Source organism: Brasilonema angustatum (assembly GCF_059505445.1).
Genome location: NZ_JCACKO010000132.1, coordinates 55,356 through 170,698, shown reverse-complemented (window position 1 = coordinate 170,698; position 115,343 = coordinate 55,356). Strand labels below are relative to the sequence as shown.

Below are 115,343 nucleotides of genomic sequence, written 5' to 3'. Positions count from 1 at the left end.
AATTTCATTCGATAGATATTGTCTTCTTCCCCGATATATGCTGTGACAACGGGAAAACCTTCATATAAATTTCCTTGACCCAAGCTTAAAACTACCAACCTATTCATAGGTGTCTGAGATATCTGAGCAAAAAAGTGTAAAGTGTTACAGCTAATAACATCGATTCGTCAAACTTCATTCCAAATTGATCAGATGATACGGCGCAAAAAAAGCTACTTTATTCTCTCGTATTTTCTACGTATATAAAAAACTTACATAGATTAGCTTTCTGGCTTTTTTTCCTTACGGATAACCCAGTTGCTGTAGCCTGTGGAATCTTGGCCGATCACTAGCTCACTTTTGGCGATCACGAAACTGTACTAGTATGTGTCAGTGCTCTTATATTTTGCATTCATCCGTACAGATTGTGAACAATTTAAAATTAGCGCCAGAAAATTACATCCTTTGTTTGACTTTACTTGAAATCTCACGAATGGCAGCCCTGACTCTTAGTCATCTAATTGACATAGTAATTTGGTAGATACAAAATATCAATCATGAGGATTCTCAGCAAACATCAAGCTATTTAGTATCAAATATTACTATATTTTATTTGTGCTCAAAAGATTTCACATTAGTTCAATCTTAGAACATCATACAAGATATTGAACAAGATTACAATTTGCTTATAGACTAGACAAAGTAAGCGATCAACCTCAATATAACTAATCTCTAAATCATAAAAAAAATTATTCTCCACTACAGTAGGAGAAATTACGATTGCGAAATAAAATAGATTAATTAATAAATCTTATCTTGAATGTGAAAATACGAAATAGAACAGACTGAGTGTGTAGCAAAGAGCATAGCCGCAAATAAGAAACAGAAGTCTTCTCCATGAGTAAATCAGTTGTCATTAACTTAGGAAACGGTGATTTAAACAACGGATTTCCAAATATTACTGCTCGATTATGGTCATCAGGAAAATCCCTTGCACAGCAATTTATTGGTAGCTTACCCGCAGCACCATCTTTAGTACAATTATTACATAATTGGCAGTCAAATTATAAAAATATCTGTGGTCGCCAACAGTTGCGTTCTTCATTGATTGAAGAAGATGACGAACTGGAAATTGACGAAGAGAGCCTCACAAATGTTTCCGTTGTGAGTTTTGATGATGTGTGCCAAAAAATACAGGAAAAGATTAACGACTGGCTCAAATCTAGTGAATTTCTGAATATAGAACGGCAACTGCGATCGCAACTACAACCAGCAGAAGAAATTCGCGTCATTATTGAAACCGATGATAACTTAATACGGCGATTACCTTGGCATCGTTGGGACTTCTTTAATGATTATCCCAGAGCAGAACCGGCGCTTTCCCAAACAGAGTATAAATATCGAGAATTATCAAAATTAAAATTACATAGAAAGAAAGTTAGAATTTTAGCGATTTTAGGGAATAGCCAAGGTATCGATTTAGACAAAGAAATCAAGTTTCTTAATCGTGTAGAAGATGCAGAAATAGTTTTTCTTGTCAACCCCTCTCGTCAAGAATTTAACAATCTTCTTTGGCAAAATTCTGGCTGGGACATCCTTTTTTTTGCGGGTCATAGTCAAACAGAAGGTGCAACAGGGAGAATTTATATTAATGATAATAAAACCAATAACAGCTTAACAATTGAACAGTTAGAAGAAGCTCTCAAAGCTGCGATTGATAATGGCTTACAATTGGCAATATTCAACTCTTGTGATGGGCTAGGATTGGCTAGTGCGCTGGAAAAATTGAGTATTCCGACAGTGATTGTCATGCGGGAGCCAGTACCAAATCTAGTAGCACAGGAATTTTTTAAGTATTTTTTAGAATCTTTTGCAGTTCAACGACTGTCTTTATATTTAGCAGTCCAACAAGCACGCAGAAAGTTGCAAGGTTTGGAAAATGATTTTCCGGGTGCTTCTTGGTTACCTGTGATTTGTCAAAATCCAGCCGTGGAACCGCCGAGTTGGCTAAATTTAGGCGGAGTTCCTCCGTGTCCTTATCGTGGGTTATTTGCTTTTCGCGAGGAAGATGCTCACCTGTTTTTTGGGCGGGAACATTTTACACACAACTTGGTGACGGCGAGCAAAAGAAAGCCGTTGGTGGCGGTGGTTGGTCCGAGTGGAAGTGGTAAGTCGAGTGTTGTGTTTGCTGGGTTGATTCCTCAGTTACGCCAGGACTCATATACTGACTGGCAGATTGTCTCATTTCGTCCGGGTCATAATCCTTTTGAAGCTTTAGCAGGAGCATTGACTTCTAGCATTGGTGAAGCTTTATTGCTTCAGTGTCTTCAAAAAGGTAATTTAAATAACAATCAAAATCCTAAATTAACAGCTCGTCGCCTGATTGAATTAGAACTAGAAATAGCACTGCAACAAGATCACAAAGTTTTATACAAAATTATTGAAAGTTTTGTCCAGCAAAACCCGAAAACTCGTCTGGTTTTAATAGCAGACCAATTTGAAGAACTCTACACTCTTTGCTCACAAGAAGAACGCCAAGGTTTGTTAGATGCATTGCTGAATGCAGTTCGGTTAGCTCCAGCATTTACTTTAATTATGACCTTAAGGGCTGATTTTTACGGATATGCCCTTTCTTACCGACCTTTTAGTGATGCATTGCAAGGAGCAGTCTTCAATCTTGGTCCAATGAACCGTGAGGAATTGCGATCGGCTATTGAACAGCCAGCCGCACAAATGCAGGTGAGACTAGAAAATGAGTTGACAAAAAAACTGATTAATGCTGTCGATGGTCAGTCAGGACGTTTACCATTGCTGGAGTTTGCTTTAACACAACTGTGGTCAAAACAGACAGATGGGTGGTTGACTCATGCAGGCTACGAGGAGATTGGCGGTGTCGAGGAGGCTTTGGCTATCCACGCCGAAGCAGTGTATGCTCAGCTTGATGAAGCAGACCGAAGTCGGGCGCAGCAAGTGTTTATGCAGTTAGTGCGTTTGGGGGAAGCAATCGAGACTACGCGGAGATTGGCAACTCGTGATGAGGTGAAGTCAGAAAACTGGGATTTGGTGAGGCGCTTAGCTGATGCACGTCTTGTCGTAACCAACCGCAACGAGTTATCGGGTGAAGAAACGGTGGAAATTGTGCATGAGGCGCTGATTAGAAGCTGGGGACGCCTAGAACAGTGGATACAAGTTGATGGTGAATTTCGCTATTGGCAAGAGCAGTTGCGATCGCTCATTCGTCAGTGGGAAAGTAGTGGTAAGGACGAAGGAGCACTGCTGCGAGGAAAGCCACTCTCGGATGCAGAATACTGGCAGAGCAAACGTATAGACGAACTGAGTACAGGAGAGAGACATTTCATACAGCTTTCTTTAGCATTGCGGGATAACGAGCTAAATAAGCAAAAGCGTAGACGCCAACTTACTATTTTAGGACTCACAGGTGGCTTAGTGGGAGCTTTGATCCTGGCAGGGGTGGCTTGGTGGCAATCCCATAAAGCAAGCATCAGCGAGATTCAAACTATCACCGAATCTTCTGAAGCACTGTTTGCCTCGAATAACACATTAGATGCGCTTCTACAAGCAATTACAGCGAAGGAGAAATTAAAAACAGTAGGTACGGTAGATGCAAAAATCCAGGATCGGCTTGAATCAGTGCTAAAACAGGCAACTTATAAGGTTGTTGAACACAACCGCCTGATAGGGCATAGCAAAAAAGTTAACGCAGTCGCCTTCAGCCCCAATGGTCAGCTGATTGCCACAGCGAGTGACGACAACACGGTGAAACTCTGGAAGCCCGATGGCACCTTGCTTACTACTCTAAAGGGACATAATGATGTAGTTTACGGAGTCGCCTTCAGCCCTCAAGGTAATATCATAGCCACAGCAAGTAAGGATAGGACAGTCAAACTCTGGAAGCAAGACGGTACTTTGCTTACTACTCTAAAGGGACATAGTGGTTCAGTTTACGGAGTTGCGTTCAGTCCTCAAGGTAATATCATAGCCACAGCAAGTAGGGATAGGACAGTCAAACTCTGGAGAGCTAGCGATGGCACCTTGCTTACTACTCTAAATGGACATAGCGATAGAGTTACTGGTGTCGCTTTTAGCCCTGATGGTCAACTGATTGCCACAGCAAGTTGGGACAAGACGATCAAACTCTGGAAGCGTGATGGCACCTTGCTTACTACTATTAATGGACATAGTGATGTAGTCAGTGCTGTCGCGTTCAGTCCTGATAGTCAGATGCTCGCTACAGCAAGTTGGGACAAAACAGTCAAACTCTGGAAGCCTGATGGCACCTTGCTGACCACCCTCAATAATCCTAGCGGTAAGGTTTACGGATTAGCGTTCAGTCCTGATGGTGATACAATCGCCTCGGCTGGTTTTGACTGGACAATAAAACTCTGGAGGTGGCGTGATCGCACTTTGCTGACTACTTTTTATGGACATAGCGATACTGTTTGGGGAGTAGCGTTCAGCCCCGACGGTAAGACAGTTGCTTCAGCAAGTGGCGACAAAACAGTCAAACTCTGGAAGCGGGATAACATCTTGCTGACCACGCTCAATGGTCATAGTGGTACAGTTTACGGAGTAGCGTTCAGCCCCAAGAGTGAGATAATTGCCACAGCAGGTGAGGACAACACGGTGAAACTCTGGAAGCGAGATGGCACTTTGCTGACGACTCTAAAGGGACATCATGCTGCGGTTTTGGCAGTAACGTTCAGTCCTGACGGTCAGACAATTGCCTCGGCGAGTCGAGACAACACAGTAAAACTCTGGAAGCCAGATGGCACTTTGTTGACTACCCTTAATGGACATAGTTATCAGGTTAACGCAGTTGCGTTTAGCCCAGATGGTAAGATCATTGCTTCAGCAAGTGATGATAGTACAGTAAAACTCCAGAAGCCAGATGGCACTTTGCTAACTACCTTGAGACATGATAGTGAAGTTTGGGCAGTAGCGTTCAGCCCAGATGGTCAGACAATTGCCTCAGCGAGTCGGGATAAGACGGTGAAGCTTTGGAAGCAAGATGGTACTTTGCTGACTACCCTTAAAGATCACAATGGCGGAGTTAGCAAAGTAGCGTTCAGCCCAGATGGTCAGACAATTGCCACGGGGAGTGAAGACAAGACAGTGAAACTGTGGAAGCGTGATGGCACTTTGCTGACTACCCTTCCTGCGGAACGCTACGCTAACAATGGTCACAATGGCGCGGTTTGGGGAGTAGCGTTCAGCCCAGATGGCAAAATGATTGCTTCAGCAAGTGACGACAAAACAGTAAAACTCTGGAAACGAGATGGCACTTTGCTGACTACCCTCAACGGTCATAGCGCGACGGTTTGGACAGTGGCGTTCAGTCCCGACGGTAAGACAATTGCTTCGACGAGTGACGACAACAAAGTGATTCTCTGGAATTTGGATCGTGTTCTAGATACAGATAAACTAGTGAGCTACGCTTGTGATTGGGTCAAGGATTATCTGAGAACGAATGTACAGCTGCAGGAGAACGTTAGCACAGCTCCTCCTGCGGAGGCTCGCCGTTTCTGTAGTGGGGTTAAACCTCAATAGCTTCAAGCAACATGATTACATTTTTCTCATTTTTATCTCCTAAGTGCATAAGTTAATTCTGCTTACACCTAATAAAGAGTGTAGAGGCAAAGCTCTGTTAGCTAAACTGACCTTCAGCTTTTTTGATAGAGCTTCATTCTACATAATCAAACTTTCTTCAATGCGTAAATTCTACGCTATTGTTCCAGTTTTGATTATCTTTTTGTGTAACTTTTTTTGGAGAGAAATATGACTTTATTGGTTGGTAATCTTCCTTGTGAAGTAACTGAGGCAAATTTAAAAGAGCTTTTTACAAAATTTGGCACAGTCGAAAAAATTGACATTTTTCCTGGATCCGGTTTCGCAACAGTAACAATCGAAGGCGAAGCAAATGAAGAGCGTGCTGTTCAAGAACTCAATGGCGTAGAAAAGTTTGGGCAGAAACTTCAACTCTTTAAGTCAGCCCCAGTTAAGCCATCAGATAACCCACGCCAGGGAGGGGGGGGACGGGTAATTGAGGGCCTAGGGGACGGACCTGGAGACGTGATAGTGATAGAAATTTAAGATGAAGCTGCATAGAATAGGGCTTCAAGAATGAAATTGTAAGATGACAACGAGCAGATTTGCTCTCTGGTAATTTTTTCAAGAACTTGTCGCAGGCGATAGCCCAAAGGGCTGACCCTCCGCGTATCGCGTAATTGCTGAAGTGTTGTAAAAACTTCTCCAGTAAGGTGGTGTTTGATAAATTCCCAAACCCGCCGACGAGCCATTTTCGATACACCACCTGAATCTCCTTCTATTCTATGCAACTTCACATAAAATTGGTATGAGGGAATCATAATAACTCTTACTTGTCTTAGGCTCAGGAATTATCTTGAATTCAATACGATCATGCCCTCAAAACGCTTGATAAGCATATGATTATCTGAAAACTAATTCCAAAATTAGTAAGAACGCAAGCGTTGCTCCTCTGCACCAGGCTCGCACCTTTGTCAGAGATTAGGGTTGGTATTCCAATTTAATTTTACCTGCGGCTCTAGTCGCTTTTTCGCGAGCCTCTTGAATATCACTTCCTTTAGCCAAAGCAACCCCCATTCGGCGATAAAGATGGGCATTAGGTTTACCAAATAGCCTAATGTCCACATCTTTTTCTGATAGCGCTTCGGCTACTCCTGTATAAGCAATAAAATCTGATTTTTCAGTCGCTAAAATAACAGCACTCGCTGAAAAACCCAATTGTTCTATATGAGGAATAGGTAAGCCTAAAATCGCTCTCAAGTGTAGTTCAAATTCGTTCAGATTTTGCGAGATTAATGTCACCATTCCTGTATCATGGGGTCTAGGGGAAAGTTCAGAAAAAATGACTTCGTCTTTGGTCACAAAAAATTCAACACCAAAAATTCCCGCTCCTCCTAATGCATCGGTGACTTTTTTAGCTATTGCTTGCGCTTCCAATATCATTTTTTCCGAAATTTCTGCAGGTTGCCAAGATTCTTGATAATCTCCTCTTTCTTGGCGATGTCCGATAGGAGGACAAAAAATTGTCGGTGCATTCCACTGCTTAATTGTGAGTAAAGTAATTTCTATCTCAAAGTCAATGAATTCCTCGACAATGACCTTTTGACTGTCACCTCTGGAATTGGCGATCGCATAATTCCATGCTTTCTCAACTTCACTCTTTTCTTTAACTACAGATTGCCCTTTGCCAGAAGATGACATCACAGGTTTAACTACATTAGGAAACCCAATTTCATCAGATACAGCAATCAACTTTTCTAAAGTTGTCGCATAACCATACTTCGCAGTGCGGATACCTAATTCTTTATGTGCTAGTTCTCTGATTCTGTCTCGGTTCATTGTATAGTTAGTCGCCGCTGCAGTTGGTATAACTGTAATTCCTCGCTGCTCAAATTCCAAAAGTTTTTCCGTTCTAATTGCTTCAATTTCTGGTACTATAAAATCAGGTTGATATTTGCTAACCACTGCTTCCAAATCATCAGCACTCAGCATAGAAATCACTTCCGAACAGTCAGCAACTTGCATTGCTGGGGCATTGGCATAGCGGTCAACAGCAATCACATAATTGCCAAACCGTTTAGCAGCAATAACAAACTCTTTGCCTAGTTCTCCAGAACCTAGCAACATTAATTTTTGGGGTAATTTCATCGAATTATTCATTAATTTTTCCTATTTAGTTACAAGTTACAAAAATAATTTTTTTTCTACTTCTTTTATACCTTTGCGCTTCGTTATTTCAATCATCTTCTTCCAAATATTTAAATCTGGCACCGCGAAGTCGTAAATCTTGGCGCTGAAGCTTTGTCAATCCAATCCCTTCTCCAAACTCACACTCCTCTACACGAGCATTTAACCATATAGTCTCATTAAGAGTAGCACCATTCAAATTTGCATTTATCAAATCTGCGTTAGTAAAATTGGCAAATATAAGGTCTGCATTCACTAAACTGCTTCCTTGTAGGTTTGCACCTAATAAATTACCACGGATGAAGTTGACTTCATCTAAAATCAAGTAAGATAAGTCTGCTCCCGTTAAATTAGGGAATTTTAGCTGACTAGGATTTTGGAAAAACCTCATGACACAGCCTATATTAGCTTCACTAAGGCACATCTTGGTTAAGAAATCATAGCGGGCTATTCCAAGTTGCTTGAGAATTTCTAGACGCTGTTGGGGATTTTGTTCTAAAAACTGAATAGCGCAACGACGCAAGTTTTGAGTAGGAATATCGAGCATAATCATCAAATTGTCGTAAGATTATCGATTTTTCAAATCTTTTTTGGGTAGTTCTTTTGTGCAGCTACTTAAAAGCTTTGCTATCATCAGTAGTGAGTTAGTTATATATCTGACATTTTAGCAGATACCTGTGTAAAAAATCATCCGGGTAAGAATCAGTATTATTCGTAAAGTTAGGTAATTACAGAGTTTGTTATTACAGTCACTATGAAAGGAATAATCAGACCGTATAAAATGAAAGGTCGTGTACTAATAATAGTAATCTTGTTTGGGATAATTTCACTATTTTGGCTCAGCTTTTTCGCTAAAATTGTGAGAGTAAAATTTGTCGAAATTGATTTTGTACTTAAAAGATTAGAAATTCAAAAGGAAGCACAGGTCGAAATTCCTTATACTATTGCTAAAGTTGATGTACAAAGGCGCTTAGGTTCTGATGTTAAACCTGATCCTAGATGTTTATTTTGGGCAACAACTGAAGTAGGTAGAGGATGGACTAATGATTCTAATGATCGTGATTTTTTTATAGATTATTATATACCTCTAAATAAAAAAGCAATGATTTGTACAACACCAGCCCTGGCAGCTGCACTCATTGCTAAGCGTCACGAAAAACCGCTTTTATATAAAGTTTATCCAACAGAAGATGGTTTTCATGTTCGCATTGTTGAAGGTCTTACAGAAGTGAGAGAACCTTGTAAAAACTGGACAGGTAATGTTGATTGCGCAGATTCTATATTATCGCGACAGGGGATTGTTAGGTATGAGCCGTAGAAAAGAACAAATGCAGCTTTCTCTCTACTGTGCTGCATTGAAAGCCATCTGCCAAAAATCTTTCTCGAATGTTGCTACCCTTAAAAAAGCTTCTTGTGCTTGCTGGTGAATATTTTCTGAAGCTGTTTGCAACACCTCATCAGCTTGATGTTCTAGAAGTTTTACATATTCAGTAAAACCTGCATTTCCCCATCTGTCTGCAAACTCTGTATATGGTTCAGGCATGACTCCAGGCAATTGCCAACCTTGATTGTATGCTAATTCAATTGCCCAAAATGCAGTTGCTTGTACTGGATAAGGCATTGTAGCAAGGGTGTGCATATATTCACAATATTGTATGCAGCTTGGTTGTTTTTCCACATCAAGATTAAGTTCTCGTTGGGCTGCTTTTTCTTTGAACCAATTGAGTTCATCTTTGAGTGCTGCGAGTCCTGCTAGTATAACATCAAAATGATCTGGGGGTGCGATCGCCAACACTCGTCCCACCATCCGTGTGAAATCGACAACGAACAGATAATCTTGTACAAGCCATGTGTTAAATTGCTGGGGGTGAATTGTTCCTAATTTACACTGCTCAAGAAAAGGATGTACAGTTGCTTCATGCCAAGCTTGAGTATGGTTTTGCAGAAGTTCTTTACAGGTCAGGTTCATTGTTAGTCTGTTTCTAAAATATACAATTAAGACTCAATCTCAGCTAATTCCATCCAACGTTCAGTCGCTTGATCAATCTCTTCCTTAAGTGTTTCCACCTGTTCGTAAAGTTTTTGCACTTGAGAGTAGTTACCAGGAGAAACATTCGCCATTGCTTTCTCTGCTTCTGCTTTTTCGACTTCCATCTTGGCAATTTTACCTTCCAACTGCTCAAATTCTCGTTTTTGCCACGTGGATAAGCTACGCCGTTTTTTCGTTTCGGATTCTTTGGGAGATGTTGTGTGTAACGTATCTGGATTTTTTGGCTTTTCTTTAGTGCTATTTATTTGTTGCTGTTGTGCTTCTTCTGCTTGCTTATAATCCAGATAAACTGAATAATTCCCTGGATATTGTCGAATATTTCCACCTTCTTCAAAGGTAAAAATTGTATCTACGGTGCGGTCTAGAAAATAGCGATCGTGAGAAACAACTATGACACAACCGGAAAATTCTTCTAAATATTCTTCAAGCACCGCCAATGTCTGTACATCCAAATCATTCGTGGGTTCATCTAAAATTAAAACATTTGGCGCACTCATCAGAACGCGCAACAGAAATAACCGCCGTTTTTCACCACCAGATAGTTTATGAATTGGGGCATACTGTTGATTACCAGGAAACAGAAAACGCTCTAACATTTGGGAAGCAGTAATTCTTGTTCCATCAGCAATTTGGACAAATTCTCCTTCTTCTTTTATATAGTCAATCACTCGTTGATTTTCGTTCAATGCTGATTGTAATTCTTCTGAATGCTGGTTAAAATAACCAATGTGAATTGTACCACCAATTTCTACACTTCCTGAATCTGGATGAACACGTTCTGTGATCATATCTAGTAACGTAGACTTACCAGCGCCATTAGAACCGATAATACCAATACGGTCTTCTGGACTAAACTCATAGGTAAAATTCTTAATTAAAGTACGTCCGTTATAAGCTTTAGATGTACTATTGAGTTCAATAACTTTTTTGCCAATGCGACGACTAGGCGTAGAAATATCCACTTTACCCTGAGCTTGTTTAAACTCAGTTTCTTGCATACCATGAATACGCTCAATTCTCGCTTTTTGTTTCGTACTACGAGCTTTTGGTCCTCGTTTTAGCCATTCTAACTCACGCCGCAAAACACCTTGATGTTTGCGTTGACTACTAATAGCAGATTCTTCTGCTAGTGCTTTCTTTTCTAAGTAGTATGAATAGTTACCCGCATATGTGTAAATATCCCCTCGATCAATTTCAATGATACGATTAGTTACCTTATCCAAAAAGTAGCGATCGTGAGTAATAAGAAAGAGTGCGCCACGATAGCGATTCAAATAACTTTGTAACCACTCAACAGAATTAGCATCGAGATGGTTTGTCGGTTCATCCATCAACAACAACTCTGGTTCTGACAGCAGTGCTGTAGCTAAAGCAATCCGCTTGCGATAACCACCAGATAAAGTCCCAACAACAGCATGAAAATCTGTAATTCCTAACTTTGAAAGAATGATTTTAGCATTCGTTTCCAATTCCCATGCACCAACTGAGTCCATGCGCTGCATTACAGAAGAAAAACGCGCCATCAGTTGTTTATCTTCTGGTGTATGAGCTAATTTATCAGAAATTTCCTCATACTCACGCACCAATTCCATTTGTTCGCCACTGTCCGCAAAAACTTGCTCTAAGACTGTGCGATTTTCATCTAAATCTGGCTGCTGAGGCAAGTATACAATTTTAGCTCCTGAATTTGCTAAAACTTGACCACTGTCAATCGGTTCTAATCCGGCAATCATTTTTAATAAAGTTGATTTTCCAGAACCGTTAGTACCAATTAAGCCAACCTTATCAGTAGCATCCAAGCTAAAGCTAGCATCTTTTAATATTTCCTTGATACCAAAATCTTTTTTAACAGATTGTAGGGTGATAAGACTCATATCGATTTAAGTTTTAGATTTGAACTACAGACAGACACTGATAAACGCAGATAATTATCTATTTTATCAGCGTCCGTCTGCGTGTATCTGGAGTTACAATTTTAGAGTGCGCTATGGGCAAAGGTGAACAATGCCTACCCTACTATTAAACAAATAAATCAAGGGGTAAATGCCCGTACATTTCGTTAATTCCACTTTGAGAGTAAGACTGGCAAGAAACTAGTACGCCCCGATGATGTCCTGAGTAAGAATCCAGATGGCATATACCATTTTTGCCGTTTAATTTTATGTAAACAGGACCTTCAATCTCAGGTAAATTGCTTGGTGGTTCATAACCAAAAGCATAAGAATATGTTTTCATCGCTAGTATTCCTTCTTCTGGTGTATCAGCACAAATACCTAATATTTGGTAATCAGAAATGTTAGCTAGCAAAACTAAAGCTTGACGAGTTAAGGTCTTTTCTGATGGCTTGAGGTTGGGAGGAATGTCTATACAGTTAAATTTATTGAGAATCTTTTTGGCGTCTTGAATAGTGAGATTACTCTGATTATTGCTTGACATAATTTTTTTATTATTCCTTGATGTTCTCTATCTGCTTCTTAAGTAGGGTACACACCCTGATTCAGGGTGAAAATTGTGATTAATCTTGCATATTAGCGAAATTAAAGAGAAATGGTACACTACTTTTTGTATCACCACTCATAACGAGGACTTTTGGCATCTGAGCACCTCCACTCTTCCAAGCTTCGATCGCTTCTTTTTGCAGAACCAACTGTCCACCTTGAGCTTTTAAAGTTTCAGCTAAAAGTCTTTGAGCTTCCGCTTTTCCCTTGGCACGGTTGATCTCTGCTTGAGCCTCTTGTTCAGCTTCTCGGGCTATATATACAGCTCTTTGTGCTCTTTGCTCTGCGATTTGTTTTTCTTCAACTGCCCTAGCGAATTCTGGAGAAAATGTTAAATCAACCACACTGGTATCTAACACGATTATTCCATATTTATCTAAGCGTTGCCCCAATGCTGCATCAAAGTCTTCTTTCAACTCATTTCTTTTTGTAATCGCCTCCTCAACTGTTCTTTTAGCAGCTGCAATTTTAAATGATTCTTGAGTTTGAGGTGCAATAATTTTGTTGACAATATTTTCTAGACTTCCTTGTGTCCTTCTGATATTAACGACTTGTGTGGGATCAATACGAAAGTTAATAGCAAATCTGGCAGATAGGGTTTGCAAATCCTTTGTTGAACTTTCTGCTGGAACCTCAAACTTTTGCACAGTCAAATCATACACATCTACTCTGGAGATGAAGGGCGGTATAACGTGAATACCCTCGATTAATGCTCCATCTGTGGCTTTACCCAAAATACTAAGTACTCCTGCTTGGCCTGGATTTATAATAATAAAGGAATTAAAGCTAAAAATGACAAGTATTGCTGCCACAATTCCTGCGACTAAAGTTTGCCAATTCCCCAATGACTGATTTTTCAACTCGTTATCTCCTTTGCATTTTCAGACAACTCTTGTTAATGGTGATACCTCACTGCCCATCTTTGTGACACACTTGGTAGTTAATTGTGGTAACATTTTAGATTCACGCATCTACAAACAACTGTGGCTAAGGTATTCAAATCTCATCGGGCATCGAAAAGACAAGCACACGCAGTAGGTGATCGTCAGATATCGTCCCCAAGTCACCCCTTCATGCGCCTGTTAAATTACGGACACCAGTATCGTAAACGAATTTGGCTGGCAACGACTTGTTCTATCTTGAATAAACTTTTTGATTTGGCACCACCTGCATTAATTGGCGTCGCAGTGGATGTGGTAGTAAAGCGGCAAGATTCTATCATCGCTCAATGGGGAGTGAAAGATGTTTTTGGGCAATTTTTTATTATTTCGTTCCTGACTGTGATCATCTGGATACTAGAATCGGTTTTTGAATACGCTTACGAAAGGCTTTGGCGTAATTTGGCACAGGACATTCAGCATGATTTGCGTCTGGATGCTTATGAACATTTACAAGAGTTAGAACTCGCATATTTTGAAGAACGCAGTACAGGTGGTTTGATGTCTATTCTCAGTGATGATATCAACCAATTGGAACGTTTTTTAAATGTTGGGGCAAATGATATTCTCCAAGTTGTCACAACAGTTGTCATTATAGGTGGTGCTTTCTTTATTTTGGCTCCTAGTGTTGCCTGGATGGCAATATTGCCGATACCATTTATTCTTTGGGGTTCGTTTGCTTTTCAAAAATTACTCGCACCTCGCTATGCTGATGTCAGAGAAAAGGTTAGTCTTCTCAACTCGCGTCTTGTGAATAATTTGAGCGGTATTACTACTATTAAAAGTTTTACCTCCGAAGATTACGAAATTTCACGTTTAACAAAAGAAAGTGAGGCATATCGCCGCAGTAACGCTAAAGCAATTAAACTTTCATCTGGATTTGTTCCCTTAATCCGGATGTTGATTTTGGTGAGTTTTACAGCATTATTGCTGTTTGGCGGAATTGCAGCAGCGAATGGCAAAATATCTGTCGGTACATACAGTGTACTATTATTTCTCGTCCAGCGGTTACTCTGGCCTTTAACAAGATTAGGTGATACTTTTGACCAATATCAAAGAGCAATGGCTTCCACAAATCGAGTGATGAATTTGTTGGATACTCCTTTGGCTATTCATACGGGAGAAATACATTTACCGACTGATACAGTACGCGGTGAAGTGGAGTTCAAAAATGTCACTTTTGCTTATAAAGATAGGTTACCAGTTGTGACAAATCTATCTTTGCAGGTTCCAGCGGGCAAAACAATCGCTATTGTTGGTTCTACTGGTTCTGGTAAAAGCACTTTGGTAAAACTTCTATTGCGATTGTATGAAGTGCAATCAGGAACAATGACTCTTGATGGGATTGATATACAACAGTTGAATCTACAGGATTTACGCCGTTGCATTGGTTTGGTCAGTCAGGATGTTTTCTTATTTCATGGTACTGTAGCAGAAAATATTGCCTATGGCAGTTTTGAAGCATCAGATGATCAAATCATGACAGCCGCTAAAATCGCTGAAGCACACGAATTTGTTATGCAATTGCCTCAAGGATATGAGACGATTGTCGGCGAACGAGGACAAAAGTTATCTGGTGGACAACGACAGCGAATTGCTATTGCCCGCGCCATCTTAAAGAATCCACCGATTTTAATTTTAGATGAAGCGACATCAGCAGTGGATAATGAGACAGAGGCAGCAATTCAGCGATCGCTAGAACATATTACTGTCAATCGAACAACAATTGCGATCGCACACCGTCTTTCCACCATCCGCAATGCTTCACGCATCTATGTCATGGAATACGGACAATTTGTGGAATCCGGAACTCATCAAGAACTACTGGACAAAAACGGAGTTTATGCGAGTCTGTGGCGCGTGCAGTCAGGTTTGAGGTAAACTTTTCAAAAATCCAAAATATATCCAAAATATAAAATTACTATGATGTTTGCTTCCACCCAATCTCAATCACCAAACGACGAGTGGCGTCGCCAGTTAAATAGATTCGTCAAAGAAAATCAACAGGAATTAGCAGCGCTGTCTTGGGGTTTGTGGTTAGAAAATGGTGACGGTAAGGGTACGATTGGTATTGATTTGCAACCAACACCACACTTTGTTTATTGTCCGAAAGAAGCTATAGAACAACTCAATAGCACAGTTGAGAACAGACTTCAGGAAATTTTAGGGATTGTGAAGCACTATAAACCAGAAGTAGAAGTTGTCATGATCGCAATTGCCAAAGACCAAGTCAAGTTAATTTATTTTGAACCAGAACTTGCACCACCAGCTTGTTATGAAGGAGTTGGTAAAGACGTAGATACTTTATTAGAACATTTGGAACAGGTCTTGAGCAAGCAGTTCAACGCTGAACAATCAGCACAGTAATCAAATTACAACATTGGGAAAAATCAAGGTCAGAAAAACGCTACTATATGGAAAAATTCCATTCTTATTTGTAGTAACTGGAACCCAGTATGGATGGATCACACATGAATCGGCTAATCGAGAGTGTCCACCAAGACCTACTTCCTCGGTTCCAAATTGAAAGCGTAGACCCCCACGACCCAGTCAAAGTCCGCCATATGCCCAAACCCTGGCAACTTCTTGGGGCGGGGAACTACGCCGCAGTGGTTTCTCACCCAGACTACCCTGAGTTCGTGGTAAAAATTTATGCACCCGGACGCCCCGGTTTTTCTGAGGAGGTAGAGGTCTACCGCCGCCTGGGTTCCCATCCTGCTTTCTCTGAATGTCTGTATGCCAATGATGGCTTTTTAATCTTAAAGCGGTTGCATGGAGTGACTCTCTACGACTGTATGCAGCGTGGTCTACGGATACCGAAGCAGGTGATACAGGAAATTGACCAAGCCCTAGATTATGCCCGTAAGCGCGGTCTCCACCCCCATGATGTCCACGGACGCAATGTGATGATGTACAAAGGTAGGGGACTAGTCGTGGACATCTCGGACTTTCTGCATGAGGAGGCTTGCTCAAAGTGGGATGACCTGAAAAAGGGATACTACTGGCTGTACCGCCCCTTCCTCTCCCCACTTCGGATACGGATACCCTACTTTGTCTTGGATGTTGTTCGCAGGAGTTATCGCTTCTTGATCCGCTTAGTTTCACGCCTAAAGCAACTCAAAAGCAGACGCTTTTAGCGGTACTAGTACCGCAAGGCGGAAGTCAAAAATGCCCTTGTGAGAACCCTTGAAAGGAGAAAGGTTAAAGGGAAAGGGATTAAAAAATTTTTCTCCTTTTCCCCCTTTACCCCCCAAGCATTTTCTTGGCGAACTACTAAAAGAAAACGATTAGTAATTATCACTAGTAAAGAGTTATATATAAAACCTACATTTCTAAAAGTGCGGTTATGATTAATGAGTTTCTACGGTAGCAAAAATAACTTTTTTAATCCAAGAAGTTATATGCAATTGCACGGTCGGCGCTGAGCGAATAGTAATCGCTATTTATACAAAAGCAACAGTTGGCACTTATGACCTACTAATTACGTCAACTATCTTGCTGTGCTAAATCTGCTTTGGTTTTTCTGATGCAGTTATTTCATGCGCAGCTTTTACTGAGGGACTACCAATTCATGAATTTTTTTAAGAAGCACAAAAACTTGTAGACTGGATCATGAGTATATTGTATCACAAAAGTTACCAGTGGTGTGAGGTAGCTAATGTATTCAAGCATATGAAATTGCGTTTGATTCCTCAAGCTTGGTGGCGAATGTACAGATTGCAACGTCATAGAGGACGAGTGCTCAAGCGTCTTTTCCCATTGTTATTTTTGGTATCATTTGTGACGGTACTACTAGTAAACAGCCTCACCCCTGCGATCGCCCAAGAAGCAGCTCCCTCTGGAAGCATCCCGCAGCCACCCCGTCAGGAAATTCGTGGGGTTTGGATGACTAATAACGATTTTGACACGCTCAGGAATCGTGCCAAGGTACAGGATGCAGTTAATCAATTGAGACGGCTGAACTTCAACACGATTTATCCTGTGGTGTGGAATTCTGGATATGTGATGTATCCCAGCGCGATCGCAAAAGGTGCAGGTATTCAGCCCTTTGTGTTACGAGGCTCAGATGGACATGATATTCTTGCAGATCTGATTGCCCAAGCACATCGCCAAAACTTGCTCGCAATTCCTTGGTTTGAGTTTGGCTTCATGGCTCCCCCAACGTCAGAACTGGCGTTGAATCATCCGGATTGGCTCACACAAAAACGGGATGGTAGCGAAACTTCGATTAGTGCAGCTGGTGAAGTTGCATGGCTTAATCCCTTCCATCCAAAAGTGCAACAGTTTATTAGCGATCTCGTGCTGGAAATTGTCACTCAATATGATGTTGACGGCATTCAGTTTGACGATCATATGAGTTTGCCGTACGAATTTGGCTACGATAAATACACAGTTGCATTGTATAGTCAGGAAACTAAAAACAATCCCCCAGCTAATGCCCAAGATGCGGCATGGATGCGCTGGCGAGCAGATAAAATCACGGCGTTTATGGTACAACTCAATCAAGCTGTCAAAGCAAGAAAACCCAATGTGATTTTCTCTGTTTCCCCCAATTATTACGACTTTGCTTACAAGTTTCAACTACAAGATTGGCTCAGTTGGGTGCAGCAAAATATAGTCGATGAGCTGATTGTGCAAGTTTATCGTCCCAACCTTGCGAGTTTTACCGCAACAATTTCTCGTCCAGAAATTCAACAAGTGCAGCAAATCATTCCAACTGGAATTGGTATTATGGCAGGATCCCAAAAGAGCTCAGTATCAATGCAGCAAATTTCTTCCCAGGTACGGGCTGCCCAAGAACGTGGTTTGGGTGTGGCTTTCTTCTACTACCAAAGCCTCTGGAACTCTGCCCCAGAACCTGCCAAACAGCGACAGGCTACATTTCAAACTCTTTTTTGGACTCCCGCACTCCGCGCTAGAGCCAGAATTGAATTACCTTTGAGCACAACAAGTGCACAAGAACCGTAGCGATCTTAAATCATGAGCTTTGCAGGCACGCTGCGCGCTCCGTGAACAACAAGATTCCCGACAACTTTTAAAGGAGTCGGGAATCTGAGCCTGCGCTCTGCGCTTAAAAACAAAGTAGTTTGTACATTCTTCTTCCCTGTTAAGCGTTAAGCGTTAAGCGTTCCCTACCCCAACGAATAATTTCACAACTCATTTAGGATTGGTATATATATTTGATAGAATGTGTAAAATTTAGAGATTAGCAACAGGTTAAAAAGCAATTTTGACTATTAAAATAAAATGTGTTAGACGTTAAATTACAGTTACGTTTTTTCCTCAAAATGATGCTGTTAGACAGATAGATCCCTCCGTATTATCTCGTAATTTTTTTCAGAAATCAAATATGATTCCTATATATTTTATAGAATGTGTAAAATTTAGAGATTAGCAACAGGTTAAAAAGCAATTTTGACTATTAAAATAAAATGTGTTAGGCGTTGAATTACAGTTACGTTTTTTCCTCAAAACGGTCATGAATACTCAACCTTTATTTTCTATCATTGTTCCTGTATATCAAACAGAACGCTTTCTGGAACAATGCTTAGGGTCTCTAAAGAATCAGTATTTGAGAGATTTTGAGTGTATTGTAGTGAACGATGGCAGCAAAGGAACGAGAACAGAAGATTGGTACAGAGATCAGGATACTGATTGGAAATCGAAACTGAGTATACTCAATATAGAAAACCGATTTCAATGTAAGTATATCTTTGATCAGATTGTAGGTGATGACCTAAGATTCAAATATGTTGAACAATCTAACAAAGGTGTATCTGTAGCCCGCAACACTGCTATCAAATTAGCAATAGGTAAAAATATTATTTTTGTCGATTCAGATGACTGGATATTACCCAATCATTTGGATAATATTGTTAAAGTGATTGAAAAGCAAAAAAACCAGCCTAACTTCACTTTTAGTTTGATTACTAGAGCCTACAACACGGGGCGCACAATTAAACGTCCGATTCCACGTAGTTTCAACTTAGCAAACCTAAGTTATTCCCATTTCGCATGGTCTTGGAACAGCGTTTATGACCTGGACTTTTTACAGAAGTACGGGCTGGTTTTTGACGAAAAGTTAGGTTATGGTGCTCAGAACTTTTCTGGAGCAGTATCAGTTAAAAAGGAGGATGTTCTTTTTAGCTATGACCATTTTTACGCTCTACATAGAGAATATAACCTTAAACATGTAAGGTTTGTGGACTACCTACAGACATATATGTACAGGGATGTTGCTAAAGCTGAGAAAAAAGCTTTAGATGATATGCTAAATGGTGAGCAAGCCTTTCTAAGGTATCTGCGCAATAAGTACGAAAATGAAGATATTCCTCTCTCTGCAAAAATTGCTCTAGCCTGTCAGTATCGTGAGTAACCAGAATACTGGACAACGCAAGTTGTTGGAGACCTCAGCATAAGAGAATGTCTCAAAAGTTTTAGATCACTGATTTTAATAACGCAAGTTGCTTTAACATCAAACGAATTATTGCGACATACAGCAGTTTTCACCTAAATGAACCACACCGTTTGTAGGGGTGCAATGTCATTCACTTCCACGACTGTGGTCTATTTACCTGGAAATGGCTGTAAATAAAAGCCTCTGAAGTTTGCGGTAAAATCTTTACCGCGATATCCTCTATCAACCCAAATCCGATCAGACCGTTATCGAAACCGTAGGAAAAGATTTAGTTTGAGGTTTAATCTGATCCCAAATTTGTATAATTATGAACCTCACATATTTTTACAAATTGTATAAAAAAAACTTATGTAAAGCCAAGCGCGATGCTCCAGCAGAGAGCGCTAGCATTGCTGATCGCAGACCAAAAGCTATTAACTTTTCGTTTTCCCGACTTTTGCAAAAGGTTTAATGAAATTTCTTTGTTGCGAAAGTGCCTAAAAACAAGGGTTAGAGATTATTATCAGCCAAAATTGAGAACACAAAGCTATAGAGATACTTCGTCACTCAATTGACATAAGGTCACAGTACGCGATACATCATGATTCAAGGGTTACATGAGTTTCTCACAATGCAAAGTTTTCTAAATTTTCCGTTGCATCACTATAAGGAGAGATAGACATGGATGCTAGTTTGATCATATCCAACATTTTGAATCCGCCAGTTCTGTTTTTCTTTTTAGGGATGATTGCTGTTTTTGTCAAGTCCGATCTGGAAATTCCTCCCCCTGCGCCTAAACTTCTTTCGCTTTATCTGCTGTTTGCGATTGGGTTTAAGGGGGGAGTAGAACTGGTGAAAAGTGGAATCACTCAGGAAGTGGTTCTGACACTTTTAGCAGCAGTGTTAATGGCTTGTTTTGTCCCGATTTACACCTTTTTTATTTTAAAGCTGAAGCTGGATATTTATGATGCTGCAGCGATCGCCGCAACCTACGGCTCTATCAGTGCTGTCACCTTCATCACCGCGAGTGCTTTTCTAACTGAACTTAGCATTCCTTATGATGGCTACATGGTAGCAGCTCTTGCTCTGATGGAATCTCCAGCGATCATTGTTGGTCTGATCCTGGTAAATTTATTTACCCTTGAGAAAGGCAAGTCGCGAGAGTTTTCTTGGCCCGAAGTGTTACGAGATGCGTTTCTGAACAGTTCAGTCTTTCTACTAGTCGGTAGTGTCCTGATTGGATTCTTGACCGGAGAACATGGTTGGAAAGTTTTGGAACCCTTTACTCAAGGATTGTTCTATGGAGTTCTCACCTTCTTTTTACTCGATATGGGATTGGTGGCTGCTAGAAGAATTAAAGACTTGCAAAAAACAGGATTTTTCCTGATTTCATTTGCAATTCTGATTCCAATACTGAATGCAGCTATTGGGTTAGCGATCGCCAAATTGCTTAATCTGCCTCAAGGAAATGCACTCTTGTTCGCCGTACTATGTGCCAGCGCCTCTTACATCGCTGTCCCAGCAGCCATGCGGTTGACTGTTCCGGAAGCGAATCCCAGCTTGTACGTTTCTACGGCTCTGGCAGTAACATTCCCATTCAATATTATTGTGGGAATTCCAGTGTATCTGTACGTAATTAAATTGTTTTGGAGCTAATAATAATGCACCTAGTTAAAAGGATAGAAATTATTGCCAACTCCTTTGAGCTTGGCAAAATTTTAGATCGTTTAGATAAGTCAGGTGTAAACGGTCATATTGTAATCCGAAATGTTGCAGGCAAAGGATTACGAGGAAGAGCCGAAGATTTAGACATGACGATGCTCGATAATGTTTACATCCTCGCGTTCTGTACGCCTGAGGAAATCAAGCCTGTTGTAGAAAACCTCAAACCTCTGCTGAATAAGTTTGGAGGCACCTGTTATATCTCCGATGTCATGGAGATTAGCTCTGTAAAATGTGTCGCGTCAATGTGAGGCAATCATGAACCCAATCAAGTGTTTCATCACTTAAAAATAGCCGACATTACAACCCATCCTTAAAGAATAGAGATACGATAATCTACTGTCTGAAGAAAATTTTTACTAACCATTAGAAAATGGAGAGATTTTTATCAACTGTTCAACCGATACACCAATACGATTCAGTTAAGGGTTGATCCTCCCTAGCCCTCCTTAAAAAGGAGGGAACTGAGCAAGCTTTTTTAGCTACGGTGTACACACATCTCGTTTAAAACCTCACCCTCGCTTGAATCGGCGCTAAAATATTTCCCTCTCCTTAGTAAGGAGAGGGATGCCCGATAGGGCAGGGTGAGGTTCCAAATTTTGGGTAATTCGAGGACTTGTGTGTACACGGTAGGTTTTTAAAGGGATTGGGGGATCTTAAATATTACTAACTGAACTATAGCGGTTCTCACTTCGGTGCAATACAGTCGTCACCTCACCCCGCATTTGCTGACGCAAACGCTCCCCTCTCCTTAGCAAGGAGAGGGGTTGGGGGTGAGGTTGAAAAATGTACTTCATGTAAAAGAGAATCGCTATATTCAACCGATACACTTGTTTGTTTAATCCAATAGCCAACCAAACAAATCTCCAACTGTCAGAGCCAAATCTCTAGCAAACTCTGGCACTGGTAAACGTGTTTCTGGTTGATCAAAAACATCTGTTGGTTGATCCGGCAAATAAACAAATACTGATTGTTCTTCTGGATCAACTAACCACCCCATCCGAGTTTTAGACTTCAAGCAGTGTAATATATTTTTTGTAACTTTCGTTTGGCTTTGGTCGGGCGAAAGAATTTCAATTGTCCAATCGGGGGCTAGTTGAAAGCTATTAGCAACTTCGCCATTCTCATCACGCGGAATCCTCGCCCAAGAAAACACAGTCACATCTGGCACTATTGAGCGTCCGCCAAATGTACAACGAAGTTCAGAAAATGCTCGTGCAATTCGCCGGGGTTTAAGAACTGCATTAATAGCAGTGGATAATTCAGTCTGAATCGTGCTGTGCTTACCTTGCGGCATTGGTTTTTGGATAATATGCCCGTCAACATACTCGCTAGCAGGCTCAGTTTCTGGCAGTTTCAGAAACTCCTCCAATGTTATAGCAATACTTGGTGTTTGTACCATCTGAGTTCACCTTCAAGCGAGTTAGATAGAGAGCATCCCAATTTAGCAAGAATTATGTTTGTCATTGCGTTAGCGCAATGACAAACACGTTTTTGAAAAATTGGGATGCTCCCCTGTGCAAGTGGTCTAAATCGGAAATCATGTATCTTAATAAGAGATAAAGTTAATATATCTTGATGATTTTTTGTATGCTGATCGCACACCGTTTACATTAATAAAACTGAGAATATTCTACCCACCAAATAAACACCCTCAAAAACCCTTCTTTTTATTCTTATAATTCTCTAAGTTTTTACGATACAGCGTACTACTAGGATCGAGGCGAACAGCTATTTCCAGTTCTGCGATCGCTTCTTCGAGTTTGCCTTGATTTTTCAGCGCTGACCCCAGGTTATTGTGAGCATTTGGATAATTTGGGTCGATTTGCAAGACTTTACGGAAAGAGGCGATCGCTTCATCGAATTTGTCTTGATAGTACAGCGCAATCCCCAGGTTATTGTGAGCATTTGGATAATTTGGGTCGATTTGCAAGGCTTTACGGAAAGAGGCGATCGCTTCATCGAGTTTGCCTTGAGCGGACAGCGCATTCCCCAGGGCATTGTGAGCATCTGTATAATTTGGGTCGATTTGCAAAGCTTTACGGAAAGAGGCGATCGCTTCATCGAATTTGCCTTGATAGTACAGCGCAATCCCCAGGTTCTTGTGAGCCAGTACAGAGTTTGGATGAAGGCTGAGGACTGCTTTGTATATAAGGACTGCTTCCTCAAACTTTTTACCTTCGCGTAAACGATCTGCTTCATTAATCAGCCTTGTGACTTGATATTGGCGATCGTCCAGTTCTTGTGGAGTTTGTTGAGGGGGTGAGTAATTCGGGCTAGCAAGTAATTGCGCGATTGCCTCCCGAATTCCCTTGATAACTTCTAAGAATGCTTTATCTCGATCATTCCAGCTTTTTATCGGTTCGCGATTTCTTGGCAGTGGGGACAGTTCATCAATGGGAGGAGTTTCCCAATCTGCATAACGCAGTAACACTGGGATAACACTAGCTTTTTCTGCTGCATTTTGCTCTAAAGCTCGTGTAACTTCAACTGTCCAGTGATATTCCGAAGCAATAAAATCTGGACTCACTAACAACAGGATAAGCCCAGCTTGGTTAAGATACTTATTAATTTCACCTTTGAATTCTTGCCCCGCGACGATTTTGCGATCGCTCCAACTAATAATAGTTTGTTCCCGCCGCAAAGACGCTAGATGCTTTTCTAACTCTTCGCGAAAGTCCTCATCCTTTTGGTGGTAAGAAATAAAAACTTCAATAGATGTCATAGGGGGTATTATTTATATATATTAAGATAACTACACAAGCTTTTGCTCGATTTCCTGAAGCTGTTGATCTAACCGATTTAGTTCTGTTTCGCTTTCCTGAATTTGTTTCTCTAGCTTAAACTTTATCGCTGTATCTGTTTCAATCAAGTATGCTTGGCGCAGCTTACCTAATTTTGTGCTCACCAAATCATACTGTTGCTGCACTGAACTGTGTTGTTCTTCTAACCTGCGGCGTTGGCGTAGGCTTAATCCACCGCTCGTTATCCCTGGTGTAGCAGTTTCAGAAGCGGTTGAAGAGGTTTTTGATTTCACCATATCTTCAACTACTCTGCGAATTTCTTGAGCAATATTCAAAAAAGCTTCATCTTTGTCTTGCCAAGTCGTCACAGCTTTGGCATTTTTAGGGAGTGCTTGCAGTTTGGCAAAAGGTGCATTTCTCCAGTCTACTGGCTTGAGAATAATCGGAATCACGCGAGCTTCTCTTGCCTCATGTCGTTCCATTGCTCGCTGCATCTCAATATCGTAGCAGTAATCTGAATCCAGAAAGTTAGCGCTCACCAGCAATAAAATAATATCTGCAGCGTTAAGATTGTCATCGATCGCATTTGCCCATTCCCCACCAGCACTGATTTCCCGATCATGCCAAGCTGAAATCACTCCCTGACGTTTCATCACGCTCAGATGAGTTGCCAATTCGTCTCGCAAAACTTCATCTTTATGGGAGTAGGAAAAAAATACTTTAACTGGATTGGACATATTCTTTAACAGTGAACAGTGAACAGTAAACAGTTATCAGTTAAATCCTTGGGTTGCGCGTCCCCCACCAATTGGTGGAAAACGTTGTGGCGGATCCAAATCCCCCAGCATACGCTGTCAGGACTGATAACTGATAACTGATTTAAATCTACTTTTTTTTTATTCATATAATAGTTTTCTCAACATAAGCATTCAGAAACACGAGTTGGTTCGCCATCTCCTTGGCTGACTTATCAGCAGCTAATTTGAGCAAACCGCGTAACTGCTGTCCAACCGAGTATTGTTGTTGCGGTGCGAGAACTATGCCAGCATGAGTTCTTTGTTGAACCACAAACTCACCGTGCAATCTGCAAAAATCCCTAATGTTGAAGCTATAAATGACTCGCCCTTGCTCAACTGCCCAAATTAATTCAGGACTTACGCAAAGTCGAGAATGTCATACTGAGCGAAACGGAGTGTAGCGAAGTATCTTGGAGATTCTGAGTCCCAAGGGGACACGCTTCGCGAACGTTTCGCTAACGCTACACTCAGAATGACAGTTTGTCGTTAAAATGCGTAAGTCCTGTAATTGTTCTTCATCGGGATATCCTAATCTATCAGCATCCGCGACTGTAACGATATCCAAATCTGCATTTCGCAGAGCTTGTATCAACGCCTGTTTAATCGTGTCTTCATCCAAGTACAAGCAAATTCGGCTCACGACAGATTTCCTGCTTTATACTCAGCTTCGAGGCGACGACATTCCTCGTTGTAGGCTGCAAATTCGGCGTCAAGCGATTCTTTGTTGGCATAATAGTACGCCAAAGCGCTATAAATCCCTGCAAGCGTCAAGTGCAGTTTATCTTCCAAAATTTCTTCAGGCGTGACACCTGCTTTTATCTCATTCACGATATACTGAACCGTAATGCGAGTTTCGGCGATGCGGGGACGACCACCGCAAGTTCCCGGCGTACGGACAATTAATGTACCAATGTCGGTAATGGTTTGCATTGCTAATTTGCTAAACTTTGCTTCCATAATTAAGAACTCTAGTACTTATCATAAACTAGGGGTGTAAGGGGGTAAGGGGAGCCAGTGCGTTGGGCGGGTTTCCCGACTTGTAGACGCCCGAAGAGCGGCTTTCCGTAGGGTAGCACCTGGCGTTGTAAGGGTGTAGGGGAACCCCATCGATTTGGGGGGTTGAAATAAGGACGCCTTAACTTCAGTACTACTTATCTCGAAATACTTTTCTTTTGTTTCCATTATTAAAATAAGGGGCTTGCGTCCTTGTTGGTTCCGGGGTAGGGGTGTACCACATCCGAGAGTGCGCCCCTCTTAGGGGCTAGAAAATTTCTCTTCCCCTTACACCCCTACACCCCCATACCCTTACACCCCTTTCTTGCTGATCACATATGGAAAACAACTAGATTTGCAACAATACCTTCTACGATGGTTCTGCATCCGCTTTCAGATTTTATAGACTCCAATTCCCCAGTCAGCAACTCATCTCCTAACTATTGGTACCAAGGGCGTTGTCCTCAAACGGGCGAACTACTGCGACTACCCCGCACTCGTTTGGTAGAGGCGATCGCCTACAATTTGATGCAACACCTTGCCACTGATAACCGTTATTCCTCTGAAGGAAAGATGTACGGGGTATTACTGATTGAACTGCCGACTGGCGAACAAAGGATACTCAAAGCTTTCTCCGGTCTTTTGAATGGCGACAGCGTAGTTGAGGGTTGGGTACCGCCGATTCCGGGACGAAAGCAAGTTGCTTTAGAGGAAACCAGCACACTATCTGAATTGGATGCTATTAAGCAGGAACTGATTACCCTCAAGCAACTTCCCGAACGGCTGCAGTATGAAACGCATACGAGTGAGTTTGAGTTGCGCTTACAACAAATGAGCGATCGCCATCAAGATTGCAAAAACAAGCGTATCGAAAAACGCCAGATACTCTGCGAAACTCTGGCGGGAGAAACACTTCACTTTGCTCTTGAACAACTTAACGAAGAAAGCCGCCGAGAAGGAATTGAACGAAAGCAACTCAAACGCCAACGAGATGAAAAGTTGCAGCCGCTTCAGCAGTTGATAGCTGTAGCAGATACGCGAATTCGGGAACTAAAACAACAACGTAAACAACTATCCCGCCAACTCCAGGCGCAGATGCACGCTGCTTACACCCTGATGAATTTTCTCGGACAATCCCTCTCGTTGCAGCAATTAATACCAGGAGGTATGCCCACTGGCACAGGAGATTGTTGTGCGCCAAAGCTACTCCACTACGCAGCAACGCATCATTTCAAACCGTTGGCAATGGCAGAGTTTTGGTGGGGTTCCTCTTCTACTGATCAAGATAAAGTGCAAGGAGAATTTTACGGTGCTTGTGCAGAGCGCTGTCAACCATTGATGGGGTTTCTGCTGTCAGGATTGTCTCAGAGGAAATCGAATGCAAATGTTAGCACAACTGAGCAAACATTACCCATTGTTTACGAAGATGAATGGTTAATTGTTGTAAACAAACCCTCGGGATTACTATCAGTTCCAGGTCGTTATTTTGACACTCAAGACAGTGTTCTGAGTCGTTTGCGTTATCTCCTAGCGGATGGTGTCATCCTCAATGCCGTGCATCGGTTGGATCAAGAAACTTCTGGTATTCTTGTGTTGGCTCGCGATTTACAAATATATCGTCAGCTGAGTCAGCAGTTTCAGCAACGGCAGGTTCACAAAGTTTATGAAGCCGTACTTTCCGGTTTGCTCACGACTGAGCAAGGTGTAATTGAATTACCACTATGGGGCAATCCTGAAAATCGTCCTTATCAGCAAGTTGATTGGCAATATGGAAAACCCAGCGTGACTCACTTTCAGATGATAGCAGTTGAGGGAAACTACACTCGCGTCGAGTTGACGCCACTAACAGGACGTACCCATCAGTTGAGAGTTCACGCTGCTGATGTCAAAGGACTTGGGGTACCTATTTTGGGCGATCGCCTTTATGGATGTCGTGCAGCCGCAAGTCGGTTACATCTACATGCCAGGGAAATTTGTTTTGAGCATCCGCAGTTGGGAAAAACCATTCATCTACAAGCAAAGACGCCATTTTAGATCAATACAGTTCAGTTAAGGATTGATCCTCCCTAGCCCTCCTTAAAAAGGAGGGAACTAATACCAATTTGAAAAAAGAATGCGACAGATACACATTCCCAAACCCTTGTTTAGTCTTGGCTTTCTTCCGGATTGAATTTTGAATGTTAGCGCAGCGTGCCGCAGGCAGCGAATGCGTGAATTGGTATAAGCCCCCTTTTTAAGGGGGTTGGGGGATCTTAACAAAACTAAACATAAGCCTACAAAACTTCCCAACCCTTTTGTTTATATCCATATTCAAAGATTTCTGGATGCTGGATTTCTGCCAAAATCTCTAGAGAATCTACAAGTCGTGGTCCTGGACGATTGAAAAAGGAGTTACCATCGGTGATGTAAACTCTGCCAGTTTCCACAGCATGTAACTTTTGCCATTCTCGATGTTGAGTTAATGGTTGAGCTTCTTGACGGGTGCGATTTAAATCAAAGCCACAGGGCATAAAGATGATGATATCCGGATTGCTAGAAATCAGGGTTTCCCATTTTAAAGTAGTAGAAGCCGAACCTGTTATGCTAAATAACGGTTCTCCTCCTGCTAAGGTTACTAATTCAGGAATCCAATTAGCCGCAACCATCAAAGGATCAGTCCACTCAATGCAAGCAACAGTGGGCAGGTGTTCTGTTTGGGAAAGATGTTGTGTTTTTTTGTCTACTATTTTCACCCGCGCTTGTAGATTTTCGATCACTTGCTGCGAATCTACCCCGAAAACGTTACCTACTCGCTGAATCTGATCCCAAATATCTTTAAGAACATTTGGCTGTAAGGAAATAATTTGAGCAGAGGTATTTGTAATGCTTGCAACTGCTTGTTCTACATCTTTTAGGCTAACAGCACAGACATCACATTGATCTTGGGTAACAATGTGAGTTGGTTGCAATTTCTCTAAAACATCTGTGTTGATTTGATAAATACTTAGGGCAGATTGCAACAGATAATTAACTTTGTCATGAATCTCACCACTTGGGGCGTTGCTATTGATACGCGCTTGAGTACAAACAGGGCGGTTTTGAATTTCGGGGGGATAATCACATTCGTGCGATCGCCCAACGATTGCATGCGTCAAACCCAAAGCTGCTAATATTTCTGTGCCTCCAGGGATGAGGGAGACAATTCTTACACTGTCATCTGTCATTCTTCACCTCCACGACAGCTCTTATCTCCTCAATTTTCGCAAAATTCTACAACTCAGCAATCTTTCTCTAGGTCAATGCCTAGAAGCTACAGGCGAAATAAGGTTATATTTTGAAGAAGCATTCAGTATTTAGAATCAACTTTCCAAGCAAACGGGTGCTCACGACTATCTAAACTAACCGGAGTGGTATTATTCTAATAGAATTATACTGATGGAATATTTGAGTTGATACAGCGCTTTTCAACAAGCGTCAAGTACACTACCCTACCCCTCCTATAGGGTTCCCTCCCGTTGGGAGGGAGAGGGTTAAACACACGTGTACTTGATTAAGTTGTAATAGGCTGTAAGTTAACAGGGGTGTATTGGTATTGTTGAATTCCTCATAGCTCTGCATGTGCAAGCGTTCGGGGAACAGTTTATACAATAAGAGCATCAATCAAAACGACTAACAAATAAATCTATCACTACCGTGCGCAAAGTAAGACTATTTATAATTTGTAATAATGAAGGTCGCTGATGGAACACCGAAATTCTTCACAACAAACACAGAGGGTTACAGGATTAGAGGGACAAAAACCAGTTTCAGAGGAAAAGGTGACAGCTATCACTACGACAAACTCTGAAAGCGAAATTCAAAAACCTGTACCGCGATCAAAACGCAATGCGCTACCGAAAGTGATATTAGCTGTGTTGTTAGCCGGAGGAGCGATCGCTGCCGGAATTTACGCATTCCGAACATGGCAGTATAACCAGCAGTACGCGACAAAGTATCAGGAAACTGATAACGCCTATGTCACCGCAAATGTTTCCCCTATCACTTCCCGCGTATCGGGAATAGTCACTGAAGTTACAGTTAATGATAACCAAGTGGTGTCTCCGAATGATCTATTAATGAAGATCGATAAACGGGACTACCTAGTATCTCTAACACAGGCAAAAGCATCTCTAGAACTAGCCAAGCAGCAAGCAGAATTGGCACGAGAAAGGCTCAATAGAGATATTGTTAGTGCTTCCGAATCTAACTCAGATCCAGCAAACAATAACCAAGCAAAACAGGCTGCAACTAATGCTCAGCAAAGAGAGATACATCAGCAACAGTATAAAATAGCGCTAGCTGCTGTTGCCCAAAAGCAGGCAGATCTCAAAAAAGCTGAACTTCAGCTATCCTACACCGATATTACAGCGCTAGTTCCTGGAAAAATTGGTAATAAAAGCGTTTCTGTAGGGCAGCAGGTACAACCAGGACAAACTCTTATCACACTAGTGCAGCCAAATCCTTGGATAATTGCCAACTTTAAAGAAACTCAGTTAGAAAAAATCCAGCCTGGGCAAAATGTGACAATTACAATCCCTGCCTTCCCTAATCGCACGTTTAACGGCAAAGTGGATAGTATGTCCCCCACTTCTTTTGGCAAGGTTGCCCTTCCCCCACAAGAAAATGCCACGGGTTATTCCAACCTTGCTCAAGACGTGCAACGAGTTCCAGTCAAGATAGTCTTTGAGCCTAAGAGTCTTCAAGGTTATGAATCTCGGATGACTCCTGGAATGTCAGCAGTTGCGGTTGTCGAAACTAATAACTCTCTTCCAGCCCAAAAAACACAGAATTTAACTCCCGCCCAAAAAGCACCCAATTCAACGAATCCCAAGGACACAAAGGATACGAAGAACGCGAACGACACGAACACACAAGAAAAAAAAGATAATCAGACAAAGGAAAGATTGTAACAAATTCCTGTATAAACAAACTGCGTTTGAGACAAGGAGTGAGGGAGTAAGGAAGCTAATCACGGGAAAATCTCAAAACCAAAGATGAAAATGTATTTCCTGACATCTTGCACCTCGGTGAAAAACCGGGTTTCTTGAAAATGACTAATCCTCAAACCCTATATTTTTGGTTAAAAAACCGGGTTTTTTTGGTTTTATTGAGAATGGTGTCAAGATCTGAGTTTCCCCTACACCCTTACACCCTTACACCCCTTTTTCAATACTTCCTCAATGTTGACAAATCTTTCGATGCTTTCACGAAATTGCCTTGCATAAGGGCAGCAACTCCTGAAAGCAGTCTGAATTCAGGAGGTAAATTGGGATTTTTAGCTAAACTCGGTTGTAAAGACTTTTCAGCGGCTTGTGGCTGCCAGCTGTAGATTTGAACAAATGCTAGATAAGCGTGAGCGTAAGGATTTTCTGGATCTAACTGAGTGACTTGTTTTAAAGATGCGATCGCACCATCCACCCGCCGCTGCAACACGTTTGCTAAAGCCAAAGCGTATGCCCAATCTCGGTTTCGAGTAAAATGTTGCAATCGATATTCTAAAGTCAGTCTTGCTTGTACCAAATAATCCTGAATTGGATCGTATTGATTAATACGTCCAACTTCATCAAAAACTTGAGTCACAGCTTCAGTGCCTTTGGGTAATTGAGCGCCTAAAGTCTCTAACTGAGTCACTAAATCCAATTCTGGTGCTTGTGTGGCAGGGGTTTGAGGATCAATTTGTAATGTTACTTTTGGCACTGAGAGGAGATAACTTTCTCCTGATAGTCTGTTGAGATAAATCGCCTCTAGGGTATAAGTTCCGGGTGCTACGGTAGAAGGAGGCAACATTGCCATCTTTTCAATAACTTGAAATGTTCCTTCGGGTTTTTTGGCACCAGGATGCATAGCTCCCATCGCGATACCATGGTCGTGTATCCAACTATCAGTGTTAGGTATGATCTGACCATTTTTATGCCAAGTTAGCAGGACTAACCCGTGTTGTAGTTCATCCCAAGAACCAGACCACTCATAGCTTACAGGTATTGGTACTCCTGGGGGAGCTTTTTCTGGTACTATGACTTGTGATAGAGCTATTTTGGCTTGTGAGTTTTGTTGAGAAGTTTGTCTGACTTGTAGTGTCGGCGTTTGTTGATGATAAAGCATGAGTTGACTGTTATCAGGCAAATTCCAAGACTTATTGAGTTGAAAATTCCCGCCTTGCTCAACAGTCTTTACCATAACAGCTTGAGCTTCTTTAACTGGTCCTTGATCACCTGTTTTCGTTACGAACCAGCAGAGCGATCGCGCATCTTGTTCGACAAACTTTTTTCTGATTCCCACCTGACGCCCGTAAACTTGAAAGTTTCGTAGCGCCCCGTAGTAATTAAAATTGTGTTGGTTAACTTCTACAGTTGATGGTAGTACTCCTAGAGTAGAACGCAAATACGGTTCTGTTTGGATAATTTGGGCAATAACCTGTTGATGAGGAAACTCTGCTTTCATATAAGGATAATGCGCAGAGTTGGGACTCAAAACTTGTGTCATCCAAGTACCAACAACACCTCCTACCGGAAACAGGTTGAGCAACATGAGTATAACTGCTAAACCAAAAGTACCCCAACGGACACGCTGTCCAAACAGACTGCGCCAACGCGTCAACCCATAAGCTAAAAGTACCGTCACCACTGGTAAATAAGGCAATACATAACGTTCATGTTTGTTAACATTCAAACATGAAAGAAAATATCCGCCAACGCAAAACACAAGTAACCATATGAGTGATGAGTTTTGCTGGTTCGCTTTGCTTGAGGCTATGGTTTCGAGTTTTGGATTTTCAGACGCAAATTTTGAACGCCCCCACCATATAAGTAAACTTACCAGAGGTACAAATAACAAAGGTAATGAAACTTGGTAAGGTAACTGATTCCAATAGTAAATCCAAGATTCCAGCTTATCAAGACCAGGCTGATGTTCAGCAATAGCAGAATCAATTGTCGCCCGCTTACCAGAAGTGAGGATGATAAGCCAATTCGTACGATACCAAGGACCAAAAATCAACACCGATAAGCATAAACCAGCCAGTAGTTGTAATAAGCGTCCCCAACGCCGATGACGTAGTGCACCCACTCCAAGCCAGACTATCGGCGTCAACAAAAAAAACAACGCCGTCTGCTTCACCATCAACGCCAACCCCAAAGTTAAGCCGAAGGCTGCAGCCCAGAACCATTGAGCAGGGGGAGCAGGGGAAGCAGGGGGAGTAGGGGAAGCAGGGGAAGCAGGGGAAGTAGGGGAAGTAGGGGAAGCAGGGGAAGTAGGGGAAGCAGGGGAAGTAGGGGAAGCAGGGGAAGTAGGGGAAGCAGGGGGAGAAAAAGAAGCAAATACCCCCTTGTCCACTGTCATTCGCCAAACACTCAGGCAAAAGAAACTCAAAGTTACGACTGCTGTCAAGGGATAATCCAGCAGAAATTCTAAACGAAAGTTATACAGAGCAGGTAAAATTTGGCATAGTGCAGCAGCCCACAAACCTACAGTCTCGCTAAATAGCACAGTGCCCAAACCATAGACTGAACTTAGTAAAATTGCACTAAAGAACAGCATCATCAGAGTTGCTTGATCTGGTCCGATGCCAAAGATATTCTGAACAATAGCTGTAACGATGTAAGTTAAAGGCGGTATTTTGGAAGACAGCAGCCAAAAACTTTGCCACCACTCCTGGTTAAACCACTGGGGATTTTGTAACGCGTGCCAATAATTTAAACTACCAGTGAAATAGTCTGCTTGATCCCAAGCAGGGACAGAACGATCCAAAGCAAACCAAATGCGATCGCACAACGCCCCCAATAACCAAATTATCCCAAGTATCAGTAAGTTTTTATATCTATTCCGCTTACTTTTGTCATTGCTCATGATATTGGACAAGTCTTCATAGCTTTTACCTCACCCCTACCCTTTTGCTTATTCACCAGAGGAAAGGATAGTGCTTGGGTGAGGTATAGATGCAGTAAGTGATTAACCAGATTTGATATCATAAGTTCGTATTTGCGCTTAAGAACTACTGCAAGCCATTTATCTCAATCAGTTATCAGTTGTTCACTGTTGACTGTTCACTGATTAAATTTCTTCCTCATTGTCACATGACGAATGCCAGCCTCTTCAAAAACCTCCCCCTCTTCCTGAAAACCCAACTGTTGATGCAAACCCTTGATATACTCTTGGGCATGAATCACAACTTCTGGAATATTCTTACTCGCTATAACATCCATTGCCTTTTCCATAATTTTCTTGCCAATACCATACCCTCTACCTACTGGTAAAACAGCAAGCCTTTCAATCTTCGCAGTCTTGTCATCCAAATATCTCACCCTCGCAGTTCCCACATACTCTCCATTTAAAGAAGCAATCAACTGCTGAGAAGTTTCATCTTCTCCATCAAAATCTAAATCAGGATCTACACCTTGTTCTTCTTGAAAAACAGACTTCCTGATTGCTTGAATTGCTGAAAACTCCTTATACCAATCAGCAACTCTAACGATGACATCCTTCATTCAAATCTCTTCGCGCCCTTCGCGTCTTCGTGGTTCGATAATAAAATAAGGTGGGCAACGCTGCCCACCCTACTAACTTACTTTAATTTTGAATTATTACTCAGCTCCCTCAATTGGTGCAAAACCTTGACGCTGAATATTTTCCGTCACCGTACGCGGTTCTGTGAATTGTAGCAGGTAATCTGGTCCCCCAGCCTTAGAACCAACACCAGAAAGCTTGAAACCACCAAACGGCTGTCGTGCAACGATCGCACCCGTAATATTCCGGTTAATGTACAAATTCCCGACTTCAAACTCATCCTGCGCCTTCTCAATGTGCGAAGGAGTTCTAGAGTAAAGTCCTCCAGTCAAGGCGTAGTTAGTTCCGTTAGCAACTTCCAGCGCCTCTTTGAAGTTCTTCACCTTAATCACCGCCACAACTGGACCAAAAATTTCTTCTTGGGCTATAACCCCATTTGCTGGTACATCCTTAAAGATAACAGGACCGATAAAATACCCATTATCAGGTGATGGCATTTCCAAAGCTACTTTTGCTTCTGCCTTACCTTTTTCGATATACTCACGAATGCGATCGCGTGCATTTGCATCAATCACCGGTCCAACTTGCGTACTCGGTAACTCCGTCTCCCCAATATTGAGCGATTTCGTCGCTTCCACAAATCGCTGCACAAAGGTATCATATACCGGTTCCAACACCACCACTCGTGAACAAGCAGAACATTTTTGTCCACTGTAACCAAACGCCGACTGCACAATCCCAACAACAGCAGAGTCTAAATCAGCACTTTCATCCACAATGATGGCATTCTTCCCACCCATCTCAGCAATCACGCGTTTCATATGCTTTTGACCAGGCTTAAGAATTGCTGCATCTGCATAAATCCGACACCCTACCTCTTGTGAACCAGTAAAAGCAATCACATGAGTATCCGCGTGATTCACCAAATAAGCCCCAACTTGTGAACCTTTACCAGGGACGTATTGAAAAACACCTTTAGGGAATCCAGCATCTACCAAAACTTCCGTCAGCTTCGCCGCAATCACAGAAGATGTTTCCGCTGGTTTAAGCAAAGTACAATTTCCTGTCACCAAGGCTGCAACTGTCATTCCCGTTGCGATCGCCAGAGGGAAATTCCAAGGAGAAATCACGACAGCAATTCCCCTAGGCTGGTAAATATAACGATTCGTTTCACCAGCTACGTCATAATTAAAACCCTGATCCAAGCGTTCCATCTCCGAAGCGTAGTAACGACAAAAGTCTATCGCTTCCGAAACCTCAGCATCCGCCTCCCGTACTGGCTTCCCAACTTCCAAAACTATCCAAACCGAAAGTTCCGCGCGGCGTTGTTCCATCAAATCAGCCGCTTTTCGTAATATCCTAGCGCGTTCTTTTACAGGTGTTTTACGCCAAGCAGGAAACGCAGCCTTTGCAGCTTGCATCGCTTGTTCGGCTTGTTCAACACTCAGAAGTCCTATCTTACCAACCACCTCACTAAAATTCGAGGGATTGACAGAATCGACAACTTGTTGTGTCTGAACATACTCACCGTTAATTAAAGGCAGATAAGTTCTTCCTAATTGCTGACGAACATTTTGGAAAGCTTGATTCGCCTCCTTCCTCTGCTCCTCCTCAGCATAATCTGTATCAGGCGCACCAACAAAGGATGAAGGATTTTCTGCTTGTCTGCTTGTCTGCTTGTCGTCTCCCACGACTGGCGGTGCTAACAATTCTTCTACTGGACGATTCTCCATATTTTGGCGCAAGAATGAACTATTCGCAGTATTTTCCAGCAAGCGGCGAATCAGATACGCCATTCCTGGAAGCAGTTCGCCATAAGGACAGTAAACTCGAACTCGATACCCCCCATCAACTAAGGCTTTTGCTAGTTTGTCGCCCATACCGTAGAGAACTTGCATCTCAAAGCAACGGCGAGGGACATTTAAGCTTTGTGCTGTTGCGATAGCATGAGCTTGCGATCGCACATTATGGCTACCAATCGCAGCATACACATATTGATGATTTTCAAGCAATAATTCAGTTATTCTTTCAAAATTTGCATCTGTTGCGGCTTTATCGTTATAAACTGGCTGTTGCCAATGCTTCTGCTCTGCTTTTATAGTTTCTTGATCCCAATACGCGCCTTTCACCAAACGAATTGTCAGCGGATAACCACGCTGTTTCGCCCAATTAATTAAGTTTTGTGTATCTTGCTCGCTATCGCGTAGATATGCTTGGATTGTTATCCCAATATCTGTACGAGAGCGAAACTCTTCTTCTATTAAAAGTTTTTTCAGGATGTTGAAAGTGATATCTTTATATGCATACTGTTCCATGTCAAAATGAACAGAAGCACCAAGTTCTTTGGCACGACGTAACAGAGTGCGGATGCGATCGCTCACCCGTTCTTCACTACCTGTAGCATCCAACGGGTCAAACTGCGAGTAAAACGCCGTTAACTTCACAGAAACCTGGACTTTTGGCAAACTTTGTCCATCAGCTTCGTCAATCAACCCAACTGGCGTCCAATTCTTCGATGCTTCCACCAATTGTTGCATCAAATCTAGATAGCGTTCCAAATAAGATTGAGCTTCTGCTTCGGTAATCACAGCCTCACCCAACAAGTCTACAGTGAAAGCCATTTTTTCCTTACGCAGTCGCTCAATTGTTTTCAGCGCCTGTTTAATGTTTTCTCCAGAAATATATTTATGAGCTAATGTTTCTACACCTGTGGAAACAGTTGTCGCCGCAACTTGTCCTGGCATAGAATCTGGATTAGCAAAGCCCAACATTCCCTTGAGGGCTGTGGGTAATTCTACGGATTCATCACCCAGATATTCTTGTAAATGGGCGGCAATTTCTGGTTTACTACGTAAAGCAGGAAGAGTATCAATAAAGCGAAACAATTGCACCCGTAACCCAGGATTGCTCATCGCCCAAGCTAACAACTTATCGTCCCAGCGCATTTGATCTCGCAGTGCACCAAAGAACGAACGATTCTCCTGTGTCGCGGCGAGAAGTTGTTTAGCAATTTCTTGGGTTTTTGCTTCGTAGGTGCTTGTTTGTACTTGTAATACCACTGATAACAAACTCCGTATTTGAAAGACAAGGCTTAATTGTATACAGCCCCTATCTTCTATTTTGACTTTTCCATTGTGCGAAGACCACTTCCTAAATTAGTAGTCCCGACTAATTCTGTTGACTTCTTAATCCAATCTGCCAAGCGAATAGAAAGTGCAACAATTGTCAAGGTAGGGTTAGCATATCCTCCTGTAGGGAAAACGGAGCTACCTGCTATGAATAAGTTAGAAATACCATGAACTTGGCAATTTTCATCAACAACTCCCTGTTTCGGGTCAATATGCATTCGGGTTGTGCCCATATGATGGGCAGTACCAGAAGGTATACCAAGTTTGGGAAGACCTTCTTTGTATTCGATTCTATATTCACCTAACCCAGAACTCGCAAATTCTTGAGCTACGATTTCTTGAGAACGCTGAATGTTAAGGGCATTGTCAGTATCCCACCGCCAGTGAAGTTCTAACTTTTGACAGCCGAGTGGATCTCGTTCTTTGCTCAACACAACTCGATTAGCAGGATTGGGCAATTGTTCCACTTGATGAATCACCTCGAAAACCTTAAACCTTTTTTGGTTGTTTGGCAATTCTGACCATCCGCCTCTGTGGAATCCATGCAGCAAGGACTGATGTTTAGTAGCAGCCAAGTAACTGGCAAGCATCACGTAATCGATACCACCGATGATATTGACAAACTCTTTGGCGGAAAGCAGCTGTGAAAATTTGCGATGAACAAGCGGTTCGGCTACAGCTTTGAATGACTCAATTGCCTTGAGTTGTCGCTTACTAGGTCGTGGAAACAGAACAGTGCTAATATTGACTAATTGCTCACGCCGCATAAGCTCTTGCGAGAGTTTGAAATAGCCCAACACTGGAACATCGTTCACACGACGTAGATCGTACAGAGGCATTTTGTTAAATAAGTTAGCGTCAGCAGGGATAAAATCGCCACCTTGGACTAAGGGATGATCCATAAAATATCTGCCGACTACATCGTGTTGGTTACCCAAGCCAGCCGTTTGCTGACGATTGGACATCAACAGCGTACGCGGATTTTCTAGTCCACCTTGGGCGAGTATAAACACCTTGGCAGCGATCCAAAACTGATTCCCTTGCAAAGAAGCAACCCGCAAACGAGTTGCCGTTCTGACAGACTCATTGGTTTCAATCTCAACTGCATTCAGGTTGAGCAAAACAGTAATGTTATCAGCTTTAATAAGTTCGTCGCGATACTCCTGGCTGAATACATTGCCACGTCCAAAGTGGAACACAGCAGTAAGTATTTGCTGCTCATTTAGGGGTAAGCGCTTCGCTTGTTCATTTTCCCATGTGTCAGGATCATAAGCAAATGGACCTGCTTGACAAACTGACTGGGCACGTTTGTAATACGGTTCCAAGTGCGATCGCTCAATTGGCCAACCGCTGTAAGGTAGCCCGTCTCGCTTCTCAAAATCAATTTCGTCCAAAGGGGCATACCGCACACCCTTTTGCCCTTTACCAATCTTAATCGCCCAAAGATTTGAGTTGCCTCCGAACATTCGATGTCGGATGTCTTTGAGTGGCAAAAAGGGATCTCCAACAGTTGATGCTTCAGAAAGCGCTTGAGTTTGTGGATCAAACTCAAGTCCGCCACTCTCCACAAGGCAAACTTTTGTTTTATGTCCAATAAATTCACGGGCTAGCGTGATTCCAGCTGCGCCTGCACCAACAATACAAACTTCAGTTTCAACAACTTGGTCTGCAGAGATTAAACGAGCGTCTTTGAACATATGAAGGTAGATGTCCGAAAAGGTACAATGGTTAGCGAATTTTTAAACATATACCACAAAGTATACGTATACAACTTTAAAGAGAACGACAAGATTCTTATATATAGCAATCCGTGCAGGAGTTGTGAAATTACTCGTTGAGGTAGGGAACGCTTAACGCTTAACGCTTAAGAATAATGTACAAATGTAGTTTGTTTTTAAGCGCAGAGCGCAGGCACTTTCACACAAATGAAATAGGACTGCTATAGATTATTCAATCAATTTGTTTCTCTGTGAATTTACACTTTGTAGCAAAAACGTAGCGAGCATATGTCAATCATGTGACGAAAATGTGACATTTTGCCGAAGATTTGTTAAAAGATATGCCATGCTTTGTGAAAAAGGTGTAAAGTTCTGTGACAAGACTGTTGAATATGCGCGCTTTTGCTAGTTAAAGCTAGCTTAAAACTTCGTCCTTAGATGATTGGTCAGATAAAGTGCTTTACTATTAATGCTTGGTAAAATAATGCTTAGTAAAAAAGCTCTTTATCAAGCTAATGGGGATTTTGATTGTTGAAGATGAAGTTGAAATTGCTCAGTTAATTCAACTGTATTTGGAAAGAGAAGGATTTTATTGTCGCCACTGCGCTGATGGATTAAGTGCGCTTCAAGAGTTTCAAGAGTATTCGCCTGAGTTAATAATCCTAGATCTAAAGATTCCCGGTTTAGACGGACTGGAAGTTTGTGCTCGCATTCGACAGCAAGCAAGCTATAGTGATCCTTACATCTTGATGTTGACGGCTAAGGGTGAGGAAAATGATCGGATCATCGGTTTATCGACTGGAGCAGATGACTACGTAGTCAAGCCCTTCAGTCTAAAGGAACTGGTAGCTCGTGTGCGTGCACTCCTACGACGAATGCAAGGTGATAGCAAGCAATATCACACTTATCGTACGCAACACTTTGTTATTGATATCAAGCAACACTCAGCCAACCGAGTTCTGAGTACAAACGAATTGACTCCTTTAGACCTAACGGCTTTGGAGTTTGAACTAGTAGCAACATTTATGAGTGATCCTGGTCGGGTTTGGCATCGAACTCAACTGATTAAGAAACTTTGGGGTAGTGACTTTTACGGCGATGAGCGGGTTGTTGATACTCACATAGTACGTTTACGAAAGAAGATTGAACCCGATCCAGCTAATCCAACTTTTATCAAAACTGTGGTTGGAGTGGGTTATAAGTTTGACGACCAAGTTATTTAGGACGAATTGTGAGTAAGCTTAGCCTTCTATCGCGATTACTGTTGTGCAACATTATTGTGATGCTAGTTGGATTAAGTACCCCACTCATTGTGGACTGGTTCTTTTCGCACCAACTGTTTGGGTTGGACTTAACGCTTTTAGAAGGACGACAGTTTAATGTGGGTACAACTGCCAATGACTTGATTGACAAGTGTCAGGTAGTCTGGAAGCAAGGAGTTTGGTGGTCAATGCTTCTCGGTGCAACCGTAGCAGGTAGTTTGAGTTACTTGTTTGCTAAGCGGATCGTACAACCTCTAATTCAGATGGAGAAAATTACTCAAAAGTTTGCTGAGGGGAACTTGAGCGCGCGTGTACCTAAGAGTGAAATTCCAGAGTTGAACCGCCTTGCTATAAATTTTAACCGAATGGCATTAAACCTTGAAGGGGTAGAACAGCGCCGTCGAGAACTCATGGAAGATTTAACTCATGAACTACGTACACCGTTGACAATCTTGGAGGGTTATCTGGAGGGTTTAGCAGATGGGGCGATTGAAGCAAAAGCAGAACTGTTTGAGCGATTAGTGGCAGAGACAGCTCGATTAGGTCGGTTGGTAAATGATACACAAGAACTTTCCAAGGCAGAGGGGGGATATTTACCCATCAAGATTCAACGGGTTGATCTACATCTACTTCTGCTCTCCCTTATTAAACGCTTTAGTGATCAACTACTAGAAGAAGGTCCTGTGTTGCTTTTGGAGTGCCCACCCAATCCTCCCTTGGTGTGTGCTGATCCTGAGCGAGTTGAGCAGATTCTGGTCAACCTACTTGGCAATGCAGTACGCTACACTGTCAATGGTTCTATCACTGTGCGAGTTTGGAGCGAACCTGCGAAATTATGGATTGCGGTGATTGACACAGGTCATGGTATGAAAGCAGAGGATTTACCCTTTGTTTTTAACCGATTTTGGCGCTCTGAGCGCTCTCGGGAGCGTAACCCTGGTGGTTCTGGAATGGGTTTAGCTATCTGCCATCGTCTTGTTAAGCTGCAGGGAGGCGAAATTTTAGTAGAAAGTGAGCTAAATAAGGGAACTATGTTTCGATTTTCGCTGCCTTTGGCATGATGTTGACGATGCTATTTGAAGCACTACTGGGCGTTATACTGTAAACCAATTGCTTTCAGCACTTGCACCAATTCACTTGATGATTCAAGACGAGTTATATCTAATTTTGGCATTACTTGATAAGTCGATGGATTACCTTGCTGGATATAGACAAACTGATAATCCATACCGTTGGTAGTCAATCCCCAAACGGACGTTTGATGCTCTAAACTTGTGTAGGCATAAGTGAACAATTGTGGCAATCCCTCTGTAGCATTCAAACTACTATTTTTAGATTCGATTACTAATATCCAAAAAGGTGTCGAAACTGTTCTTCCTTGCGTCTTATTAACAGCCAAAATATCCATCCGTCCTTTGATGATTGTGTCTTCATCTTCAACGGAGATGTCAGCAATATTTTCTTCTAAAGTTATCTTAATGCTGGGATGATAAAAGCCAGCTAACTTGATCAATGGAGCAAGGAAAAGAAATTTTATTTGTCCTTCGGAGATTTTCCCCTCTGAGTAGTATTCGCGAAAAATGTTGCGAATTGTCTGTAATTCTTGTTGTTCAAATTCTGTAAGCTTTTCTAAGAATAGTAAGGATGTAAATGAGTCATTATACTGTTCTTCAAATTTTAAAAGCTGTTGAACGTCTTTGAATCTTATATCGTTTGCATTTAGATTTATCAGCATAAGTTTATTATATTGAAACTAAGATAGCGGTTGGTGAACAATAAGGAGCAATATTTTCATCCAGCAGATATTTGAGAGTCATGTGTTTTTTTCATTGCTTCCCTTTCGGCTTTTAACTTCATCAGTTTGACGACAACTGGCGGAGGATTACGTCGCTGTTCTTCCCGCGCCCTATGACTCCACTCTAACCAATCAGCTATATAAGCGCTTACCGCTTCTTTATTATGCAGGTAAGTAGGTCGGCGTAAATAATTCTTCTTGGAATAAAGCAGGGAGCAGGGAGAGAAAGAGTTTGAGCCTTATTTACTTTTATTCACACAGTTTGGTTTTATTACACCGACTTACTTAGTAAAGAATTGTCGCATAAACCTGCTCTAGAGTAACTGATGGATAACTTTGGACAATTTCCTCTGGAGTCCGACACCGATGGATGAAATCATAAAGGATAGTTTCAATTCCTACCCTTGTACCTTTTACCCGGATATCATCGGGGCGTTGAAAGTTAAAGTAATCTTCTAGTTGCATAACTCACCTTATTATTTTCTACCCGTAACACAATCTTATATCTTTGCAAAATGTCCCCGTGGCAAGTCGTGAATGAAGCGATAGCGTCCATCAGTTTGCAGGATAAACCCTCGTTACGCTAAGGCGTCTTGGTGAGTCCAGCCCCCATCGTGACGGAAGCCGCCAAGACGGGGGACTGGCGAACCCGAAGGGCGGTTGATAATTTTCACGCTAATCTTTTGAGAGGTTTGTTGATACACTTGAACTGCACAAGCCCGGTAAAACAGCGCGATGGTTCATATAAAGCGCGTACAACTCACTAACTTCAAATCCTTCGGCGGTACAACGTCTGTCCCCTTACTGTCGGAGTTTACTGTCATTTCTGGACCGAATGGTTCTGGGAAATCCAATATTCTAGACTCGCTGCTGTTTTGCCTGGGACTTGCGAGTTCCAAGGGAATGCGTGCCGATCGCCTTCCTGATTTAGTCAACACGACTCAAACCACGAAATCTCGTTCCGCTGTGGAAGCTTCCGTCACGGTAACGTTTGATTTATCAGACCATGAACTGGATGATGAATTTGAGGAAATCTCCCCTGTCGTCTCTATCGTTGAAGATGAGGAAGTAGAGAAATCAGAGTCAGCCGAAGAAGAAAGCGAGGATGATAGAAATCGCAAAGAAAAAATCCGTGCCAAACCAGGTAGCGACTGGAGTGTCACCAGAAGGCTGCGAGTGACTCCGCAAGGAACTTATACATCGAATTATTCCATTAACGGCATCTCCTGCACTCTCACAGAATTACACGAGGAACTCGAAGAATTACGTATTTATCCTGAAGGTTACAACGTTGTCCTGCAAGGGGATGTCACCAGTATTATCTCGATGAACCCCCGCGAAAGACGAGAAATTATTGATGAGTTGGCAGGAGTGGCGGCGTTTGATCGCAAAATCCATCAGGCAAAAGGAACTTTAGATGAAGTTAAAGACAAGGAAGACAGCTGTCGTATTGTTGAGACAGAGTTAACTGGACAACGCGATCGCCTCTCCCAAGATCGCGCCAAAGCCGAAAAATACCAAAAACTCCGCGCTGAATTTCAAGACAAACAACAATGGGAAGCGGTTTTATCTTGGCGTTCCCAACAAGCACAGCAAGAAAAGTTAGCCACGCAAATTCAAATTGGCGATCGCACTTCGACTGAACTCACAACTCAACTCACCACCCTCAATTCAGAAATCACCCAAAAAACTGCCGAACTTGAACAACTCAACGCCCATGTCAAAGCTTTGGGAGAAGAAGAACTTTTGGCGGTACAATCTACCCTCGCCACTCAAGAAGCAGAACGTAAACAGCTTCAGCGTCAGCAAAAAGAATTAGAAACAGCCGCACAAGAAACCGTTAAGCGCCTGCAACAAACTCAAGAGGAAATTCAACAGCATCATCATTCTTTAGAACAACTCGCACAACAACAAGTTCAACAAACGCAATTTATCACCTCGCGACGAACCGAACGAGATCAGACGCGACAAGAATTAGAAAACTCCCGTGAAGCTGCTGCAGAAATTGCTTCCGCCTCAGAAGCTTGGGTACAACAACAAACAGCCCTGAACCGCCAAATTGAAACTTTACTGCAAACTCTTGAACCTCAACGCACAGAACAAGCACAACTGACAGAACGTAATAACCAACTCCAGCAGCAAATTCAAGAACAAACCGAACTTGTTCAAACTTTAGAACCTCAGCAATTAGAAAGACAAGCTGAATGTCAACAAGTTGAAACAGAATTTAACACTTCTGGCGAACCGATTCAAAATTTAGCCGAAACACTATCAGCTACTGAACAAGAACTACAAATCCAACAGGAAACCCAAAAGCGCTTGCTGCAGGAACAACGAGAAAAACAACGCCAATTGGATAAACTAGAGGCGCAACAAGCCGCACAGCAAGAAGTTCAAGGAACCCAAGCGAGCAAAATTATCCTCCAATCGGGAATGCCGGGAGTTTGTGGATTAGTTGTACAGTTAGGACGTGTGGAACCCCGCTATCAATTGGCTTTGGAAACTTCTGCAGGGGCGCGTTTGGGACATATTGTCGTCGAAGATGACAGCATAGCCGCTGCAGGAATTGAACTACTCAAACAAAAACGTGGTGGGCGAGCGACTTTTTTACCCCTGAATAAAATTCAGGCTTCCAAATTTACCCAAGATTTTACACTGCGATATGCGAATGGGTTTGTGGATTATGCTGTGAACTTAATCGAGTGCGATCGCCGCTATAAAGATGTGTTCAACTACGTTTTTGGTAACACAGTTGTTTTTGCAAATCTCGCTGACGCACGTCAGCATATGAAACTTTATCGCATTGTCACTTTAGATGGGGAATTGTTGGAAACCAGTGGTGCAATGACTGGTGGTAGTACGAACCAGCGTTCATCGTTACGGTTTGGTACGACAGAAGTTGCGGAATCTGAGGAAGTTTCTTCTTTAAAAAGTCGGTTAACTGATATTGAGCGAATTTTAGAACGTTGTAGTTCAGCAATTCATTCTCTTTCTACCAAAACAAAACAACTCACACAACAGGTGACGGAAGCACGACAGGCGCGGCGAGAACAACAACTGCGCTTGGAACAGTTACGCAAAGAGATCAAAAGTTTTACGACGCAATTAGAAACAGCGCGATCGCAGCTTTCGCAAAACACAGAAAAATTAACCACCGTCCAATCCCGTTTAGAAATTTTGGTTCGGGAATTACCTGACCAAGAGCAACAATTACAACAGTTGCGACACGCTTTGACTGAGTTGGAACAGTCCCAAACTCCCCAGGAGTGGCAACAAATCCAAGCAAAAATAAAAATTCAAGAGCAACAATTGCAACAACGGGAAACCGCCTTAAGGGAAGTAGAGCAAAGCCTGAAGAACTTGGAAAATCAGCAGCAGCGGTTGCAAGAAAAAATTACTGTTGGGGAACAGCGTATTGAAGAATACCATCAAGAGCAGATAAATCAGCAAAATCAACGTACAGGACTCAGGACTCAGGACTCAACACTCAGCACTGCAATTGCTGAGACTCGCGCAGCTTTGAGTCAAATGGAACAAAATTTGGGAGAGGAGAAACAAAAACGCGACGCAACAGAACAAGAATTGCGATCGCACACAATGCGTCAGCAACAATTGGAATGGGAAATCCAAAAACTGCAAGAAACCCAGCAGACGCGGCGAGAAGAACTCGCTGCATTGCAAACCCAATTGCGAACGATGTCAGGGGAATTACTTAGCCCTTTGCCGGAAGTACCAGATAAAGTCAATTTAGAAGAATTGCAAAAAGAATTGCGTTCTCTTGCCAAACGCCTACAAGCAATGGAACCTGTAAATATGCTGGCGTTAGAACAATATGAGCGCACGCAAAAACGCCTTGAAGAACTCACTCAAAAATTGCAAACCTTAGAAGGAGAGCGTACCGAATTACTGTTAAGAATTGAGAATTTTACCACTTTGCGTCAACGTGCATTTAAAGAAGCCTTCGACGCTGTCAATGAAAACTTTCAATCAATTTTTGCCACCCTTTCAGAAGGCGACGGATACCTACAACTTGACGATCCAGAAGATCCATTCAATAGTGGATTAAACTTGGTTGCACACCCGAAAGGCAAACCTGTACAGCGACTTGCTTCTATGTCAGGAGGAGAAAAATCTCTGACTGCATTGAGCTTTATTTTTGCTTTGCAACGCTACCGTCCATCGCCATTTTATGCATTTGACGAAGTAGATATGTTTTTAGATGGAGCAAACGTAGAACGATTAGCTAAAATGATTAAGCAACAGGCGCAACAAGCACAATTTATCGTTGTCAGTTTGCGTCGCCCGATGATAGAATCAGCCGAACGTACAATAGGCGTTACTCAAGCCAGAGGAGCGTACACCCAAGTTTTGGGTATTAAGCTACAATCTGACCAAACAAGTGCTTGAGTTTTTGTTAATAATAGTGTATAGATAAACCGGATTCGAGATCAGGACTCGGTACAGGATGACCTCTGAACAAAGTATTAGACGTTCCGATATTTTAAACACCCAGGTAATCACTCGTGACAACGGCAAGCGATTAGGAATCGTGAGTCAGGTTTGGGTTGATGTAGATCAGCGAGAGGTTGTGGCGCTTGGCATGCGAGACAACCTGATCTCTATTTCTGGGGTGCCACGCTATATGTATCTCAACAGCATCAACCAAATCGGCGATGTCATCCTTGTGGATAACGAGGATGTCATTGATGATGTTGAGGTTGAGGCCTATAGTAACCTGATAAACTGGGAAGTTATTACAGAAACTGGTGAAGTCCTAGGCAAAGTGCGGGGCTTCAAATTTAATACCGAAACAGGCAAGCTTTACTCAATTGCGATCGCTTCTTTTGGATTACCACAAATTCCCGATCAATTCTTGAGTACCTACGAGTTCTCAGTAGATGAAATCGTCAGCACAGGTCCCAACAGATTGATTGTTTTTGAAGGAGCTGAAGAACGGCTTAACCAATTAACTGTTGGTTTACTAGAGCGCTTGGGTATTGGTAAAGCACCGTGGGAACGTGATGCAGACGAAGAATACTCTAGCTACACTCCTCGTACAGTCACACCAGACAAGCAACTGCCAAGCGGAGTACCATTAGAACAACCTAAGCCAAAAATTGTTCGTACACCCGAACCTGTAGCACAAGAATGGGATGAGGACTACTACGAAGAAGAACGTCCTCAGCGTCAAGTTATGAAAGCACGGCAGTATGAGCCAGTGCAGTACGATGAAGACGATGAAGAAGACAACTGGAGTGAAGCAACAGGTAAAGACAAGTATCAAGCACAGTCAAAGTATGACTCTGGTTCTTACAACAAAAAGCCATACGATGAGGATTATGACGACTACGACGAGGATTTAGCTCGTGATGCTTGGGATGATGAGCCACCAAAGCCAGTAAATATTCCCAAAAAAGTCAAAGAGAGACAGCCAGAATACGAAGAAGAGGGATATTAATTTGTACTTCACTTCCTCCCCGCTTGCGGCTAGGAAGTCAAAAAAATCCTCGTTCCCAGGATTATGCCTGGGAATTTCTATTTAGTTTTCGCCAGACAGAACTGTGTACAGTTTATATTAAACGTTAAGAGTTGGGCGTTAAGCGTTCCCTAGCTCAACAAGTTCGTATGGCTCCGCCACGCAAGCTAACAAAAACCAAACCGGATTTCGATATGATCTCTAGTAAATAAAGAGCAGCGCATAACAGCAATGAATTTGGCGACGTTTGGGGCTGGTTGTTTCTGGGGCGTCGAGGCGGCGTTTCGTAAGGTAAAGGGAGTTGTTTCTACCTCAGTTGGCTACATGGGAGGGCATTTTCCTAACCCTTCGTATCTGGATGTGTTATCAAGGATAACGGGTCATGCTGAGGTAGTACAGGTGGAGTATGACCCACAATACGTAAGTTATGATGACTTATTGGAGATATTCTGGGATATCCATGACCCCACGACGCTGAATCGTCAGGGACCAGACCGAGGGGAACAGTACAGATCTGTTATCTTTTTCCATAATAGTCAACAGGAAGAAGCAGCCAAGACATCAAAGGCAAAGCAACAAAATTCTGCTAGATTTGATAAAAATATTGTGACGGAGATTGTACCTGCTCTTGAATATTATTTAGCAACACAAGAGCATCAGCAGTATTTTGAAAAGAAGGCACAACGTTGATAGTCTTCACTGACTGGTGACTTCTAAAGGAAGAAAAATCGTTAGCACTTCTCCATGACGTGGGCGATCGCGCACAATAAGTTTACCCCCAATCGCTTGAAATAAATGCTTGGTTGCGTTAAGATTCAAACTTATCGTACCTGTTTCCGGCTGGAACATGAGAAGTTGACCTAAAGCTTTGCGAATTGGCGGTGTGCATGGAGAGCATGACATTTTTCCATTGTCTCCCGCCTGAGTTAAGGGTAATAATTGTAATTTTAGTTGATCCCCAGCAGGGATGACCTGTACTTGAATATGACTACCAGCCGGTAAACTACGAGTAAAATTCTCCATCAAACCCGTCAGAACCCGATCTAACATAGTAGGATTACTTACCACAGTTGGTAACTGCTGAGGTAAAATGACATCCAAAGTCAAGTTCCGTCGATTGGCTGCTTGTTCCCAACGTGGAATGCTCTGCTGCAACACTTGCTCCAGAGACATTGCTGTAAGTTGAGTATTTGTAGATTTTACAGTCGCAGATGTTTGTAGTTCTGCAGCTCTAAAGAGCAACTCCATACGATCAATTTGCTCGGTGCATTCATGATCAATAAGCTGCAAACGTTTGATCACATTGGCAGGTAAATCACGCTGTTTGAGCAGTAAACGAGTGATAGTGCGAATCGTTGTTAAAGGAGTGCGAACTTCGTGAGCAAAAGCCTGCAGTAGTTCTACATCAGGACGAGTATGGGCTTGTGATGACGTGCCCAAAGACACATGTGGCGAGGCTGAAACGGTTTGTGCAAACTCTGAATGTACCGACGTCCCTACATCAGCGCTTTTTGCTATTTCTGTGTTTTCTTCTTGTTCTGGAAATTGTGTCAGCAATAAACGACTAAACTCCATCACTACGCGGTAATCTGGAGCGACTGGAGAATATTTATGTACTAACTCTTGTAAATCGGCAAACAGATCCGGATTGCTGACTACAACTCTTGCTCCCAGCGATCGCCATGCTAACTCAACAACCTCTGGCTCAAAAGAAAATGAAAAAGTCTTGTTACCATTGATGTCTTCTGCTAAAACCAACACTAATCTGAATTGCTTGGTGAAAACCAAACAAAACTGCTCCCTTGCCAACGGATCTGTTGCTAATACAGGTAAAACCGACTCACCAGGAGCAAATACATCTGTTACAGCCACATCAGGAGGCATTTGAAATGGCATCAGTGCCAAGGGGTTAAATGGCTTTGCCGTAAAACTGACAGTTTGCAAGTTTCCAGCCAGTCTTTGATCGCTGAAAACAGGTGCTGGCGCAGCTAAAACTAATCCTTGTGCAGTTTCTTGAGGTGAAGCGCTAGAACCGGTTTTCAATAACAGTTGTTCTATTGCTGCTACGCTGACGCGCCACTGCTGTTCTGCTTTGGCAGATGAACAGGCAGCCAGTGTTGATTGACTATTTGCTAAAACTTCGCTTAGACTTGGCAAGATCCATTTGTACACAAGTTTTTACCCCCTGAATAAAGACCGCTCGACAGTGTCTTAGGCAGGCATTTACTACTATTATTTATGAGGTTATAAGTATTTGTTTCTTAGTGAAAGTAGTATAACCGAACAATAGAAGCGCAATTTCCCCTCGTAAAGACGAAAGACGTGAAATGAGGTTATGATTTTTCCAAATTTCCATTTGGGCAAATAACCAATCTATTGATAGATAGTTAGCTTAACTTGCGGATGATGCAAGTTGGAGCAAACCAAGGCAAAACTGTAATATAAGCACGAAGCAAACCAAAAGCTCTATATTTTTGTGCTTTTTTTAGCTATTTAAATGGAGGAGTAAAATGGCTTTAGGTAAACAAAACAAGCGTGCAGTTGGCGTCTTTCCTAGCCGTCGTGAAGCTGAGTATGCACTTACCGAACTCAGAGACGCCGGTTTTCCAATGAATAAGGTTTCTATCATTGCCAAAGATGCTGATCGTACCGGTGAGATTGCTGGTGTCGAAACGCAAGAACGTGTTGGTAACAAAGCTGATGAAGGAGCTGCTGCTGGCGCAGTCACAGGTGCAACAGTCGGAGGCATTACCGGTTTACTCGTAGGCTTAGGAACCTTGGCAATCCCTGGCGTAGGTCCTATATTACTCGCCGGTGAAATCGCCACAACTCTGGCGACAGCTGCAGCAGGTGCCGGAATTGGTGCAGCTGCTGGTGGGCTATTGGGTGCACTCGTTGGTTTGGGAATTCCTGAAGAACGAGCCAAATTATACAATGAACGAGTATCCCGTGGTGATTATCTGGTGATAGTAGACGGGACAGATGACGAAATTCGTCGTGCGGAAACTGTTTTGACAAACCAAGGTATTCAGGAGTTTGGAATTTATAATGTACCTGGTGTTGTAGATACTCACACAGATTATTCTGGCGGCGTTGTGAATAATCAGCCTTCGGTAAGAGGCGTTGTGAATAATCAGCCTTCGGTAACAATTGTTGACAGTCGGGATACAACTGTTTAGTAATTGATAAGTTATCATCAAAAAACTACTTTCTGTGCACTTGCAAAGATTCGCTCCTGAACCTCACACACAATTACCTCACACACTAATTAACAGTACTCAGTTATCAGTAAATTCCCGTAACTAAACTATGGAGATATCAAGAAAGATTTGTTTAAATGTATCCATTTAGGAAACATTAAACCAATACAAGTGTTTTTTGCATAAGCCACTAATGTGTTCTTATCTCCGTGTTTTAGATCAAAGGGTAACTGTTTGCTGTTAATAGCTACTTGTGTCAATGAATTTTTTGAAATATTTTAGTTGGAGACAGAAGATGAACAAGTTTATTCCATTGATCATTAGCGGTGTCATAGCTGTTGGTGCGTTTGGTTGCGAAACCCCTTCAAAAACAAGTGCAGATGCTCCCTCAGGGACAAATGAAAATGTTAATGCTCCAACGCAAGACACTGCTCAGAAAACTCAAGAAGACGCCACGAGTCAAGTTCGTAAAGGCCAAATAGAGTCTGATATTAGAGCACGCGAACAACGTAACAACACGACTGGTGGTGATGCCAAAAGAACTGATAGTGATTTAAAAAGCGAAGTTCGTGGTAAGTTAGAGGCGAATTTACCAGCCAGTCAGTTAACAGTTGACTCTAAAGAAGGTGCTGTAACAGTGGCCGGAACAGTTCCCACACAAGAACAGCTCAATAAAATTCCCACTTTGGCACAAGAAATTAAAGGTGTCAAAAGTGTGAAGGTGAATGCAAAAGTTGCTCCAGCAAAACCTTCATCAAATACAAATAATAAACCTCAGTAAGAAGTTTTGTTGTTCATAAGCTGACGTCAGTATCTACCTAGCACAAATTTCAAAACGAACGCTCGCATTCTTTAAGCAAATACAAGAATGCGAGCGTTTTCTACACCCCGACTCATCTGAATACAGAAACAAAGAATTTAACCTCTAGAACACCGATTGATTAAAACACAAGACTAATAAACCCTGTTTTAACGTCTTTTACAACCAAAGATTTCTTGTTGTAACCGAATGAAACCTGGTTTTTTCGTCATGATTCCGATTACTGGATCGGTGTTCTAGTTTGTATGCGCCACTGCTTGTGATTTAGTACGTAAAGGACAATGATCAACAACACAAGCGGCGTTATTGTTGTTGGTTCTGGTACCTTCTTGATTTCCGTTCCTGGGGGAGTTTTTACAGGATTAACAGACACTACTTGAGTAATTTGGTTGTTGCCACCAGAACCACCACCACCGCCTGATCCAGAAGGAGAACCACCACCAAAAGAACCAACTGGAGCTCCACTTGAAACGATACTTGATCCGTGATTGTGACCAGAAGAGCGATCTCCACCACCACCAAAAGCAAGAAGAAGTAAGGCTAACAGAGGAAGGGCAGCAAGCCAGCCAGTTGGAAAAGAACTTCCTCCTTCTTGCGGGAATAGAGCAACTTCTGCAAGGCTGGGAGGAACCTCAAGGTTCATCGCTTCTGGATCTAGCGCTACTGGAGTTTCCCAGGAAACGACATCTCCAGCCAGAGTATCCTCACTCAACGAATTAATTGCAGGAATGCCAAGATTTGGACGTCCAAGTTCTGCTGCTTCTGGTGAATAGGGCATTGAGAGGTCTTTGAGAATTGTCTGTTTAAGAGACTCCTCATTCCCAGATTTCAACACACGCATCGAACTGGAAAGTTTTTCCGAGTAAAATTTGGTCAGTTCTGGCGCTAAACCCAAAGCTTGAATCTGCTGCTGTGCATCAGGAATTTTTGCCACCTCTTCAAGCAACAGACGTCCATAAGAGTATTTCAAATCCAGTAAGCCATTACGGGGGTCAAGTGAGTTCCCGCTTCCCTGAACTGCCCAGTAAAAGTTTTTGGCAACCTGTCCCAAACCTTCTTGGGGAGTTTGATTGACTGTTTGCCCAAGAAGATAGCGATACCCATCCACGATACTGGGATTGCCATTCTCCCAGAATGAAGCGTACGGTATTTGAGTCAGATTGGGGTCATTTCCGTAAAATTTCGCAAAATTCTGGTAGTTTTGTTCCCCTCCAGCTGCTTGCATCAGCAACTGTTCATGAGTTGGTCCACCATTTGACTCAACTAACTTCTGAAAGACTGCTCCTGCTTTGTTACAAGCAGCACCAAATCCTACACTACATCCAGGAATACCTCGCATTTGAGTCAAATCTCGACCCGATAGCTGGTACTGGAGATAGTTGTGCTCAAGTCCTGGTTGAACACCATAGTCTCCAACTTTCAATTGAGCAGAAGCAGATTGAGATGTATTAACTACTGTTGCTAAGGACGATAGGGTGACAGCGATTGTTTTAACTTTTGACTTCAAGGGATTTACCTCCAACAACTAATTTTTAATGCAGCTTATGAGACAGGAGAGGAAGATAAATTCTCAGGTGAGCGGATATTAATGGTGATTGCTGCTCCCTTAAGTTTTCCGCCTGTAACAGAGTGGTACATAACAACTCCACCGCTTGGTTGATCAAAGAGGTAACCACGATTAGAGAGTTGTACTTTTCCTTGTTTGACAAAGGAAAAGAAGGCATCTAGATATCTGCGTATACTTTCACGGTTCCCTTGATTTGCCTTTGTATGCTTTTCTATAAGCATCATGAAGAAGTCTAAGCTGCGGTTTTCTTGCCCTTGCGGGAGAACACCCCTATCTAGAAAAGAACTGGCTACAAGCTTTCCATTGACTTGTTGCACTTTAAAAAGGGTATAGTAACGTCCTTGCTTTCTAGAATCACTAACATAACAAGTCCAAGAACCATCTGAATTTTGTGTAAAACCTTGCTGCCCCAAGTAAGAAAGTGGAGAAGGACTTTCTTGACTGACAGCCGGAGGTAACAAATCTTCCACTGCATCGGAAGAGCAAATTCTCTGCGTCATTTGTTGTTCCGGAACTGTTGGAGTCTGTTGGGCTGTTGCGAAGCAAGGTATCACAGCAACCGCAGATATAGAAATACTAAATGTAGTAAGTAAACGAGAAATTATATTCATGTTTTTTACGTATAAGTTATTTCAGAATACCTTTTGTCAGAGGATATCTTTGATTTATTAATTTGCACCTATATACAATTATTCAGACATTGTTTCCATATTTAGATAAAGTCCCTATAAATCTTTAAAAAGAATCTATGAAAAAATCGATTTATCAGAACAATTGAATTTAAAAATATTTTTTATATGTAGAAATATTAAATGAGAACAAAACTTACCCTTACTTACCTTTTCTCTAGTAATGACAAGACTTACAAGTATTATTTTTGTAGAGAAAAGTATTGAAATTCTTAATGAGCTTTAAGTGTTTTTACTATTAGTATTGACTTAAAAAGCAATTCAATAAAATATTTTTATGAAGATTTTTTTAAGTTTATATAAAGTTTCCGGACAATTGATTTTACAGACTTTCCACTCTTTATACAATTCATTCCTTGTTAAAAGAGCCACAGGAGATTTGTATCTAAATCTATGTCTAATAACTCTACGGCTTGAATATTGACTTTATAAAATAGAAATTAGCTATGTAATTTAAAGAGTCTATAGTTGATTCATGACAGTTTTAAGTATAGTTACTATTGTTTACTTTAGTTTGCTTTGATAAACTTTTAGAAAAGTATACTAAGTAGATGCGCGTACATCTTGCACTTTTCTGCTTCCACTCAACAGTCTTGAGTTCTTTCTAACCGTTACCGCTATACCTATGGCTTAGGCAACGGTTGATCGTAACGGCCTTTAAAGCAGCCTCTTGTGGAGGAGATACGAACAAACATTCTTTGTTCAATTAACAGCAGTTGACGCTAGGTGCGCGTCTCCTTAATCCACTGGCTGTTCTGTGCTGGAAAACTCTAGTCAAGCACTGGCTAACTTAAAAGCGGAAGTGGAGCATCTGTGCTTTCAAGTGTTGACTCCCGGAACGAATAAATGCCCAAGTTGTAGGCGTGACAGCTAATTAACTTAGTTGGTCTAATTCTTACATAAAAATGTATAAATTGGCATTCTAAGTTGTTATGCTTATTTAAAATTTGTTGGGAATAACTGTTAGTTAAATTATTTATACCAAGTATTTGAGATATCATGCTGTGACCAAAATCACAATTTTAGTGTGCATATTTGCATGCTCACAAAAGATGACTATCATTGAAATTATTCAGCACAACTGTAAGGTCAGCACTGCTGCCTGAATACAGAAGTTATCAACTTACGAAGAATGGCGAGCGTTATTCACTGGCTATCTGAGTTCGTCAATTGACCTCTACCCTTGTTTTACCTCTCCACAACATATCATCTCAATTCTCCAGGAACCTTATGATGATTGGATTTTAGCTTTGATAAATTCTTTTTGTTAAATGCATAATTTGATTGAATCAACTCATGCCAGTTATGAGAAAAAGTTCAACAGGTACAAAATTATCAAGTGATGAAAAAAATCTCTGGCTTTTGGAGCAATCGTAGTATTATTCTTCTTAACTCAGGCAAGAAAAGATTAATTAGATTGAGTTTAGATACTGCTCAAAGCTTCTAGCAATTTATCAATATGAGTCAATTTATGAGTTGCCATAATAGAAATTCGTATTCGACTCGTAGGAACAGTAGGGGGACGAATAGCAGGAGCAAAAATACCAGCTGATTTTAGCTGTTGCCCAGTATTGAGTGCATCTGCTGCACTTGATAATTCAAAACAGAGAATGGGTGATGAGGACGGTAACAATTTTAGGTTGGGTAGTTGCTGTTGTATAACCTGTTTCAGTTGGGCGACATTCTGCCATAATTGAATGCGGCGTTGTGGTTCTTGCTGTACTATTTTTATGGCTGTGAGTGCTGCTGCCACATCAGCTGGAGAAAGTGCAGTAGTATAAATCCAAGTTGGTGCACGATTCCGCAAAAAGTCTATAATGGCTGTACTTCCAGCCACATACCCGCCTAGACTACCTAAAGCTTTACTCAAAGTGCCAATTTGAATCAACTGGCTTCCTCTACATTCAAAATGTTCTACGCATCCAGTGCCAGTTTTTCCTAGTACCCCAGTGGCGTGCGCTTCATCAATCAGCAGCATACAGCTAAATTCGTCCGCTATCTCCAACAGTGCTGGCAAAGGACACAAATCACCGTCCATGCTGAAGACGCTATCAGTGATGATTAAGCAACGTCGATAATTTTGCCTTTGTTGACTCAGCTTGGTTCTTAATGCCTCAACATCACAATGAGGATATTCAAGAATCTCAGCACCACTGAGGATTGCCCCATTTTTCAAACTAGAATGATTATACTGGTCAGATAAAATCAAATCGCGCTTGCCTACAATAGCACTGATTGTCCCTAAATTCGCTAGATAGCCAGAACTAAAAACCAGAGCGTCTTCTGTTTGTTTAAGTGATGCGATCGCCCTTTCTAAATCTCTGTGTAATTTTCGATGCCCGCTGAGTAATCTAGAACCAGTGCTACCTGTACCTAATTCTTGGGTAGCGATCGTTGCTGCTGCAATTAGTCGTTCATCCCCAGCCAATCCCAAATAATCATTACTGGCAAAATTGATCACCTCACGCCCTTCCAAAAGTATAGTTGCTCCTGGAAGACCGTGAATTGTTTGTACTGAGCGATACCAGTCAGCGCGGTGAATTGTAGCCAGAGATTCTTCGATCCAAGCGTAAGGGTTTGTGGACATGGTAAAGAAATGATTTCGATTTTTTAAAACCTCATCCTGCTTAGGTTGAGCTACTTACCTACGGATATTGTCCTTGACTCATCAATATTTGTCGTTCAAGCACGCGATTGGGAAGATTAAACCGAAGTAATTTAGCAGTTGCTTGACCAATTTGAGTTTTACCTTCAATTTTCGCATTTTCAATATAAAAATGTTCATCCCAAACCTGACGACGGGGATTAAACAAAGGAACAATTTCTTTAGTAACTTGGTCTATAGTTGCGAAGTCAGAACCTTTATGACGGTTACAAGATAAACATGAAAGTGCCAAATTATCCGCAGTGGTTTCACCCCCATGTTTTACAGCAATAATATGGTCTATTTCATGGGTATAAATGGAAAAATCCTGATTCATCAGGCAGTATTCACAGCGGTTTGAAGCTCTTTTTCTGACAAGCTTACGCAGATCTTGCAAAATATAGTCAGAAGTCATGTTTACTCATCGCGACGGGAAGCTCGTGCCTTTAATAAAATCATCATATGCTCTAATTGCTCGTAAACATCTAACTCAGCTGATTCCATTGGACTTAGTGTTGCAGAGCGGTTTTTTTCTAATAATTCTGACAACCGCGTTTGCGCTATTAGTGAAACTTTAAAAGTAATAATTTCTTCTAGTGTTGGACGCTGAATTAAAAAATCAAGAACTTCTTGATAAACTGCGGGAATATCTGTAGACTCCGTTTTAGCTGTCGCTTTTGAATTTGTTGGTAAATTAGCAATATCTAACAATCGCCAAAGCAATTCGGGTAAACGATTTTGCAGAGGTTCCAAACGTGATAGCAGTTCATCAGGAATGTGAATCGTTAATTCTGCCATTGGCGCTTTTGCACTATATGAGCGTATGCTTTGTATCCCAATTATAGCTTTGGAATCTATCAACAAGATTGTAATTGGGTGAAGCTATATCCCTGGAGCGTAACAGGATATTAGTATCTAACAAATAATAGGTCATACTTCATCATCGTAGATATTTTCTCGCTGCAGAGCTTCATCACAGAGGTTAGCATAGCTTTTTGGAGCTGTATCTATCCATTCGTGCCAAAGTAATAATCTCTCTTCTGGTGTTTGAGGTTTACTGGTTCGTAACGTTAAATGCTTGTTACTAAGCTTTTGTTGAAATAGTTTTTGCTCTTCGGGGGAGAGGTTTAGTACCGCTTCCACCAGGGAGTTAACAAGTTGTACATTCATGGTTTATATGCGAGTTTCTTTTGTCACGCTATGCAATGGCGACAGACACTCCTACAGAATATCGCCTTATTATATAGAACTCAGAACTCAGAAGAAAAGATGAATTTTCATGTGTTCTGGTGTATGCAGTTCATGATGGCTACTAATTTTACTGGCGTTCCACCATTGGCTGTAGCTTCTTCAGCCTTGGCTTGGCATTTCCTGTATGCTTCAGTTTCATCTTCTGTCCAGACATAATCTGTCCAAATCTCAGGTGTGTGCATCAGGATTGTCCATCATTTCTACAGCATACTCCTGATAATAAGAGAGTACAAATGTTCTTATACTGTTGGCTACTACTGACTATATTCAGTGCTTAGATGAGCGATCGCCTGTTTAATCCACTCTTCCACATAAGCATCTTTAGGAAGTCCAATATCTTCACTGACGACATGCAAGGCATGACTCACCTCATTGGCAGTGTAACCCAATGCTAGGAGAGTCATTTGTACTTCTTCGATAATACCTGGTGCTGGACCGCCTGTAGCGACGAAGAAGCCTGCTGTCTTACGCCACTCTACTAACTTGCCTTTGAGTTCCAAACAGATGCGTTCTGCGGTTTTTTTGCCAACACCAGGGGCTTGAATAAGTAATTGAATATTACCTGTGATAATCGTCTGCACTAATTCTGGCAATTCCAAAGTGTCCAACAGGGCGATCGCTATAGCTGCACCAACACCACTAACACCTAACAAGTGGCGAAACACATCTCGTTCCCCCGGTGAACCAAAGCCATAAAGCAATGGTACCTCTTCTCGAATTTGATAATGGGTAAAAATCTGCACTTCACCTCCAGTATTTGGCAACTGCTGTGCCAGTCGTGCAGGGATTTGCAAATCATACCCAATACCATTGACTTCCAGAGTCAGAGTATGGCGGTGAACACTATTGTTTTGGATAGCAGCAACAATGCCTTTGAGATAGCTAATCATTCTAAGAAACCAAAGTGTTTTAAACCTTCCAGTATTCCACCGGCACAAAAATTTGTTGCCAGGTAACGATAGTCGGCAGGATGTTGGTTATACCATTGGAGTAGCTCTGGGCGAGCATTTCCGACAATAATTCCTCTTTCACTGCCAACAGAGAATAAAGCAATATCATTACCAGAATCGCCACAAACAACCGTTACCTCTGCTACAAATTTCCACTTTTGGCGGAGAAACTGTACTGCCTGTCCTTTATCGCTTCCAGAAGGTACAATGTCAAGGTCTATACCGCTACTATAGATTAAATTTACGTCTAAACCAGATTTTTGCAACTCTGACTCCAGTTGGGGTAAAACCTTTGCTGCTGAGTCTTCTTGAAGGAAAAAACTCACCTTGAAAGAACCCTGTTCTGAGTCAGGTTGCGGAACTAACTCAGGAAAAGCAGTCGTCGTTGACACTATAATGTCACGGTTCCAACCTGATGAAATTTTTTCTGACCATTCTGAATCAGGAGTATCACTGCCGTCAAGATAAATTTCTGTTCCTACAGATAGAATCAGGGCATCGGGTTCTAAAAGATTTTTTTCATCTTTGATCTGTTGGTAAAGAACGGGCGATCGCCCTGTGGCATAAACAATCTTACTACCGTACTCTTGGCGTGACTGTTCTAGGCGATCCTTCAGTTCAAGCAGCGCGTTGTCGTCACCTACAAGAGTATTGTCTAAATCAGTTACGAATAGGAATTTAGCCACAGCAACCTCTTTTGTTAGCTTTACCACCAAAAAAAAGTTTATGCTGATTTGGTACCAATCTCATCTGTTTTTAGATTTCAATAGGCAAGTTGACCAGTTGTGCTCAAACCGAGATTGGATAAACCGAAACGATTTACAGGTTCTGAATTTTATATAATCAGAGAATAAAAAAAGCACGACTTTCTTGAGTATCTGTATAAAATCGTACAATATCGGAGCTTTTTAAAGTGGCGACGACCATCTTTGCTGTTTCTACATGGCTTGGCTGCTAAGCGCAATCCTCTTCACACCCTCAAAACCTTGTTAGGACTTGCGATTGAAGCTAACAAACAAGTGAAAATTCCCCGACTGCCAGACCAAGATGAAATTGGCAACTTCTCTCTTGTCTGCTGAAGGGACGAAATCTCGGATAAATTGTGTTGCGGATCATGGTCTGGCTCCCTTCCCGTTGGGTCAGACTACCGTTTCGCGCCCTCAGTGTTACTGATCGTTTGGTCGATGAACCCGAAGGTGACCGCGAGCGCCTTCAGATTGGCATCGCGTGTCTGCTGTCTAAATTGATTACTACCTACTATAAAAAAATGTCTGCTCGCTACATCCTTCTATAGACTGACTTAACTTAGGTTAATATTTGATACCTAGACAGGATGCGCTGCATTGGCTGTTAGCAAACTATATATTTATCAAGTTTTTAACCTATATTTTTTGAATAAATACTAGCTTTCCACTTTTGCCTACTAAATTTAAGGAGAATGAATATGTCAAATGACTTAAATTCATACCTACCTGCACCGACTAAACAACGATTTGCAGCCACCTTCGGCGTAGTAAGACCGATTAGCTTCTGGGTACAGTTAGCACTAGGCGCTGTTTCTAGCTTGGCTTTGTTGTTAGCTATATTTAGCCGTAGTTCCACTGTCCAAACAACGACTAATTCGGTCATGGGGTTTGGAGTCTTTTTAGGTATTATTGGAATTTTAGTGCTGTGTTTCAGGCTTTATTGGGTTTTCCGCTATAGGCGTTTAGACAAACTTTTACAGTCACCTAATCGTGAATTATATCCAAAGAAAGAGGACGTAATTCAAGTATTACAAACTGGGTTAATTGTCAGTTTGATAGGGCTATTGTTAGCTTTTCTGGCATCTGAAGTGACCGTTATTGCTGTACTATCGAAATCGCTAGCTCTGCCTCAAGGAGTGGCAGTCTATAGACCTGAAAATGTCATTCGTCCCCTAGATCTTTTTGTAGTTTTGACAAACGTCAACCTGATTGGTGCTCACTTTTTCGGAAGTATGACTTCACTTGGGCTGCTTAACTGGTTAGATCAATAGTAAATAGCAGTGGCTCGGATGTTGCATCTGGGCGAATTCAGTAGCAGTTCACGATTTATACTCGTTTGGTTTAGGACAAGTTAATTTTTTAGAAATTCAACTACAGCGTCATCAAAGCAACAGGTTCAGTATCAGGATCGAAACCACCAACCTGATGAGTTCGCAACACCCACGCCTCAGCACTTTGTTTAACAAATGCTTCAGTCACCTCGTCACTGGTCAAACGAGGTAAGATAGTGCGCCAAGTTAGCAAACTTCGGATTAAGTTTTGCACTGGATCATCTTCGGTGGTGCTACCTAATACCTCAGCACGATTTTTTCAGTCTGCTCGTGCCGTTCCCCAAGGTAATAGTACGTGAGTTCGACGAGAATCGGGAGCCAAAACGCTTATGAGGCAAAGTTTTTTGAAATTAAGGTAACGATCAACTTTCCGCATAGTTGAGAATCAAGTCAACAATTGACCTAATTAACATTTCATTAACTTTATTCTCAATAAGTCCAGTAGTTTTATGAACAGCTAATTTTCCAAACTACCTGTAGGCAATGATTTCAGAAATAAAAGTTTGTAAAACTCACTTAAAAAGATATAGAAAGTCGTTAGTTTTTAGTAATAATTATTAAAAACACACAACAAAGAACTATTCATCCTTCAAAGTTTCAATTAACAAATCCACCTTTTGCTGTCGATCCTGCAAAAAACCCTCACATTGGCGCAAAGACTCAACAGCCGCTGCAAATTGCTCAAACACTTCTTCTAATTCCAAATCACCCGTCTCAATGCGAGCAATAATTCTCTGTATTTCAGCAACTTTAGCTTCGTAATTCCAACCTTGATTCATAAAAACTCTCCGCATCCTCTTTCTATTGTGGCGATGGCAATGGCGCAGAGCGCCCGCCCCTTTGGGGCGATTGCACTCTTCAGGGAATCAGAGTCTTCTCAATACGACGGTCGGGAATGAGCCACATGACTGCGACTAGAATGTATAACAAACAGGCAAACCATGAATTGACAAAAGCAAGTGGAATTGCCAGGGCATAAAACACTAGTGATACTTTGCCCTTCAAGTCTCGACCGAGTGCGATCGCCAAAGTGGAATCTCTGCCATGATGACCAATCAGAGTACGGGTCAAAATTATGTAAGCTAACGCAGCAAACAACAATACCGTACCATAAAGGGCAACTGGTATAGCGGCGAAATGGTTCTCGCCCATCCACCCAGTGACAAAAGGAATTAGCGACAACCAGAACAGCAGATGCAGATTAGCCCAAAGGATAGAACCATTTACATGTCTGACTGCCTGTAACAGGTGATGATGGTTGTTCCAATAAATGCCAAGATAAATAAAACTAAGCACATAGCTTAAAAATACCGGGATCAGCGGACGCAACGCCTTTAAATCATACCCATGCGGCACTTTCATTTCCAACACCATAATGGTGATCAAGATGGCTATCACGCCATCGCTGAATGCTTCTAACCTCCCTTTCCCCATCTGTGTACGCCCTCCTTTTGTGCTTACATTTCCAAACCAACAGAACTTCCAGAGTGAAATACGACGTGTTTTGCTGCTTTCATCAATACGCTACTAAGCTCAAAATTTAATTGTTAACTGTTCCTGGTTTTTCCGTAACTTTAACTTTAATATCACCTTGACCCAACTGAACCAACAACTCCTCTCCCACACTTAACTCAGCAGCAGAACGAGCGATCGCACCATTTTGCTGACGCACCACCGCATAACCACGTTGTAAAACAGCTTTAGGATCAAGAGTAGTTAACTTTTGGCGCAACATTTCTATATGCTGCGTTGCTTGGTGTAATTGCGTTGTTGTCGCACGCACCAATTGCTGACGCTTCCAACTGAGTTCCTGTATTTCCTGCTGCACTTGTCGATCTAACCGTAAGCGCCGCAGACGGTTTCGCTTTTCTTGCAGTTTGTTTTGTGCTGTTTCCAAACAAAAAGACACGCTTTGGTGTAAAGCAACAACTCGTTGCTGATGCTGAGTATATAATTCTGCCAGTGCTGGAACAACCAACTCCGCCGCAGCTGTCGGTGTATGCACTGCAGCATCTGCCACTAAATCTACCAAAGACTCATCCCTTTGATGACCAATCCCAGTAATTACCGGAATGGAACAACAAGCAACTGCTCGCACGACTCGTTCATCATTAAAGCAAGCTAATTCCTCAACTGCACCACCACCCCTTGCTAAAAGTAGCACCTCAGCACGTCCATCCATCTCCACTCGTCGAATAGCATTCACTATAGATTCTGGGGCTTGCTCACCTTGGACTGTAGCAGGAGAAAAGAGAACGTATAAACCAGGATACCTTTGTTTGAGAGTTTTTTGAATATCGCCCCAAGCAGCAGCCGTGGGTGAGGTGACAACAGCGATTGTTTGGGGATTATGAGGAAGCGATCGCTTTGTTTGGGAATCAAATAACCCCTCAGCCTGCAACCGTTTTCGCAGTTGCTGATAACGTAGCGCTTGTAAACCAACGCCAGCTGGCAAAGCTTGCCAAACAGAAAGCTGATACTCTCCCCTTTGAGGATAAAGCCTTATACTACCTAAAATAATTAACTGCTCACCTCGAACAGGCATTTGTGCCAGTTTTGTCAATTGACTATTCCACACCACACACTTAATTGCAGCACCACCATCAGGATCTTGTAGCGTAAAAAATAACCCACTGCGATGCTGGCTGGCGCTGGAAACTTCTCCAGTCACCCAAACTCGTTGCAATTGTTCGTCTTGTTCTAATAAAAAGCGGATGTAATCAGTTAAACCAGCGACCGAGAGGGCTGTTTCAGGAATCTGGTTGGAAGATCTGTCGGATTTTATCATTGAAATTTAGATAAAGAATCAAGGATATTTTCATTGTGGGAGAAAGTTGTGTTATATTGAATAAAGGTGAATAACCCGGAGCTAAAAACTCCGCCTTTTTGATACTAAGACCGCTTAGGCAACAAGGAGGTGATGCCCATGATAGAAAGTAGTACAATTATGGGTCATCAAGTTGCAGTTAGCCGGCTGTGTGCCGGGGCTGTTCTCTAGCAGTTAGCTCTAGTCTTTAATTAAGACTTAGATTAACTAATTGGCTAGGCTAGCTTGGAGTCCCTTCCGGCAGTCTGGTTGCAACTTGAAGACCCGCTACACCGCTCTAGTTCTAGGTCAACTGACCTAAAACTAGAGCGGATAGTTTTATGTAGAGTAATTGGAACCATTGTGTAATACTTACCCAAAGCTAGTCCAAAGCTAAATATACAGGCTAAAAAAGTGGAACTCCCAAATGAACGGGTACGTAGTGCAAATTTTCTGGGAGGTAACACGAGGCGACTAATTTATTGGCAATCAAACAAAGCGTTAATAAGCTTTTGCGAACAATATCTGACTGAGTTCGTTGTTTGTGCTTGCAGTAGTGCACATACTTTTTGTTTTTTCACATACTATAACTTTTTCTCCGTGACCGTTAATTCCGCACAGGGTAGAAGCCCCCGGATAAATCCTGTCGAACTAATCCAAAATCTAAAATCTAAAATCTAAAATCCAAAATCGACTGAGTCTCTAGGTGTTATGTTGCGAGTGCTTGCATTTAGTGTAAACTCCAGTGATTCATCATCTTGACGCAAAGTGCCAAACCTTAATCGTCTTATCAAAACTACCACTAACAAGGGTCTTACCATCTGGACTAAACGCTACAGACCAAACTCTGTTGGTATGCCCCGTCAAGGTGGCTATTTGGTTTCCCATGGCTACATTCCAAAGTTTAATAGTTTTGTCCCAACTACTGCTGGCAATGGTTTTCCCATCTGGGCTGATAGCGACAGATAAAACCTTACTAGCATGTCCTGCAAGGGTGTTGATTTCTTTTTGTGTAGCGATTTCCCACAATTTGATTGTCTTGTCCCAACTACCACTTATGAGGGTTTTTCCATCTGGGCTGAAGGTGAGAGAGGAAACAGCCTCAGAGTGACCTCTGAGGGTTTTAGTTTCTTTTCCTGTGGCTACATCCCATAAATTAATGCTGCTGTCAAAATAGTTACCACTAGCAAGAGTCTTTCCATTTGGGCTAAACGCAACGGTGTTAACTACGTCACAACTACTTTTGAGCGTACGAATGATTTTACCGGTAGCCAATTTCCACAATTTAATAGTTTGATCCCAACTACCACTAGCAAGTATTGAACCATCAGGGCTAATAGCAACAGTTTGAACTGAAGCTAAATGTCCAGTCAGAGTCCGGATTTCTTTTCCTGTATCCACATTCCACACTTTGATAGTTCGGTCAGTACTTGCACTTACAAGAGTCTTTCCATCAGGACTAAATGCAACTGAATTCACCCAATCAGAATGCCCTACTAGAGTCCGGATTTCCTTGCCTGTATCCAGATTCCACAGTTTGATAGTCTTGTCTCCACTGACACTGACAAGAGTGTGTCCATCAGGGCTAACAGCAACAGCTAAAATTGAGTCTGAGTGTCCGCGAAGGGTAAATGCTTCAGAAAATTTTTCCAAGGGTGTTGTTTGAGGTTCACTCTCGTGAGAAGATGCACTAGTAGTAGCAGCAGGCGAAGATTCCAAATACCAAATACAGCCAAATCCTAAAAGTGCGATCGCCACACTCGCCAACACTTTAACTTTTGAATCAGTCATGTTCACAGAACCCTTGCAAAATCTAAAGTTGTGCTGCTCTCATATTGCTATCTTTGTGAAATAAAGAGCATGATTCTTTTGTGGGAATATGTTTATTTACTGATTGAAGCGATAATATTCCAGATTTGTGATCACAAAGTTGTCAGAAATCCCCACTCAGGATTCAAAATGACGAATGTACGATCAGCAAAGCAGTGTTGCACCGACATTTTCCACGCCCTGTCTTAGGCTTTCCCGTAGAGTCATCTTCAATTGGGAAGGGTTGGAATCCTCAACCAAAAAGATTATTCTCACTTGCTAAATTGTCACATTAGAATTCTTCTTTAAAGAGACGTTTGCCAAATCCTAATAGTTTTATCGTTACCTCCGGTGACAAGAGTTTTTCCATCTGAACTAAAGGCGAGAGATTGAATCCCGTCCGAATGACCTTCAAGTGTGCGGATTTGCTGTCCTGTTGCCAAGTTCCACAGTTTGATAGTCTTATCAAAACTGCCACTGGCAAGTATTCTACCATCAGGACTAAACGCAACACAGGTCACTTTGCCAGAATGACCTTCAAGTGTGCGGATTTGCTGACCTGTTGCCGAATTCCACAGTTTGATCGTCTTATCAAAACTGCCACTAGCAAGTATTCTACCATCAGGACTAAACGCCACAGAAGTCACTTTGCCAGAATGACCTTCAAGTGTGCGTATTTGCTGTCCTGTTGCCAAATTCCAAAGTTTAATAGTTTTGTCAAAGCTACCACTGGCAAGGGTATTGTCGTTAGGACTAAACGCTACAGAGCGAACTGAACTAGAATGTCCTCTGAGTGTACGTATTTCATCTGCTGTTGCCAAATTCCAAATTTTAATTGTGTTGTCATCACTGCCATCAGCAAGTATCTTACTATCATGACTAAAAGCAAGGGTATTGACTGAGTGAGTATGCCCGTACATAGTGCGGATTTGTTGTCCAGTTGCCAGATTCCAAATTTTTATAGTTTTATCTTCACTAGCACTCGCGCTAATGTGTCCGTCTGGACTGAAAGTTATGAAATTAACTGTGTTGGTATGACCGCTAAGAGTGGAGATTTCTTGTCCCGTGACCAAACTCAACAGTTTAATAGTATCATCGCTATTACTTGCAATTGCTTTGTTATCTGGGCTAATAGCGACGGATAAAATTGAGTTGGTATATCCTTTGACTGTTGAGGCTAATAAAAAGTTTTCTAAAGGAGCCGACTGTGTACTATGAGAAAAAATCATTTCTCGATTTGTCGTGCTACTGTTTTGCTGACTCAAGCTAGCGGAGATTCTCATTTCTAGCCAATGGAATTGTCGATACCAAAATTCTCCAGTTCCAAATAGTATAATTGCACTCCCAGTTAATAGCAAATTTCTCAACGATAGATATGGTTTTGATATGGATTGCAGTTGAGTAATTGAGAATTTTCTAATGTGCTTTATTTGAGTTACGGCTGTTGATGGTGATTGTCTTTGCTGCTTGATGAGCAAATCAGCAAGAACTTGATGAGCTGATTGATAGCGATGCTCTATGTCTTTTTGCAATAGCTTGTCGAGAACCTCTGTTAATTCTTCAGTGATTGGATATCTCAGGTACTGTTGCCAATCTTTGACCCAGCTATATCCATGTTCTGTCCATAACTTAAAGGGCGAAACTCCAGTTAGTAAATGAAAGCAGGTAGCCCCAAGAGCAAACAAATCACTGGCTGGATAAGCAGCACCGTCCCTAATTTGTTCAATCGGGGAATAACCTTGTGAACCAATCGAAGTCCCGATTTTCATCTGTGCTTGTGCTGTCAACTGCTTTGCAGAACCAAAATCAATCAGAACTAAATTTTTGCCTATTCCCGAAACCGTTGTTTTTGAGGATAAAGAAGCTTGACAGCGAATAATATTTTGTGGCTTGATATCTCGATGAATCACTCCTTGCTCATGGATAAACTTGAGAACAGGCAGTAAATCTAGCAAAATTTTCTTAATTTCATTACAGTTATACTTCTTCTTTTGTTGCAATTCCGTCAACAAATTTTGACCATCAATAAACTGCTGTACCAAATACAGATATTTATCTTGTTCAAAGTAAGCCAAAAGCGTTGGTATTTGAGGATGTGTTCCAAGTTCTTGTAGCCGCTGAGCTTCTTTTTCAAACAATTCTATTGCTTTTTTGAGTGCCCAGGTTCCCTGGATTCTTGGTGCTAACTGCTTGAGCACACATAGTTCATTTAATTTATCTACATCTTCTGCTAAATAAGTTCTACCAAATCCGCCCTCGTCAGAAAGAACTTTAATAATATGAAAGCGATTTCGTAGCAATGGTAACAGTGGAGTGCTGCACGTTCTGCAAAACTTTTTTCCACTGGCATTCAGGGGATTTGAACAATCAGGATTAAGGCAGCAGATCATCATTGGTAGGCACGACTGCGTGATAAATTACGCTTAAGTTATTCCTTAAAATTTTCATGATGATTCATCCTTACTCTTATTATACAAAATGTCAATAAAATCGTAATATTTTTTGTTATGATAATTTCACGTATTGGTATCAGTACTACGGGGATTTGTTTAAACAAAATTCATCTTTGTTTGGAAAACATAGTTATACGCATATCTACATAGAGAAGTTTATTAATAACTTAATATCACAAGCTGCTATGCTTTGCAGCTATATAAGTAGAGCAACATTGAAAAACGTAAAATAACGTGAGTTCGACAAGTTGAAAAAGGCACAAAAAAAGCTGAGACTGTCATAAAAGCAAAAATAAGCAAGGTGGGGAGCATCCTAAATGTGTAATACTAAATCCGCTTTTATAACCCTCTTTTAATCCTGGCGACTAGAAGTCGCGGCTATACAGACAAAGTCCGCCTACGCGGACTAATGGAAAAGGGGGTCATTGACCAGGATGTGGTATAAAAACGTATTTTGTCATTGCGTAAGCGCAAGCGCACGAATCGAGCGAACGCGCAGCGTGCCCGTTAGGCGCAGCCGTGGCGTTAGCCATAGGGCATACGGAACGCAGTGAAGCGTAAGTGCAAGCAAAGCGCACGAATCGAGCGAACGTGCAGCGTGGTCACTGAGCTTTGTCGAAGTGTGTCCCCTTGGAACTCAGCAATCGCAAGAATCGTATTTTATGTTTTTTTATGTTGATATACTTACTTAAAGTGTAGTTATTTTCATCATTAGTGCTGAACTGAAAGTTCATAACCCACTAAAAACTCCATTAAAATAATCTTCATCAATCTTTTTTCCTTTTACCCTTTTCCTTGGAATTATGACGCAGGATGAGTTGTTGGTACTGATAGATCGCGCCGTGGCTGAGGGTTGGCAAGAGTTAGACTTGTCGGGGCAGGAGTTGACTGAGTTACCTGTAGAAATTGGTAAGTTGCAGCAACTTGAGTTTTTGATTTTGGGAAAGAAGGTTGAAGGTTATGAAGAAGTAGGAAACCGCGTTCTCCGAAAGGTTTCGGGCAACAATTTAAAAACGCTTCCACTCGAACTATTGGATTTGCCTAATTTGCGTAAGTTGGATATTAGTGGCAATCCTTTAGAGAGCATTCCCGATGTGGTAACGCAAATACTACATTTAGAGGAACTTATCTTAATTCGAGTAGAGCTAACTGAAATACCTGAAGCGATCGCACAATTAACCAATCTGACGCAGCTTCACCTCAGTGACAACCAAATAACCCAGATTCCAGAGGCGCTGGCTAAATTAACCAATCTGACGCAGCTTCACCTCAGTGACAACCAAATAACCCAGATTCCAGAGGCGATCGCGCAATTAACCAATCTGACGCAGCTTCACCTCAGTCGCAACAAAATAACCCAGATTCCAGAGGCGATCGCGCAATTAACCAATCTGACGCAGCTTAACCTCAGTTACAACCAAATAACCCAGATTCCAGAGGCGCTCGCGCAATTAACCAATCTGACGCAGCTTCACCTCAGTCGCAACAAAATAACCCAGATTCCAGAGGCGATCGCGCAATTAACCAATCTGACGCAGCTTAACCTCAGTTACAACCAAATAACCCAGATTCCAGAGGCGATCGCGCAATTAACCAATCTGACGCAGCTTAACCTCAGTTACAACCAAATAACCCAGATTCCAGAGGCGCTGGCTAAATTAACCAATCTGACGCAGCTTCACCTCAGTTGCAACCAAATAACCCAGATTCCAGAGGCGCTGGCTAAATTAACCAATCTGAGGGAGCTTGTCCTCAATGTCAACCAAATAACCGAGATTCCAGAGGCGATCGCACAATTAACCAATCTGAGGGAGCTTCACCTCAATGGCAACCAAATAACCCAGATTCTAGAGGCGATCGCACAATTAACCAATCTGACGCTGCTTGATCTCAGTTGCAACCAAATAACCCAGATTCCAGAGGCGCTCGCTAAATTAATCAATCTGACGCTGCTTGATCTCAGTTGCAACCAAATAACCGAGATTCCAGAAGCACTCGCTAATTTAACCAATCTGACGCTGCTTCGCCTCTATAACAACCAAATAACCCAGATTCCAGAGGCGCTCGCTAATTTAACCAATCTGACGCAGCTTCAACTTGATAACAATTTAATTACCAATATTCCATTAGAAATTCTTAATTCAAAAGATGCAAAAGAGATTTTGAATTACTTGAGACAAATTAGCACAAGTGAAACTCGACCATTACACGAAGCCAAACTCTTGCTCATCGGACAAGGTAGCGTCGGCAAAACATCCCTGATCGAGCGACTAATCCGCAATAAATATGACAAAAATCAACCCCAAACCGACGGACTCAATGTACAAACTTGGAACGTGCAGGTCAATAGCAAAGATATCCGCCTGAATGTTTGGGACTTTGGCGGACAAGAAATTTATCATGCCACCCATCAGTTTTTTCTGACTAAGCGCAGCCTCTATCTCCTCGTTTGTAATTGTCGCACCAGCGAAGAAGAAAACCGCATCGAATATTGGCTCAAACTCATCGAAAGCTTCGGCGGACAGTCTCCGGTAATTATCGTTGGCAACAAAAAAGACGAACAACCCCTCGACATCAACCGCAAGGCATTACGCGAAAAATATCCTAACATCCAAGCGATTATCGAAACCTCCTGCCAAGACAATATCGGCATTGATGAACTTCGCACCGCAATTTTGCAGCAAATCGCCAAACTCAAAGAAGTCTACGACCTTTTACCCCTCTCATGGTTTGAGGTTAAACAAAAACTTGAATCCATGCCCCAAGACTTCATCAGCTACAACAGCTACATCGGCATCTGCCACCAAAAAGAGATTCCCGAAGAACAAAACCAAGAGCAACTAATCGACTTGCTGCATCGACTCGGCTTAGTTCTCAACTTCCGCGATCACCCCATCCTCAAAGATACCAACGTCCTCAAACCCAACTGGGTGACAGAAGGTATTTACGCGCTCCTGAGCAATGAAAACCTCAAAACTGAAACCAAAGGCATTTTTATCCCCGCCGATCTCACTCGCATCCTCAATCCAGAGCGATACCCCACCAAGCGTCACGAGTATCTAATCGGGCTGATGAAAGAATTTGAGCTTTGCTTTGCACTAGAATGTCAACCACCACAATTTTTGATTCCAGGACTTCTGCCCAAAGACCAACCAGACGAAACACAACTCCACGGCGAAACCCTGGAATTTCAATACCATTACAAAGTTCTCCCCGAAAGCATCATCTCCCGCTTCATCGTCATCACCCACGAAAAAATTTATAAGCAAATCTATTGGCGCAGTGGCGTAATGCTGCAATATCAAGAAAACAACGAAATCTACAACATCGCTCGCATCAAAGCCGATCCCGAAGACAAAAAAATCTTCATCACCATTCGCGGACGCCAAGAAACCCGGCGCTTATTTCTCGGCATTCTCCGCGATGTCTTCCAAAAAATCCACAAAAGTCTTCCCAATCTCGAAATCACCGAATGGGTTCCCGTCCCCAATCACCCCAAACATCCACCCCTTGACTACCAAGAACTCCTCGGACTCGAATCAATGGGTGAAAGCACAATCACAATCGGCAAACTAAGATTAAAACTAGATTTGCGTCAACTTTTAGATGGCTATGAAGACATTGGAATACGTCAAAGAAAGTCAAAAGGCGATCAATTTATAGAAGGAGACGACTCACCTCTTACAGTTCATGTTAATGTTAGCGATCGCCGTTCTAAAACCATTAACCAACATGGAGAAGGCGATAATTTTGCAGGCGATAACGTAAAAGGCAATAAAACAGGATGAAGATTTTCCCCGTCTCGTTACTTGCTATATTTTGAAGTAATGCCCATGCTTGCAACTCCAAACAAATTCAATTTATTAGATATTGTTGCTCTTAAAACTCCCTTATCTGAACATAACCTCCTTGCTGGTCAAGTGGGAACCATTGTCGAAATCCTCGCCCCCGACGTATACGAAGTAGAATTTAGCGATGAAGACGGTCAAACCTATGCCATGCAAGCTTTACCAGCCCATCAACTCCTAAAACTCCATTACAAACCCCTAAAAACTATGTCTAACACCATCCATCAATACGGCAAAGGCGATAACGTTGCAGGTGATAAAATCCAAGGTGATAAAATCCAAGGTGATAAAAACCAAAATGACTTCAAAAATCCAACTATTGGATTTGTCGCTCAAAACCAAGCCCAAGCTACAGTAAGCAATCTTAATCAAACAAGCGGCGCAAGCGTAACAGAACTAATGCAAATCATCAGCAACCTGCGCCAAACTGTCGCCCAATTACCGCCAGATGAACGCAACGAGATCATCATTGATATTGATGATGTCGAAGCAGAAATTCAAAAGCCAGAAAAAGAACGCAATTTACCCAAACTCAAAAAGCGTCTACTAGCTTTACTAACTGCTGCTAGTGTAATTGCTGCCCCGATCGCAGGTATGACAGACTTTACAAACAATGTTATGGAAATAGCGAACAAATTAAATATCGAACTACCGCTTCCCTCTGGTAAATAGACTTTTCTCACTCCAGAAGCGATTGCGCGGAGCGCAGACGCCAAGGGCGTATCGCAATCTATCCAAGCTCCATATATTCCTATAGAAATTGACTTTTAGTCAGGACTTTTTCAAGTCAGTCATTCATGGGAAAATACCACAACCAAGAATGAAAATACTGTTTCCTGTTCCCTATTTTAAAATCAGTTAATATTTCAAAACATACAGCAGAATAACTCTTGCATAGGACTTACGCACGCGCTACGAAAAAGAGGGGGTTGTGATTGCTTCCGTTCGGTCGCAATGACTATAGTTACGTTGTTCGTGCCTAAGTTCTGTTGTAGATACGCTACACGAACACAAGTCAACAAAAAGGGGTGTAGAGGAACCCCTACACCCCTTTTTTTACTCAAGGTACTTCAATCGGAATCAAAGCATTTTCTGGGAGATAATCGCAGAAACGTCCTTCCTCGGAAAGCACCAAAATCAAGCGCAAAGGAAAATCTGGCGAAATTTGCAAATCTGCCCAAGGAACTGCCAATTCCAAACATTTGTTCAAAGCGACTTGAGCACGACTAGCACGCGGATACCATTGATTCTGCTCGCCAGCTTCTTGAAACTGAATCGATTGCGTTAACAAATTAATCTCCAAATGGTGGTGAAACAGATAATTCATTGGAGATGTATCCGGCACTTGTGCTAAGGGAACAGGACTGTTGTGCATCGTTTTGTCAGGATAATACCACAGTAAATTCAATTCTGGTGGCACATCCTTCCCTAGTTGAATCGCTGTTTTGAAATCTAAGCGCAAATAGAAATTCCGGTGGTCCACTCCGTACCAAAGCCGTTGAATAGGACTGCTGTTGTGCATTGTTCCTCGTGCGCCGCCAAGTTCTATGCGTCCGGCTTTGTCCCAGTCTTGCTCATCGCCTTTACCATCTATAATTGGATGAATAAAGCTTTTTGGACGATAATCAGCGCTCGCCTCATGAACTTCTACAGGTTGGCGGAGATACGGTGGTATCGCTTCATTTAACGCCTTGTATATCCCGTACAAATGTTCTCGAAACAACTGGTCAAAAATGGCATCCTGATTTGAGGAATGCCCCGCACCGAACCACCAAAACCAATCAGAACCCTCTGCTGCATACAAAGCTTCCCATGCTTCGGGGTTGTTTTCTTCTGTTGCTTCTGGGTGATTGGCTAAAGTTGTTCTGGCTTGGGTTAAGTAATCCCAAGCACGATTTTTAGCAGGATCGCCGATCCAAGTGGTAAAGCTACCATCTACCCAAGAACCACTGTGCAGTTGCTCTCCTGGGATAGTTGCTGTTGGCGGAAACTGTTCAAGAAATTCTGAAACGGTAACGAGTTTTATACGCTGTTCGTTGCTGAGGCTTTGATACAAAGCGTCTAAGAAAGGTTTGCCATCTTGGGAATAAAATTCCCAGCAGTTTTCACCATCCAAGGCAATCGTTACTAACCAAGGTTGTTCGCTTTGGCTGTTTCTTTGCATTCGGGCGATCGCCTGCAGATGTCCCACAAGATCTGCGGCTGCTTGCTTGGGTGGCATGGAACCATAGGTAAAGCCAATCAAATCTGATAATCTGTGGTCCCGAAAAACAATAGACACGTCACCTGCTGGTGTTTGCAAGCGATATGGTTTGTACAGTAATTCGGGGTTTTGGACATTTCCCGCACCATCGCGGTGGAAAAACTGTTTCAGCGTGCTGCCCAATACTGCTTCATCTGAGCAAATCCACTTAAAGCCTTGATGAATGATATCCGGCAATATCTCGGGGCTAACTGATTGTTCTGAGGGCCACAAACCACGTGGCGTGGTTCCAAATCTATCTATGTATAAATCCCAAGCTTTTTGCAGATGCCGGGGAATGTCTTGAACCCACTGAAACCGAGATTCTGGTAATGTCATATTAGGCACTGCAACACGACCAGAGTTAGTATCGGCTAGTAAAGGCAAGATGGGGTGAGTGTAGGGCGAAATTGTAACTTCTAACTGCCCTGTATTCTGCATTGCCCGATGTTGTGGTATTATCCGGCTAAGAATTTCTCGCTGTTTTGAGTAAATTCGCTGGCGATCGCCCAAAGTAAAATTTCGACCCTGGTTTAACCAACCTGCAATTTCTGGGTCATCCCAAAACATAGGGTCAATCCACGCCAGATTGTGCCAAGCTAACAAATCACTATAATCTTGCTGCTGCCAATTTGTGAAACACCAAGCTTGTCCTTTATCTTGTCTTGTGTTATACAACTCGGCATAACGGGGATGGGGGTCAATCAGATTGTGGTGATTGGCGTCAAAAAAATGCTCTATGATAAATTGTTTGTGCTGGTCAGAAAGTTGCTCAGTTGGTCTGAGGGTAAGTTCCAAATAAGGGTCAAAAGCAGTGCCAGCAATGTAATCTTCAAGCTGCAATATTAGCGATGGTACCAAATTGACTGTTTGGTGCAACCGAGGATAGCGCTCTAAAATCAGTATCAGATCGAGATAGTCCTTTGTACCATGCAAACGCACCCAAGGTAAACGATAATACTGAGAACCAGACTGCGCCTTGGTGGGAGATTTGTACAGCGGCTGATGTTGATGCCAAATGAAGGCGACGTAGAGAGGATGAGACATACCTGTGATCAGTAGATAGAGTGATGGGGAGATAGAGGGAGTGAGTGAGTGAGGGAGTGAGGCAGCGCGAATGACGGCTTTCCCGACCTAGGCGACTGCGAACCCGAAGGGTGAGGGAAAATTCTCCCTCCCTCCTTCCCTCCTTCTTTCCCTCGCTCTTGTTATCCCCCCGTCCTATATTGTCTACATCACTTGCTCCACTTCTGCAATTTCCGGAATCATTTCTTTGAGACGACGTTCAATTCCCATTCTCAAAGTCATAGTGGAACTGGGGCAAGAACCACAAGCACCTTGCAACCGTAGTTTGACGATAGGACCATCAAGTTCTACGACTTCCACATTACCGCCATCAGAGATGAGATAAGGACGCATTTCATCTAAAACGGTTTCGACATTGTCCATTGTAAGTTCCATAGTTGTAGACCTCTTCCCAAAATTTTTATTTTTCAGTGTCGTCAAGACAATCCTAGATCCAATTCCAGCTTGATTGCCTGATTGTCTTTTATCTTGAGTCCGATGTGAATTCTGAGTTGCTACATTTCTACTTCACCACTCCACCAATTGCCAGGTATCATTGCTGTGCTGTTTTCTCTCAACAGTTAGATGCACCGTATTTTGTATCGTGTCACTCTATGAGAACAAATTATGACAATTATTTAGAAACAGAAATTTATGGATATCAGCAGACGAGATTTATTGAAAGTAGCTTCTACCTCAGGTTTGGTTGCAGCAGGGTTGGCAGCTACCGAAGGGTTATTCTCACAAGTACATGCCCAAAATAGACCTACTCAGACCAAAAGCGGCGAAATGATCTACAGAATTTTGGGACGCACCAAAGAAAAAGTATCGCTGATTGGTTTAGGAGGTCACCATATTGGACGACCAAAAGATGAGCAAGAAGGTATCCGCCTCGTCCGAACTGCCATTGATCGTGGTATCAATTTCATGGATAACAGTTGGGACTACCATAACGGAGGAAGCGAAATCCGTATGGGTAAAGCTTTGCGGGACGGTTACCGTCAAAAAGTGTTTCTCATGACAAAGATAGACGGTCGAACAAAACAGGCGGCTACTCAGCAAATTAATGATTCTCTCAAACGTTTGCAAACAGATCGTATTGATTTGCTACAGCATCATGAAATCATTCGCATGGAAGATGCAGACCGCGTGTTTGCTCCCGGTGGTGCAATGGAAGCTGTGCTAGAAGCTCAAAAAGCAGGCAAGATTCGCTACATCGGCTTTACCGGACACAAAGATCCTCTGGTTCACCTGAGAATGCTGGAAGTTGCTGCTCAAAATAACTTTCATTTCGATACAGTGCAGATGCCATTAAATGTGATGGATGCACATTTTAGGAGTTTTGAACAGCAAGTTTTACCCAAACTAGTGAGCAATGGAATCGGTGTGCTGGGTATGAAATCAATGGGCGACCAAAATATTCTCAAGAGCAATACTGTTAAACCCATCGAATGTCTTCACTACGCCATGAACCTGCCAACTTCAACCGTTATTGCAGGTATTGAAAGCATGGAAATTCTAAACCAAGCGTTTGAGGCAGTACGCACATTTAAGCCAATGAGCAACGAACAAGTTAAGGCGTTACTTGATCGCACTCGTTCTGCTGCTGCAAAAGGTCAGTATGAGCTATTTAAGACTACGAATCAATTTGATAGTACAGCTAAGAATCCGGAATGGTTGGGATAATTGCTATTGAGTTACGGGAATGCCGAGAAGTCTTCTTATATGCAATCAAAAAAAGTTTGGACAAATATAACTTCAAACTTTACGCGTTGTGCATCATGTCCAACCACATCCACTACTTGATAGAACCAGCCACTCCAGAAGATTTGCCTAAAATAATGCATTTCCTCAACTGGTACACCGCCATGTGCTTCAACCGGATGCTGAATCGTACAGGGCACTTCTGGGAACAGCGGTATTACTGTGATGGGTTTTCCGGTTACCCACCGATACACAACGAGCGTTAAATACTCTTCGCTATATCCACGGCAATCCCAAAGCCGCCCAAATGCGACGCAGCTTTTTCTACGACAGTAACGAGTAAAGAAAGATCCTAATAATAATTTTTTGACTTTTGACTTTTGACTTTTTACTTCCCGTTAGGGCGTGGCATCCAGCTTTTCTAGGACTGGGTAAAACATTGGATGAATGTGCAAAAAAGTACCGAGGCTTTTGTCAACGACATAAACCAAAAGCAAAACCAGCCTGCAAGTCTAACTGGGATAGTAAGCTGCTGGCTGGTCATAAAATTAGGCGGAATAAAGATAAGCATAAATCTTCACCTGGTCAATTGACACTTTGGGATCTGTGCCAGGTATTGGATCGCCCCGAAGTGGCGGTTGCGGTTGTGGTAGATAAGTTTATCCTATCCAAGCTAATAGAGCGTTTGACGGAAGTTGCATTAATGAGGTAATATCATCACTAGCAGCACCCGTACTGACACCATACACAAGGAACTAGACCCCCTTGGGCTCGTCCCCCTTGTCTATGACCCCCAACTATTCCTCGAATCTCTTCTGGTGTCAACTCTAACTCCTCTAACTCTTCACTTTGTGTCACCTGTTCTTTTGGTAGCTGGCCTGTCAACTCCCGAATGAGTTCAAATGAGTTCAACTCGGAGTCGGTGGTACTAAGGCGGCGGCGTTGAAACATCATCAAAAAAACCTTGTTAAAAAGAATACCTAAGAATCTAGCATAATCTATGTTGGAAAGGGGACTGAGGATTTTAATTAATATTTTCCCAGTCCCCAGTCCCGGAGCGGCGTTTCTCCCACCGCTAAACCGAAGGTTAGCGGGGGACTGCGTGGCCTCACCAGTTGATTTGATAGTAACATTCTGTTCTCAGGGCAAGCCGATGCATTAACAATGTACCGACTTGCGTTTAGATATAGCACTCACTTACGCGCTATTAGGATGAAGGGCGATCGCACATTTTTTATAAGAATTGTCTCTGTAATCGTCTCGGATCGCACGTTGTATAGTTTTTATAAGAATTGTCTCTGTAATCGTCTCGGATCGCACGTTGTATAGTTGTGTAGTTCGTAAAACACAACTTTTTTTGCTGGTAAAGTGTGATTAATCTCGACACCAATACCGCTACGGCACGGAGTACCCGCCAAGGACGCGCCTGTCAAATGAGCTAGCCCGCTGCGTTTTGCTAAACTGAGAACACATCTTCGTACTGATTCAGGAGCCATGAGCGCTACAACTCTCCACTCCCTTACCCTAGAGGAGTTCCTGAAGCTCCCAGAAACCAAGCCAGCCAGTGAATATATTAACGGTGAAATTATTCAAAAGCCAATGCCGAAGGGGAGACACAGCCGCTTGCAAGGTAAACTCTGTGCAGCAGTCAATCAAGTTGCAGAAGACAAGAGGATTGCCTATGCTTTTCCCGAATTACGTTGTAGTTTCGGGGAACGCTCAATTGTACCGGATGTGGCTATATTTCTGTGGAGGCGCATACCATTTCTGATTGATGATGAGGTTCCTGATAACTTTGAACTACCGCCAGATTGGACGATTGAGATTCTCTCGCCAGAACAAAAACCCAACAAAGTGATTGGTAATATTCTTTATTGCTTACAACATGGTAGTCGCCTCGGATGGTTTATTGATCCTGATGACTTGAGTATCTTAGTATTTCTCCGTGAGCAACAGCCTTTATTACTTATGGGAGAGGATTTATTGCCTGTGTTACCAGAAATTGAACTGACATTAACCGTCAATCAAGTTTTTGGATGGCTGAAGATGGGTGGCTAGCGCCATCTTTTACAAAAATCAAATGGAATCATAGGACTAATAATCATTTGGCAATACGCTCTATTGCGCCACCAAAGCTTACAGCAACGTCATAACCAATCCGTATAGTAAACAATCTAGCATTTGGTTTTTGGTGTTTTAACTTTAACGCTGTCTTTACACCAGTTGGATCGATTCCATATTCACCAGTCTCTGCATCAATTACAATCATCTTACCGATATTATCGCCATACTCAACATGTTGACGAATATCGTTTTCGTAAAACTGTTTGGCTCTTAGAGCAACTTCTTCCACACTCCAGAAAATAGATTGCATAACAATTACATTTACTTTTTGTCCTTTAATCATTATTGCAAAGCAAGCATAACTTACTTGCGGCAGAGCCGCTGAAACTGCATTTCCAGGTGGAACCTGGAAACGAGATTTTATATCATGTCCACTTGAATAGGAGATTGCTTCGTTCCACTCGCAATGACATATCGTAAGTTGGATATTTTTTCACACCAACCCAGAACGCAGTGCAACAACTGCAGCTTGCACGCGATCGTCTACAGATAATTTATTCATAATCCCACGCACATGAGTTTTGACAGTATTGGGACTCAAATAAAGCTTTTGTGCAATTTCTGGATTACTTAATCCTTCTACCATCAGTTTCAAAACTTCTAACTCACGCCCAGATAAATTTGCGGCGTTTCCACTGGGGGAAGGAGGTTTGAGATTATCAATGACTCGTCTGGCAACTTGAGGATCGAGGTAGGTTGCACCTTCAACTGCGGCGGCGATCGCACTCAACAGTCGCTCTACACTCGCCCCTTTGATACAATATGCATCTGCACCGCTAGACAACGCCGCAATAATTTCTGTGTCTGTTTGATGCGATGTCAGCATCACAACATGAGTTTCTGGTAATGCTGCTTTAATTTGCTGTGTTGCAGCTATCCCATCCAACCGGGGTAAACCAATATCCATCACCACCAAATCCGGTTTTAATTTTAGTGCTGCTTGCACACCCAAGTAGCCATCTTCTGCTTGTCCGACTATTTCCAACTGGGGATGAGCCATTAATGACTGTTCCAATCCCAGTTGCATCATTGGATCATCTTCTACAATCAAAATGCGCAGCACAGAAATATTAGCTGGTAGATTTAAGCGCAAGGTATTATTTTGAAACATTATTCATTCTTCCACGCGATACCCCAACTCTGCCAAACGTGTCCGAGACTGACGCCATTTTGGTTGCACTTTGACGAACAATTCCAGGTAAACTTTTCCTGCAATCAATTTTTGCATTTGTTCGCGCGCTGCACTACCAATAGCTTTTAACATTGCTCCGCCTTTACCGATGAGAATTCCTTTTTGGGAATCGCGCTCAACGTGTATAGTCGCAAGTATACGGGTAATAGCTGGTGTTTCTTCCACCAAGTCAATGGCGATCGCAACTGAATGGGGTACTTCTTCACGAGTTAAAAGCAAAATCTGTTCTCGAATCAATTCGCCCATAATAAAGCGTTCTGGCTGGTCTGTTACTAAGTCTGGTGGATAATATAATGGTCCTAGTTCTAAGTGTTCAATTAATAATTGTTGCAGTTCAGGTAATCCGACAGCAGTTTTGGCAGAAAATTTTCTTGTTTGCCACTGATGCTCCCTTGCCAATTCGGTGTAACTATTGTCTATTGTCTGGAAATTTGAAGGCTGTTCGTCAATTTTGTTTAAGCCTAAAATCACTGGTGTTGTGCTGTGAGTGAGTAAATCAGCAACATAGCGATCGCCTGTCCCACAATTCGTCGATCCATCCACCACAAACAACACCATATCTACCGACTCAATGGCTAGTTTGGCATTTCTCACCAGCACTTCCCCCAATTGATGATGAGGTTTATGAATTCCTGGCGTATCCACAAAAATCATCTGCGCTTCTGGAGTGGTGAGAATCCCTCGTAACCGATTGCGTGTTGTTTGTGCTACTGGTGATGTAATAGCAATTTTCTGTCCAACTAATTGATTCATTAACGTAGATTTACCGACATTTGGACGACCAATAATGCCGACAAAACCTGATTTATATTCAGGAGGAGCCTGCGGAATTACCACTTCTCCTGAAAGAGAGAAGATATCATTTTGACTACTATTTCCCCCTGGCTCTAGGATCATATTTTAGATTTTGGATGACGTAACTTTTTGTACAAACACAAATCAAATAGAAAACTACCCTGAAATTTCTACTATAGCTGATTTCGCTTACGTACAATCTACTATAGACGTTACATTTCAAAATCTATATATCCCGTTGTATATCTGATTGAGACGAAAACCGCTATAATTAGTTAATCTTATTTTAATTTACTTGTCTATCACCGCCCACTATTTCAATTCGCCTTTTTAATCAATTAGCCTTTTTAAAGAGAGTTGCTGATTTTAAATACAAACTGAAGTCACAAGACACTATTCAATAATTCCAAGCACAAACTCACCTTCGTTAACCGCCTGATTGCTTGAGATATCATAAACAAATCCATCTTGTTCTGCATTCACATCAATCACACTAGGTAACTGACCCTCTTTATTAAAAGTTAACATTTGATAAATTCGTCCTCCAGCTTTCACGCAACTCCCCAACTCTACTCTTGATTGAATCATTCCACCTGTTGAGGCATAATACTTTCTCATTTGATTTGTGAGTTTAACATTCATGTTATGAGATTCGCTTTCTTTGACAGGAAATCCAGAAATTCGCAAAACCCCTTTCTGTGCTAAATAGTTTTTCACACCTCGAAGACCTTTCTCAACTGACACTGGATTCATTTGCATTCCTGTACCAAGTTCGAGTGTCCAAGCTTCCAAATCAAACTTAATTTCTTTACCAAGCTGTTGGAAGCAATTTTCCAAGGCTAGCCAAGGTTGGATAAAGGCTTTGTCAAAACCATCTTCATCACATATTTTAAATAGAATTCCAAATTCAAGTAAGAAATATTTTGCACTTTCTTCTTGATTTCGGAATAAATAAAGGTAGTTTAATCCTTGAGAGGTATGACTGTGTAAGTCAATCAAATAATCTGCATCTATCAAAGGTTTTCTCTTCTACAATACTGGCTTCCGAGTCATATATCATTCCTCAGGAATTGCTGAATTCTGAATTCTGAGTTCTTTCTTTAGTTAAGTTCCTGGTAAATTACGCAACTGCTCATCGAGATGAATACGGTCAGCTAATGCTTTAAGTAAAGGACCATGTGAGCCAAATTCTACAATACTTACTGAACCTACAGGGCATCCCAAACGATAACGAAAGCGCCCGACATCAATTCCCAATAAACTGCACAGCATAATTCTAATGGTTGCTTTGTGGGAAACAATTAAGACATTGCCACTGGTGTAACGATGCTTGACTTCTTCAATAACCTGGGTAGCACGAGATGCTATGGCGATCGCCATCTCCCCTTCAGTCGGCGCATACCAAGCCGGATCTGCTAACCAGCGAATATAATCGTCATGAAACTCCAGATTCACCGTCTCTGGTGTTTTGCCTTCCCATTTGCCATAGTTAATTTCCTTTAAGCCATCCCGCAATTCTGGTTGCATCCCGATTGCGTCACATAAGGGTTTTGCCGTCGCTATGGTTCGTCCCATTGGACTGCAAAAAATTGCCGTCCAAGGTGTAGAACTGTATGCAGTAGCAAAAGCTTTTGCCATCTCCAAACCATCTGTCGTAAGTTCTGGATCTAGCGAACCACAGAAAAAATTACTACGGCTGTATTCTGTCTGTCCGTGACGGAGGAAATAAAGAGTTAAACTCATGCTTTACAATACCAGTTGGGATTTTAGATTGGTCATTAGTCATTAGTCACTAGTTAGGAGTCATTAGTCAAGAGTCAATAATAAGGGGTGTAAGGGTGTAAGGGTGTAGGGGTGTAGGGGAAGAGGGGCTTGAAATTCGGTCATTTGTTTGTCTCCACACCAGTTCGTACTGATATCCCTACAAAATTATTCTCTGTTTCTAGTCCCTGTGATTGTTATCTATATTAGAGGCTATGGCTAAGATAACGAAGTGCCGATAAGATATTCTATTTGTGCTTGGGACAGGAATTATGGCAATAACACAAGTCAACCCTTTTCTCGATGGTAACTTTGCGCCAGTGCGCGAGGAAATTTCCACAAACTCCCTAAAAGTCATAGGTGAACTACCTCGTGACTTATCAGGAATGTTCGTGCGCAATGGTCCTAATCCCCAATGGAAACCCATTGGGGAGTACCATTGGTTTGATGGGGATGGAATGTTGCATGGAGTGCGAATTATTAACGGTAAAGCTGCGTATCGCAACCGCTATGTGCGCACAAAAGCATGGAAAATTGAGAACGAAGCAGGTAAAGCTGTCTGGAGTGGGTTACTAGAACCGCCACAAATGGACAATCCTCACGGACCAAGCAAGAATACAGCTAATACTGCTCTTGTGTGGCATGCAGGTCAACTTTTGGCCTTGTGGGAAGGAGGTGCGCCTCACGCTATCAAACTTCCTGAGTTAAGGACTCTGGGTGAACATACTTACAATGGTAAACTTGTCTCAGCCGTGACTGCTCATCCCAAAGTAGATCCAGTAACGGGTGAGATGATGTTTTTTGGTTACGGCTTCACACCGCCGTATCTGCAATACAGTGTGGTTTCACCACAAGGCGAACTTTTGCAGACGGAACCTATTGACATACCAGCAGCCGTGATGATGCATGACTTTGCCATCACTGAAGACTACACAATTTTTATGGATTTGCCGCTGACTTTTAATATGGAAAGGCAAAAACGCGGTGAACCTATGCTGAAGTTTGAGCACGACAAACCGAGTCGCTTTGGTATTGTTCCACGTTATGGCAATAACAGTAACATTATATGGTTTGAGACTCCCGCTTGCTACATCTTCCACACTCTCAACGCTTATGAGGAAGGAGATGAGGTAGTTTTGATTGCTTGTCGGATGAATTCCACCAATGTCTCGGGTTTGCAAGACTCACAACCCGATTCACAAGCAGATATCCCTCGTTTGTATCGCTGGCGATTTAACCTGAAAACGGGCAAAGTCAGGGAAGAAATGCTAGATGATGTCCCCTCTGAATTTCCCCGTGTCAATGAGAATTGGTTGGGGCAAAAAACGCGATACGGCTACACTGCGAAAATGGCGAAAAGTTCCATGCCTGTGTTCAATGGTTTAATTAAGTATGACTTGAACAGTGGCAAGTCCGAAACCCATGAATTTGGAAAAGGACGTTATGGTGGTGAAGCTGTGTTTGCACCACGTCCTAATGCAAAAGCAGAAGATGATGGCTGGCTTGTGACTTATGTTTACGACACCGTAGAGGAAAGTTCTGAACTCGTGGTAGTTAGTGCTCAGGATATCACAGGTGAAGCAGTGGCACGAGTGATTCTTCCTCAACGTGTACCTTATGGGTTCCACGGTGCTTGGGTTTCTGAGGAACAGTTGAAAAAACGTGTGTAAATTTGTATTCGATACTGCCTCCCCAACGCAGTGGCGAACTTCGTTCCACTCCGCTAACGGGAACCTGAACGCTCTTATCCTGCGACGGGAAACCCGTCTATGTCCTGCGGACACGCTAGTCCCTAAGAGGGACGCTGCGCAAATGCTATCAGCACTGCTAAGGGCGGACAGGTGCGCGACTGTCGGGAAACCTTTCGGGAACGCCAGTCGCCTGCGGAGGAGCCAGTGCGGTCTTGGGGTTTCACGCCAGGTGCTTCAAGCGGGGGAACCCCGCCAACGCACTGGCTCCCCAAGTGGAGCATCTGGCGTTGGAAATCCTCCTGCAGCACTGGTTTCACCGCCCACGGCACTTTTCTCCGCAACGCACTGGCTCTTTTTAAGGAGAGGGGATAAGGGTGAGGTTTCGCGAGTACGATAAGTATACCTACAAGCACAAGACATTAACCCCGTCAACAAAGGTGCACTGCCTGGGTTATTGCTTCTTGGATTTTCATCTCTTATAAAGCAAAAGAAAGTGACCTTCACGAACCTAAAAAACCAAAAACGAACAGTGAAGGTCACTCAATGAATTAGATCCATGCACCCGAGCTAGATTTGTGCATCCCAGATATATAGTTTTATATACGAAATGGCTAATTTGTGTTAGGGGTTCATCCCCCTCAGTGCGATCTGCCACTATGCAGAACGCGAAGCGATGCTCCGTAAGCGTAGCGTGTTCGGAGGACTCAGGGAGCCTTCATGTGGCGATCGCCATCGCCTTCATCTTCTCCGCACAACACAACTGCATAAGTTAATTTCCTCAGCATCTAATTATATATAAGCAAAAAGATGCACATTATCCCTTGCCAATTCTGGTGAGGGATTTTTTTTGATGCCAAGCCTAAAGCCTGCCAGGATTCCGTATTGCCCTGGTTCTTTTCTGCTTCAGTATATTCGCAAAAAATATTGAGTCCGATTTTGACGATATATAAAACAATAATAGTGGCGTTAAGCGTTTGCGTTCGCGTAGCGTGTCCCCTTGGGACTCAGCGCGCCCTATGCCTGCGGCACGGCTACGCCTATCGGCGCTAGCTCTGCCGTTTGCGCAGCGCCCCTTTTAGGAGTTAGGCAATCGCTGGATCAATTGGCAATCCATGTGCACCTGCTATACCGACAAGCGAGACAAACGGAGGCTCTGCCTCCTAATCATTATATTGAGGCAGAGCCTCAAATTATACATCCCTTGCCAGAGACAAGGAACGAGAACTCAGATTTTGCACGATAACTTTCGTCCGCCAAGAAATTTATTTCTTGGCGGACGAAAGTTCAAGTCCGTTAAAACGGACTGAAAAACTTACCCAGTCCGTTTTAACGGACTTCGGTTATTAGCCTTGAACTTGAGTTCAAGGCGTACTATCAGTGAAGCACGAGATCTCCAGGACTTTCACAAGTTATGTTTCTCTTTTAAATACTCCCACTTAGCCTGATCTGGATCAAAGTCAGGTGGAACGGGAGGAGCATTTTCAAATAAACCCTCAAATGCTTTCACTCTTGACTTTCTCTTAGGTGTTTCTGGTTGTGACTCGGTTTCTGGAACTGTGGAATGAGCAGCCGTTTCAACTGCCTGCAAGACAATCACTTCCACATCTCCGGCTGGAATTTGAACGGGTTCGGTAATCACTAAGTTACCTGCTGTATCGACTTTCCCCTTGAGTTTGTAAGCTTGCATAATACTTCTCCTATCACTCTGCTTCTAGAGTATCCCGCGCTGCCCAAATTACCTCGCACAACGATTCTGGACACTCCACACCCGTTTCCTTCCACCAAATAGCATCAAATTGGCTTTCTCCTAATTGCTTGAGCATTCGTGCTAAATCATCGATATCTGAGTCAATCCGCTCTTCATTCACGAGCAAAATATTCAGCTTGTCGCTGGGTAGCTCACCCATTTCTGCTCTGACAGCGTATTCGCTGAGACTACGAGACATTCCTGCAAGTGAAGGTGCGAGAAATTGGCGATCGCGAAGCGGCTCCTCCGGAGCATCGCTCACCGAATAAAGCAACTCCCAAGGCAAATTCAGCACTTGAGGATTATCAGAAGTCACAACAAGTTCACACTTATCCAGCCCATCAAAAGTAGCAGCTTGAAAAAATTGCCGCGTCTGCTCGCTAGTTCTAAACACCAGCTCAAATAACTGCTCTCCCCATGTTTGCAATTTTTGCTCAATCTTGGCTGCGTTGTCTGGATATATACCATAGGGAAAGCTGAGATACTCTTCCAAATACCAGCGTAAATCTGTTAACGCCTGCTTCTCAAAAGGATGCTGAAATGCTACCGCTGGTGCAGAGCGAGGCGCAGCTTGTCCGCGTTGCCAAAAAAGTTGAATCGAATTTGCCTCATGATGAATTCGCAAACAATTTTTCGCCATATCTGCCCCACTCGCCATGTTTACATCAATACTTTATTTATTGATGACTTCACGTAGAAGCAGAGATTTTCCGGATATGCTCCATTTCTAAAGTAGTGTTATTTTTTGTCTATTTTCGTAAACTCTTATTGTTCTTCCTTTTTTTGTTCTTTCTGGGGCGAATCGTTTTCGTCAACTTTTTGGGTGTTACCTGCTTTTACCCAACCTTCTTGTTTACCAGCTTCTTTTTCGTCACCTTCAGCGCGAATTTTTTGCCAGACTTTATCTTGGCTTTCTTGCAAAACGATAACTTTTGAATTAAACCCAACCCCACCAATACGTTCAGCTTCTTGCTTTGGTTCTCCTCGCAAAATTAAGCCTTGCTTCCAAGTGATACGCGCATGGTAAGCTCCGGGTGGTAATGATTTAGCAGATGGGGTAGGCTTGGGGGTTGGTTTGGCTGAGGCTTTAGGTTTAACCGCAACCGTAGAAGCTTCTTTGGTTCCTTTAGGTACAGCTTTTGGATTTTCCCCTTTCACAGAGGGGCTATCATTAATATAAATGGGTTTTGGGGGGATTATAGTAGTTCGATTTATGACATACAAAGCAGTCGCAAATCCGCCCCCAGCTAAAATAGCGATCGCCAATAAAATCCCAAGTGTGTATTTCAGTACGTTCACAATCACCATAGTCACAACCTCACATTACAAATTTTGAATTATATAGCAGGGAACGCTTAACAGGGAACAGGGAGAAGGGAGAAAGGAGCAGGGAGCAGGGAGCAGGGAGAAGGGAAAACTGGTAACTGCTATAAATTATGAATTATGAAATTTTTGATTGTTCATAATTCATAACTGCGAACTTATTATTGCGGCTGGCGTTGAATGCGATCGCTTAAAGGACTATGCTTAGAAGCCAAACGCGCCCTACCAGCAGCCGCCCATTCTTGCAGTTTCTGAATTTGTTCGACGGCAGTTCGTGCTAGTGGTATAATCTGACTGGCAGATTCTAAAACATCATCGGTGGTAAAGTCCCGATTTTGGCTAAATCCGATGTGCATCGCTTCAATCAAGGTTTGCTCAATTTCTGCGCCCGAAAAATCGGGTGTTTCGTAAGCTAATCTGTCAATATCGTAATTTTTTAAGTTATGGGCGCGCAGTCGAGATAAGTGTACATTAAAAATGGCTTTTCTTTCTTCTTGGCTGGGTAAACCAACAAAGAAAATCTCATCCAAGCGTCCTTTTCGTAACATTTCTGGTGGTAGCGCTTGAATGTCGTTCGCAGTCGCAACAACAAACACGGGTGAGGTTTTCTCGGCTAACCAGGTAATAAATGTACCAAAAACACGGCTCGTGGTTCCCGCATCACCTTTGCTACCAAGTCCGGAAAAGGCTTTGTCAATCTCATCGATCCACAAAACGCAAGGTGCAAGGGCTTCGGCAACTTGTATCATTTGTCGCGTGCGAGATTCCGACTCACCCACCAAACCGCCAAACAATCTTCCCACATCCAGACGCAACAAAGGTAAATGCCAGTGATGAGCGATCGCCTTTGCAGTTAACGATTTCCCAGTTCCCTGAATTCCCACCAACATTAAACCACGGGGATGCGGTAAACCATATTGTCGCGCCCTTTCGGTAAATGCGCCACCCCGACGCAAAAGCCAATCTTTGAGGTTATCTAGTCCGCCAATATCAGAAATTTGCTCTGTGGCTGGGTAAAAGTCGAGGATTTGGGTTTGGCGAATCGTTTGGCGCTTTTCTTCCAAAACCAAGTCTACATCTTGTGGTTGCAATTCTCCGTGAGTGGCGATCGCTCTTGCTAAAACCCGACGAATGCGTTCCATCGAGAGTCCTTGACAGGAGCGCACCAAATCATCTAAGACTTTAGTAGGAAGAGAATGACCAGTTGCAGCTAATAAGCGTTCGACTTCTATTTTAATTTCGGCTGCTGCGGGTAAGGGAAATTCCAGAACTGTGAGAACTTCTGTTAAGTCATCAGGAATCGAAATTCTTGGGGATAGTAAGACGATATTTTTTGGCTGAGACTTGAGGAGTCGAGCGAAGTTGCGGAGTTTGCGGGCGATCGCCACATCTTCTAAAAAGCGATGGTAATCTCGTAAAATAAACACTGCTGGCGCAGAAGCCGGGAGTTTTTCCACCAATTCCAAAGCTTGTAGAGGGTTACGCCGACCAAATCCCGCATCATTCGGATTACCTTGGTAACCATCCACAAAATCCCAAGTATACACTGGACGACTACCCTGATTCGCGGCTTCTTCCCGGATAGCGCTTTCAACTCGTTCCTCTTCGTATGTTGGGATGTAAATCAGAGGGTAGCGGGCGCGTAGCAACAGTTTAAATTCGTCACGAAAGCTCATAAGTAGATGTTAGGAGTTTGTTGTTAGTTCTTTCTCTCATTGTTAAGGGTTGTCATGCGTCTAACAAGTTTTTCAATCAGGGAACGCTTAACAGTGAACAGTGAACAGTGAGTCCAGTGCTGCAGGAGGGTTTCCCTCCGTAAGCATCTGGCGAACCCGAAGGGTGAAGAAGCGGTGGACGAGTCCGTTTCCTACCTGATAACTGATAACTGATAACTGGTAACTGCTAACTGAGTTGTGTTGCTTTAAGATTAGAGATGAATACAAGAACCGAAATTTTACTGATAATTAGAATATAATATTGTATTAAAAAATATAGCTATAAAAAATTAAGGAACTTACAGATATGACTAATCCTGTAACCTTTTCAGCAGCGCTTGTAATAGCAAAACTTGCTTGTGGTAAGTTTTTTGAGTCAAGTGTAGGCAAACTGGGGGAGAAATTTACGGAGGCTGCACTCAAGAAAATTGATGAGTTATATCGAATTATTCGTGAGAAACTCAGTGTAAATAGGAATACAGCTAGCACTTTGACTGCGATTGAGCAAGGTAAGGAAGAAGAACTACAAGGACTTGCAGTCTATTTGCGCGACACGATGAACGCTGATCAGGAGTTTGCTGATCAAGTCCAAGTGTTAGCGCGAGAAATTCATGCTGGAAAAATTCAAGACAATAGCCAGATGCTGATGAATATTGATGGTACAAACAACACTGGTAATCAAACCAAGAATGACGTCACAAATCAAGGCGGCACAAATTACATAGGTGTTAATACTATAAATAATAGTTACTACCAGCAACCCTGACTACAGTCGTCCGAGTGGCAGTGGACAAAGTTAAATGCCCCTAATACTATTATTGATCAGCGCCGCCCCGATACCAGCCACTGGCAGGGACGGACAGAGGAACTTGCCAAATTGCAGGCGTGGCTGGAAGAAAGTCAGGTACGTTTGATAGGTGTCATCGCGGCGGGAGGCTTTGGTAAATCGGCACTGATTGCTAAACTGATTGTTAAAATATCTGATCCAGTTGAAGAGTTTGCGGAAAAAGTCTGGACAACTTTTAGCCAAGCTTACCCCTTTGCAGTTTGGGGACGTTGGTTGCTGGATAAATTTGGTCAGGTTGCGCCTGAGAAAGATGATGATCTTATTATTGCTCTTTGTAACGCTCTCCAGTCAAAGCGGTATTTGTTGGTACTGGATAACCTCGAAACCTTACTGCAAGCTAATGGACAATGGAAGGATGAAGCTTATCACCAGTTTTTGTTGCGCTGGTTGAGTTCCGAGAGTCGCAGTATTATTCTAGTCACTAGCCGAGAGCAACCTGCTTTGCCTGACAACACAATAAATCAAAGCCGATGGCAACGACTAGATGGACTTTCTATTGATGCAGGGGTGAGGTTACTGCAAGAACTAGAAATACAGGGCGATGATTCACAATTGAGCCAATTTGTCAACCAAGCAGGTGGACATCCTTTATTACTCAAGTTGGCGGCTGGGTTACTGCATGCAGCAGATGAGGCAGATATCAGTGAATGGAAACACAATATATTTCAAGTTCTTGGTTTGCATCGAGACGATCCAGAAGCAAACATTGCAAAAATTCTGGATGCGAGTATAAACCGCCTAACCCCCAATTTACAAAACCTATTATTTAATCTCAGCGTGTATCGTCTTGCTTTTGACCGAGAGGCAGCAACTGTTATGTTATCAGAACAAGAGGTGACAGAAGCAGAACTGCATCAATTGACAAAGCGTTCTCTTTTGCAGGAGAAGAAACAACAAGGAATTTGGAAATTTCAGTTTCAGCCGTTAATTCAAGGCTACTTGCAGCAGAAGGGAGAAAATCAGACACAAGCACATCAAAAAGCAATTGCTTATTACGAACAACGCCGCAAACCTCAGCTTTTACCCAGCGATAAACTCGAAGCAGTCGCAGAATATCTAGAGATTTTTCATCATAACTGTGAAACTGGGCAGTATTTACAAGCTTTAAACATAATTGAACACCAAACTAACCCCGATGATCGATATAGCAGTTGTGACAAATTACTACAACTGCGGGGTTATAATGCTGTGCGCTTAACTCTTTACGAACGCTTGTTACAGAAATGGAAACCAGAAAATCAACAAGAGGTATTGTCTTTTGTTAATGCGTGTAAGGTTTATGGCGATGTTTTGCAATTCCTTGATCGTCGTGAGGAAGCATTACAAAACTACCAACAAGCTTTAGAATTTTACCGCGAGATTGGCGTTCGCCTTGGTGAGGCGAATACCTTAAAAGCGATTGGCGATGTTTTGCAATTCCTTGCTCGTCGTGAGGAAGCATTACAAAACTACCAACAAGCATTAGGATTTTACCGCGAGATTGGCGATCGCCTTGGTGAAGCCAATACTTTAACAGCCATAGGCGATGTTTTGCAATTCCTGCATCGTCGTGAGGAAGCATTACAAAACTACCAACAAGCATTAGGATTTTACCGCGAGATTGGCGATCGCCTTGGTGAAGCCAATACTTTAACAGCCATAGGCGATGTTTTGCAATTCCTTGATCGTCGTGAGGAAGCATTACAAAACTACCAACAAGCATTAGTATTTTACCGCGAGATTGGCGCTCGCCTTGGTGAAGCGAACATACTCCAAGAGTTTGGCAAATTACAAGATGAACCAGCCCAAGGACTACAATATCTCCAACAGGCTCAAAACCTTTACATTCAAATTGGCGATATCTACAGCCAAAGCCGCAACCTTCTATTTCTCGCTGATGTTCATGTAGTTGTGGGAAACAAAGACGCCGCGCTTGACTCCTTGCATCAAGCTGCTGAACTCGCTGCTTCCATTAACTATGAACCGCTTATTGAATACACTCAAACTAAGATAGCCAAAATTAACTCTGTTTCCCTCTCCTCTAATAAACAGAAGTTAAAAATGTGGTTTCAGCGAGGTTGGGTTAAGCTTGCTTTCTTCTTCTTTTTTGGCTTAATGATCTTTCTTTGTCTGTGGTTGCTGCTGCACCACTAATACTGCTGAGAAAGTGGGTTCGTCTGCGCACACCTTTTCCATCATCTATATAATATCGTGTCAACTCGTAAAAAGTCAACCGGAAAATAAGTACTAATGCAAAATTAAATACACATTTGTCATTGCGAATGGAGCGAAGCGAAATGAAGCAATCGCAAGGCTTTGGAGATTGCTTCGCTACATTTCATTTCGTATGCCCTCCGGGCACGCTACGCTAACGCAATGACATAAATAATTTTGCGTAACCACTTAAAAAAAATCGATGACCAAAGGCGTAGACGCGGGGCTACTTATCGCAAGAACTACTAAAGTGCGATTTCTTGGTTGAGCAATTGACTTTTGATAGATTGACAATAACTATCTCATCGCCTTCTTTACCAATTCTGGTATCTGAGAAGGACGTTCTGCAACTGGAACTCTGGCAAAGGAAAAGGCAGCTAATTTGTTTTTTGCTGTGCCAAAATCGGGATCGCGTCCGATGACAGCCGCCAAAGTTCCAGTTTGACGCCAATGTTTTGCGGGAGGTGCTTCTCTACCTGCAACATAAGCAACAACTGGTTTATCAATTGCTTCGGCAATATATCGTGCTGCTGCTTCTTCGCGATCGCCACCGGGTTGTCCAACCAAAACTATTGCCTTTGTGGCTTCATCTTCATCCAATATTTGCAGCCATTGCAGAAAAGACGAACCAACGATCGCATCACTTCCAATGCTGACACTCATCGACTGTCCCAAACCAGCATCAGTTAATTCCCTAGCTATTTCGTAGGTGAGAGTCGTGCTTCGACTTAGTATTCCTACTTTACCTTCAGTATAAAATTCACTAGGTTGAGTTCCTAAAAGGATTTTTCCCGGTATGATAATTCCAGGACTATTTGGTCCTACTATCAGGGTTTCTTTTGCTTCGGCTTTACGAAGTAGTTGTACCATATCCAACGGTGGTACGCCAGGGGAGATGATGATGATTTGGCGGATATTAGATGCGATGGCTTCTAGTGCTGCATCTAGAACTTGGTAAGGATGTACGCAGATAATTGTAGTATCAATAACTCCAAATTTATCCACGACTTCCTCTACAAGGTCGAAGACTGGCAGACTGTAGATTTGTTGTCCACCCCATCCAGGATTAACCCCAGCGACCAAATTTGTACCATTGGCTTTCATTTGAGCAACATGATTTGCTGTAATGTACTCAGAAAAGCCTTGGATTAACACTTTGCTGTATGGTGTTAAATTCATACTATAGAATTTGTGAAATTACTTGTATTAACACAGGGAAGAAACAGGGAACAGTGAACAGTGAACAGTGAACAGTAAACAGGGAACAATTGATCACTGGTAACTGGTAACTGGTAACTGATAACTGATAACTGTACCAAGCTTCGCAAAAATCAAACAGTAGTCCTATAGGTGAATTAGTTAAAACCTTCTATGTGCTGTTGATTTAGCCAAACGGATTGCTTCTGCTACGCCCTCATCTAAATTTTCGACTACCGTTATCGACGTATCAGTTGGAGTTTTCAGTGCGGCTATATCAATTCTTGCTGTATCGAACTCAGAACCAGCAAGACGGACGACTAAGCGGGGAAAATTGTTCTCTCGACGTTTACCGCCATTTGACTTAGCCATCAATAGTTGAGCTTCACTCATACTATTTTCTACAAACTCGCCAATGACTTGAGAAACTTCGCTACCTTGAGAAATGCTACCTAAGAAATTAATGAGTATTACCTGAATACTTTTATCAGTAGCTATGTTTTTTAAAGCTTTTTCCAAGCGACTCTTAAAGGTAGTTGGTGAGGCATCAGTAACAGACGCATGGCGAAGGTTCAAACATACCCCAGGCTTCCCACCACTATTAACCACCAAGTCTAAAGTTGCCATTACCAATCCAGCACCATTGCCCAAAATGGCAATTTTACCGTGCATTTCTACTACATCCCAGTTGCCCAAATTCCTGATTGTATCGCTACTGGTATAAGGATTTACCATTGCTTGTGCCATATCAGCGATATTTGGATGGCGACCAATTGCTCGTTCGTTAACGCTGACGTTACCATTAAGCGCCATAACTTGACCAGAGGCACTTACACCTAAAGGATTGATTTCCACCAAGTCCAAGTCTTTTTCTACAAATAAGTGGTACATCTTCTCAACAACAGTGCTCACTGACTGTATCAATGCACCTTGCAAGCCCATTTTCAACGCTAGTTGTCGAGCATAAAATGGGGAAAACTCTTGTTCAACAACGACGTAGTGCATTTTTTCATCTGCTGATTCCCAATCTATGTCCTCTGCTTCAGTACAACCTAAAAGTATAGGACGGCAGACAGCTGTATCCAAGACCACAGCAAGATAAAATTCTTGTTCAGTTTCGTACTTAGTTTCTGCCAGTAACACTTCTGGCAATTGTCCTAAAATTGGCAAATTAAAGATACTTCGTGCTGCGGCGATCGCATCAATTGTCGTTCCTACAAACCTGACTCCACCTACTTTTGCTCGTTCCACCGCATTGACTTGAGATTTCAGAACAATTGGGTAGCGAATTTTTAAACGTTTTAAATCCGTGGGATGGTCAATTCGTTGCGAAGGCAATACAGGAATGCCTATGTTCGCAAACCATTCTTTCACTTGGTATTCTAATAAATCCATTGACACAGACCTTTTTGCCACATCATAAAGGTGGCTGCAGTGCTGTCCAAAACATTCACGCTGCCCCCTAATTGCAGGATAAAGCTTTTTTTGACTAGAAATCTTTCTATTTTTTTATCAATTTTATTTAGTTTCTTAAATCGATAAGATACATTTATTGATTTTTATCATAAATTAGTTTTTTACTAAAATATAACATCATTACTTACCTCTGTAATTTTGCTAAAATTTTTCCACACATTCTGTAACAATAGAAACTTTTAATTTTTTTACATTTCTTATAAGTCAGTAATCTTGTTGTTCATCAATGATTTAGGATTTCTATAGTACGTATAATAACAAATATATTTGTTAATACATTGATACAAATGTACAAGGTAAAGTCTGTGCAAGCAGAAAAATCGGTTATGGTAGCTATAAAATTAGTCAAATCCCAAAAGGAAACTTACAATAGTCACATAACTAGTCATGTCAGCACAACAAAACAAAGAAATCGCCCTACAATTCTGTGAACAGACATGGGGAAAGGGAAATTTGGCTGTAGTAGACGAACTTGCTAGCGATGACTTCAAGGTTTACTACCCAATACTTCCACAGAACACTTGATTGTGAGGGTTTTAAATCATGGGTCGCTGACATTCACACTGGTTTCCCCAATCTACAGTTTACAATTACAGATGCAATTGCTGAAGGGGACAAGGTTGCGATCAGCTGGACTGCTCAAGGCACTCATAAGGGAGAGATAAAGGTTCTAAACCTCCCTCCAACAGAAAAGTCAGTATCGTGGACAGGAATTATAATTTACCGCATTGTCGAAGGCAAAATCACCGAAGAGCTAGAGCAAGAAGATGCTTTGGGTGTTCTTCAGCAACTCGGTTTAATACCAAAGCTGTAGCTTTGGTTATCTCATACAGCGCAAGACAAAAATAGACCCCGTCTAGCAGATCCTAAACGGGGTTTTTTGTTATTTTGAATAGTATGCATGAGATGAGCTAAATAGCCAGAAATAAATCTACCCCGAATAATAAAATCTTGCGCAAAGTAGCTATTGAGTAGTGTTGCACGAGTAAAGAGGATACCGCAAGTTCCTTTGCTAGGCATTCCGTGATTCCCAAACTAATTTCCTGCGTTATTACTTGCAATACTAATGCTAGTAGCACCGTTAATGCTACGGCAGCTTTAGCAATGTACCGGTGATTTTTGGCATCAGGTTGAGAATGAGTCTCTTTTTCAACCATCAGAGGTTCCATAGTTTTTACCGATTATATGTAGATGACCCAAAGTGTTGTGAATACAAGATTAAATTTATCCTAGCGATAAAAAATAAATAAGGGTCTCTTTCTTATGACTGATTAGAATATACATCGCTAGGTACACACAAGTAAGTCAACTAAGCTCGAAACTACTGCCCAAACATCCAAGTGAGAATGCAATTTGGTATAAGTTACGCCTTTATCTCACCAGCTGGGCGGTGGAATTAAAATATTGACGACATATTCCCCGAGTGACTAACAATATTGTCAGCAAATTGGCAAAAGCAACCATAAACATAATCAAAATTTGGTAAGATGCAGCTTCGCGAGCATTAATGCCACTGAGTAACTGACCAGTGATAATTCCTGGTAGCGTCACCATAGCAATAATCATCATCTGATTAAGAGTAGGAATCAATCCAGCGCGAACAGCATCTTTACGATATTGTGCGATCGCCTGTTGTGGAGTTGCACCCAAGCTTAAATGAGTTTCTATTTCTAAGTGAGTTGCATTCATAATACTAACAAGACGTTCTCCAGCCAGCGCAGCGGCGTTCATTGCATTACCTAATACTATTCCTCCTAGAGAAATCACATACTGTGGCTCAAACCATCGGTCTGGTTGAAGAATCAGTACATTAGTATAAACCAGTGTTATGGTTGTACTGAGCAAAATTGATCCCCACACCAAGGGCAACATCTGCGGTATTTTTTGAGTAATACGATTTCGTGCGACAATTGCTGAAATCGTCAGCATAACTGCTAATATCGCCAAAACTGCCCAAGGATTATCTAAAGCAAAGATGAACTCCAAAACATATCCCAATACGGCTAATTGTAGGAAAGTTCTGCCTGTTGCGAGGGCTAAATTGAACTCTAATCCTATTCGTTCCCACGCGGATAAAGCTATGGCTGCGCCCATCAATCCAACAGCAAAAGCCAAATCGACGAAATCTAGCTTGATCAGCTCCTGCATTGGTTTTCTACCTCTTGTACATATACGTTATAAGGTATAGATTACAGGTTACAGGTAATAGGTTGCACTATGCGTGCTCAGTCCTTTATTCCCTGTTCCTCTAAAAGTACTCACCGGGAACTTTCATATTCGGTATTGATTCTTGGTGGATATACAATTCCTTGCACCCTAGAAGATAGTAACCTTTTTGAAAAAAAACTTCCGTGAAAACTCTTAAATAATGTGAATTTGAGGAAGAAGACTTTCACGAGCTTTTTGATTCAAAACGATCAGGGGCACCAAATCTAACGTCAGTATCTATCTTGAAGTTAAGATAAAATCTCATGGTTCAAAGTCTAAATCATTCCGTACCAGCTTTTGATATTAAGCAACAATACACCATTATAGAAGCAGAAGTCAGCGCAGCTGTTTTAGAGGTTCTTGCTTCTGGTCGTTATATTGGCGGTCCTATAGTAGCAGGCTTTGAGCAACAGTTCGCCACATATATTGGTGTCACTGAATGTGTAACATGCAACTCAGGTACTGATGCTCTTTTCTTAGCACTTAAAGCTTTAAACATTGGTGCAGGCGATGAAGTGATTACGACACCATTTACTTTTATCGCCACTGCTGAGGTTATCAGTGCTGTGGGTGCGAAACCAGTGTTTGTTGATATCGATGCGACTACGTTTAATCTAGATGTAAACCAAGTCGCAGCTGCAATCACGCGCCAAACCAAAGCAGTTATCCCAGTTAACTTGTTTGGTCAACCTGTGGATATGGCTGCATTGATGAATGTAGCAAAAGCACACAATTTAGTCGTAATAGAAGATTGTGCTCAGTCTACAGGGGCAAACTGGGTCGGGCAAAAGGTAGGAAGTATTGGACACATCGGTTGCTTTAGTTTTTACCCTACCAAAAATCTCGGTGCGTGCGGTGACGGCGGAGCAATCACAACTAACGATCCCGAAATCGCAGCCCGGTTACGATTCTTAAAAGAGCACGGTCAAAAAAATCGATATCATTGTGAGGAAATTGGTGTCAACAGCCGTTTGGATGCTATGCAAGCGGCTATTCTTCAAATTAAGCTGCGATATCTAGATTTTTGGAATAATCAGCGGCGGCAAGTTGCTATTCGTTATCACCAGTACCTAAATCAAATTCCTGGTCTGATTGTACCCCAAGAATTGGCTGGAGGTATGGGAGTTTGGAATCAGTACACCATTCGCGTACAAGACAACAAAAGGGACTCGATTCAGAGTTTATTGCAAGAGCGGGGTGTAAACACAATGATTTACTATCCCCGCCCTTTACACTTACAGCCAGTTTATGAAAATCTGGGATACAAAGAGGGACAATTACCAGTAGCTGAACAAGCTAGCCAGGAAGTTTTATCCTTGCCCATGTTCCCAGAATTATCAGAAGAACAGCAAAATCACGTGATTTATAGCCTCAAGGATTGTTTGGCGTAGAGGGGGTGAGGGGGTGAAGCGCGTTTGCGCAGCGCCCCCCTCCGGGGCGCTTCGTGCCGTAGGCTGGGAGTGAGAAAGTAAGAGATTTTCCCTCCTTCGCTCCCTCCCTCTTTAGCTCCTTGGCTTCCCACTTCCTCATCGCGTAACTTCAACGCGATGCTCCTTTAGAAGCCGCTACGCGATCGCACCAAAAGTGCTGACAGTTCCCAACGCTTCCACCAAACCACGTACAGCAGCAATCATGGCGACTTCGCTGTTGAGTTGGTTGATAGCAGAACCAACACCAACACCCGCTGCACCAGCAGCAACAGCCAGAGGTGCTGTGACGCTGGAAATACCAGAAGCACACAACACTGGAACTGACACCGCACGAGAAATTTCATAAGCTGCTGCTAAAGTAGGAGCAGCTTTTTCAACGAGTCCCAAAGTTCCAGGGTGAGTTGGGTTGCTACTGGTTCCACCTTCGGTTTGGATGATATCTGCGCCAGCTTTTACCAGATCCTCTGCCAACTGTACCTGCTGATCTAGTGTCAAAATATGGGGAACAGTCACAGAAAGGGTGATTTCAGGAAGGAGAACGCGGGTTTGGTGAGTTAGTGCTAAAACTTCCTCAGCCTCGAATTTGCGTCCTTGAGCATAAAAAGAATCAAAATTACCAATTTCAATCAAATCTGCACCTGCTGCAACAGCTTGGACAAATTTCTCTGGTTCGACTGCGGACACACAAACAGGTAAATCTGTCAACTCTTTTGCCATTTGTACCAAAGCAGAATCGGCGGCGATATCAACAAAAGTTGCACCACCGTGATGGGCTGCTTTGACAATTGCTCGCACTGTATCGCGATCAAAGTTATTCAAGCCACTGATAACTTTGAGAGCGCGGCGGTTGGCAAATGCACTTTGGAGGGTAGGATGCATTATCATATTTCGTCTTTGGAAGCTTGGAAAATTAGGTTTATTCTACCGCCTCCGCGATAATAAGTAATTCAAAATTCATTTAATTGAAATTATATTTGTCCTTAGTAATAACTTTTGTCATCTATTGATATAGTCAAAAGGGAGGCGAGTTATGAATTATAGGTGGTGCATCAAATTAAATCAACCCGCATACTGATTGCACAATGGCTCTCAACATCTTGGATGCAGAGTTTGATCATTCTCGTTACCATCACACTTGTCGGTACTCCTTTTCCTGTAATTGCATCCAAAGAGAACTTAAATGCCAGCAATGAACCTGAACCCCTTCAAACTGAGATTACGCAAAAAGATCTCAAAATTATTGAGCAGTTAGTTGTCATTGCCCAGCGCAACTCTGCTCAAGTACAGGAGACAAAAGCTGAAATGGGACTGAGTGCTTTTTCGGACGTTGTGAGCGTAGAATTATCGCCGTCTCAAACGACAACAAATTTAACCTTACCTGAGGTTTCATCTGTCAGCGAGCACAGTTTTTCCCTCACCGTCACAATCGATCCGATTAAGCTTCTGAGGAGCATTAAAAAACTACCTATCATAGAGGCTCGTTGGAATGAAGCCAAGCTCCAAAAACGAGTGGCGATCATAAAAAACTATGTTGCATATCTCCAAGCACATCAAGCCTCGAAAATTGCCGCTTACCGAATGCAAAAGCTGAGTGCGAATCGTCTCAATTCCCAAACAACCTCTGGTGGGAGCGTTAATGATCTTGAAAATCCTGACTATGTCACAGCCGCAACTCAAATGCTGAGTACGAGTACAAGCGAACAAGTAGCATTAGAAGAACTAGCAGCTAGTGTCGGTTTATCCTTGCAAACAACGATCGCCATTATCAATGGTCGATAGCTATTATGAGTTAAGGAACTGGCCAAATCTTGATAGTTTTGTCCTTACCACCACTCACCAAAGTTTTGCCATCTGGACTGAAAGCGACAGCAAAAACTTCGCTTGTATGTGCGCCAAAGGAGGTTATTTCCTCTCCTGTACTCAGATTCCAGATTTTAACTATACCGTCATCGCTACCACTAGCAATTGTTTTGCCATCTGGGTTGAAAGCGATCGCACTCACATCAGCTGCATACTCTCGAAAAGTACGTATTTCTCTTCCTGTATTGAAATTCCATACTTTAACAGTTTTATCATCGCTGCCACTCACTAACAATTGACCATCCGGGCTAATGGCAAGGGCATTCACATCACCTTCATGACCTTTGAGGGTGAGTATAACTTTTCCTGTATTCAGATTCCACACTTTGATAGTTCTGTCTGCACTGGCGCTAACTAGCTTCTGATTGTCCGGACTAATGGCGACAGACAGAACTTCTCTTGTATGCCCCGTCAGAGTGCGGATTTCCTGCCCCGTCTTAGAGTTCCAGACTTTGATTGTATTATCATAACTACCACTGGCAATTTTTTCACCATCTGGGCTGATAGCAACAGAATTAATCAGACCGGAATGTCCTTTAAGAGTGCGAATTTCCTGCCCCGTCTTCAAATTCCAGACTTTGATTGTGTTATCCTGACTACCACTGACAAGAGTTTGACCATTCCGGCTAATTGCGACACAATAAATAATACCTTTATGTCCCTTAAGAGTGCGAATTTCTTTTCTTCTGTTGAAGTTCCAAAGTTTGATCGTTTTGTCATCACTGCCACTAGCAAGAGTAGTACCTTTAGGGTTGAATGCTAAAGAATTAACTTCACCTGAATGTCCAGTTAGGACTGAAGTTCGCCCAAACAGTTGGCAGTAAGAAATAATTCCAATTAACGCAAAAAGTGTAATAAAACATCCTATTAGCAGAGATTTATTCCACTGAGTTCTTGGTTGAAGAATAGTGCTTGGAACAGTGGGAAAAACTGATGACTGTAAGGAAATTGCTGAAGGCGATAAGCCGGAGGCTTGACGCCCCGTGTATCGCGTTGCAGTCATATTTGCTGGAATGACTTCTGGTTGTTGCTTTTGACGTAAGTCTTGCAAAACTTCATCAGCGGACTGGTAACGAGGCTCAATATCTTTTTGTAATAACTTGTCTAACACCTGATCCAGTTTTGGAGATATGCCAGACTTGAGATATTGCCGCCAATGCATCACCCAACCATAGCCATGTTCCATGTAAAGCCCAGATGGGTGAATTCCTGTTAATAGATGAAAGCAAGTTACACCTAAACTAAACAAATCGCTTGCTGGATATGCACTGCCATACTTCATTTGTTCAATTGGTGCATAGCCATAGGAACCAATAACTGTACCCGTATGCTCTAAAGAAGTTACTGTTAACTGCTTGGCAACACCAAAATCAATTAGCACTAAATCTTTTCTACCATCTTCGGAGGAACGACGAATAATATTTTCTGGTTTTATATCCCGATGAATAACTTGATGTTCGTGAACAAATTTGAGCACAGGTAAGAGTTCATTCAACAGTTCCCAAATTTTTTCCTCACCGAACAGTCCCTGTTGTCTCAACTCCTCTCGCAAAGTTTGCCCTTGGATAAACTGCTGCACCAAATACAAGTAGTTATCATCTTTAAAGTAGGCATACAAAGTTGGAATCTGTGGATGTTCTCCAAGTTGTTGCAGACGCCGCGCTTCTTGTTGAAAGAGTTCTGTTGCTTTATGCAGGGCGCTGGTTCCTTGGACTTGCGGTGCGAGTTGCTTGACAACACAATGCTCATTCAGTTTGTCTTCATCTTCTGTCAAAAAAGTTCTGCCAAATCCCCCCCCTCCCAATGGTTGGATAATGCGATAGCGGTTTCGCAACTGAGGTATCAATTGTATACCGCAACTTTGGCAGAAATATGCACCATCTGGATTTTGGGGCTTCTCGCAACTGGGGTTGAGACAGTAGATCATAGTTAGGCGTCGCTCAGCCGTTGTCATCTACTATAATCCCTTCAAACGTCTGAATCGCCAATTTTGTTAAGTTTTGCTATGCAGAACTTTAGCTAGTGGTAGTGATGGCGCGACAATCCAAATATGATGCTTGTCTGAGTAGTCATTTTTTTGGTGGAATGGTTCACATCTGTTGCCTACTTAATTAATTCTCCCGCTTGTCGTAAGACTTGTTCATAAAGAGTGCGATTCACCCAGTATTGAGCGCTATCAATCATAGCATCGAGCAAGGGTTGAACTTGTGTAATCATCTCTCTATTTTTTGCCAATAAAAGAACACCTAAAGTACCAATTACTTATAATCCCAAACTTTGAGCAACTTGGCGTGCTTCACGTTCATCCAACCAAATTCGCCGTTCACCAATTTCTAGTACTAAAGCAATTGCTTCACGTTCACCGTTATCTAATTCTGGCGGTATGTTGGATGCTACAGTTGAAACTGAACGAACTTGCAACCACTTAGAACCAATTGCTTGCAACACAAATTCTGATCCTGGAAATCCTCTAACTGTTGTTTCATCATAGACGGCTTGGGGAATAACAATTTGGACAAATGCAGTCTCCAAAATATCAAGGCGATTAATAGCTGCAAAATTTATCAATGGCGTAGCATTACAAACAACCGTCACAATTTCTAAAAACCTGCTTTAATTATCTCAATATCATGAGCTAAATCTGCTTCATTGTAATGACGTTCAATTTTGTTTTGCCCTAAAGGCTTAAACCTTTTCTCTCCCTGCTAAAAGCCCCCTGCTCACCAGAAGGCGACTTCGGTTGCCCTGTTCGTTCTAGAGCGGGGAGGAATTGTCGCCTTGTCGCCTTAGTCATTAGTTATTGGTCATTAGTCATTAGTATGATTAAATACGAAAAATCATGTAGCGCAGCGGTTCCTCTTAGGAACTAAAACTACTAAGACTCGCGACTAAGGACTAATGAGTTCGATTTCCCCCCGGCTTTTTATGAAATTAAACGGAGTGAAAATTTCATAGCCGGGGGATGAGTTAAGCCAGGTGCTACAACGGGGGGAACCCCAACGCCCTATGGCTAACGCCACGCCTTACGGTGAGTCCAGCGCTGCGGGAGGGTCTCCCTCCGCAGGCGACTGGCGTTAGCGAAGCGGAACCGAAGGTTCTCCCCGGAGGGCTATCGGGGAAAACCTGAGTCCTATGGCTAACGCCACGGCTGCGCCTAACGGGCACGGCCCCGTGCCGAACGGTTCCGCTAGCCCCTAAGGGGGCCGGAGCTAACGCGCTCCGCCACATGCCTAGGTTGGGAGACCTACTAGGCATGTGGCGTCCGCGCTGCCTCACCGCAACGCACTGGCTCCCTGCCTTATTTCAACGATAATTATTTACGCCGACCTACTTAATCTCATCTGTTTGAATCGCCAATTTTGTTAAGTTTTGCTATCTCAGAGTGCGATCTGCCTTTGGCAGCAAGCTAGCGCCGATAGGCGTAGCCGTGCCGCAGGCATAGGGCGCGCTACGCAAACGCTTATCGCTCATTCGTAAAATGTTATATTAATTACAAGACTATCCTACATAGCCCAGCACATTTATGGATTTAGTCACGGATGAAAATTTTCTCATCTTCTCCCTGCTCCCTTCTCCTTTCTCCTCCACTCCCTCACTTATTCCCCTGATCTCCCTTTGACTTGTCCCAAGGTTACCTGTACCCTCGTATGATGAAAATATAAGAAAGTAGCCAAATCATAACGGCATCACATGGGCAGTATTTGGGAACTTGATTTTTACTCGCGTCCGATTCTGGACGAAAATCAGAAAAAGGTTTGGGAAGTTTTGGTATGCGAAACTCCTTTGGAAACCCGAACGAAAATTGATTCTATCTTTCGCTTTGCGAAATATTGCCCCAGCACTGAGGTGAATTCAGTGTGGCTGCGGACTGCGTTGGAAGAAGCAATTAGCCAAGCAGGAAAAACACCAATAAGAATACGCTTTTTCCGCCGCCAAATGAACAATATGATTACCAAAGCTTGCAAAGATTTAGGTATTTCCGCTCAGCCAAGTCGCCGCACTTTGCTGCTTAACCAATGGCTAGAACAGCGGATGGAAGAAGTTTATCCTCAAGAACCGGGCTATCAAGCTGGAACAAATCCATCTGTGCGCCTAGATAACCCTTTACCCCAACGCTTACCAGACGCTTTGGAAGGAAAGCAGTGGATATTTGTTACTTTACAACAATCGGAATTTACGGGAATGCACGAGTGGGAAATAGGTTTTGGTGAAGCTTTTCCCTTTGAATTGGCGCAAATTTCCCCTGAAACTCCTATTCCTGGTATTTTGATATTCTCACCAAGAGCATTGCCAATCGCAGGTTGGATCTCCGGTTTAGAGTTAGCCTGGTTGAAATTAGATGATAAGGAAGAGCCGAGATTGCTTTTAGAAACCGGTGCAACTGAAAGCTGGATTTTGGCAAATCTCAAAAACTCTCAAACACTAGCAGAAGCCAAAAGCTTTGAAGAAGCAAAGCAAAAAGCTAATGGGGTGCATTTTATCGCAGTACAGTCCAATCCTCAAGAAGAATCTTTTGCGGGGTTTTGGCTGTTGCAAGAGGTCAATGTGCCGTAAATTTGATAAAGGCACCGCCAAGCCCTTGGCTGTAGCGGGAGTCAACTTACAAACTTTTTAGATGGATAAAGGTTGGTGGGGAGTGGTTAATTGTTAGTCATCAACAATTGATAACTAACAACTAACAACCATCCATTTCCTATTGCCAATTTCCAAGTCCACAGCCAAGAAAATATGGTGTATAAAGAATTACCAAATAATTTTCTGGTGGAACAACTGCTGGAACTCTCGATAAAATCGGGTGCGGAAGCAGCTGAGGTCTATCAGTCAAAATCGCTGTCTCGACCTGTGTTTTTTGAGGCAAATCGCCTCAAGCAGTTGGAAACTAGCCAATCTGAAGGCACAGCACTGCGGCTGTGGCGCAATGGATGTCCCGGATTAGCCGTGGCTTACGGCCCTGTGCAACCGCAAGCATTGGTGGAACGTGCTTTAGCCTTAAGTCAACTCAATCAACCTGAAGCAGTGGAATTAAACGGTGATTCTAAGCCTTCTTACCCAAACCTGGGTGAAGATGTACCCATAGAAAAGTTGGTCGAGTGGGGCAAACAAGCGATCGCCATCATCCGCGACGCATATCCAGATGTTATTTGTACAAGTGAGTGGGAATGTGATGTTGAAACCACCAGACTTGTCAACACCAAAGGTTTAGATTGCCATTATAGCGACACAACCCTGAGTTGCTATGTAGAAGCAGAGTGGGTACGAGGTGACGACTTTTTGAGCGTTTCTGATGGTCAAACCAAAAGAGGTAACCTTCAGCCAGACAGAGTTGCTCACCAAATTTTACAGCGGTTGGCTTGGGCAAAAGAAAATGTTACATCTCCCAACGGTCGCGTTCCAGTTTTGTTTACTTCTAAAGCTGCTGATATGCTTTGGGGAACTGTACAAGCAGCTTTAAATGGCAAGCGAGTCTTGGAAAAAGCTTCTCCCTGGGTAGAACGCATTGGTACACCAGTGATGTCACCAATTCTCACCCTCTACCAAGATCCCTACGCAGGACCTTATAGTTGCCCATTTGATGATGAAGGTACCCCAACCCAATCTTTAGTATTTATCCAAGATGGTGTGTTGCAGCATTTTTACTGCGATCGCACCACCGGACGCCAGTTAAACATGGCTTCCACAGGTAATGGTTTTCGCCCCGGTTTAGGCAGTTATCCTACTCCTGGTTTATTTAATTTCCTCATCCAGCCTGGAGATGAATCGCTACAACAATTGATTCAATATCTGGATGATGGCTTAATCGTAGATCAAATCCTGGGAAGTAACGGCGGCATTTCTGGTGACTTTTCCATCAACGTTGATTTGGGATATCGTGTCCAAAATGGTCACATTATTGGGCGCGTCAAAGATACGATGGTGGCTGGAAACGTCTATACAGTTCTTAAACAACTAGTTAAACTGGGTGACGATGCTGACTGGAACGGTTCTTGTTACACTCCATCTTTATTAGTAGAAGGGTTATCTAGCACTGGGAAGCAAAATTGAAAAAAAATTTCGTGACGACTTCTTGATTCAAGTGATAACCTTGATAGGTTTGTTGCAAAAATCTGGTTTTAGGAGATTTGGAATCACAGATGGGCACAGATGTACACAGATAATTTATCTATGTGCATTTGCGGTTTCATATTTATATAGGACTTACACACGCGCCACTAAAAACAGTGGGTTGCGATTGCTTCCCAGAGGTTGGAATGACTATGGTTAGGTTGTTCGTGGGTAAGTCCTGTGATATTTATTTTTGAATTTTGAACGTTAGCGGAGCGTGCCGCAGGCAGCGAATTTTGAATTAATATGTTACCTCTTGTGATCACTCAGAGCTTTCGCACTTTGTGGCAGCCTAGAAGAGGTTTAGCGATCGCAGAAGCATCGGTTATCGGGGTCGTCGCTGCTCTATCAGCTGTATTCTTTAAATTTAGCGTCGGATGGTTAGGAGCATGGCGAGTTCATTCTTCCTACTTATTTCCAGCGTGGCTTGTCTTACCACTCGTTGGTGTTTGCTTTGGATTTTTGGCTGGGTTACTCGTGGAGAGATTGGCACCAGAGGCGGTTGGTGGTGGAATTCCACAAGTCAAAGCCTCTCTTGGGAATGCACCAGTTAGACTGTCATGGCGTGTGGCAGCTGTAAAGTTATTGAGTTCTATTATCGCCTTGGGGTCGGGTTTGACATTAGGGCGGCAAGGTCCTACTGTTCATATTGGGGCGGCTTTGGCGGCGGGGATGAGTCGTTGGGTTCCTACCTCCCCAGATCATCGACGACAGATGATCGCCGCTGGTGCAGGTGCTGGGTTGTCAGCAGCTTTCAATGCCCCGATTGCGGGCATGATATTTGTTGTCGAGGAATTACTTCAAGATTTATCGGGATTAACTTTAGGAACTGCCATTATTGCCTCGTTCATTGGTGGCGTCGTCTCACGGCTGTTGGGCGGTGGTAGGCTACAACTTCATCTAGCAGCAAGTCATTACTCCACCACCTTCTCAGTCACAGAAATTCCCTTTTACCTGATTTTAGGAGTCCTAGCGGGGTTACTAGCTGCATTATTTAATCGTGGATTGATTGCAAGTCAAGGAATTTACCGTAATTTACACATCAGCTTGCCGTTACGAGTGGCATTAGCTGGGTTTATTTCCGGTGTAGTGGTTGCTTTCCTACCACCTTCTTTCCGGAATAATAGTGAGTTACGGCAGTTTGTAATCACTGGTGAAGTTGATCCTTCCATCGTAGCGCTTGCCTTTGTCGCTCAGTTTATCCTTACCTTGGTCGCATTTGGCTCAGGAGCGCCAGGAGGATTATTTGCTCCTAGTCTAATCTTAGGTTCTTGTTTAGGATACATTATTGGTGTCTTCCAGCACTACGCTTTGGGAGAGGGTAACCCCACAACTTATGCACTGGCAGGAATGGGTGCCTTTTTTAGTGGTGTTTCTAAAGTGCCATTTACGGCTATTGTGATTGTGTTTGAGATCACCACAGATTTCAATCTGGTGCTACCTTTGATGATTGGCTCTGTGACATCGTACTTAGTTGCCGAAAAGATTGTGCCTGGGTCATTGTATGACAAACTTTTAGAACTAAGTGGCATCACTATCCAAAAACAAGCTCCTATTGAAGGACTACTGACGAAAGTACAAGCAACAGATGTGATGCAAAGACGGGTAGAAACTCTAGAAGTAGAAACGTCTCTGGATGAAACAGTAGAGGCTTTTTCACGTTCTCATCATCGAGGTTTTCCGATAGTGGAAGAAGGGAAACTAGTAGGAATTGTGACACAAAGTGATGTATTAAAAATACGCGATCGCAACCTTCCAAAAGATGCGAGTCTCACCGAAATAATGACTAGCAATCCTTTAACAGTCACTCCCACGCATAGCCTCAGCGATGTGCTGTATTTATTAGATCGCTATCAAATTAGTCGCTTACCAGTTGTCGAGGGGCGTAGATTGATTGGGATCATTACCCGTGCAGATATTATTCGCGCAGAAGCAAACCATATTAATTGTGAAAACAAGCAATCTAAGTCGCGATCAGAACCTTCTTATGTTGTTTATCAAACGCGTTCTCCGAGTACTGGTAGAGGAAGAATATTAGTACCGATAGCCAATCCGGAAACAGTCGTGACACTACTGGAGATGGCAGCAGCTATTGCTCGCGATCGCCATTATGAAATAGAGTGCATACAAATTATGCCTATCTCCCGCCACAGTTCCCCAACAGAAACACCAGTCAGAACAACGAAAAGTCGTCGCTTGCTAAGATTGGCAGAAGCTTTGGGCAAAAAGCGCAAAATTCCCGTGCATACGCAAATTCGGGTTGCTCATGATCCAGCCCAGGCAATTTTAGAGACAATTAAAGAAAGACACATCGATTTGCTTTTGATGGGGTGGAAAGGTAGCACTTCCACTCCTGGTCGTATTTTTGGGGATGTTGTAGACACTATCATTCGTCGTGCCAGTTGCGATGTGGTACTAGTGAAGTTGGGACAAGACAATTCTAAATCGCGAAAAACACTTAACGAACCAAAGGATCTGATTCCAAATTCCAAACTTCTGACTCCCAATTCAGCACTCAACAACCCCAATCACCAAGAAAACCTCCCCACGCCCCAAACTCCTCAATACTCCTTTAACCGTTGGCTTGTTCCAATGGCTGGTGGTCCTAATGCGTCGGTAGCGATTAAATTATTACCTGCTTTAGTCACATTGGGAAATGACCCAAAAGTTCGCCTCACTAGGGTATTCAAGCCATCAGAAATAGAACCAGATATGAGAATTTTGGAAGAAGCTATTCGCCAACTGATTCGTCGCCGCAAATTGAATAGTACTGTATTCGCTTCAGCCGTTAAATCTGACTCAGTTGCTAAAGGTGTGATTAATTTGGTCAAACAAGAACAATACGATGTTGTTATTTTAGGTGCTTCGCGTGAAGGGATGCTGCAACACGCAATTACAGGTAATATTCCAGAGGCGATCGCTTCTGGTGTTGATAGTACAGTTATTTTGGTCAGGGGGGCGTTAACCGCTTCACCCTGAAACTAGATCATTTTGCACCGTTTTTTCCATCCCCGTTAAAGGAAGATTTTAGGAGAAATCTTTCCCGATTAGTTCAGTCAACAAAGATCTGTAAAAATTTTCACAGCCGTTATACCAATTCTGTATGAACATGCGCCCAATTATATGAGGAACGAACCGCGTAGACGCGCAGCGGCTTCCCGCAGGGTAGGGCGCAAAGCACACAAAGAAAGAAGAAGTCAAGAAAATTTGGCGCATCCTTACAAAGAAATGGTATTAGGGGCAGAGGTAATGGAAAGAGAATCTGCACCAGCTATGCTTTGCCATCTGGTGGATTTTTATTTCTCTGGCTAGTTGAGGTTGCCAGTGCTATAGGACTCGTATTTGATTTTTGACGAAGCTAGGTACACTTTTATTGCTTCTTAAGCGTTAAGCGTCTCTACTTTGTGATTCACCCTAGTGGGAACGGCCACGCCTTACGGCTATCGGGTTCGCCCTTCGGGTTCGCAGTCGCCTCTGTCGGGAGACCCTCCTGCAGCGCTGTCTCACCAGATGCCTCTGTCGGGAAACCCTCCTGCAGCACTGGTCTCACCAAATCAAACCGGATTCCTATATAAGTTAATGAAATTGGATGGCGATGTTACAAAAAATGTATCTTTCTTGACAATTTATCTGGTAAAAAAATCTTGGGAAATTTGAATCCTCTGAAAATTAAGTATTAAAATAAAAATGCCGTAATTAATACTAACTAACAATATTTGTTCATACCCTTGGAGAAGCTCACGATTGATTGATTGCAAGCATGTAGTTAATATCACTTCTTCGTTATTAGGAACAAGAGCACTACCATGAAGGCCAAATTATTTGCAAATATGCTAGCTGCCAGTGCGATCGCACTTGGCAATTTTACTACTATAATTCACCCTACCTATGCTCAAGTTAATACATACTTTTGTGGTGTAAATAGGGATGGCGTACCAACAACATACGCTCGCAACGCCCTAGGAAGAAAAATTCCACTCATTAGCTGGCAAAGAAATTGGAATAATAAATTTTCCCAAAGAGCACGTTGTGAGGCTGTTTCTGCGAGATTTCAAAGTGCTTCTGTTGACGGTGTGCTAAACTATCTCACAACTGGAACCATGAATGGTCAAAAGGTTTTATGTGCCGCCAGTCGATATGGTGGAACTTGTAGCTATTTGTTACTCACACTCAGAGCAAGTGACGATGCAAGCCAAGTGATTGAAAATCTCAGACAAATGGGTTACACAGCTAGTGGTCCGATTGTTCAATCTGATGATGAATCTCATCAAACCTATATTGATATGAATCAATTACTCAGGGAGGAGCGCAGTGACGCTGAGTAAGGTATCCTAGTTTGAATACGTCTAACTTTCGCGGTTCACCCTTAGTGAGATAGCAAAATCAAAACAGTGGTCAATCAATTTTGGATTTAGGATTTTAGATTTTGGATTAACTCCACCCTAAAAGTGCAGAGCTTGGAGCGGAGCGAAACAAAACCTAGATTTTTAAATTTACGATTTTGGATTAATTCCGTCAAAGATGGACGGGGCTTGTACCGAAAATCAACGCCAGAACAAGCGTGTTAGCGTAGCGTCTCCGCTACTGAGAGGGAAACAAGGACTATGGCACAAAGTGCCACGCTATGCGCTTGCTGTATTGGCTCCCCAATTTAAAATCTAAAATTTAAAATCTAAAATTGTTTCGGTCAGATTTCCCTATAAATAAATTGACATTAATGGGATATGAGCAAATGAATTGTCGGTTACTGGCTTTGGTTGTCTGGATGGGCACGTTATGGATGCTACCAGTACAAAGTCTTCCTCTAAATATTTCTAGTGCCAAACTATTTGCTCAGCAGCAAGCCTCACAATTGTCACAAGAGCAATTGCGGAAACTAGCTCAATCTATTACTGTCAAAATTATTTCTGGGAACAATGGCGGTTCTGGGATTTTGATTCAGAAGGAAGGTCAACTGTATACAGTTCTCACCAGTCGGCACGTTCTGGAAACAGGCAAACAACATCTAATCTATACATCCGATGGTCGAAATTATCCGGCACAGTTGCTCAAGGATGTTAATTATGATAACAAAGACTTGAGTGTATTACAGTTTCGTGCACCAGGAAACTATGCCGTAGCCTCCTTAGGAAATTCCTCAACATTACAAGAAGGCGATCAAGTGTTAGCTGCAGGGTTTCCTTTTGAAGAGAATTCATCTGTGTCGAGGCAGATGATTACAACAAGTGGGCGTGTTTCCCTGTTGCTAGAACGCCCTTTGAAAGGGGGATACCGGATTGGATACACCAATGAAATTGAAAAGGGTATGAGCGGCGGACCGGTATTAAATAATGAAGGTAAGGTTATTGGTGTCAATGGTATTCATGCTCAACCTCTGTGGGGTGATCCTTATATGTATGAGGATGGATCTCAACCTAATGACGCCTTACGTGAACGGATGAAACGCTCAAGTTGGGGAGTCCCCATTGAAACATTAGCGCAGTTCGACCCCCCAATTATTCCACCGGAAATCCCTCAAGCAAGAAATACACTTAAACAAGCAGCACCAAACTCGACGCCCTTGGTAGCAAGTCTGGTGGACAAAATTGCCCAAGAAATTACGGTGTTAATTACTTGGGAAAGCAGTCATGGCTCGGGAGTGATTGTTAATAAGCAAGGTAACACATATTACGTCCTCACCGCTGGTCATGTCGTGCGAAACAAGAACAACTTGAAAATTGTTACCCCAGATAATCAGCAGTATTCAGTCAACACAACGGGGGTGAAAACCTGGGAAGGGACAGATTTAGCTTTGTTGCAATTCACCAGCAACCAAACTTACCAAGTGGCGACTCTGGCTGATTATGACTTGGAAAATGAAGACAGAATCGTTTTTGTGTCTGGAATGCCGACATCAGATGATCTAACCACACAACCAAAACGTCAGTTTAGTGCTGGCTTGCTTTATGGTGGGGGAATAGATCGGGCTAAGGATTCTCGTTCTTTTGCTTTTGGTTATGAATTGGTTTATACTAACTCAACCGATAAAGGTATGAGTGGTAGCCCAGTGTTAGATAGTTTGGGTCGAGTCATTGGGATTCATACAGCAGCAGAAGGTGAACCAACTTTAATTAAACAAAGAACTGGTGAGGCACGGGAAATTCAACTTGGTTATAGTTTGGGTGTACCTATTCGTACCTTTTTGGCATTGGTACAACAAGACAAGTTGGAACTCAATCTAAAAAAACACACGACTTTGCCACCGCGATTGAGCGCCCCACAACAAGATGCAATTATCACATCTGCTCTGAATGTAGCATCACCGAAAGACAATTCGGATGAATTTGAGTGGCTCAGTTATGGAAATAAATTGTTGCGATCGCAAAAGTATGAAAAAGCAGTAGATGCTTTTGACAAAGCGATCAAAATCAAGCCAGACTTTTATCAAGCTTGGTATGCACGTGGAAGGGCACAACGTTTACAGCAAAAATATAAAGACGCACTGGAATCTTTCAACAAAGCAAGAGCGTATAATCGAACATATGACCCAGCTTGGCGTGAACTTGGCGATACGCTTTTTGCCTTGAATCGATACGAAGAAGCACGCCAAGCTTTGGAAAAAGTGATTTCACTCAAGCCAGATGAGTTCATGGCTTATCGAGGACTATGTAGTGTTTTGGGTGAATTAGGAAATTACTCAAAAGCGATTAAGGCTTGCGATCAAGCGATTAAAATTAATCCTCAGCCTTTGCAGTATATTCTTCGGGGTGAAACTTTAACTACTATTGGAGACACCACCCAAGCAATTAAAGATTTTAACGAAGCTTTGCGGCTTCAACCTGATAATCCCTTTGCATATCGACGACGCGGTATCGCCAAGTCTAATGAAGAAAATTATCAAGGAGCACTTGAGGATTTAAATAAGGCTATCACTCTTCAAGCTGATAATGGCTATGCCTACGTTGATCGGGGGATAGTTTACGCCATGATGGGAAACCGCAAAGCATTCATCAAAGATTTCGAGACAGCACTGCGGCTTGAGCCTGACTCAGCAGCTATTTATAATAAGCGCGGTATTGCGCATTCTATTTTACAAGATGACAAGGGTGCTATTGAAGATTACACCTCAGCGATTCGCTTTGCTCCGGAATCAGCTTATATTTATTACAAAAAGCTGGGCGATGTCCGCACTGTTCAAAAAGACTACAAAACAGCAATGGAAAACTATAGCGGATCTATACGCTTAGAACCTAACTATGCCCCCGCTTATGTTGGTCGAGGAATTGTCAATGCTATGATGGGTTCCCAACAGGGATTTACACAGGATTTCGACACCGCTTTGCGACTCCAGCCTGATAACGCCTGGTTTTATAGTGAACGAGGAAAGGCTCGATTTATCCTCAAAGATCAACAGGGAGCAATTGGAGATTACAACAAAGCCATCAGTCTTTTTCCTCAGTTGGCACATCTATACTATACGTTGCGGGGTAACGCGCGACAGGAACAGAAAGACTATACTGGAGCGATCGCAGATTACAACGAAGCAATTCGCCTCAAACCAGATTTTGCCTTAGCTTACAACAATCGGGGTTTGGTGCGTGTGCAACAAGAAGATAAGATCGGGGACTTCGCCCCAGCAAATCAATCTATTCGCCTCAACTCCAACACACCTACGGTTTTATACATCAATCCAGAGTCTTTGCAGAAGACACAAAATGCCAAAGACTATGAGAAGGCGATCGCCGATTTTACACAAGCCATTCGCCTCAAACCAGACCTTGCCTTAGCTTACAACAACCGGGGTTTGGCGCGTTTGCAAGAGAAAGACGACAAAGGAGCGATGGAGGATTTCAAGCAAGCCATGCGTCTCAGCCCGGATCTTGCGGAAGCTTATAATAAAGGAGATTTTGCACGTCTGATTCAGAAGAATTAGATAGAATTGACGATCCCGCTCACATTTTTGGTTTCGAGAGCAGCACCTTATAGTTGCAGTTTCAGTACGCAAGTTGTGTCCCAAATGTAGCATGCGTTCCATGCCATTTCCGCGCCCGTGAAATGCTTCACAACCGCGTTCATTCTACAAGCGAAGCAAAATCTTCATAGTCGTGGAAGTGTCAATCAATTTTGGATTTAGAATTTTATATTTTGGATTAACTCCACCCTAAAAGTGCTCTGCTTGGAACGGAGCGAAACGAAGCCTAGATTTTTAAATTTACGATTTTGGATTAATTCCGTCAAAGATGGACGGGGCTTGTACCGAAAATCAACGCCCTTCGGGTTCGCCAGTCGCCTACGGAGGGAGACCCTCCTGCAGCGCTGGTCTCACCAAGTACCTCTTTTGGGAAACAAGGACTATGGCACAAAGTGCCACGCTACGCGCTTGCTGTATTGGCTCCCCAATTTAAAATCTAAAATTTAAAATCTAAAATTGTTTCGGTCAAAAATCATTTACTCTCTTACCTGTGTAAAATTACTGATGTCATTTCTGTACTGGGTGTACCTGGTGCTGCCTAAACGGTAATCTACCCTACGGGTTCTCCTACGGAGTACGGGCACCGAAAGGAGTAGAACTGGTATTGGCTTCCTGCACTAATCGGTTTCACTGCGAATTTGTCCCGCTTGTTTGGCAGACTCCCGCATCTCCTTCAAAATCTCCTCTTGCTCCAGTTGAGCCAGTCGCGCTTGTTCAGCAGCTAGTCGCGCTTGTTCAGCAGCCTGCCTGATTTCTTCTGTAGCTAATCGCGCTTGTTCATTAGCCTGCCTGATTTCTTCTGTAGCTAATCGCGCTTGTTCATTAGCCTGCCTGATT

93 protein-coding genes and 4 pseudogenes (1 of these 97 only partly in view) are annotated in these 115,343 nt (G+C 42.5%); 39 read left to right on the top strand and 58 right to left on the bottom strand.

From position 1 onward, the window contains the following. Positions 1–107, bottom strand: partial view of a CHASE2 domain-containing protein gene (locus AC5JM2_RS23440; protein ID WP_495837221.1) — the 5' portion only. Its footprint begins 2,389 nt before the window's first position; 107 of the gene's 2,496 nt are visible here — the first part of the coding sequence; it begins with the start codon at positions 105–107; its stop codon lies off the left edge, out of view. A gap of 769 nt (positions 108–876) precedes the next feature. On the opposite strand from AC5JM2_RS23440, the gene AC5JM2_RS23435 reads away from it, so the two are divergent. Beyond that, positions 877–5,547: an nSTAND1 domain-containing NTPase gene (locus AC5JM2_RS23435; protein WP_495837220.1), complete on the top strand. Its 4,671-nt coding sequence runs from the start codon at positions 877–879 to the stop codon at positions 5,545–5,547. Positions 5,548–5,775: 228 nt separating this feature from the next. Continuing rightward, complete coding sequence (locus tag AC5JM2_RS23430) at positions 5,776–6,090, top strand: hypothetical protein (protein WP_495837219.1); 315 nt, start codon at positions 5,776–5,778, stop codon at positions 6,088–6,090. Here AC5JM2_RS23430 and AC5JM2_RS23425 read toward each other — a convergent pair. The 3 genes from AC5JM2_RS23425 to AC5JM2_RS23415 all read right to left on the bottom strand — a co-directional run bounded on the left by AC5JM2_RS23425 (position 6,087) and on the right by AC5JM2_RS23415 (position 8,278). Beyond that, positions 6,087–6,365, bottom strand: coding sequence for a hypothetical protein (locus AC5JM2_RS23425; RefSeq protein ID WP_495837218.1), 279 nt, complete (start codon positions 6,363–6,365; stop codon positions 6,087–6,089). The genes AC5JM2_RS23430 and AC5JM2_RS23425 overlap by 4 nt on opposite strands. 160 nt (positions 6,366–6,525) lie before the next feature. Beyond that, a complete protein-coding gene (purT, locus tag AC5JM2_RS23420; RefSeq protein ID WP_495837217.1) occupies positions 6,526–7,704 on the bottom strand; it encodes a formate-dependent phosphoribosylglycinamide formyltransferase in 1,179 nt (392 codons plus the stop codon). Positions 7,705–7,780: 76 nt separating this feature from the next. Next, positions 7,781–8,278, bottom strand: a complete 498-nt coding sequence (locus AC5JM2_RS23415) for a pentapeptide repeat-containing protein (protein WP_495837216.1) — start codon at positions 8,276–8,278, stop codon at positions 7,781–7,783. A 234-nt stretch (positions 8,279–8,512) separates the two neighbouring features. Here AC5JM2_RS23415 and AC5JM2_RS23410 point away from each other — a divergent pair, with 234 nt between their 5' ends. After that, complete coding sequence (locus AC5JM2_RS23410; RefSeq protein ID WP_495837215.1) at positions 8,513–9,049, top strand: hypothetical protein; 537 nt, start codon at positions 8,513–8,515, stop codon at positions 9,047–9,049. Positions 9,050–9,073: 24 nt separating this feature from the next. Here the strand turns inward: AC5JM2_RS23410 and AC5JM2_RS23405 are convergent, their stop codons facing one another. From AC5JM2_RS23405 to AC5JM2_RS23390, 4 genes are all read right to left on the bottom strand, one after another. Further along, on the bottom strand, positions 9,074–9,700 hold the full coding sequence (locus tag AC5JM2_RS23405; RefSeq protein ID WP_495837214.1) for a TenA family protein: 627 nt from the start codon (positions 9,698–9,700) through the stop codon (positions 9,074–9,076). Between the two features lie 26 nt (positions 9,701–9,726). Continuing rightward, positions 9,727–11,655, bottom strand: coding sequence for an ABC-F family ATP-binding cassette domain-containing protein (locus AC5JM2_RS23400; RefSeq protein WP_495837213.1), 1,929 nt, complete (start codon positions 11,653–11,655; stop codon positions 9,727–9,729). Between the two features lie 145 nt (positions 11,656–11,800). After that, the gene (locus tag AC5JM2_RS23395; protein WP_210615929.1) at positions 11,801–12,217 is read right to left on the bottom strand and encodes a DUF1824 family protein; all 417 of its coding nucleotides are present in this window, start codon (positions 12,215–12,217) and stop codon (positions 11,801–11,803) included. A 79-nt stretch (positions 12,218–12,296) separates the two neighbouring features. After that, positions 12,297–13,139 carry a prohibitin family protein gene (locus tag AC5JM2_RS23390; RefSeq protein WP_495837212.1) on the bottom strand — a complete coding sequence of 281 codons (843 nt, stop codon included), beginning with the start codon at positions 13,137–13,139 and terminating at the stop codon, positions 12,297–12,299. A gap of 123 nt (positions 13,140–13,262) precedes the next feature. Between AC5JM2_RS23390 and AC5JM2_RS23385 the strand changes: the two genes are divergently transcribed. The 7 genes from AC5JM2_RS23385 to AC5JM2_RS23355 all read left to right on the top strand — a co-directional run bounded on the left by AC5JM2_RS23385 (position 13,263) and on the right by AC5JM2_RS23355 (position 21,587). After that, positions 13,263–15,098 (top strand): ABC transporter ATP-binding protein, encoded by a 1,836-nt coding sequence (locus AC5JM2_RS23385; RefSeq protein ID WP_495837211.1) that lies wholly within the window; start codon positions 13,263–13,265, stop codon positions 15,096–15,098. 42 nt (positions 15,099–15,140) lie between these two features. Then, entirely contained in the window at positions 15,141–15,584 is a 444-nt protein-coding gene (gene ccmS / locus AC5JM2_RS23380; RefSeq protein ID WP_495837210.1) for a beta-carboxysome assembly chaperone CcmS, read from the top strand. 89 nt (positions 15,585–15,673) lie between these two features. Continuing rightward, a complete protein-coding gene (locus AC5JM2_RS23375; RefSeq protein WP_495837209.1) occupies positions 15,674–16,354 on the top strand; it encodes a serine/threonine protein kinase in 681 nt (226 codons plus the stop codon). Between the two features lie 535 nt (positions 16,355–16,889). Beyond that, positions 16,890–18,185 carry a glycoside hydrolase family 10-like protein gene (locus tag AC5JM2_RS23370; RefSeq protein ID WP_495837208.1) on the top strand — a complete coding sequence of 432 codons (1,296 nt, stop codon included), beginning with the start codon at positions 16,890–16,892 and terminating at the stop codon, positions 18,183–18,185. Between the two features lie 511 nt (positions 18,186–18,696). Continuing rightward, positions 18,697–19,593 (top strand): glycosyltransferase family 2 protein, encoded by an 897-nt coding sequence (locus tag AC5JM2_RS23365; RefSeq protein ID WP_495837207.1) that lies wholly within the window; start codon positions 18,697–18,699, stop codon positions 19,591–19,593. A 702-nt stretch (positions 19,594–20,295) separates the two neighbouring features. After that, positions 20,296–21,270, top strand: coding sequence for a sodium-dependent bicarbonate transport family permease (locus AC5JM2_RS23360; protein WP_495837206.1), 975 nt, complete (start codon positions 20,296–20,298; stop codon positions 21,268–21,270). 5 nt (positions 21,271–21,275) lie between these two features. Then, positions 21,276–21,587: a P-II family nitrogen regulator gene (locus AC5JM2_RS23355; protein WP_495837205.1), complete on the top strand. Its 312-nt coding sequence runs from the start codon at positions 21,276–21,278 to the stop codon at positions 21,585–21,587. 587 nt (positions 21,588–22,174) lie between these two features. On the opposite strand, the gene AC5JM2_RS23350 is transcribed toward AC5JM2_RS23355, so the two are convergent. From AC5JM2_RS23350 to AC5JM2_RS23325, 6 genes are all read right to left on the bottom strand, one after another. Then, positions 22,175–22,738 carry a Uma2 family endonuclease gene (locus AC5JM2_RS23350; RefSeq protein WP_495837204.1) on the bottom strand — a complete coding sequence of 188 codons (564 nt, stop codon included), beginning with the start codon at positions 22,736–22,738 and terminating at the stop codon, positions 22,175–22,177. Positions 22,739–22,990: 252 nt separating this feature from the next. Next, positions 22,991–24,061: a toll/interleukin-1 receptor domain-containing protein gene (locus tag AC5JM2_RS23345; protein ID WP_495837203.1), complete on the bottom strand. Its 1,071-nt coding sequence runs from the start codon at positions 24,059–24,061 to the stop codon at positions 22,991–22,993. Between the two features lie 30 nt (positions 24,062–24,091). Further along, the gene (locus AC5JM2_RS23340; RefSeq protein ID WP_495837202.1) at positions 24,092–24,817 is read right to left on the bottom strand and encodes a TIR domain-containing protein; all 726 of its coding nucleotides are present in this window, start codon (positions 24,815–24,817) and stop codon (positions 24,092–24,094) included. 163 nt (positions 24,818–24,980) lie between these two features. Further along, on the bottom strand, positions 24,981–25,148 hold the full coding sequence (locus AC5JM2_RS23335) for a hypothetical protein (protein ID WP_495837201.1): 168 nt from the start codon (positions 25,146–25,148) through the stop codon (positions 24,981–24,983). Between the two features lie 105 nt (positions 25,149–25,253). Further along, positions 25,254–25,517 carry a hypothetical protein gene (locus AC5JM2_RS23330; protein ID WP_495837200.1) on the bottom strand — a complete coding sequence of 88 codons (264 nt, stop codon included), beginning with the start codon at positions 25,515–25,517 and terminating at the stop codon, positions 25,254–25,256. Continuing rightward, positions 25,514–25,834 carry a DUF433 domain-containing protein gene (locus AC5JM2_RS23325; protein WP_495837199.1) on the bottom strand — a complete coding sequence of 107 codons (321 nt, stop codon included), beginning with the start codon at positions 25,832–25,834 and terminating at the stop codon, positions 25,514–25,516. Before AC5JM2_RS23325 ends, AC5JM2_RS23330 begins: the two co-directional genes overlap by 4 nt. Positions 25,835–26,245: 411 nt before the next feature. Between AC5JM2_RS23325 and AC5JM2_RS23320 the strand changes: the two genes are divergently transcribed. Next, positions 26,246–27,904 carry an RluA family pseudouridine synthase gene (locus AC5JM2_RS23320; RefSeq protein WP_495837198.1) on the top strand — a complete coding sequence of 553 codons (1,659 nt, stop codon included), beginning with the start codon at positions 26,246–26,248 and terminating at the stop codon, positions 27,902–27,904. Between the two features lie 239 nt (positions 27,905–28,143). On the opposite strand, the gene AC5JM2_RS23315 is transcribed toward AC5JM2_RS23320, so the two are convergent. Further along, positions 28,144–29,073 (bottom strand): cobalamin-binding protein, encoded by a 930-nt coding sequence (locus tag AC5JM2_RS23315; protein ID WP_495837197.1) that lies wholly within the window; start codon positions 29,071–29,073, stop codon positions 28,144–28,146. Positions 29,074–29,589: 516 nt separating this feature from the next. Here AC5JM2_RS23315 and AC5JM2_RS23310 point away from each other — a divergent pair. Then, the gene (locus tag AC5JM2_RS23310; RefSeq protein WP_495837196.1) at positions 29,590–30,798 is read left to right on the top strand and encodes an HlyD family secretion protein; all 1,209 of its coding nucleotides are present in this window, start codon (positions 29,590–29,592) and stop codon (positions 30,796–30,798) included. Between the two features lie 256 nt (positions 30,799–31,054). Here AC5JM2_RS23310 and AC5JM2_RS23305 read toward each other — a convergent pair whose 3' ends face one another. From AC5JM2_RS23305 to AC5JM2_RS23290, 4 genes are all read right to left on the bottom strand, one after another. After that, entirely contained in the window at positions 31,055–33,733 is a 2,679-nt protein-coding gene (locus AC5JM2_RS23305) for a tetratricopeptide repeat protein (RefSeq protein ID WP_495837195.1), read from the bottom strand. A gap of 197 nt (positions 33,734–33,930) precedes the next feature. Further along, a complete protein-coding gene (locus AC5JM2_RS23300) occupies positions 33,931–34,371 on the bottom strand; it encodes a GNAT family N-acetyltransferase (RefSeq protein WP_495837194.1) in 441 nt (146 codons plus the stop codon). A 96-nt stretch (positions 34,372–34,467) separates the two neighbouring features. Continuing rightward, positions 34,468–37,449 (bottom strand): L-glutamate gamma-semialdehyde dehydrogenase, encoded by a 2,982-nt coding sequence (gene pruA / locus AC5JM2_RS23295; RefSeq protein WP_495837193.1) that lies wholly within the window; start codon positions 37,447–37,449, stop codon positions 34,468–34,470. A gap of 56 nt (positions 37,450–37,505) precedes the next feature. After that, entirely contained in the window at positions 37,506–39,215 is a 1,710-nt protein-coding gene (locus AC5JM2_RS23290) for a GMC oxidoreductase (RefSeq protein WP_495837192.1), read from the bottom strand. 536 nt (positions 39,216–39,751) lie between these two features. Here AC5JM2_RS23290 and AC5JM2_RS23285 point away from each other — a divergent pair. Together AC5JM2_RS23285 and AC5JM2_RS23280 are read left to right on the top strand one after the other, a co-directional pair. After that, positions 39,752–40,459, top strand: a complete 708-nt coding sequence (locus AC5JM2_RS23285; RefSeq protein WP_495837191.1) for a response regulator — start codon at positions 39,752–39,754, stop codon at positions 40,457–40,459. 8 nt (positions 40,460–40,467) lie between these two features. Then, complete coding sequence (locus AC5JM2_RS23280) at positions 40,468–41,559, top strand: sensor histidine kinase (RefSeq protein ID WP_495837190.1); 1,092 nt, start codon at positions 40,468–40,470, stop codon at positions 41,557–41,559. Positions 41,560–41,582: 23 nt separating this feature from the next. On the opposite strand, the gene AC5JM2_RS23275 is transcribed toward AC5JM2_RS23280, so the two are convergent. Continuing rightward, complete coding sequence (locus AC5JM2_RS23275) at positions 41,583–42,233, bottom strand: restriction endonuclease subunit R (RefSeq protein ID WP_495837189.1); 651 nt, start codon at positions 42,231–42,233, stop codon at positions 41,583–41,585. A gap of 348 nt (positions 42,234–42,581) precedes the next feature. After that, a pseudogene (locus AC5JM2_RS23270) lies at positions 42,582–42,758 on the bottom strand (DUF433 domain-containing protein); the annotation flags it as partial. A gap of 270 nt (positions 42,759–43,028) precedes the next feature. Here AC5JM2_RS23270 and smc point away from each other — a divergent pair. The 3 genes from smc (at position 43,029) to msrA (ending at position 48,459) form a co-directional block, all read left to right on the top strand. Further along, entirely contained in the window at positions 43,029–46,700 is a 3,672-nt protein-coding gene (gene smc, locus AC5JM2_RS23265; protein ID WP_495837188.1) for a chromosome segregation protein SMC, read from the top strand. A gap of 58 nt (positions 46,701–46,758) precedes the next feature. Continuing rightward, complete coding sequence (locus tag AC5JM2_RS23260; protein ID WP_495837187.1) at positions 46,759–47,751, top strand: PRC-barrel domain-containing protein; 993 nt, start codon at positions 46,759–46,761, stop codon at positions 47,749–47,751. 249 nt (positions 47,752–48,000) lie between these two features. Next, positions 48,001–48,459 (top strand): peptide-methionine (S)-S-oxide reductase MsrA, encoded by a 459-nt coding sequence (gene msrA, locus AC5JM2_RS23255; RefSeq protein ID WP_495837186.1) that lies wholly within the window; start codon positions 48,001–48,003, stop codon positions 48,457–48,459. A 6-nt stretch (positions 48,460–48,465) separates the two neighbouring features. On the opposite strand, the gene AC5JM2_RS23250 is transcribed toward msrA, so the two are convergent. Next, the gene (locus tag AC5JM2_RS23250; RefSeq protein WP_495837185.1) at positions 48,466–49,941 is read right to left on the bottom strand and encodes a sensor histidine kinase; all 1,476 of its coding nucleotides are present in this window, start codon (positions 49,939–49,941) and stop codon (positions 48,466–48,468) included. A 338-nt stretch (positions 49,942–50,279) separates the two neighbouring features. Here AC5JM2_RS23250 and AC5JM2_RS23245 point away from each other — a divergent pair, with 338 nt between their 5' ends. Continuing rightward, positions 50,280–50,948, top strand: a complete 669-nt coding sequence (locus AC5JM2_RS23245; protein ID WP_495837184.1) for a general stress protein — start codon at positions 50,280–50,282, stop codon at positions 50,946–50,948. 316 nt (positions 50,949–51,264) lie between these two features. Further along, the gene (locus AC5JM2_RS23240) at positions 51,265–51,750 is read left to right on the top strand and encodes a BON domain-containing protein (RefSeq protein WP_495837183.1); all 486 of its coding nucleotides are present in this window, start codon (positions 51,265–51,267) and stop codon (positions 51,748–51,750) included. Between the two features lie 259 nt (positions 51,751–52,009). On the opposite strand, the gene AC5JM2_RS23235 is transcribed toward AC5JM2_RS23240, so the two are convergent. The 9 genes from AC5JM2_RS23235 to AC5JM2_RS23195 form a co-directional block, all read right to left on the bottom strand. Further along, positions 52,010–53,296: a hypothetical protein gene (locus tag AC5JM2_RS23235; RefSeq protein WP_495837182.1), complete on the bottom strand. Its 1,287-nt coding sequence runs from the start codon at positions 53,294–53,296 to the stop codon at positions 52,010–52,012. A 35-nt stretch (positions 53,297–53,331) separates the two neighbouring features. Continuing rightward, positions 53,332–53,967 (bottom strand): hypothetical protein, encoded by a 636-nt coding sequence (locus AC5JM2_RS23230; protein WP_495837181.1) that lies wholly within the window; start codon positions 53,965–53,967, stop codon positions 53,332–53,334. A 1,501-nt stretch (positions 53,968–55,468) separates the two neighbouring features. Next, the gene (gene bioF / locus AC5JM2_RS23225; protein WP_495837180.1) at positions 55,469–56,632 is read right to left on the bottom strand and encodes an 8-amino-7-oxononanoate synthase; all 1,164 of its coding nucleotides are present in this window, start codon (positions 56,630–56,632) and stop codon (positions 55,469–55,471) included. Between the two features lie 58 nt (positions 56,633–56,690). Then, positions 56,691–57,104 carry an HNH endonuclease gene (locus AC5JM2_RS23220; RefSeq protein ID WP_495837179.1) on the bottom strand — a complete coding sequence of 138 codons (414 nt, stop codon included), beginning with the start codon at positions 57,102–57,104 and terminating at the stop codon, positions 56,691–56,693. Positions 57,105–57,106: 2 nt separating this feature from the next. Next, positions 57,107–57,487 carry a hypothetical protein gene (locus tag AC5JM2_RS23215; protein WP_495837178.1) on the bottom strand — a complete coding sequence of 127 codons (381 nt, stop codon included), beginning with the start codon at positions 57,485–57,487 and terminating at the stop codon, positions 57,107–57,109. A gap of 132 nt (positions 57,488–57,619) precedes the next feature. Further along, entirely contained in the window at positions 57,620–57,859 is a 240-nt protein-coding gene (locus AC5JM2_RS23210; protein ID WP_495837177.1) for a hypothetical protein, read from the bottom strand. Positions 57,860–57,966: 107 nt separating this feature from the next. Then, positions 57,967–58,122, bottom strand: coding sequence for a hypothetical protein (locus AC5JM2_RS23205; protein ID WP_495837176.1), 156 nt, complete (start codon positions 58,120–58,122; stop codon positions 57,967–57,969). Between the two features lie 72 nt (positions 58,123–58,194). After that, a complete protein-coding gene (gene ruvA / locus AC5JM2_RS23200) occupies positions 58,195–58,830 on the bottom strand; it encodes a Holliday junction branch migration protein RuvA (protein ID WP_495837175.1) in 636 nt (211 codons plus the stop codon). Then, positions 58,827–59,576 carry a sucrose-phosphate phosphatase gene (locus AC5JM2_RS23195; protein WP_495837174.1) on the bottom strand — a complete coding sequence of 250 codons (750 nt, stop codon included), beginning with the start codon at positions 59,574–59,576 and terminating at the stop codon, positions 58,827–58,829. Before AC5JM2_RS23195 ends, ruvA begins: the two co-directional genes overlap by 4 nt. A gap of 243 nt (positions 59,577–59,819) precedes the next feature. Here AC5JM2_RS23195 and AC5JM2_RS23190 point away from each other — a divergent pair, with 243 nt between their 5' ends. Next, positions 59,820–59,969 carry a hypothetical protein gene (locus AC5JM2_RS23190; protein ID WP_495837173.1) on the top strand — a complete coding sequence of 50 codons (150 nt, stop codon included), beginning with the start codon at positions 59,820–59,822 and terminating at the stop codon, positions 59,967–59,969. A gap of 365 nt (positions 59,970–60,334) precedes the next feature. Then, on the top strand, positions 60,335–60,907 hold the full coding sequence (locus AC5JM2_RS23185; RefSeq protein ID WP_495837172.1) for a DUF3611 family protein: 573 nt from the start codon (positions 60,335–60,337) through the stop codon (positions 60,905–60,907). A gap of 100 nt (positions 60,908–61,007) precedes the next feature. Here AC5JM2_RS23185 and AC5JM2_RS23180 read toward each other — a convergent pair whose 3' ends face one another. From AC5JM2_RS23180 to AC5JM2_RS23155, 6 genes are all read right to left on the bottom strand, one after another. Then, positions 61,008–61,181 (bottom strand): hypothetical protein, encoded by a 174-nt coding sequence (locus AC5JM2_RS23180; RefSeq protein WP_495837171.1) that lies wholly within the window; start codon positions 61,179–61,181, stop codon positions 61,008–61,010. A 364-nt stretch (positions 61,182–61,545) separates the two neighbouring features. Next, the gene (gene xseB, locus AC5JM2_RS23175) at positions 61,546–61,746 is read right to left on the bottom strand and encodes an exodeoxyribonuclease VII small subunit (RefSeq protein ID WP_495837170.1); all 201 of its coding nucleotides are present in this window, start codon (positions 61,744–61,746) and stop codon (positions 61,546–61,548) included. Positions 61,747–61,825: 79 nt separating this feature from the next. After that, positions 61,826–62,401, bottom strand: coding sequence for a TMEM175 family protein (locus AC5JM2_RS23170; RefSeq protein ID WP_495837169.1), 576 nt, complete (start codon positions 62,399–62,401; stop codon positions 61,826–61,828). Positions 62,402–62,507: 106 nt separating this feature from the next. After that, a complete protein-coding gene (gene xseA, locus AC5JM2_RS23165) occupies positions 62,508–63,755 on the bottom strand; it encodes an exodeoxyribonuclease VII large subunit (RefSeq protein ID WP_495837168.1) in 1,248 nt (415 codons plus the stop codon). A gap of 771 nt (positions 63,756–64,526) precedes the next feature. Further along, on the bottom strand, positions 64,527–65,564 hold the full coding sequence (locus AC5JM2_RS23160) for a WD40 repeat domain-containing protein (RefSeq protein ID WP_495837167.1): 1,038 nt from the start codon (positions 65,562–65,564) through the stop codon (positions 64,527–64,529). A gap of 323 nt (positions 65,565–65,887) precedes the next feature. Beyond that, positions 65,888–67,972: a protein kinase domain-containing protein gene (locus AC5JM2_RS23155; RefSeq protein ID WP_495837233.1), complete on the bottom strand. Its 2,085-nt coding sequence runs from the start codon at positions 67,970–67,972 to the stop codon at positions 65,888–65,890. A gap of 866 nt (positions 67,973–68,838) precedes the next feature. Here AC5JM2_RS23155 and AC5JM2_RS23150 point away from each other — a divergent pair. After that, on the top strand, positions 68,839–71,823 hold the full coding sequence (locus tag AC5JM2_RS23150) for a leucine-rich repeat domain-containing protein (RefSeq protein ID WP_495837166.1): 2,985 nt from the start codon (positions 68,839–68,841) through the stop codon (positions 71,821–71,823). A gap of 45 nt (positions 71,824–71,868) precedes the next feature. Further along, positions 71,869–72,555: a DUF4926 domain-containing protein gene (locus tag AC5JM2_RS23145; protein ID WP_495837165.1), complete on the top strand. Its 687-nt coding sequence runs from the start codon at positions 71,869–71,871 to the stop codon at positions 72,553–72,555. 388 nt (positions 72,556–72,943) lie between these two features. On the opposite strand, the gene AC5JM2_RS23140 is transcribed toward AC5JM2_RS23145, so the two are convergent. Then, entirely contained in the window at positions 72,944–75,172 is a 2,229-nt protein-coding gene (locus tag AC5JM2_RS23140; RefSeq protein ID WP_495837164.1) for a glycoside hydrolase family 57 protein, read from the bottom strand. Between the two features lie 183 nt (positions 75,173–75,355). After that, complete coding sequence (locus tag AC5JM2_RS23135; RefSeq protein WP_495837163.1) at positions 75,356–75,586, bottom strand: NifU family protein; 231 nt, start codon at positions 75,584–75,586, stop codon at positions 75,356–75,358. A 258-nt stretch (positions 75,587–75,844) separates the two neighbouring features. Between AC5JM2_RS23135 and AC5JM2_RS23130 the strand changes: the two genes are divergently transcribed. From AC5JM2_RS23130 to AC5JM2_RS23120, 3 genes are all read left to right on the top strand, one after another. Next, the gene (locus tag AC5JM2_RS23130) at positions 75,845–76,876 is read left to right on the top strand and encodes an aldo/keto reductase (protein WP_495837162.1); all 1,032 of its coding nucleotides are present in this window, start codon (positions 75,845–75,847) and stop codon (positions 76,874–76,876) included. Next, positions 76,864–77,160, top strand: a complete 297-nt coding sequence (locus tag AC5JM2_RS23125) for a transposase (RefSeq protein ID WP_495837161.1) — start codon at positions 76,864–76,866, stop codon at positions 77,158–77,160. The genes AC5JM2_RS23130 and AC5JM2_RS23125 overlap by 13 nt, the downstream gene beginning before the upstream one ends. 107 nt (positions 77,161–77,267) lie before the next feature. After that, positions 77,268–77,606 carry a hypothetical protein gene (locus AC5JM2_RS23120; RefSeq protein ID WP_495837160.1) on the top strand — a complete coding sequence of 113 codons (339 nt, stop codon included), beginning with the start codon at positions 77,268–77,270 and terminating at the stop codon, positions 77,604–77,606. Between the two features lie 8 nt (positions 77,607–77,614). On the opposite strand, the gene AC5JM2_RS23115 is transcribed toward AC5JM2_RS23120, so the two are convergent. Further along, positions 77,615–77,848, bottom strand: a complete 234-nt coding sequence (locus AC5JM2_RS23115) for a hypothetical protein (RefSeq protein ID WP_495837159.1) — start codon at positions 77,846–77,848, stop codon at positions 77,615–77,617. Positions 77,849–78,388: 540 nt separating this feature from the next. Between AC5JM2_RS23115 and AC5JM2_RS23110 the strand changes: the two genes are divergently transcribed. Further along, positions 78,389–78,952, top strand: a complete 564-nt coding sequence (locus AC5JM2_RS23110; RefSeq protein WP_495837158.1) for a Uma2 family endonuclease — start codon at positions 78,389–78,391, stop codon at positions 78,950–78,952. Positions 78,953–78,995: 43 nt separating this feature from the next. On the opposite strand, the gene AC5JM2_RS23105 is transcribed toward AC5JM2_RS23110, so the two are convergent. The 5 genes and pseudogenes from AC5JM2_RS23105 to AC5JM2_RS23085 form a co-directional block, all read right to left on the bottom strand. After that, a complete protein-coding gene (locus tag AC5JM2_RS23105) occupies positions 78,996–79,268 on the bottom strand; it encodes a hypothetical protein (protein WP_495837232.1) in 273 nt (90 codons plus the stop codon). A 183-nt stretch (positions 79,269–79,451) separates the two neighbouring features. Beyond that, the gene (locus AC5JM2_RS23100; protein WP_171976506.1) at positions 79,452–80,129 is read right to left on the bottom strand and encodes a response regulator; all 678 of its coding nucleotides are present in this window, start codon (positions 80,127–80,129) and stop codon (positions 79,452–79,454) included. 3 nt (positions 80,130–80,132) lie between these two features. Beyond that, positions 80,133–81,107: a GTPase Era gene (gene era / locus AC5JM2_RS23095; protein ID WP_495837157.1), complete on the bottom strand. Its 975-nt coding sequence runs from the start codon at positions 81,105–81,107 to the stop codon at positions 80,133–80,135. A gap of 291 nt (positions 81,108–81,398) precedes the next feature. Next, positions 81,399–82,019 (bottom strand): annotated as a pseudogene (locus AC5JM2_RS23090) (succinylglutamate desuccinylase/aspartoacylase family protein); the annotation flags it as partial. A 90-nt stretch (positions 82,020–82,109) separates the two neighbouring features. Further along, positions 82,110–82,748, bottom strand: coding sequence for a histidine phosphatase family protein (locus AC5JM2_RS23085; protein ID WP_495837156.1), 639 nt, complete (start codon positions 82,746–82,748; stop codon positions 82,110–82,112). Positions 82,749–83,038: 290 nt separating this feature from the next. On the opposite strand from AC5JM2_RS23085, the gene AC5JM2_RS23080 reads away from it, so the two are divergent. After that, positions 83,039–84,436 (top strand): carotenoid oxygenase family protein, encoded by a 1,398-nt coding sequence (locus tag AC5JM2_RS23080; protein WP_495837155.1) that lies wholly within the window; start codon positions 83,039–83,041, stop codon positions 84,434–84,436. A 122-nt stretch (positions 84,437–84,558) separates the two neighbouring features. Here AC5JM2_RS23080 and AC5JM2_RS23075 read toward each other — a convergent pair whose 3' ends face one another. The 5 genes from AC5JM2_RS23075 to AC5JM2_RS23055 all read right to left on the bottom strand — a co-directional run bounded on the left by AC5JM2_RS23075 (position 84,559) and on the right by AC5JM2_RS23055 (position 89,203). Next, positions 84,559–84,798: a hypothetical protein gene (locus tag AC5JM2_RS23075; protein ID WP_495837154.1), complete on the bottom strand. Its 240-nt coding sequence runs from the start codon at positions 84,796–84,798 to the stop codon at positions 84,559–84,561. 1,061 nt (positions 84,799–85,859) lie between these two features. Beyond that, positions 85,860–86,144: a hypothetical protein gene (locus AC5JM2_RS23070; protein ID WP_495837153.1), complete on the bottom strand. Its 285-nt coding sequence runs from the start codon at positions 86,142–86,144 to the stop codon at positions 85,860–85,862. A 13-nt stretch (positions 86,145–86,157) separates the two neighbouring features. Further along, positions 86,158–86,844, bottom strand: coding sequence for a hypothetical protein (locus AC5JM2_RS23065; protein ID WP_495837152.1), 687 nt, complete (start codon positions 86,842–86,844; stop codon positions 86,158–86,160). 125 nt (positions 86,845–86,969) lie between these two features. Continuing rightward, on the bottom strand, positions 86,970–87,512 hold the full coding sequence (locus tag AC5JM2_RS23060; RefSeq protein ID WP_495837151.1) for an SH3 domain-containing protein: 543 nt from the start codon (positions 87,510–87,512) through the stop codon (positions 86,970–86,972). 176 nt (positions 87,513–87,688) lie between these two features. Continuing rightward, on the bottom strand, positions 87,689–89,203 hold the full coding sequence (locus AC5JM2_RS23055) for an AAA family ATPase (RefSeq protein WP_495837150.1): 1,515 nt from the start codon (positions 89,201–89,203) through the stop codon (positions 87,689–87,691). 346 nt (positions 89,204–89,549) lie between these two features. Between AC5JM2_RS23055 and AC5JM2_RS23050 the strand changes: the two genes are divergently transcribed. Further along, entirely contained in the window at positions 89,550–90,008 is a 459-nt protein-coding gene (locus AC5JM2_RS23050; protein WP_495837149.1) for a hypothetical protein, read from the top strand. Between the two features lie 48 nt (positions 90,009–90,056). Beyond that, positions 90,057–92,222, top strand: a complete 2,166-nt coding sequence (locus AC5JM2_RS23045; protein WP_495837231.1) for a tetratricopeptide repeat protein — start codon at positions 90,057–90,059, stop codon at positions 92,220–92,222. Between the two features lie 357 nt (positions 92,223–92,579). Here AC5JM2_RS23045 and AC5JM2_RS23040 read toward each other — a convergent pair whose 3' ends face one another. Next, complete coding sequence (locus tag AC5JM2_RS23040; protein ID WP_495837148.1) at positions 92,580–93,461, bottom strand: succinate--CoA ligase subunit alpha; 882 nt, start codon at positions 93,459–93,461, stop codon at positions 92,580–92,582. A gap of 180 nt (positions 93,462–93,641) precedes the next feature. Beyond that, the gene (locus tag AC5JM2_RS23035; RefSeq protein WP_495837147.1) at positions 93,642–94,874 is read right to left on the bottom strand and encodes an ATP-grasp domain-containing protein; all 1,233 of its coding nucleotides are present in this window, start codon (positions 94,872–94,874) and stop codon (positions 93,642–93,644) included. Positions 94,875–95,436: 562 nt separating this feature from the next. Here AC5JM2_RS23035 and AC5JM2_RS23030 point away from each other — a divergent pair. Next, positions 95,437–95,769, top strand: coding sequence for an ester cyclase (locus tag AC5JM2_RS23030; RefSeq protein WP_495837146.1), 333 nt, complete (start codon positions 95,437–95,439; stop codon positions 95,767–95,769). A gap of 97 nt (positions 95,770–95,866) precedes the next feature. Here the strand turns inward: AC5JM2_RS23030 and AC5JM2_RS23025 are convergent, their stop codons facing one another. Both AC5JM2_RS23025 and AC5JM2_RS23020 read right to left on the bottom strand, forming a co-directional pair. Further along, positions 95,867–96,124, bottom strand: coding sequence for a hypothetical protein (locus AC5JM2_RS23025; protein WP_495837145.1), 258 nt, complete (start codon positions 96,122–96,124; stop codon positions 95,867–95,869). Between the two features lie 202 nt (positions 96,125–96,326). Next, positions 96,327–97,103 (bottom strand): ABC transporter permease, encoded by a 777-nt coding sequence (locus AC5JM2_RS23020; protein WP_495837144.1) that lies wholly within the window; start codon positions 97,101–97,103, stop codon positions 96,327–96,329. 323 nt (positions 97,104–97,426) lie between these two features. On the opposite strand from AC5JM2_RS23020, the gene AC5JM2_RS23015 reads away from it, so the two are divergent. Beyond that, positions 97,427–98,554 carry a DegT/DnrJ/EryC1/StrS family aminotransferase gene (locus AC5JM2_RS23015; RefSeq protein ID WP_495837143.1) on the top strand — a complete coding sequence of 376 codons (1,128 nt, stop codon included), beginning with the start codon at positions 97,427–97,429 and terminating at the stop codon, positions 98,552–98,554. Between the two features lie 174 nt (positions 98,555–98,728). On the opposite strand, the gene AC5JM2_RS23010 is transcribed toward AC5JM2_RS23015, so the two are convergent. Next, the gene (locus AC5JM2_RS23010; RefSeq protein WP_495837142.1) at positions 98,729–99,478 is read right to left on the bottom strand and encodes a DUF561 domain-containing protein; all 750 of its coding nucleotides are present in this window, start codon (positions 99,476–99,478) and stop codon (positions 98,729–98,731) included. A gap of 156 nt (positions 99,479–99,634) precedes the next feature. Between AC5JM2_RS23010 and AC5JM2_RS23005 the strand changes: the two genes are divergently transcribed. Further along, positions 99,635–100,372, top strand: a complete 738-nt coding sequence (locus AC5JM2_RS23005; RefSeq protein ID WP_495837141.1) for a hypothetical protein — start codon at positions 99,635–99,637, stop codon at positions 100,370–100,372. Between the two features lie 10 nt (positions 100,373–100,382). On the opposite strand, the gene AC5JM2_RS23000 is transcribed toward AC5JM2_RS23005, so the two are convergent. After that, the gene (locus AC5JM2_RS23000; protein ID WP_495837230.1) at positions 100,383–102,380 is read right to left on the bottom strand and encodes a protein kinase domain-containing protein; all 1,998 of its coding nucleotides are present in this window, start codon (positions 102,378–102,380) and stop codon (positions 100,383–100,385) included. Between the two features lie 176 nt (positions 102,381–102,556). Beyond that, positions 102,557–103,048, bottom strand: a pseudogene (locus AC5JM2_RS22995) (PIN domain-containing protein). Positions 103,049–104,143: 1,095 nt separating this feature from the next. Between AC5JM2_RS22995 and AC5JM2_RS22990 the strand changes: the two are divergent. The 6 genes from AC5JM2_RS22990 (at position 104,144) to AC5JM2_RS22965 (ending at position 114,467) form a co-directional block, all read left to right on the top strand. Then, entirely contained in the window at positions 104,144–105,007 is an 864-nt protein-coding gene (locus AC5JM2_RS22990) for a Tab2/Atab2 family RNA-binding protein (protein WP_495837140.1), read from the top strand. Between the two features lie 174 nt (positions 105,008–105,181). Beyond that, positions 105,182–106,495: a TldD/PmbA family protein gene (locus AC5JM2_RS22985; protein ID WP_495837139.1), complete on the top strand. Its 1,314-nt coding sequence runs from the start codon at positions 105,182–105,184 to the stop codon at positions 106,493–106,495. A 306-nt stretch (positions 106,496–106,801) separates the two neighbouring features. Continuing rightward, a complete protein-coding gene (locus AC5JM2_RS22980; protein WP_495837138.1) occupies positions 106,802–109,534 on the top strand; it encodes a chloride channel protein in 2,733 nt (910 codons plus the stop codon). 144 nt (positions 109,535–109,678) lie between these two features. Further along, positions 109,679–109,867 (top strand): hypothetical protein, encoded by a 189-nt coding sequence (locus tag AC5JM2_RS22975; protein ID WP_495837137.1) that lies wholly within the window; start codon positions 109,679–109,681, stop codon positions 109,865–109,867. A gap of 494 nt (positions 109,868–110,361) precedes the next feature. Beyond that, the gene (locus tag AC5JM2_RS22970) at positions 110,362–110,880 is read left to right on the top strand and encodes a COP23 domain-containing protein (protein ID WP_495837136.1); all 519 of its coding nucleotides are present in this window, start codon (positions 110,362–110,364) and stop codon (positions 110,878–110,880) included. A gap of 392 nt (positions 110,881–111,272) precedes the next feature. Next, on the top strand, positions 111,273–114,467 hold the full coding sequence (locus AC5JM2_RS22965) for a tetratricopeptide repeat protein (protein ID WP_495837135.1): 3,195 nt from the start codon (positions 111,273–111,275) through the stop codon (positions 114,465–114,467). A 656-nt stretch (positions 114,468–115,123) separates the two neighbouring features. On the opposite strand, the pseudogene AC5JM2_RS22960 reads toward AC5JM2_RS22965, so the two are convergent. Next, a pseudogene (locus AC5JM2_RS22960) lies at positions 115,124–115,343 on the bottom strand (hypothetical protein); the annotation flags it as partial.

Bases quoted from the DNA above. Each gene is read 5' to 3' on its own strand.
- AC5JM2_RS23435 (WP_495837220.1), top strand. From the start codon at position 877: ATGAGTAAATCAGTTGTCATTAACTTAGGAAACGGTGATTTAAACAAC.
- AC5JM2_RS23430 (WP_495837219.1), top strand. From the start codon at position 5,776: ATGACTTTATTGGTTGGTAATCTTCCTTGTGAAGTAACTGAGGCAAAT.
- AC5JM2_RS23425 (WP_495837218.1), bottom strand. From the start codon at position 6,365: ATGATTCCCTCATACCAATTTTATGTGAAGTTGCATAGAATAGAAGGA.
- purT (WP_495837217.1), bottom strand. From the start codon at position 7,704: ATGAATAATTCGATGAAATTACCCCAAAAATTAATGTTGCTAGGTTCT.
- AC5JM2_RS23415 (WP_495837216.1), bottom strand. From the start codon at position 8,278: ATGCTCGATATTCCTACTCAAAACTTGCGTCGTTGCGCTATTCAGTTT.
- AC5JM2_RS23410 (WP_495837215.1), top strand. From the start codon at position 8,513: ATGAAAGGTCGTGTACTAATAATAGTAATCTTGTTTGGGATAATTTCA.
- AC5JM2_RS23405 (WP_495837214.1), bottom strand. From the start codon at position 9,700: ATGAACCTGACCTGTAAAGAACTTCTGCAAAACCATACTCAAGCTTGG.
- AC5JM2_RS23400 (WP_495837213.1), bottom strand. From the start codon at position 11,655: ATGAGTCTTATCACCCTACAATCTGTTAAAAAAGATTTTGGTATCAAG.
- AC5JM2_RS23395 (WP_210615929.1), bottom strand. From the start codon at position 12,217: ATGTCAAGCAATAATCAGAGTAATCTCACTATTCAAGACGCCAAAAAG.
- ccmS (WP_495837210.1), top strand. From the start codon at position 15,141: ATGATGTTTGCTTCCACCCAATCTCAATCACCAAACGACGAGTGGCGT.
- AC5JM2_RS23375 (WP_495837209.1), top strand. From the start codon at position 15,674: ATGGATGGATCACACATGAATCGGCTAATCGAGAGTGTCCACCAAGAC.
- AC5JM2_RS23370 (WP_495837208.1), top strand. From the start codon at position 16,890: ATGAAATTGCGTTTGATTCCTCAAGCTTGGTGGCGAATGTACAGATTG.
- AC5JM2_RS23365 (WP_495837207.1), top strand. From the start codon at position 18,697: ATGAATACTCAACCTTTATTTTCTATCATTGTTCCTGTATATCAAACA.
- AC5JM2_RS23360 (WP_495837206.1), top strand. From the start codon at position 20,296: ATGGATGCTAGTTTGATCATATCCAACATTTTGAATCCGCCAGTTCTG.
- AC5JM2_RS23355 (WP_495837205.1), top strand. From the start codon at position 21,276: ATGCACCTAGTTAAAAGGATAGAAATTATTGCCAACTCCTTTGAGCTT.
- AC5JM2_RS23350 (WP_495837204.1), bottom strand. From the start codon at position 22,738: ATGGTACAAACACCAAGTATTGCTATAACATTGGAGGAGTTTCTGAAA.
- AC5JM2_RS23345 (WP_495837203.1), bottom strand. From the start codon at position 24,061: ATGACATCTATTGAAGTTTTTATTTCTTACCACCAAAAGGATGAGGAC.
- AC5JM2_RS23340 (WP_495837202.1), bottom strand. From the start codon at position 24,817: ATGTCCAATCCAGTTAAAGTATTTTTTTCCTACTCCCATAAAGATGAA.
- AC5JM2_RS23325 (WP_495837199.1), bottom strand. From the start codon at position 25,834: ATGGAAGCAAAGTTTAGCAAATTAGCAATGCAAACCATTACCGACATT.
- AC5JM2_RS23320 (WP_495837198.1), top strand. From the start codon at position 26,246: ATGGTTCTGCATCCGCTTTCAGATTTTATAGACTCCAATTCCCCAGTC.
- AC5JM2_RS23315 (WP_495837197.1), bottom strand. From the start codon at position 29,073: ATGACAGATGACAGTGTAAGAATTGTCTCCCTCATCCCTGGAGGCACA.
- AC5JM2_RS23310 (WP_495837196.1), top strand. From the start codon at position 29,590: ATGGAACACCGAAATTCTTCACAACAAACACAGAGGGTTACAGGATTA.
- AC5JM2_RS23305 (WP_495837195.1), bottom strand. From the start codon at position 33,733: ATGAGCAATGACAAAAGTAAGCGGAATAGATATAAAAACTTACTGATA.
- AC5JM2_RS23300 (WP_495837194.1), bottom strand. From the start codon at position 34,371: ATGAAGGATGTCATCGTTAGAGTTGCTGATTGGTATAAGGAGTTTTCA.
- AC5JM2_RS23290 (WP_495837192.1), bottom strand. From the start codon at position 39,215: ATGTTCAAAGACGCTCGTTTAATCTCTGCAGACCAAGTTGTTGAAACT.
- AC5JM2_RS23285 (WP_495837191.1), top strand. From the start codon at position 39,752: ATGGGGATTTTGATTGTTGAAGATGAAGTTGAAATTGCTCAGTTAATT.
- AC5JM2_RS23275 (WP_495837189.1), bottom strand. From the start codon at position 42,233: ATGCTGATAAATCTAAATGCAAACGATATAAGATTCAAAGACGTTCAA.
- smc (WP_495837188.1), top strand. From the start codon at position 43,029: ATGGTTCATATAAAGCGCGTACAACTCACTAACTTCAAATCCTTCGGC.
- AC5JM2_RS23260 (WP_495837187.1), top strand. From the start codon at position 46,759: ATGACCTCTGAACAAAGTATTAGACGTTCCGATATTTTAAACACCCAG.
- msrA (WP_495837186.1), top strand. From the start codon at position 48,001: ATGAATTTGGCGACGTTTGGGGCTGGTTGTTTCTGGGGCGTCGAGGCG.
- AC5JM2_RS23245 (WP_495837184.1), top strand. From the start codon at position 50,280: ATGGCTTTAGGTAAACAAAACAAGCGTGCAGTTGGCGTCTTTCCTAGC.
- AC5JM2_RS23240 (WP_495837183.1), top strand. From the start codon at position 51,265: ATGAACAAGTTTATTCCATTGATCATTAGCGGTGTCATAGCTGTTGGT.
- AC5JM2_RS23230 (WP_495837181.1), bottom strand. From the start codon at position 53,967: ATGAATATAATTTCTCGTTTACTTACTACATTTAGTATTTCTATATCT.
- bioF (WP_495837180.1), bottom strand. From the start codon at position 56,632: ATGTCCACAAACCCTTACGCTTGGATCGAAGAATCTCTGGCTACAATT.
- AC5JM2_RS23220 (WP_495837179.1), bottom strand. From the start codon at position 57,104: ATGACTTCTGACTATATTTTGCAAGATCTGCGTAAGCTTGTCAGAAAA.
- AC5JM2_RS23215 (WP_495837178.1), bottom strand. From the start codon at position 57,487: ATGGCAGAATTAACGATTCACATTCCTGATGAACTGCTATCACGTTTG.
- AC5JM2_RS23210 (WP_495837177.1), bottom strand. From the start codon at position 57,859: ATGAATGTACAACTTGTTAACTCCCTGGTGGAAGCGGTACTAAACCTC.
- AC5JM2_RS23205 (WP_495837176.1), bottom strand. From the start codon at position 58,122: ATGCACACACCTGAGATTTGGACAGATTATGTCTGGACAGAAGATGAA.
- ruvA (WP_495837175.1), bottom strand. From the start codon at position 58,830: ATGATTAGCTATCTCAAAGGCATTGTTGCTGCTATCCAAAACAATAGT.
- AC5JM2_RS23185 (WP_495837172.1), top strand. From the start codon at position 60,335: ATGTCAAATGACTTAAATTCATACCTACCTGCACCGACTAAACAACGA.
- xseB (WP_495837170.1), bottom strand. From the start codon at position 61,746: ATGAATCAAGGTTGGAATTACGAAGCTAAAGTTGCTGAAATACAGAGA.
- AC5JM2_RS23170 (WP_495837169.1), bottom strand. From the start codon at position 62,401: ATGGGGAAAGGGAGGTTAGAAGCATTCAGCGATGGCGTGATAGCCATC.
- xseA (WP_495837168.1), bottom strand. From the start codon at position 63,755: ATGATAAAATCCGACAGATCTTCCAACCAGATTCCTGAAACAGCCCTC.
- AC5JM2_RS23160 (WP_495837167.1), bottom strand. From the start codon at position 65,564: ATGACTGATTCAAAAGTTAAAGTGTTGGCGAGTGTGGCGATCGCACTT.
- AC5JM2_RS23155 (WP_495837233.1), bottom strand. From the start codon at position 67,972: ATGATCTGCTGCCTTAATCCTGATTGTTCAAATCCCCTGAATGCCAGT.
- AC5JM2_RS23150 (WP_495837166.1), top strand. From the start codon at position 68,839: ATGACGCAGGATGAGTTGTTGGTACTGATAGATCGCGCCGTGGCTGAG.
- AC5JM2_RS23145 (WP_495837165.1), top strand. From the start codon at position 71,869: ATGCTTGCAACTCCAAACAAATTCAATTTATTAGATATTGTTGCTCTT.
- AC5JM2_RS23140 (WP_495837164.1), bottom strand. From the start codon at position 75,172: ATGTCTCATCCTCTCTACGTCGCCTTCATTTGGCATCAACATCAGCCG.
- AC5JM2_RS23135 (WP_495837163.1), bottom strand. From the start codon at position 75,586: ATGGAACTTACAATGGACAATGTCGAAACCGTTTTAGATGAAATGCGT.
- AC5JM2_RS23130 (WP_495837162.1), top strand. From the start codon at position 75,845: ATGGATATCAGCAGACGAGATTTATTGAAAGTAGCTTCTACCTCAGGT.
- AC5JM2_RS23125 (WP_495837161.1), top strand. From the start codon at position 76,864: ATGGTTGGGATAATTGCTATTGAGTTACGGGAATGCCGAGAAGTCTTC.
- AC5JM2_RS23115 (WP_495837159.1), bottom strand. From the start codon at position 77,848: ATGATGTTTCAACGCCGCCGCCTTAGTACCACCGACTCCGAGTTGAAC.
- AC5JM2_RS23110 (WP_495837158.1), top strand. From the start codon at position 78,389: ATGAGCGCTACAACTCTCCACTCCCTTACCCTAGAGGAGTTCCTGAAG.
- AC5JM2_RS23105 (WP_495837232.1), bottom strand. From the start codon at position 79,268: ATGCAATCTATTTTCTGGAGTGTGGAAGAAGTTGCTCTAAGAGCCAAA.
- AC5JM2_RS23100 (WP_171976506.1), bottom strand. From the start codon at position 80,129: ATGTTTCAAAATAATACCTTGCGCTTAAATCTACCAGCTAATATTTCT.
- era (WP_495837157.1), bottom strand. From the start codon at position 81,107: ATGATCCTAGAGCCAGGGGGAAATAGTAGTCAAAATGATATCTTCTCT.
- AC5JM2_RS23085 (WP_495837156.1), bottom strand. From the start codon at position 82,748: ATGAGTTTAACTCTTTATTTCCTCCGTCACGGACAGACAGAATACAGC.
- AC5JM2_RS23080 (WP_495837155.1), top strand. From the start codon at position 83,039: ATGGCAATAACACAAGTCAACCCTTTTCTCGATGGTAACTTTGCGCCA.
- AC5JM2_RS23070 (WP_495837153.1), bottom strand. From the start codon at position 86,144: ATGCAAGCTTACAAACTCAAGGGGAAAGTCGATACAGCAGGTAACTTA.
- AC5JM2_RS23065 (WP_495837152.1), bottom strand. From the start codon at position 86,844: ATGGCGAAAAATTGTTTGCGAATTCATCATGAGGCAAATTCGATTCAA.
- AC5JM2_RS23060 (WP_495837151.1), bottom strand. From the start codon at position 87,512: ATGGTGATTGTGAACGTACTGAAATACACACTTGGGATTTTATTGGCG.
- AC5JM2_RS23055 (WP_495837150.1), bottom strand. From the start codon at position 89,203: ATGAGCTTTCGTGACGAATTTAAACTGTTGCTACGCGCCCGCTACCCT.
- AC5JM2_RS23050 (WP_495837149.1), top strand. From the start codon at position 89,550: ATGACTAATCCTGTAACCTTTTCAGCAGCGCTTGTAATAGCAAAACTT.
- AC5JM2_RS23040 (WP_495837148.1), bottom strand. From the start codon at position 93,461: ATGAATTTAACACCATACAGCAAAGTGTTAATCCAAGGCTTTTCTGAG.
- AC5JM2_RS23035 (WP_495837147.1), bottom strand. From the start codon at position 94,874: ATGGATTTATTAGAATACCAAGTGAAAGAATGGTTTGCGAACATAGGC.
- AC5JM2_RS23030 (WP_495837146.1), top strand. From the start codon at position 95,437: ATGACTTCAAGGTTTACTACCCAATACTTCCACAGAACACTTGATTGT.
- AC5JM2_RS23025 (WP_495837145.1), bottom strand. From the start codon at position 96,124: ATGGAACCTCTGATGGTTGAAAAAGAGACTCATTCTCAACCTGATGCC.
- AC5JM2_RS23020 (WP_495837144.1), bottom strand. From the start codon at position 97,103: ATGCAGGAGCTGATCAAGCTAGATTTCGTCGATTTGGCTTTTGCTGTT.
- AC5JM2_RS23015 (WP_495837143.1), top strand. From the start codon at position 97,427: ATGGTTCAAAGTCTAAATCATTCCGTACCAGCTTTTGATATTAAGCAA.
- AC5JM2_RS23010 (WP_495837142.1), bottom strand. From the start codon at position 99,478: ATGATAATGCATCCTACCCTCCAAAGTGCATTTGCCAACCGCCGCGCT.
- AC5JM2_RS23000 (WP_495837230.1), bottom strand. From the start codon at position 102,380: ATGATCTACTGTCTCAACCCCAGTTGCGAGAAGCCCCAAAATCCAGAT.
- AC5JM2_RS22990 (WP_495837140.1), top strand. From the start codon at position 104,144: ATGGGCAGTATTTGGGAACTTGATTTTTACTCGCGTCCGATTCTGGAC.
- AC5JM2_RS22985 (WP_495837139.1), top strand. From the start codon at position 105,182: ATGGTGTATAAAGAATTACCAAATAATTTTCTGGTGGAACAACTGCTG.
- AC5JM2_RS22980 (WP_495837138.1), top strand. From the start codon at position 106,802: ATGTTACCTCTTGTGATCACTCAGAGCTTTCGCACTTTGTGGCAGCCT.
- AC5JM2_RS22975 (WP_495837137.1), top strand. From the start codon at position 109,679: ATGAGGAACGAACCGCGTAGACGCGCAGCGGCTTCCCGCAGGGTAGGG.
- AC5JM2_RS22970 (WP_495837136.1), top strand. From the start codon at position 110,362: ATGAAGGCCAAATTATTTGCAAATATGCTAGCTGCCAGTGCGATCGCA.
- AC5JM2_RS22965 (WP_495837135.1), top strand. From the start codon at position 111,273: ATGGGATATGAGCAAATGAATTGTCGGTTACTGGCTTTGGTTGTCTGG.